A 112716-nucleotide genomic window follows, 5' to 3' on the forward strand; every position below is an offset into this window, starting at 1 on the left:
CCGGGCGCCGCGGGCCTCGACGGGCCGGCCGGTGCGCGACTCGGGCGCCACGCGACGCAGCCGGCTCAGCCGCGGTGAGCGCTGCGTCATTCGCGTCCCATGTCCCGGTGCACGACCACCGTCTCCACGCCCTCGGCCGCGAGGCGCGCTGCGAGCTTCTCCGACATGGCCACCGAACGGTGCTTGCCGCCCGTACAGCCGATGGCGATGGTCACATACCGCTTGCCCTCGCGGCGGTAGCCCGCCGCGATCAGTCTGAGCAGCTCGGCATAGCGGTCGAGGAACTCCTTGGCGCCGGGCTGGTTGAAGACGTACGCCGACACCTCTTCGTTCAGGCCGGTGAAGGGGCGCAGCTCCGGGACCCAGTGCGGGTTGGGCAGGAAGCGCATGTCCGCGACCAGGTCGGCGTCGACGGGGAGGCCGTACTTGAAGCCGAAGGACATGACCGTGGCCCGCAGCTCGGGCTCCTCCTCGCCGGCGAACTGGGCGTCCATCTTGGCGCGCAGCTCGTGCACGTTCAGGCTGGAGGTGTCGATCACCAGGTCTGCGTCGCCGCGCAGTTCGCGCAGCAGCTCGCGCTCGGCGGCGATGCCGTCGACGATGCGGCCGTCACCCTGCAGGGGGTGCGGGCGGCGCACCGACTCGAAGCGGCGCACCAGGGCGTCGTCGGAGGACTCCAGGAAGACGATCCGGCGGGTGACGCGCCGGCTGTCGAGGTCAGCGAGGGACTCGCGGAGGTTGTCGAAGAAGCGCCGGCCGCGGACGTCCACGACCACCGCGATCCGCGCCACATTGCCCTGCGAGCGGGCGCCGAGCTCCACCATGGTGGGGATCAGCGCGGGCGGCAGGTTGTCGACGACGAACCAACCGAGGTCCTCCAGGCACTTCGCGGCCGTGGAACGGCCCGCTCCGGACATACCGGAGATGATCACCAGCTCGGGGATGGCCGCGTCGGGAACCGGGACCGCATCGCCGCTCGCGCCCGTACTCACCTGTGCTCCGTCTCCGCCCTGGGTCTGTTGCCCGTCCTGCTTGTTCACATTCATGTCTCCTGCCCCCGTCGTTCGTCCGGGGCGCCCGTCGTCACGGGCTCCCCACTGGAACCCATGGTGCCGGGTTCCTCCTCCATGATCTCTCCAGTCGCCGTGTTCACGGCGGGTGCGGCCGGGGCCGCCTGGGCCAGCGCCACGGCGATCGTCTCGGCCGTCTTGCGGCCTATGCCGGGCACCTCGCAGATCTGGTCGATGGTGGCGGATCGCAGTTTCTTCAACGAGCCGAAGTGCTTCAGCAGTGCCTGCCTGCGGGTGTCCCCGAGGCCGGGCACGTCGTCCAGGGGGCTCGAGCGGAAGCGCTTGGCCCGCTTGGTGCGCTGGTAGGTGATCGCGAAGCGGTGGGCCTCGTCACGCACGCGCTGCAGCAGATACAGGCCCTCGCTGGTGCGGGGCAGGACGACCGGGTCCTCATCGTCCGGCAGCCACACCTCCTCCAGGCGCTTGGCCAGGCCGCACACGGCCACGTCGTCGATCCCGAGGCCGTCCAGGGCCTTCTTCGCCGCCGCGACCTGGGGCCGGCCGCCGTCCACGACGACCAGCTGGGGCGGGTAGGCGAACTTCTTGGGGCGGCCGTCCTCCTCGGTGAGCGCGTCCTCGCCGTCGGCCCACTCGCCCGTCTTCTCCTTCTCGGCGAGATAGCGCCGGAAGCGGCGGGTGATCACCTCGTGCATGGAGCGGACGTCGTCCTGGCCCTCGAAGCCCTTGATCTGGAAGCGGCGGTACTCGCTCTTGCGCTGCAGGCCGTCCTCGAAGACGACCATCGAGGCCACGACGTCGTCGCCCTGCAGATGCGAGATGTCGTAGCACTCGATCCGGAGGGGGGCGCTGTCGAGGTCGAGGGCCTCGGCGATCTCCTCCAGCGCGCGCGAGCGCGTGGTGAGGTCGGAGGCGCGCTTGGTCTTGTGCAGCGCGAGCGCCTGCTGGGCGTTGCGCTCCACCGTCTCCATCAGGGCCTTCTTGTCGCCGCGCTGCGGGATGCGCAGCGAGACGTTCGCCCCGCGGCGGTCGGCGAGCCACTGCTGGACGGGCTCGACAGGGTCGGGCAGGGCCGGGACGAGGACCTCCTTGGGGACGGAGTCGCCCTTCTCCTCGCCGTAGAGCTGCTGCAGGGCGTGCTCGACCAGGGCGCCGGTGGTGATCTCCTCGACCTTGTCGGTGACCCAGCCGCGCTGGCCGCGCACGCGTCCGCCGCGGACGTGGAAGATCTGGACAGCCGCCTCCAGCTCGTCCTCGGCGACCGCGATCAGGTCGGCGTCGGTCGCGTCGGCGAGCACGACCGCGTTCTTCTCCATGGCCTTCTTCAAAGCGCCGATGTCGTCGCGCAGCCGGGCGGCCCGCTCGTACTCCATGTTCTCGGCCGCCTCGGTCATCCGCTGCTCCAGGCGGCGGATGTACGTCCCCGTGCGGCCGGCCATGAAGTCGCAGAACTCGTCGGCCAGTTCGCGGTGCTCGTCCTCGGAGACCCGGCCGACGCAGGGCGCGGAGCACTTGCCGATGTAGCCGAGCAGACAGGGGCGGCCGGTGCGGGCGGCGTTCTTGAAGACGCCGGCCGAGCAGGTGCGCACCGGGAAGACGCGCAGCAGCAGGTCGACGGTGTCGCGGATGGCCCACGCGTGGCTGTACGGCCCGAAGTAGCGCACGCCCTTGCGTTTGTGGCCGCGCATCACCTGCACGCGCGGGAACTCCTCGTTCATCGTCACCGCGAGGTACGGGTAGCTCTTGTCGTCGCGGTACTTGACGTTGAACCGGGGGTCGAACTCCTTGATCCAGGAGTACTCCAGCTGCAGGGCCTCCACCTCGGTGGAGACCACCGTCCATTCCACGGAGGCGGCCGTGGTGACCATGGTGCGGGTGCGGGGGTGGAGGTTCGTCAGGTCCTGGAAGTAGTTCGCCAGGCGCTGGCGCAGGCTTTTTGCCTTTCCGACGTAGATCACCCGGCGGTGCTCGTCACGGAACCTGTACACCCCTGGGGAGTCCGGGATCTCACCCGGCCGGGGGCGGTAGCTGGAGGGATCGGCCATGTCTCACACCCTACTGGCGAGGACCGACACCGCGACGGGCCTGTGGACAACGCCGGAGCGCGCGCCCGTCCGAGGCGGTCGATCGGGTCTCGGCCAGGAGTACGTCGCGGTTGGGTTTCAGGTGTTGTCGGGACTAGGTCAACACGCTTCAATGCGTGGGAACTCGGGGCCGTGAAGGACGGCGTACGGATGTGAAGACTCTCCGGCGCCGACGGGGTGGCCCCGCGGACAAGCGCAGAACCCGGCCCGACCAGCCGTAGTGAGCATTCACAGAAAGGCCCCTGCATGCCGCACGCCACACAGCACGCGGACGTCGCCGCCGTCGCCACCGCGGAACTGGACTCGGCCCTGCGGGGCGGCCCCTTCCACGTGGCGCTGCGTGCCGCGATCGCCGCCCGCGGACTGCCGCTGCAGCGCGTGCAGCACCATCTGTCCCGGCACGGGGTCAAGGTCGGTGTCACCAGCCTGAGTTACTGGCAGCAGGGCGCCCGCCGCCCGCAGCGCCCCGAGTCCCTGCGGGCCGTACGGGCGCTGGAGGAGATCCTGCAGCTGCCGGAGGAGTCTCTGATCCGGCTGCTCGCCGAGCCCGACGAGAGCTCGTCCGCACAGCGGGCCGCGGGGCGCTCCTACCGCTCCCTGGTGGAGGCCTCGGGCGTCCTGCAGCAACTGCTGGCCGATCTCGGCTCCTCGCTCGACGGCGGGCTGCACACCCTGGGCCACCACGAGCTGGTGCGGATCGGCGCGCACCGCGAGCTGGCGGGGCGGGAGTCGCACCACATCGTGCGCGCCCACAAGGACGGCATCGACCGCTTCATGGCCGTCCACCACGGCGACCCTGACTGCGCGCCCGAGCACATGCGCGTGCTCGCCCTGGAGAACTGCCGCACGGGACGCACACGCGTGCACCACGAGACGGGCGTCCTCGTCGCCGAACTGCTCTTCGACACCCGTCTGCGGGCCGGCGACACCTTCCTCTTCCGCTACGGCATCGAGGACGGCACCGCCGGTGTGTCCCGCGAGTACGTCCGCGGTTTCGGCCCTGCCGGCGGGCAGTACGCGCTCCAGGTGCGTTTCGACGCACTCGCCCTGCCGTCCCGCTGCCACCGGTTCGCCCAGCACTCACCGGCGGCCCCGCGCAGCGGGCGCCAGGAACTGCGCCTGAGCGACCGCCACCACTCGGTCCACCTCGTCGAACCGCGGGTGCGGACGGGAGTCGTGGGGATCGGGTGGGACTGGGAGTGAGCTTCGGCTGACGCCGGGGGCGGTCTGTCTCTTCCGCCATTGCGTCTTCCGGCGTCGCCTCTTCTGGCGCTGCCTCTGTCGTGGGGCGTGGCTTCGCGCTGACGTAAACGCTTGCGCAAGCGTTTACGTCAGCGCTGGAATGGGATACCGTCCCGCGAAAAGCAGGGAAGGAGGACTCGATGGCCACGATGGCCGACGTCGCCCGCAGCGCCGGGGTCTCCGTGGCGACCGTCTCGCACGTCCTGAACGACACCCGGCCGGTCCTCCCGCACACGCGGCAGGCGGTCCTGGACGCCATCGACCGGCTCGGCTACACCCCGAACACCCTCGCCCGCTCCCTGGTGACCGCACGCACGCAGTCCATCGGGCTGGCGGTGTCGGCGATCAGCAATCCGTACTTCACCGAGATCCTCCAGGGTGTCGAGGCGGCCGCCCTGGAACACGGTTACAGCCTGCTCATCGCCGACCCGCACGACGATCCGGAGCACGAGCGCAAGGTTGTCCAGCTCCTGCACGAGCGCCGGGTCGACGGCATGATCGTCGCCCCCTCGGCGAACCCCCGGGAACTCGTCGCCTACCTCGCCCGTCACCAGGTACCTGCCGTCCTCCTCGACCGGCTCCTCGACGCCCCGGCCGACGGTCCGCACTTCGACCAGGTCTGCGCCGAGAACGCCGAGCCGACCGCCCGCCTGGTCCGTCATCTCGCCGAACTGGGCCACCGCCGGATCGGCCTGGTCGCCGGTCTGCCCGGTTACAGCACCACCCGCGAACGCATCAGCGGATACCGCCACGGTCTCGCCGGTGCAGGGCTCCCCTACTACGAGCACCTGGTCGCCCACGGCGACTCGGAGTCCGCGGGCGCCGAACACGCCACCGCGACGCTGCTGTCCCTGCCCGCGCCGCCCACCGCGCTGGTCACCGCCAACAACGCGATGACCATCGGCGCTCTGCGCGCCCTGCGGGAACGGGGTCTGTCCGTGCCCGGCGACATCGCCCTGTGCTGTTTCGACGACTTCGCCTGGGCGGATCTGTTCTCGCCCCGGCTCACAGCCGTGGCCCAGCCCAGCAGGGAGATCGGCGCCCGCGCGGTGCGGGTGCTGCTGGACCGCCTCGCCGAGCCGGACCGCCCCGCCCGCACCGTGCGGCTCCCGTGCACCTTCGTCCACCGCACCTCGTGCGGGTGCCCCGAACCGTCCGCGCAGTTGGAGAAAGGAACCGTCTCGTGATCGTCGTCGCCGGTGAGGCCCTGATCGACCTGGTACCGCAGGGCCCGGGTGCCCTCGCGGGCCTCAAGCCGGCGCTCGGCGGCGGCCCGTACAACACGGCCGTCGCCCTCGGCCGCCTCGGCTCCCCCAGCGCCTTCTGCTCCCGCACGTCGTACGACGCCTTCGGCGAGGCGCTGCTCGGCAACCTGCGGGCAACAGGGGTCGACGTCTCGGCCGTACAGCGCGGACACGAACCGACCACCCTGGCGGTGGCCACGCTCGACGCGAACGGTTCGGCCGCCTACTCGTTCTACGTCGAGGGCACCGCCGACCGGCTGTTCACGGCTCCCGCCGCGCTCCCCGCCGGCACGCGCGCCGTGTCCTTCGGCACCTGCTCGCTCGCCCTGGAGCCGGGCGCGACGGCCTACGAGACGATGATGCGGACCGCCGCCGCCCAGGGTGTCTTCACCGCGCTCGACCCCAACATCCGCACGAGCCTGATCCACGACGCGGACGCCTACCGGGACCGCTTCCGCGGCTGGCTGCCCTCGGTGACGCTGCTCAAGCTCTCGGAGGAGGACGCCGACTGGCTGGGCGGCTCCCCGCGCGAGTGGCTTGCCGCAGGGCCCGCCGCAGTGGTGATCACCCATGGCGGCGACGGGATCTCCGTGCTCACCCGGGACGGCGCCGAATACTCCGTGCCGGGCGAGAAGGTCGACGTCGTCGACACGATCGGCGCCGGCGACACGGTGAACGCGGCCCTGCTGCACGGCCTGTCGGCCCAGGACGCCCTCTCCGCCGACAAACTCGCCTCGCTCGGCGCCGACGGCTGGACCCGGCTGCTGCGGTTCGCGGCCCGCGCGGCGGCGATCACCTGCTCGCGCGCGGGCGCGGAGCCGCCGTACGCCTCGGAAGTGGGCGAGGTGTAGCGGACGGGACGGCGTCGGAGGTGCAACGAGCGGCGCCCCGCGGGGAGTTGTCCCGCGGGGCGCCGCTCGTTGTCCGTGCCGGTCAGGCCGTGCGTGCCCGCGTCGTCTTCTTCGCGGGTGCTGCCTTCTTCGTCGTCCCGGCCGCCTTCTTGGTGGCCGTGTTGTTGGCGGTCTTCGCCGTCGCCGTCTTCTTCGGCGCCGACTTGGCCGCGACCGTCCTCTTCGCCGCCGCCTTGCGCGGGGCCTTCATCGAGGCACCGTCGCTGATCCGGTCGGCGTCGAGGACCTCCCGCAGGAACTTGCCAGTGTGGCTCGCCGGGATCCCTGCGACCTCCTCCGGCGTGCCCTCGGCGACGACGAGTCCGCCGCCCGCACCACCCTCGGGGCCCATGTCGACGACCCAGTCGGCGGTCTTGATGACATCGAGGTTGTGCTCGATGACGATGACCGTGTTGCCCTTGTCGACCAGGCCCGACAGGACCTTCAGCAGCTTGCTGATGTCCTCGAAGTGCAGACCGGTGGTCGGCTCGTCGAGGACGTAGACCGTGCGGCCGGTGGAGCGCTTCTGCAGCTCGCTGGCGAGCTTCACGCGCTGGGCCTCACCGCCGGACAGCGTGGTCGCGGCCTGGCCGAGGCGGACGTAGCCGAGACCGACGTCGTTGAGCGTCTTGAGGTGGCGGTTGATCGCGGGAACGGCCTCGAAGAAGTCCATGGCCTCCTCGATCGGCATGCTCAGGACCTCGGAGATGGACTTGCCCTTGTAGTGGACCTCCAGGGTCTCCCGGTTGTACCGGGCGCCGTGGCAGACCTCGCACGGGACGTAGACGTCCGGGAGGAAGTTCATCTCGATCTTGATCGTGCCGTCGCCCGCGCAGTTCTCGCAGCGGCCGCCCTTGACGTTGAAGGAGAAGCGCCCCGGCAGGTAACCGCGGACCTTCGCCTCGGTCGTCTCGGCGAACAGCTTGCGGACGTGGTCGAAGACGCCGGTGTACGTCGCCGGGTTGGAGCGCGGGGTGCGGCCGATGGGCGACTGGTCGACGTGCACGACCTTGTCCACGAGGTCGTCGCCGTCCACGCGCGTGTGCCGTCCGGGAACGCTGCGCGCGCCGTTGAGTTCGCGGGCCAGGTGGGTGTACAGGATGTCGTTGACCAGCGTCGACTTGCCGGATCCGGACACGCCCGTGACCGCGGTGAAGACACCGAGCGGGAAGGACACGTCGATGTCCTGGAGGTTGTTCTCCCGGGCGCCGTGCACCGTGAGCCGGCGGGACGGGTCCTGCGGGCGGCGGATGTCGGGCAGCGGGATCGACTTCTTGCCCGACAGGTACTGACCGGTCTGCGACTCGGCGTTGGCGAGCAGCCCCTTGAGGGAGCCGCTGTGCACGACCTTGCCGCCGTGCTCTCCGGCACCGGGGCCGATGTCGACGACCCAGTCGGCGACCTTGATGGTGTCCTCGTCGTGCTCGACGACGATGAGCGTGTTGCCCATGTCGCGCAGCCGGACCAGGGTCTCGATCAGCCGGTGGTTGTCGCGCTGGTGCAGCCCGATGGACGGCTCGTCGAGGACGTAGAGCACGCCGACGAGTCCGGAGCCGATCTGGGTGGCCAGGCGGATGCGCTGGGCCTCGCCGCCGGAGAGGGTGCCCGCGGCGCGGTTCAGCGAGAGGTAGTCCAGGCCGACGTCGACCAGGAACTTCAGCCGCTCGTTGACCTCCTTCAGCACGCGCTCGGCGATCTTCTTGTCGCGGGCGTTCAGCTTCAGCTCGCCCAGGAAGTCCGCGCAGTCGCTGATGGACATCGCGGAGACCTCGGCGATCGACTTCCCCATGACGGTGACCGCGAGGACGATCGGCTTCAGGCGCGTGCCCTCACAGGTGGGGCAGGGCACCTCGCGCATGTAGCCCTCGAAGCGCTCACGGCTGGCGTCGCTCTCGGCCTCGCTGTGTCGGCGCTTGACGAAGGGGACGGCGCCTTCGAAGGGCGTCGTGTACACCCTCTCGCGCCCGTACCGGTTGCGGTAGCGGACCTCGATCTGCGTCTTGTGGCCGTACAGCAGGGCCTTCTTCGCCCGCTGGGGCAGACCCGCGAAGGGGATGTCCGTCCTGAATCCCAGCGCGTTCGCCAGGGCTCCGATCAGGCGGCCGAAGTAGTCCTTGGTGTGGCCGTGCGACCAGGGGTGGATGGCGCCCTCGTCAAGGGACTTGTCCTCGTCCGGGACGATCAGCTCAGGGTCGACCTCCATGCGCGTGCCGATGCCGGTGCAGTCGGGGCAGGCGCCGAAGGGCGAGTTGAAGGAGAAGGAGCGGGGCTCCAGCTCCTCGAAGGAGAGGTCGTCGTACGGGCAGTACAGATGCTCCGAGTACATGCGCTCGCGCTCGGGGTCGTCCTCGGGGAGGTCGACGAAGTCGAGCACGACCATGCCGCCGGAGAGGCCGAGGGCGGTCTCCACGGAGTCGGTGAGGCGGCGCTTCGCGGAGTCCTTCACCGTGAGGCGGTCGATGACCACCTCGATGGTGTGCTTCTCCTGCTTCTTCAGCGTGGGCGGGTTGGAGAGCTGGATCGTCTCGCCGTCCACCCGCGCGCGGGAGTACCCCTTGGTCTGGAGGTCGGCGAAGAGGTCGACGAACTCTCCCTTGCGCTCGCGCACCAGCGGCGACAGCACCTGGAAGCGGCTCCCCTCCGGCAGCTCCAGGACCCTGTCGACGATGGCCTGCGGCGACTGGCGCGAGATCGGACGGCCGCACTGGGGGCAGTGCGGCTTGCCGATGCGCGCGAACAGCAGACGCAGATAGTCGTAGACCTCGGTGATGGTGCCGACCGTGGAGCGCGGGTTGCGCGAGGTCGACTTCTGGTCGATGGAGACCGCGGGCGACAGCCCCTCGATGAAGTCGACGTCCGGCTTGTCCATCTGGCCGAGGAACTGGCGCGCGTACGAGGAGAGCGACTCCACGTAGCGGCGCTGGCCCTCGGCGAAGATCGTGTCGAAGGCCAGGGAGGACTTGCCCGACCCGGACAGGCCCGTGAAGACGATGAGCGAGTCACGAGGCAGGTCGAGCGAGACATTCTTCAGGTTGTGCTCACGCGCGCCACGGACGATGAGACGGTCGGCCACAGCCGGTCCGCACCTTTCTTGAGAGAAGTGACAGGGGCAGGGCCCCGTGCTTCTTCAGACTAGGGGGAGCCACTGACAACGCCGGTCGGATTCCGGGTTGCATAACAATCCCCGGCCATCCAGCATGCCCGACGCCACCTGCGACCATATAGCACGCGCATTCGATTTACGGCGCTGCTTCACCACCTTCACCCAAAGGTGTGGCGGGGCTAGGGTCAGCACCATGATTGATCACGGTCATGACCTGGCGTCTGTACGAGACGCGACCGACCGGCTGCTCACCGCAGCCGCCAAACTGGACAACGCGGGGGTGACGCAACCGTCACGGCTGCCCGGCTGGAGCCGCGGCCACGTCCTGGCTCACCTCGCCCGCAACGCGGACGCTCTGGTGAACGTCCTCCAGGGCCGTCCCATGTACACCTCCGCCGAGGCCCGCGACGCCGACATCGAGCGGGACGCCCCGCGCCCCCTCGACGCCCAGCTCACCGACCTGCGCGAGAGCGCGGCCCGCTTCCAGGAGGCGGGGGCCGCACCGGCGGACTGGTCGCGCACGGTGGAGCTGCGCAACGGCGTCACGGACTCGGCGTCCCGGGTGCCCTTCCGGCGCTGGGGCGAGGTGGAACTGCACCACGTCGACCTCGGCATCGGCTACGAGCTGGAGGACGTGCCCGCGCAGTTCACGGAGCGGGAGATCGACTTCCTCGCCCGGCGCTTCTCCGGTCACCCCGATGTGCCTCCGGCGCGGCTGACGGACGGCACGCGCGCGTGGCGTACCGGCCGCGAGACGACGGAGCCGGAGATCACCGTGACGGGTCCGGCGCCCGAGCTGCTCGGCTGGCTGGCCGGGCGCCGCGACGGCTCCGGCCTGACCGTACGGGACGGCTCCCTGCCGGCGCTCCCACCGCTGTGACCGCGCTCGCCGCCGCTGCGACCGCGCTCCCCGCCGCTGCGACCGCGCTGCCGCCGTTGTGACCGCGCTGCCCTCGTGGCGCGACCGGCCGGCCTCGGCCGTGACCGCGCTGCCTCGGCCGGGGATGCGGGCGCCCTCCCCGGCTATAGGCTGGCCGCCATGACGTACAGCGGACAGGTGACGGTCGGCGGCCCGGCGGACGTGCACGAGCTCAAGGACCTGATGATCACCAAGATCGCGGTCGGCCCGATGGACAACAACGCCTATCTGCTGCGCTGCCGGGCCACCGACGAGCAGTTGCTGATCGACGCGGCGAACGACGCGGACACGCTGCTCGGCATGATCGGTGACGACGGCATCGCCTCCGTCGTCACCACGCACCGGCACGGCGACCACTGGCAGGCGCTCGCCCAGGTCGTCACGGCCACCGGCGCCCGCACCTTCGCGGGCCGAAACGACGCGGACGGCATCCCCGTCCCGACCGACGTCCTCGTCGACGACGGCGACACCGTCCGGGTGGGCCAGGTGGAACTCACCGCGCGCCATCTGGTCGGGCACACCCTGGGCTCGATCGCCCTGGTCTACGACGACCCGCACGGCCATCCCCATGTCTTCACGGGCGACTGCCTCTTCCCGGGCGGCGTCGGCAACACCCACAAGGACCCGAAGGCGTTCGCGAGCCTCATCCACGACGTCGAGACGAAGATCTTCGGCATGCTCCCGGACGAGACCTGGGTCTACCCGGGGCACGGCAACGACACCACCCTGGGCGCGGAGCGGCCCCATCTGCCGGAGTGGCACGCGCGCGGGTGGTGAAGCGCGGCCGCGCGGGTGGTGAATCCCGGCCGGACGGACGGTGAGCCCCCGCCGCGCGCGTGATGAGTCCCGGTGGGCGCGGCCGGTGGGACTCAGCGGCAGGGGCGCGCGTACACGGCGCACGCGCCCCGTGTGAACGCTTCACACGCGCCGGTGCCGTGTGCACGCTCCCGGCGCCCCGTGGCGGGCAGTCAACTGGTAGCAGCCCCGCACGGGATGACGGCTCCTGTGCGGTACGGGCCGCCGGTCTTTCAATCCCCGCCCTCGACCGGCGGCCCCGGCGCTTTCCCCACCTGTTCACACGGCCGCAACACCCGCTCCCACGATGCGGACATTTCGTGTCGTGACCTCGACAGACGGGACGCGGGACTGCCAATCTCGCGCCATGCATCTCGCTCCCCACGTACTGCGTCGCGCCGTCGCCGCGGCCACTGTCGCCCTGCTCGCCACGGCCGTCGGCTGTGCTCCGCAGCCGGAGGAGAAGGCGGCGGGCACCCCGTCGGGTTCGACCGAAAAGGCCTGCCCCAAGGGCAAGTTGGCCACGAGGACCTCGGGCAGGCTCACGATCGCCACGGACGAGCCCGCCTACGAGCCCTGGTTCAAGGACGACAAGCCCGCCAACGGCAAGGGCTTCGAGTCGGCTGTCGCCTACGCCGTCGCGAAGCAGCTCGGATACCCCAAAAGCGCCGTCGTCTGGCAGAGCGTGCCCTTCAACAAGGCGTTCGCGCCCGGGGAGAAGACCTTCGACTTCGACATCAACCAGGTGTCGATCAGCGCCGAGCGCAGGAAGGCGGTGGACTTCTCCTCCGGCTACTACGACGTCCGCCAGGCCGTCATCGCGCTGAAGGGCTCAAAGGCCGCCAAGGCGACCGGCATCGCGGATCTGAAGGGTCTCAAGCTGGGCGCCCAGGTCGGTACGACCAGCCTCGACTACATCACCGACGTGGTGAAGCCGAAGCAGCAGGCCGCGGTCTACGCCAAGAACGACCAGGCCAAGTCCGCCCTGAAGAACGGTCAGGTGGACGCCATCGTGGTCGACCTGCCGACCGCCTTCTACATCACCTCCGCCGAGGTGACCGACGCCAGGATCGTCGGACAGTTCGAGAACCAGGGCGGCGCGCCCGAGCAGTTCGGGCTCGTGCTCGACAAGGGCAGCGCGCTCACCCGGTGCGTGACGGGTGCCGTGGACGCCCTGCGCAAGGACGGCACGCTGGCCGGCATCGAGAAGCAGTGGCTCTCCGACGCCGTCGACGCCCCGGTGCTCAAGTGACGGTCACCGAGGAGGAGTCCGGCGACAAGTCCGGGAAGGAGCCCGGGAAGGACCTCGGCACGGACGGCGGGCACGACGACGGGTACATCCCGTCGCAACGCCGGCTGGAACGTGAGCGCTTCGCACGCGCGCGTGCCCGTCGCGCGACCGCGATCGCGGCCCTGTCGACCCTCGTGACGGGCGTCGTCCTGTATCTGATCGTCGTCGACGCGCCGGGCTGGCCGCGCACCAAGGAGACGTTCTTCAACTGGCGGTACGCGCGCGAGGCGTTCCCCAAGGTCCTCCAAGGGCTGTGGCTGAACGTCCAACTGCTGCTGATCTGCGGCGTGGCGGTCCTCGTGCTCGGCATGCTGATCGCGATCGCGCGCACCCTGCGCGGCCCCGTGTTCTTCCCGCTGAGGGTGCTGGCCGCCGCCTACACCGACTTCTTCCGCGGGCTGCCGCTGATCATCAACCTGATGATCGTGGTCCTGGGGGTGCCGGCGCTGCGACTGCAGGGCGTGACCGTCGATCCGGTGCTCCTCGGCGGTACGGCGCTCACACTCACGTACTCGGCGTACGTGGCCGAGGTGTTCCGCGCCGGGATCGAGTCCGTGCACCCCTCGCAGCGCGCGGCCGCACGCTCGCTCGGCCTCACCAACCGGCAGGCGCTGCGGTACGTCGTCCTGCCGCAGGCGGTGCGCCGCCAGGTGCCGCCGCTGCTCAACGACCTTGTGTCGCTGCAGAAGGACACCGGCCTGGTGTCGATCGGCGGTGCGGTCGACGCCGTACGGGCCGCGGACATCATCGTGGGCCGCAGTCTCAACTACACGCCGTACATCGTCGCGGGACTGGTCTTCGTGGCGCTGACCATCCCGATGACCCGCTTCACGGACTGGGTGACGGCACGGATGGACCGTCAGCGGGCCCAGGGAGGATCGATATGAGCGACGCGCCCGTGCTGCGCATGGAGTCCGTCCGCAAGACCTTCGGGCGATCGCTCGTCCTACGGGACGTCGGCCTGGAGGTCGCCCCGCACACGGTGACCGCGCTGATCGGCGCGTCGGGCTCCGGCAAGTCGACGCTGCTGCGGTGCGCCAACCTCCTGGAGGAGATCGACGACGGTGCGATCTGGCTGGACGGCGAGGAGATCACCGATCCGCGCGTGGACCAGGACGCGGTACGGCGTCGTATCGGCGTGGTCTTCCAGGCCTACAACCTCTTTCCGCACATGACGGTCCTGGAGAACATCACGCTCGCTCCGCGCCGTGTGCACGGCGTCACCCGCGCGGAGGCCGAGGAGCGCGCCCATGAGCTCCTGGAGCGGCTCGGGCTCGGCGGCAGGGCGGGCGAGTACCCGGACCGGCTGAGCGGCGGTCAGCAGCAACGGGTGGCGATCGTACGGGCGTTGGCGGTACGGCCCCGGCTGCTGCTGCTCGACGAGATCACCGCCGCCCTCGACCCGGAACTCGTGGGCGAGGTCCTCGCCGTCGTCCGGGACCTGAAGGACGACGGCATGACGATGGTGCTGGCCACGCACGAGATGGGCTTCGCGCGGGACGTCGCCGACCAGGTTTGCTTTCTGGACGCAGGGGTGGTCCTGGAGCGCGGGACCCCCGAGCAGGTCTTCGGCGATCCACAGCAGGAGCGCACGCGGCGGTTCCTGCGGCGGATCGTGGACGCGGGACGCCTGTAAGGGGCGCCCGCCAGGACGACGGGCCTTACGTGTCCGCCTGTGCCGCCCCCGCGAGCGCCGCGACCCGCTCCACACCGAACACGTAGCCCTGCACGCCGCATCCGGCGATGACGCCGTCGGCGCGCAGCGAGACGTACGAGTGGTGCCGGAAGGACTCGCGCCGGTGGATGTTGGAGATGTGCACCTCCAACACCGGCATTCCGTCACAGGTGTTGAGCGCGTCCAGAATCGCGACCGACGTGTGGGAGTAGGCACCGGGGTTGATCACGATCCCGCAGTGGTTCAGCCGTGCCTCGTGGATCCAGTCGACCAGGACGCCCTCGTGGTTGGACTGCCGGAAGTCCACCGTGCCGCCGTGCGCGGCCGCCGCCTTGGCGCACAGGGCCTCGATGTCGGCCAGGGTGTGCTTGCCGTAGATCTCCGGCTGGCGCTGGCCGAGCAGATTGAGGTTGGGCCCGTTGAGGATCATGATCGGGGCGTTGGCCAGGGTGCGGGGCACGGTTCCTCCGGTCCGGTGGGGTGCGGCGATCCGTCCAGGACCGCTGTTCGGACCCGGTTTATCACGGTGCGTGCACGGCGGTGCGGCCCGTACCCTCCCGGCATGACGACGATCTCATACCCTCCCAAGCCCTCGCCCGGCGACCGCGTGGCCATCGTCTCGCCCTCCGCGGGTCTGCCCGGCCTGCTGCCGCGCCCCTTCGAACTCGGGCTGGAGCGGCTGCGCAAGGAGTACGAACTCGAACCGGTCGAGTACCCGACGACCCGCACCATGGGCTCGACCCCGCGACAGCGCGCCGACGACCTGCACGCCGCGTTCGCCGACCCGGAGGTGAAGGCCGTCATCGCCTCCATCGGCGGGGATGACCAGATCACCGTTCTGCCGCTGCTGGACCGGGAGTTGATCCGGGCGAACCCGAAGCCGTTCTTCGGGATGAGCGACAACACCAATCTCCTGCTGTATCTGCGCAACACCGGGATCGTCGGCTACCACGGTGCGACGGTGATGTGCGAACTCGGCCGCCCCGGCGCCATGCACCCACAGACCGCCGAGTCCCTGCGCGCGGCACTGTTCACCTCGGGCCCCTACGAACTGAGGCCCGCCGAGCGCTGGAACGACGTCAACGGCGACTGGGCCGACCCCGCCACCTTCGACGCGGAGCCGCCCTCCCGGCCGGGCGACGGCTGGACCTGGGTGAACGCCGACCGGGCGGTGGAGGGCCGCAGTTGGGGCGGCTGCCTGGAGATCCTGGGCTGGCTGCTGATGGCCGACCGCGAGATCGCGCACGATCTGTCCGAGTACGACGGCGGTGTGCTGTTCCTGGAGACCTCCGAGGAGCTGCCGAGCGGCGACGAGGTCTTCCGCACCCTGCGGAACATGGGCGAGCGCGGACTTCTGCAGCGCTTCTCCGCACTGCTGATGGGCCGGGCCCGCACCTGGTCCTTCGAGCACCCCAACAGCCCCGAGGAGGCCGCTCGTTACGCCGCCGGGCAACGCGAGGCCGTACTGCGGGCCATGCGGACGTACGCCCCCGAAACCATGATCGTCTTCGATGTCGACCTCGGGCACACCGACCCACAGGTCGTCATCCCCTACGGCGGCCTCGTCCGCGTCGACGGCCCCGCCCGGCGCATCACCGTCACGTACTGACGAACCACAGCCGTCGAGCGCTGTGGCTCCTTCGCCGCGGCACCGTCAGGGATTGATCGCCAGTTCCAGATACGCCGCGAACAGCACCAGATGCACTCCGCCCTGCAGCGGTGTGGCCCGGCCCGGCACCACGGTCAGCGAGGACACCACGACGGTCAGCACGAGCAGCACCATGTGCACGGCGCCGAGGCCGAGGACGAGCGGCCCCGAGAGCCAGACGGAGGCCACGGCGACGGCGGGGATGGTCAGGCCGATGCTGGCCATGGCGGAGCCGAGCGCGAGGTTCAGGCTGGTCTGCACCCGGTCGCGGCGCGCGGAACGCAGGGCGGCGATGGTCTCCGGGAGCAGCACCAGCAGGGCGATGATCACGCCGACGACGGCGTGATGGAGCCCGGCGGCCTCCACTCCCGACTCGATCGTGGGCGACACGCCCTTCGCCAGTCCGACCACGCCGACCAGCGCGAGAAGGAGCAGGCCCAGGCTGATCCAGGCGGTGCGGGCGGTGGGTGTGCCGGCGTGGGCGTCCGCGGTGATCACCTCGCCCTCCCGGGTGATCGGCAGGAAGTAGTCACGGTGCCGCACCGTCTGGGTCGTGACGAAGAGGCCGTAGAGGATCAGCGAGGAGATCGCGGCGAAGGTCAGCTGCACGCCCGAGAACTCCGGGCCCGGCCTGCTCGTGGTGAACGTGGGCAGCACCAGGCTCAGTGTGGCGAGGGTGGCCACGGTCGCGAGGGCGGCGCCGGTGCCCTCCGGATTGAAGACCGCCGTGCCGTGTTGCAGGGAGGCGACCAGCAGGCAGATGCCGACGATGCCGTTGCAGGTGATCATCACGGCAGCGAAGACGGTGTCCCGGGCCAGGGTCGAGCTCTTGCCGCCGCCGTCCGCCATGAGTGTGACGATGAGCGCCACCTCGATGATCGTGACGGCGACGGCGAGCACGAGGGAACCGAAGGGCTCACCGACGCGGTGCGCCACCACCTCGGCGTGGTGCACGGCGGCGAGCACGGCTCCCGCGAGGACGACCGTCACGACCCCGACCACGGCACCCGGCAGGTCTCTCCCCCAGGTGAAGGCGAGCAGAACGATCGCGAGCGCCGGCACGATCGACGTCCAAGCCGTGGTGAGTGATCTCAGCCGAGCGATCATGCGGCGATCGTCGCAGAGGCGTACGGCCCCCGCACTCCGGCTTTGCGGGACAGGTCCTTCGGGTGTGCGGGGCCGGTGCCTGTCACTTGATCTCGGTCATCTCCGTCTCCTTCGGAGCGCCTTCGCCGCCGGCCTGCGCCGCGTCGGCCTCCGCCTGCTTCCTGGAGGCCCTGAGGCTGGTGATCGTGGTGACCATCAGGACCGAGCAGATGACACCGAGGGAGACGGGTATGGAGATCTCCGGGACGTGCACCCCGGACTCGTGCAGTGCGTGCAGCACCAGCTTGACGCCGATGAAGCCGAGGATGATCGACAGGCCGTAACTGAGGTGGACCAGCTTCCTCAGCAGGCCGCCTATGAGGAAGTAGAGCTGGCGCAGGCCCATCAGCGCGAACGCGTTGGCCGTGAACACGATGTACGGGTCCTGGGTCAGGCCGAAGATCGCGGGGATGGAGTCGAGCGCGAACAGGACGTCCGTGGTGCCGATCGCGAGCATCACGACCAGCATCGGCGTCATGACCCGCTTGCCGTTCTGCCGGATCCACAGCTTGGTGCCGTGGTACCGGTCGGCGACGCCGAAGCGGCGCTCGACGGCCTTGAGCAGCTTGTTCTCCTCGAACTCCTCGTCCTCCTCCTCGGCCCGGGCCTCCTGGATGAGCTTCCAGGCGGTCCAGATCAGGAAGGCGCCGAAGAGGTAGAAGACCCACGCGAAGCTGGCGAGGATCGCGGCACCGGCGGCGATGAAGGCCGCCCGCAGGACCAGGGCTATGAGGACCCCGACGAGCAGCACCCGCTGCTGGTACCGGGACGGCACGGCGAACTTCGCCATGATCAGCACGAAGACGAAGAGGTTGTCGACGCTCAGCGACTTCTCGGTGATGAAGCCCGCGAAGAACTCGCCGCCCGCCCGGCCGCTGCCGAAGACGAGCAGGCCGAGCCCGAAGAGCCCCGCGAGGGCGATCCAGACGACGGTCCAGATTCCGGCTTCCTTGATGGACACGTCGTGCGGCTTGCGGCCGATGAAGAAGTCGATCGCGATGAGGGCGGCGAGGCCCACGATGGTCAGGACCCACAGGGTCGGGGAAACATCCACTGCGCCTCCGGCGGTATGTAACGGCAAGGGTCGGCGTCGTCGCTACCGGAGGTCTCTTCCACCCAGGCACGGGCCCTGGGCCGGCGCCCCGGGATCCGGTTGATCCGTATTGACGGGTGCGCCGCAGCAGACCGGGAGTACTCCCCTCCGTGAGAAGAACAGTACCCCAATCACCAAGGAAAGGTAAAGTGATTGGCAAAGAAAAGGCTAAATACCCTGTTCAGAGGGTTTACTCGTACTTGGTGCGAGCTGCCGCCACCTGAGTGAGCACCTGCTGGAGCACCTGGCTGCCGACCGGCACGAGCGAGGGCTCGTACGTCCAGGCGTGGCCGACCCACGGGTCGGCGAGGTGATCGTCGGGCAGCGGGGTCAGTCGCAGCAGCGAACGCCACAGCGGGTCGAGCAAAGGCCCGTAGCCCACGGCCTCCTCGCGGTCCGCGACCATCACCAGATGAACGCCGACGGCCGGGCCCTCGTCAGCGAGATAGCGCAGCTGGGTCACGGCCCGGTCGTCGAAGCCGTGCGGGAAGTCATTGACGATCAGGAGCTGTTCGGCTGTGTCGAAGCCGGGCGGCAGCGAGTCGGCGGCCCCGCCGCGCACTGCCATCTGCACCAGGTCGACGCGCTGGGTGAGCCGCGTCAGCACGTCCGACACCCCTGCCGCCCCCAGGGCGGGCGGGGCCGCGAGTACACCGGTCTGCACCAGCGGCGCGAGCGCCTTCGCCCCGGAGCCGGCCGGGTCGATGACATGCGTGGTGAACTCGCCCGCCGGATAGACCGCGAGCAGCCGGGCCGCCAGCGCCACGGCCGTCTCCATCGCGAGGTGCTGCAGCGCACCGGTGTCCGCGAGCGGGTCCTCGCCCGCGCCGGTGCGTCCGCTGTCGATCCACAGGCCCCGTTCGAGCGGCAGCCGGACCAGCATCGGGATCCGCAGCAGTTCGCTCTCGGGGAGCCGCAGATCGCCCAGCCGCAGCGCCATGGGCATTTCCATCGGCACGCGGTAGGCGTGCCAGACGGGGTTGTCCCAGCGGGCGTACGCGGGCGGCAGTGCGGGCTCGACGACGTCGGCCTCGGCGGTGAGCTGGGCGAGGTCGCGGTCGAGTACCTGCCTGGCCTGGTCGACCAGCTGCGTGTACTTGGCGCGGGCCGCCTCGCGCGCGGCGTCGCCCTGTCCGCCGATCCTGCTGCGCGGGTCGGACAGGACCTGGTCGAGTTCCTTCTCCATGCGCGAGTCCGCGAAGTCGACGGCGCTGCGGTACGCGGCCGTGCTGCGGGCCAGGTCCTCGAACATGCCCCAGACCTGGTTGTACAGCCGCTCGTCCATGGACCAACCGGTCGCGTCGCCCGCCACGGGCCGGGCCGGCTGACCGGGCTGCGCCGGGGGCGCGGTCGGCGGGGGCGGCGGCGGGGCGGAGTTCTGCCGCCCCGGGTGGCTGTAGTCGACCGGGCTGCCGGCGCCGGGAGTGGACGGCTGGGTGACCGCGGAAGGGTCGACCGGGTCCGTCGGGTGTCCCGGCTGACCGCCCTGGGGCGGGTAAGCCGACGAGGGGTGCGGGCTCGCGGGAGCGGGGGTGCCCTGGCGTGCCGGGCCGCTCTGGTCGGGGCCGAGCGCCGGGGTGGCGGTCTGGCGCGTACGGTCGCCGTCCGCCGCGCGCTGCGACGGTGCTTGTACGGAGCGGGCCAGGCCCTGGGCCACGGCTTCGTTGATCGTGCCCGCGAGCTGCCGGGCCTCGGACAGCCCCTGGTCGGTGAAGAGTTCGGCGAGGCCGCCCGCGTACCCCTGGCCCACGGCGCGCACCTTCCAGGCGCCCTGGCGGCGGTAGAGCTCCAGCGCGACGACGGCCGTCTCGGCGTCCAGACCGGTGATCGTGTAGCTGGCGACCTCGGCGCCGTCCAGGCCCGTGACCGCGACGAAGGGGGCGGCCACGACGCCGAAGCGGCCCGGCCCGCCGGTGCCCGTGGGCAGGGCGAGCAGCACGTTGACGCGGTGCACCGCCTCCGGCATGGCGTCCAGGTCCACCGCGAGCCGGTGGTCGGCGGCCGCCTGCCTGGAGACCTCGAGTCCCGGCAGGTCCGGAGCGCCCGGGTGGGCCACCCATTCGAGGCCGCGCGCCTTTCCGTCGGCATCGCTGAGCGTGGCCGAGGCCACGATCGGTGTGCCGGCCGAGATCCGGATCTCGAGGCGGGCCTGGGAGAGCGGGTGGTTCTGCCCCCGCACCAGCTCGGCCGTCATCGCCCTCGTCCCCCCGTGTTGCCGATGTGTCGTGTGGTGTGTGCGCCAAGGGCCCGTCTCGCGGACGGGCCCTGGCGGAGTCGCACTACAGGTGCGGCAGGATCGCCGGCATCAGGTCCTGGAACGTACGGCCGTTGGCCGGGGTACCCAGGGCCGTCATCGTCCAGCCGGGACCCGAGCGGTGCACCTTCGCCATGATCTGGGCCGTGTAGGCGCCGCCGCCGGCCAGCGTGTACCGGGCGAGTTCCTGGCCGTTGGTCTCGTCGACCAGGCGGCAGAACGCGTTCTGCACCTCCTGGAACGTCTGGCCCGTGAAGGAGTTCACGGTGAAGACGATCTGGTCGATGTGGACCGGGACGCGGGAGAGGTCGACGAGGATCGCCTCGTCGTCGCCGCCCTGGCCGACACCGCCGACGAGGTTGTCACCGGTGTGGCGGACCGAGCCGTCGTCGCTCACCAGGTGGCGGAAGAAGACGACGTCGACCGGCTGCTTGTCCGCGAACAGGACGGCTGAGGCGTCCAGGTCGATCTCCCGCGTACGCGAGCCGAACAGGCCGCGCCGGGGAGCTGCCTGCCAGCCGAGACCCATGCGCACCGCGGCCAGACTGCCCCCGTCGTTCTTCTGCAGACTGATGGCCTGACCCTTTGTCATATTGACGGTCACGCGCTGATTCCCCTCTCGAGCTGTCCCCTGTTGCCGCGGCGTCCGCGGTTGACCAGAACCCTACGCAGGCGCACCGAGCGTGCCGTACCCCGACCCGTACTTTGTGTCGGTCTTGCAACACATAGCGGATATACCGAGGTCCGGCACGTCACGGCCGCAGGATCAGGCCAGGCCCGCCTCTCGCATCTGGCGCAGTTCCTTCTTCATCTCGGAGATCTCGTCGCGCAGCCGGGCCGCGATCTCGAACTGGAGGTCGGCGGCGGCGGCCCGCATCCGTGCCGTCATCTCCTCGATCTGGTCGGCCAGTTCGGCCGCCGGGCGGTCGGTCGGGACCGTCTCCTTGGCCTTGCCCTTCGCGGACCTGGCCCCGCCGGCCGCCTTGCCGCCGAGCGCGGGCACGGGTGCCTTGGCGCCCTTGCCGTCCTTCGACTTGCGGTAACCGGAGCCGAGCAGCTGTTCCGTGTCGACGTCCTCGCGGGCGATCTGCGCCACGATGTCGTTGATCTTCTTGCGGAGCGGCTGGGGGTCGATGCCCCGCTCCTTGTTGTACGCGACCTGCTTCTCCCGGCGGCGGTTGGTCTCCTCGATGGCCCTCTCCATCGCCGGGGTCATCTTGTCGGCGTACATGTGGACCTGGCCGGAGACATTGCGCGCCGCGCGGCCGATGGTCTGGATCAAAGAGGTGCCCGAGCGCAGGAAGCCCTCCTTGTCGGCGTCGAGGATCGCCACGAGCGACACCTCGGGCAGGTCGAGGCCCTCGCGCAGGAGGTTGATGCCGACCAGGACGTCGAACTCGCCCGCGCGCAGCTCGCGCAGCAGCTCGACGCGGCGCAGGGTGTCGACGTCGCTGTGCAGATAGCGCACCTGGATGCCGAGTTCGAGGAAGTAGTCCGTGAGGTCCTCGGCCATCTTCTTGGTGAGCGTGGTGACCAGGACGCGCTCGTCCTTCTCGGTGCGGGTGCGGATCTCGTGCACCAGGTCGTCGATCTGGCCCTCGGTGGGCTTGACGACGACCTCCGGGTCGACGAGGCCGGTGGGGCGGATGATCTGCTCGACGACGCCGTTCCCGCGCGAGAGCTCGTATTTGCCCGGGGTGGCCGACAGATAGACGGTCTGTCCGATGCGCTTCTGGAACTCCTCCCACTTCAGCGGACGGTTGTCGAGGGCGGAGGGCAGCCGGAAGCCGTGGTCGACGAGGGTGCGCTTGCGGGAGGCGTCGCCCTCGTACATGGCGCCGATCTGCGGGACCGTGTTGTGCGACTCGTCGATGACCAGCAGGAAGTCGTCCGGGAAGTAGTCGAGCAGGGTGTTGGGCGGCGATCCCGGCAGCCGGCCGTCGAAGTGCATCGAGTAGTTCTCCACGCCGGAGCAGGAGCCGATCTGGCGGAGCATCTCCAGGTCGTAGGTCGTACGCATCCGCAGACGCTGGGCCTCCAGGAGCTTGCCCTGCTTCTCCAGCTCGGCCAGGCGCTCGCCGAGTTCCTTCTCGATGTCGTTGACGGCCCGCTCCATGCGCTCGGGGCCCGCGACATAGTGGGACGCCGGGAAGACGTAGAGGTGCTCGTCGTCGCTGATGATCTCGCCGGTGACCGGGTGGAGCGTGGAGAGGGCCTCGATCTCGTCGCCGAACATCTCGATGCGGACGGCCAGCTCCTCGTAGACCGGGAAGATCTCGATCGTGTCGCCACGCACGCGGAAGGTGCCCCGGCTGAACGCGAGGTCGTTGCGCGTGTACTGGATGTCGACGAAGCGGCGCAGCAGCTGGTCCCGGTCGATCTCGTCGCCGACCCTGAGGGGGACCATGCGGTCGACGTACTCCTGGGGCGTGCCGAGGCCGTAGATGCAGGACACCGAGGCGACCACGACGACGTCGCGGCGGGTGAGCAGCGAGTTGGTCGCGGAGTGGCGCAGGCGCTCGACCTCCTCGTTGATCGAGGAGTCCTTCTCGATGTAGGTGTCCGACTGCGGGACGTAGGCCTCGGGCTGGTAGTAGTCGTAGTACGAGACGAAGTACTCCACCGCGTTGTTCGGCAGGAGTTCGCGGAACTCGTTCGCCAGCTGGGCTGCCAGGGTCTTGTTCGGTGCCATGACGAGCGTGGGGCGCTGGAGCTGCTCGATCATCCACGCGGTGGTGGCGGACTTGCCGGTGCCGGTCGCGCCGAGCAGGACGACGTCCTTCTCGCCCGCCCGGATGCGCCGGGCGAGGTCGGCGATGGCCTGGGGCTGGTCGCCGCTGGGCTGGTAGGGACTGACGACCTCGAAGGGCGCCACCGTGCGTTCGATGCTGGAAACGGGCCGCATGGAACCACCGTACGACCCGGCACTGACAACGCGGTCCGGTCAGCGCTTCTGCGGGGTGCGTGGGGTGCGCCGGCCCTGGGGCCGGACGGGGCGCAGCGGTGGGCGGCGGGTCGTGTGGTGGACCTCCGGATGCGCCGGGACGCCCGGCTTGTGCTCGACGGGGGTCCAGTCGGGCTTGCCCATGACCAGCATCGGGTCGAACATCACGACCGCACCGGCGAGGACGAGGAACGCCAGCGGGCCGACGAGCATGGGCCACAGCAGTGCGGCGGGAGATTCACCGGTGACGGGGGCGCCCATGTGGTGGAGGTGGACGCTGAGGGCCGCCATGCCCGTGTAGTGCATGCCGCTGACGGCGAGCCCCATCACGAGGCTCGCGCCGACGCTCCACATGAACCCTCTGACCTGCCCGGCCGCCCACAGTGCGGCTGTCGCGGCGCACATCGCTATGACGACGGAGAGGGCGACGGTCACCGTGTTGTACTCGAACTTGCCGTTCAGCCGCATTCCGGCCATGCCCAGGTAGTGCATGGACGCGATGCCCAGGCCGGTGATCGTGCCCCCGGTGAACAGGGCCGTTCCCTTGGCGCCCTTGTAGCCGACGATGAAGATCCCGACGCCCACCATCACTATGGCGACCCCGAGACTGGCGAAGGTCATCGGTCTGTCGTAGTGGATGGGCGCCCCTTTGACCGTGAAGCCCATCATCGCCACGAAGTGCATGGTCCATATGCCGGAGCCGATGGCCGCCGCGCCGAGGGCGAGCCAGCCGGGGCGCCAGGACGCCACGAGCATCGATCTGGTGGTGCAGCGCAGGCCGAGGGCCCCACCGAGCGAGGCCATGAGGTAGGCCACCACCGGTGTGACGAGTCCGTACGTGAATCCGTCGACCGTGCCTTGCATGCGCGGCTGCCCTTCCCGCCCTCTACGTCCCGTAACTCGCCGAAAACGCCCCCTCCCAGGACCGCCCGAGCGGTCAGGGTTGAGGCAGAGAGTATGACTCCCACCGGAATGGTCGAACGATTTTCCGGCAAAGAAACACGTCGTTGCCTCACTTGTGCGGCACCAGTGAGCGGTCATGGGCAACACCATTCGATGTGTGGCCATTCTGCACCCCGGCGACGTTCACGCTCTGCTGTCACAGTTGATCTGTCCGTGATCAACCGACGTGAGGGGTACGCATGTACGCGCGCGCAGTCGCCGCCATCTCCACCGCGCTCCTGGGGGCCGCCGCCCTGCTGATGCCCGGGTCCGACGCCCGGGCGGGTGCCCACGCCCACGCGGACTCCCCCGTCAGGGCGGGCGGCACCGGTGTGCGGCAGCTGGTCATCGGTCACCGGGGGGCCTCGGCGCAGGCGCCCGAGAACACGCTCGCAGCCATCGACAGGGCCGCCGAGCTGGGGATCTCCTGGGTCGAGAACGACGTGCAGCGCACCCGGGACGGCGAGCTGGTGGTCATCCACGACGACAGCCTCCAGCGCACCACGGATGTGAAGAAGGTCTTCCCCGGGCGGGCGCCCTGGAAGGTGAAGGACTTCACCGCCTCCGAGATCGCCCGCCTGGACGCGGGCAGCTGGTTCGGCCCGCGGTTCACCGGCACGCGCGTGCCCACGCTGAAGCAGTACATGCGCCGCGTCGAGCACAACCGCCAGAAGCTGGTCCTGGAGATCAAGAACCCCGAGCTGTACCCGGGCATCGAGCAGCAGATCCTGAAGCTCCTCGGCAACGAGGGCTGGCTCGACCGGCCGCATCTGACCGGCCGCCTGATCGTGCAGAGCTTCAGCGCGGACAGCCTGCGGATCGTCCACGATCTGAAGCCCGCCGTCACGACGGCCTTCCTCGGCACGCCCGGCGTAGCGGACCTGCCCGGCTACGCGGCCTTCACCGACGGGATCAATCCGTCGTACGGCACGATCTCGCGGGGCTACGTCTCCGCCGTGCACTCCGTCGCGGGACCGCACGGCCGGCCCCTGCGCGTCCTCGCCTGGACCGTCGACGACGCGGACACCGCCCGCCGGGTCGCCGGGTACGGCGTCGACGGCGTCATCTCCGACAAGCCCGACGTCGTCCGGGACGCCTTGCAAACCCCCTGAACCCGCCGCTCGCACGGGCGTTGTCAGTGGCGGGTCGTACGGTGGGCGCATGGACAGCCACGGGCAGTACGAACAGCAGGTCGTGTGGGCGGTGCTCGACACGGAGATCGGTCCGCTGCTGCTGGCCGCGACCCGCGAGGGCCTGGTCAACGTCGTCTTCCACGCCACCGACCCGGTGCGCGGCAAGGCGCTCGACCGGCTCGCGTCCCGGCTGGGCGCCGAGCCCGTCGAGGCACCGGACTCACCGCTGCTGGCCGAGGCGATACGTCAGGTCCGGGCGTACTTCGCGGGCGAGCGGCGCGACTTCGAGCTGCCGCTGGACTGGTCGCTGATCTCCGGCTTCAACCGGCAGGTGCTGCGCGAACTGGCCTCCGGCGTTCCGTACGGCGCGGTCGTGGGCTATGGCGACCTGGCCGGGCGGGTGGGCCAGCCGGGTGCGGCCCAGGCGGTCGGGACGGCGATGGGGTCCAATCCGCTGCCGGTCGTCGTGCCCTGCCACCGGGTGGTGGAGAGCGACGGGGGCATCGGCGGGTTCGGGGGCGGGCTGGAGACGAAGCGCAAGCTGCTCGCCCTGGAGGGAGTGCTCCCCGAGCCCCTGTTCTGAGGGGGGTGCGCCAGGGGTGGCCGGGAGCGGACGGCAGTAGCAGACTCGGTCATGCGCACAGCCACTGGCATCCGAGGAATCGGAGCCGAAGGGACGGCGATCACGCATGAGCGCAAACAGGGCAGTCGCGTATCTCAAGCCGGGAGCGGTGGAAGTCAGGACCATCGACTACCCGACGCTTGAACTCCAGGACGGGCCGGGGGTGGCACCGGACAATGTCGGCCGCAAGGCCCGGCACGGTGTGATCCTCAAGGTCCTCGCCACCAATATCTGCGGGAGCGACCAGCACATGGTGCGCGGGCGGACGACCGCACCGGAGGGGCTGGTCCTCGGGCACGAGATCACCGGAGAGGTCGTCGAACGGGGTCCGGACGTCGAGTTCGTCGAAGTCGGCGACATCGTCTCCGTACCGTTCAACATCGCCTGCGGACGGTGCCGCAACTGCAAGGAACGCAAGACCGGCATCTGCCTGAACGTCAACCCGGCCCGCCCCGGTGCGGCCTACGGCTATGTCGACATGGGCGGCTGGGTCGGCGGTCAGGCCGAGTACGCCATGATCCCGTACGCGGACTTCAACGTGCTGAAGTTCCCCGACCGGGACGAGGCGCGCGAGAAGCTGCTCGATCTGACCATGCTGTCGGACATCTTCCCGACCGGCTTCCACGGCGTGGTGAGTTCGGGCGCCGGGGTCGGCTCGACGGTGTACATCGCCGGAGCGGGCCCGGTCGGTCTGGCGGCGGCCGCGTCCGCGCAGCTGCTGGGTGCCGCCGTGGTCGTGGTCGGCGACCTCAACCCCGAACGCCTCGCCCAGGCGCGCAGCTTCGGCTGCGAGACCGTCGACGTCTCGCAGGGCCCCGTGGAGGACCAGCTCGCGCAGATCCTCGGGGAGCCCGAGGTGGACGCGGCGGTCGACGCGGTCGGCTTTGAAGCACGAGCGCACGGGAAGGACGCTCAGGAGGCGCCCGCCACGGTGCTCAACTCCCTGATGGGCATCACGCGCGCGGGCGGCGCCCTCGGCATCCCCGGTCTCTACGTCACTGACGACCCCGGCGGGATCGACGAGGACGCGAAGTCCGGGACGCTGAAGGTGCGGCTCGGCCTGGGCTGGGCCAAGAGCCACCACTTCACGACCGGACAGTGCCCGGTGATGAAGTACCACCGCGGGCTGATGATGGCGATCCTGCACGGGCGTGTGCACATCGCCAAGGCGGTCAACGCGACCGTGATCGGTCTGGACGACGCACCGCGCGGCTACGCCGAGTTCGACCAGGGCGCCAGCCGCAAGTACGTGCTCGATCCGCACGGGGTGCTGAAGGGGGTACGGCCCGTCTGAGCCCCAGTCCGTCCGAACCCCGGCGAGCAACGAAGGGTGCCCACGCGCGCACGCGCGTGGGCACCCTCTTGCGTGGGCGGACGCCGCCCAGGGCTAGTCGTAGTGCCGGGCCTCGAAGACGTTGCCGTCCGGATCGCGGAAGTAGAAGCTGCGCCGGGCCATTCCGCGGGCGCCGTAGGAGTCGTAGGAGAACTCGGAGACGGGGACGGTGCGTTCCTGCAGGCGGCTGTGCAGGGCGTCGAACTCCTCGCCGGGCAGGGCCAGGCAGATGTGGTTGACCGGGTGGCCCGAGCTGTCGGCGGCTCCGGGCACCATCTTCATGCCCTGTGCCATGGAGTGGGGCATGAGGTCGAGGATGGTCTCGTCGTTGAGCCGTACCGAGGGGAAGGAGACCTCGCCCGCCGCGTACTCGGTGATCCTCAGGGGCCGCAGCCCGACCGCCTTCTCGTAGAAGTCGGCCGCGGCGAGTGGGTCCTGCACCCACAGGACGACATGGTCGAGACGTGCCGTGTTGTCCGTCATGTTTTCAGGCTGGTGCGATCGTCCGCGGGCCGCAAGGGTCCGGCGGTACGAAACCCCCGGAGCCCGCCGCTACGCCTTGCGTCCCCACGCGGAGATCATCGGGGCCGTGGCCAGGTCCATCCCTCCGGCCGCGACATTCGCCAGATGACGGTCGACCTCCTCGTTCGTCGCGATCCCCGCGGCGACGAGGCGTTCGCGGATCTGCCGGACGGTGGCCGACTCCAGGGCGGCGCAGGCCGCGGAGGTGAGCGGGAAGTACGCGTCCGCCTCCACGTCCTGCAGGCCGGCCTCGCGCAGCAGGCGCGGAAGGCGGCGGCCGTAGGAGAGGTCGGCGCCCCGGTCGGCGAGCAGGCGACGGAAGCCGTGGCGCAGGCGGTTGGCGAGCTGTTCCTCGGGGCCGTGCTCGTCGGGGCAGACCAGGGGCTGCAGGGCGGGGTCGGCGTCCTCGATCAGGAGCATGCCGCCGGGGCGCAGGGCCTCGATCATAAACCGCAGAGCTCTTTCGCGGTCCGGCACATGGACCAGGACGAGCCGGGCATGCACCAGGTCGAAGCCCTCACCCGGCGGTTCGTCGGCGCCCACGTCATGGACGAGCACGGTCACCGGCGGGCGGGCCGCGGAGGCGAGCAGGGAGGTGTCGATGTCGGTGGCGACGACCTCTCCCTCCGGACCGACCTTCTCGGCCAGCCAGGACACCACCGAGGTACCGCCCGCGCCGACCTCCCAGCAGCGGCCGCCGGAGCCGATGCCGAGCCCTTCGAGGTGCCGGAAGGTCGTGGGGTCGAAGAGGGTGGTGAAGGCGTCGAAGCGCTCCTTCGCCTCGGTCTGCTGGTTGTCGAGCAGATATCCCTCGGATTGCGTCATGCCGCGATCATCGCAGTCGCCCGCCGGCCCGAGGGTGGAGGCCTCCGTGCGCGCCTTCATCGTCAGGCCACCGCCCTTGTAACCAGTTGTCCACAGGCGGGAACCAAGCGGAATGCAGTGCTTCCACAGGCCCAATCGCCAATTACGCAGACCTGGCAAACTGACGCGCCAAGGCAAACAAGGCACCAAGGCACACCCAGGCAGCTCACCACCGAGGCGGGCTGCCGACCGCGCTTCGAGCCCGGAGATCCACGCAAGGAGATCCAGATGTCCATGGCAGGGAATCTGCGGAAGGTCACGCACCTCAGCAGGGTCGGCGGCCTCCGCACGGTGGCACGGCTGGCCCGGCGACGCCCTCGCGTCGACCTGAGTCACCCGGCCCGTTCCCCTCTGGGCTCCTCCGTGGTGAACTGCGTGACCTACCGGGAGGGCGAGCGGGTGCCGGGCGGCAGCGACCTGGTCGACGCCGTGGAGCGCGTGCGCAAGCACGGCGACGGGTTCGTGTGGCTGGGGCTGCACGAGCCGACGGACCAGGAGTTCGCGGGCATCGCCGAGCTCTTCGACCTGCACCCGCTGGCGGTCGAGGACGCGATCGAGGCCCACCAGCGCCCGAAGCTGGAGCGGTACGACGAGACGCTGTTCGCGGTGTTCAAGACCGTCTGCTACGTCGAGCACGAGGAGCTGACGGCGACGAGCGAGGTGGTCGACACCGGCGAGATCATGGTGTTCGTCGGCCAGGACTTCGTGATCACGGTCCGGCACGGCAGGCATGGCTCCCTCGGCCCGCTGCGCGAGGAGCTGGAGTCCGATCCCGCTCAGCTCGCCAAGGGGCCGGCGGCGGTGCTGCACGCGATCGCGGACCATGTGGTCGACGACTATCTGCAGGTCACCGACTCGGTTCAGGCGGACATCGACCAGGTGGAGATGGATGTGTTCGCGGAGAACGGCGCGCGGGCAGACCCGGGCCGGATCTACCAGTTGAAGCGCGAACTCCTCGAGCTGAAGCGGGCCGTCGTGCCGCTGGGCCGCCCGGTCGAGGATCTCGCGACCCGGCCGATCCGGGTGGTGCCCCCGGAGATACAGGCCTACTTCAGGGACGTCCTCGACCATTTGATGCGGGCGAAGGAGCAGATCGCCTCCTTCGACGAACTGCTCAACTCGATCCTTCAGGCCCATCTCGCGCAGGTCACGGTCGCGCAGAACGAGGACATGCGCAAGATCACGGCCTGGGCCGCGGTGATCGCCGTACCGACGATGGTGTGCGGTGTGTACGGCATGAACTTCGATCACATGCCGGAACTGCACTGGACGTTCGGCTACCCCCTCGTCCTCGGCGTCATATCCATCGCGTGTCTGGTTCTGCACCGCGGCTTCAGGCGCAACGGCTGGCTGTGACGTGCCTCGCCGGACCGGTCAGCTCGTCGCCGACCTGGCGTAGACGCTGTGGGCGAAGTCGGCGATCTGGTCCTCCGTCAGATGCTGGGCCAGGTCGGCCTCGCTGATCATGCCCACCAGCCGCTTGTTCTCGATGACGGGCAGCCGGCGGATCTGGTGGTCCTGCATCTCCCGGAGCACGTCGCCCACATCGGCGCCCGACTCGATCCAGCGCGGGGTGCCGTGGGCCATCTCGCCCGCGGTGATCCTGGCCGGGTCGTGGCCCATGGCCACGCAGCCGATGACGATGTCGCGATCGGTGAGAATGCCGCACAGCCGCTCGTTCTCGTCGCTGATGGGCAGGGCTCCGACGTTCAGCTCGCGCATCAGCTGGGCCGCGCGGTCCAGCGTCTCGTGAGCGGGGATCCACTGGGCGCCACGGTGCATGATGTCTCCGGCAGTGGTCATGGAGTACCTCCCGGTGCCGGACGGCCGGCGCGGCGCGGAACGCACCGCTAGTCCCGGCGCCCTACATTCTCGCGGCGCGAACCGGCCCGTGCACCCGGAACCGTGCGGTAACAGACGAAACGGGAAGCCGCGGCGACGGGCGCCCGGAGTGCCGCGTCAGGCCGAGAAGCCGACGATCCTGTGCGGGACGACGCGGACGATGACGCGGACCTCGTCGTCCTTCTCCGCGGGCGGGTCGATGCCGAGGTACTTGTGCGAGAGCTCGTGCGGCAGCCGCTTCCCCTCGTCGGGGAGGATCTCGGCGGTGCCGCGGATCTCGGCCGAGGTGTAGGGGTCGTCGAGGTCGAAGACCGAGAGGCTCACGCGGGGGTCGCGGCGGAGGTTGCGCACCTTCTGGCGTCCGTCGGTGGAGGAGAAGAGCACGGTGTCGCCGTCGCGCTTGATCCAGACCACCGAGTTCTGCGGGGCGCCGTCGGGGCCGAGGGTGGCGACGCTGGCGAAGTTCTTGCCGTCGAGCAGGGCACGGACGGCGTCGGTGAAAGAAATCGGATCGCTCGGGGAGGTCGTCATGGGGACAGCCTAACTACATGCACACGCATATAAAAGCGGTGTGCGGCGACCGCTCCCGGCGATCACCCCCGCCACGCCGGTCGGCGCGGGTCGTCGGCGCGCACGAGGACGTCCGCCGTGCCCGCCGGGTCGGTCTCGTCCTCGTACCGCTCGAAGGCGGGGAGGGTCCAGTGCTCGGCCTCCGGGGTGCGCCGGTGCAGGGCGCCGGACGAGAGGAGGACATGGACGGTCAGGTCGAAGGGGAACCAGTGCCGCAGGAGGAGGGGGCCATGCAGCAACAGGAAGCCGCCGGGCGGGAGTTGGACGTAGGGGCTGCGGGTGGCGCGGTCGGTGACCGGGTCCCACAGGTCCGGCAGGACACGTCCGTCGCCGCCGGGTTCGAGGTGGCCGAAGACCTCGCGCCACAGGGCACCGGTGTCCAGCCGGCCGTCGTAATAGGCGTCGATGTCGTGGCGGCCGTACTGCAGCCGGACCGAGGCGGGGCGCAGGAAACCCTCGGCGGCCACGGTCAGGGACGGGCGGCCGCGTATGCGCAGGGCCTCGGCGACGCGCTCGGCGAGGGCTCCCGGGTCGGCCGCCGGGGCGCCGTCGAAGGCGACACGGGGCCAGGGGCTGCCGTCGGCCGGTTCGAGGTCGAGCAGGCGCTCGGCGATGAGGTCGCCGAGCCGGTCCCACGTGATCGCTTCCAGTCGCACACGGCCATCATGCGCCGACCGCCGGACGGGATGCACAGACGGCATGCCCGGGACAGGAAAGGTACAGGGCGAGGCATCGGGGTGATCCAAAGTCCGGTCAGGGGGAATGAACCATTCATGGCACGTCTCGCAACTTCCGCGGCCCGTACCGGGCTTCTCGTCTTCCAGCCGCTCAAGAGACGGATGTGCACGGAGTGTCACGCGGGGCCGTTGGCGCTGCTCGTGCTCGAGGACGGGGTGCCTCGGTGTCTCGACTGTGCCGACCTCGGTCATCTGGTGTTCCTGCCGCGCGGCGACACCGCGCTGACGCGGCGGTCGCGCGAGGAGAGCACGTTGTCGGCGGTCGTCGTCCGCTTCAACCGGCGCAAGGCGCGATACGAGCGGCAGGGCGTGCTGGTCGAGGAGGAGGGGCTCGCCCGTGCCGAGGAGCGGTGCCTCGCGGACGCCGAGGCGCGACGGCGACGCCGGATGCGGGACGCGCGGCGCCGGGCGGCGGAGGACGTGCGGTTCACGGAGGCGTTCGCGGCGGAGATACGGCGGCTGTTTCCCGGGTGCCCGGCGGAGCGGGCCCTGGCGGTCGCGGCGCACGCCTCGGTGCGGGGCAGCGGACGGGTGGGCCGGAGCGCGGCGGGGCGCGCGCTGTCACAGGGCGCGGTGATCTCGGCGGTCGTGGCCTCCGTACGCCATCTGGACACGCCTTACGACCAGTTGCTGATGAGCGGCGTGCCGCGGCACGAGGCCCGGCGGCGGATCCGACCGGCGGTGGAGACGGTGTTGCGGGGCTGGCAATGGCAGAGGGAGGAGGCGGGTTGAGGAGGGGCGGGGCGACGAAGGGGTACCGGACGGGGGACGCGGAGTCGGCGGTGCATGCGCGGCGGAGGACCGGGCCCGGCCCGGGCGTGCTGGACGCCCGCGTATGGGGGCGCGTTCTTCGGCCATGGTCACCGAGCCGGTACGGCAATTCACTTGAGGTGACGGGAGGTGCCGGGGATGATCTCGGCTGGACGCGGGAGTTGACGACATGATCGCTGGACCGTACCTCTGGCTGACGGTGCTGGGCGTGCTCGGAACGGGCCTGGTGGCGGGGGTTTTCTGCGGGTTCTCGACGTTCGTGATGCGGGGGCTCGCCTCGTTGCCGCCCGCGCAGGGAGTCGCGGCGATGAACGCGATCAATGTGACCGCGGTGATGCCGGCATTCATGTTCGTGTTCATGGGGTCGGCGGTGCTGTGCGCGGTGCTCGCCGTGGTGACGTTCGTGCTGTGGCCGGGCGACGGGAGGGTGGAGCTGCTGCTGGGCAGCGCCCTGTATCTGTTCGGTTCGTTCGGGGTGACGATGGTCGCGAACGTGCCGCGCAACGACGCCTTGCTCAAGCTGGACCCGGGCACTCCGGAGGCGGCCGCGTACTGGCCGGCGTATGTGCGCGAATGGACCTTCTGGAACCACGTCCGCACGGTCGCCTCGGCCGGATCGGCGATCGCGTACGTGCTGGCACTCACGTGAGAGTCCGTGCAGGCACTCGTCCGGGGAGGGGCTAGGCAAGGGCGGGCGCGAGCGCTGTCCAGCCCCTCTGCGGGGGTGGCCCGGGAGTCGTATCGTGACCGGAAGAGGGCATGCGCAGGCAAGGAAGACGGCCATGGCCGATCCCAGGGGATTCATGACCACGCCTCGCCGGGACTGGCCCCGCAGACCGGTCGAGGAGCGGGTCCGGGACTGGCACGAGGTCTACGTTCCCGGCGCGCTGCTTCCCATCATCGGCAAGCAGGCGGACCGCTGCATGGACTGCGGTATCCCGTTCTGCCACGACGCGTGCCCGCTCGGCAATCTGATCCCGGAGTGGAACGACCTGGTCAGCCGGGACGACTGGCGGGCGGCGGCCGACCGGCTGCACGCCACGAACAACTTCCCCGAGTTCACCGGGCGGTTGTGTCCCGCGCCGTGCGAGGCGGGGTGTGTGCTCGCCATCAACCAGCCGGCGGTCACCATCAAGAACGTGGAGGTCGCGATCGCCGACATGGCCTGGGAGTCGGGCTTCGCGCCGCCGCAGCCGCCGGACCGGCTGTCCGGGCGGACCGTCGCGGTCATCGGGTCGGGGCCCACCGGGCTGGCGGCGGCGCAGCAGTTGACCCGGGCGGGGCACACGGTCGCGGTGTACGAGAAGGACGACCGGCTGGGCGGGCTGATGCGGTACGGCATCCCCGAGTTCAAGATGGAGAAGCGCCATCTCGACCGGCGGCTGGAGCAGATGCGGGCCGAGGGGACGAAGTTCCGTACGTCGACGGCGGTCGGGCGGGATGTCGGGGCGGCGGAGCTGCGGTCGCGCTACGACGCCGTGGTGGTCGCCACGGGGGCCAGGGCGTGGCGTGAACTGGCCGTGCCGGGGCGGGAGCTGGCCGGGGTGGTGCAGGCGATGGAGTATCTGCCGCTGGCCAACCGGGTGCGCGAAGGGGGCCTGGAGGCGTCGCCGATGTCCGCCGCGGGGCGGCATGTCGTCATCGTCGGCGGTGGTGACACGGGGGCGGACTGCCTGGGGACGGCGGTGCGCGAAGGGGCGGCGTCCGTCACGCAGTTGGACATCTACGCCAGGCCCGGCGTCGACCGCGACGAGGACGTGGAGCCCTGGCCGACGTACCCGAAGACCTACCGGATGTCGGCCGCCCACGAGGAGGCCCGCGATCTGCGGACGGCTCCGGCGGCGGACGCGGACGCGCGGCTGTTCGCGGCGTCCACGCTGCGCTTCGAGGGCGACGCGGCGGGGCATGTGCGGTCGTTGCACCTGGTCGAGGTGGACGCGGCGCGCAGTCCGCTGCCGGGCAGCGAACGGACGCTCCCCGCCGACCTGGTGCTGCTCGCGCTCGGCTTCTCGGGACCCGATCGCGGGGACGGTCTCGTCGACCAGTTGGGCCTGGCGATGGATCCGCGCGGCACGATCACCCGCGACGCCTCCTTCGCGACGAACGTGCCCGGCGTGTTCGCGGCCGGGGACGCGGCACGCGGGCAGTCGCTGATCGTGTGGGCGATCGCGGAGGGGCGGGCGGTCGCGGCGGCCGTCGACGGCTATCTGACCGGCAGTTCGCAGCTGCCGTCGCCGATCGGGCCGTACGACCGCCCGATGACGGTGTAGCGCGGACCGGCCAAGGCCCTGCCGCCCGAGGAGCACCGGGGGGCAGGGCCTGCACAGGAAACGAGGCGGGGGCCCCTTACTTCCGGCCAGCCGTGGTGAGCCGGTGCCTGCTCGCGCCGATCGCCTGCGAGGTCTGCTCCTGTCTATGCATGACGTACTCCAAAAGTGACTGCCGCAATCAAGCTCAACTCACTGCCGAATCAAGGGTGATCAGGGGAGGGATCAAAGGTGTAGGTGGATGTGACGGAACATCAGAAGCTGAAAAGTGGGGCTCACGACAGCAGGAAGTCGGCCTCACCCGCCTTGGCGCCCTCGATGAAGGCCGTCATCTCGTCGGTGGTGTAGATCAGCGCCGGGCCGTCCGGGTCGGTGGACTGCCGGACGGCGATCCGGCCGTCGGCGAGCTTCATCGCCTCCAGGCAGTTCCCGCCGTTGCCGCCGCTCCACGGCTTGTGCCAGCCCTCGCTGCCCAACTCCCGCGCGGGCATGCCGTTGTAGACGTGTTTGCGCGGCTTGATGCGATCCATTCACAACTCCTTGCGGAGATCCCGGAGGATCTCCTTCGTGCGATGTGCCGTAGCGGCCTGCGCCGCCATGCGGTCCATGACCTCGAGGTGGGTCGCCACCTCGGAACGCGCGTCGAGATAGACCGCGCCGGTCAGGTACTCGCTGTAGACCATGTCCGGCAGTTCTGACATGGCAAATCGGAACAGCACGAAGGGCCCGAACGTGCCGGGGTGCGGCCCGTTGGTGAAGGGCGCGACCTGCAGCGTCACGTTGGGCAGCTTCGATGCCTCGAGCAGTCTGTCGATCTGCGCACGCATCACCTCCGGGCCGCCCACCGGGCGGCGCAGTGCGGTCTCGTCCATGACGGCCCAGAAACGGGGCGCGCCCTGGCGGGTGAGCAGTTCCTGGCGTTGTATGCGCAGGGCGACGTGACGCTCGATGTCTTCCGGCCTGGTCTGACCGATCGCACCCGACCTGAGCACTCCGCGCGCGTAGCCCTCGGTCTGCAGCAGGCCAGGCACGAAGTGCGGGTCGTAGGAGCGGATGAGGGCGGCCGCCCCCTCCAGGCTGACGTACATGGAGAACCAGCCCGGCAGAATGTCGTGAAACCGCTGCCACCAGCCGGGTCTGTTGGCCTCCTCGGCCAGTTGCACGAAGGCCTCGGCCTCCTCGTCCGAGACGCCGTAGGACTTCAACAGCAGTTGCAGGTACGGGATCTTGAGGGAGACCTCCGCCATCTCCATGCGGCGGACCGTCGCGGGGGCGACGCGCAGGATGCGGGCGGCCTCCTCGCGTTTGAGACCCGCACGCTCCCGCAGATCCAGCAGACGGCGCCCGAGGACGACTTGGCCGACCGTCGGCGCGGACCGCGGTTCACTCACGCTCCACCTCCACCACGTCGCGTACGTCCCTGTCGTCGGCGACAGGGCGGCCACCAGGGCCTGGGCCTGCCGCACCAGCATGCCTACAGCCATACGGCGCCATGCGAAGACCTATTCGAAGATCTGTACGGATCTCCGTCGATCCCAACTGGCGCCGCTCAAGATGCTGTTGCGAGCAGTGTGCCACGGCATTTCTCCGCGTCACACAGCACTCTGCATTTTTCATAGTGACACTTGCCAAGTGTTCACGCCGGGGCGATAGTGGCAAGCGTGATTCCGTCCGCGCCCTTAGGAACAGACGCTGCCGCAGGCCGCCTGCCCGGTCTCGGTACCGCCGCGGGGGTGGCGCCCGACCGGGCGGCCGCCGAGCGCCGGTTCCGTTTCGAGCTGGCCGCACACCCGGGCTCTCCAGCGCAGGCCAGACGCCTGACGAGGGCCCGGCTGAACGTGTGGTCGGTGTGCGAGGACGTCTGCGACACCGCCGCACTGGTGATCTCCGAGCTGGTCACCAACGCCCTCGTGCACACGGCGAGCAGCCACATAGTCTGCGAGCTGCACGACGGCCACGAACAGGTCCGCATAACCGTGCGTGACCAGGGCTGCGCACCGGGCGAACCCCATCCCTCGCCCGCGCGGCCCGAGGAGGAGCACGGGAGGGGACTGCTCCTCATCGACGCGCTCTGCGAGGCGTGGGGCGCGCACGAGAACGGCCCGGGACTGCTGGTCTGGGCGGAACTGCCGCGCAAGGCCGTACCGGCCCACACTCCGGGCCACGACTGCGGGCCCTGCAACGACCTGGGCTGGGGAGCCCGCCCCAAGCCGGGCCCGGCCGGCCCGGGGGACGAGGACGGGACGGACGCACACGGACGGCACGGGACAGGAGGCACATGGCGGTGAGGGCAGGGTCCGGCCGCCAGGTGCTGAGCCTGGACACGCTCGTCCGGATGCGGCGCGGGCTGCACACGCCGGGTACGCCCCGGCGGCTGCAGGTGCCTGACGGCATGACGGCCCCGCTGGGCTGCGACGCGGTGGAGATACCCGCCCGTCTCGGCCCACTGGTGCTGCCGCGGCTGCCACGTGTGGGGTGTGTGTACGCCGATGACACGCACTGGTGGTGGCTCGTCCCGTCCGACTCCGACTACGCACTGGAGTGGCCGGCGCCCACGCAGTACGCCGCCGGGGCGGTCGTTCCGGACGCCCCGGCGGTCCCCGATCTCATCCACCGGCCGACCGGTACGGTGCCGTACACCCCGCCGATCCCGCTGTATCTGGCCCTGTGCCTGGTGACCGGGACGACCCCGACCTGGTCCCGGCCGGCCGTCGCGTAGACCGCGATCGCGTGTACACCGGGCGCCCCGAGGCGTGCGCCCGCGCGCTCACCCCTTTCGACATGCGCTCTCCCCCGAGGGTCCCGACCCGGCGATAGTGGCCGTTCGTCGACGAGGATCGGGGGGGGCCGGCGGTGACGGAATCACAGGGCGGGCGGCGAAAGCGCGGCGGCAGGACCACGCCGGAGGTCTCCGAATCGGAGCAGCTGCTCTTCGGCGGTCCCCTGCGCTACGACATGGGCTGGAACCAGCACCGGGACGCCTTCCTCGAACTGGGCTTCCGGGCCATGGTGACCCGGCTGCCGGCCCTGCTGGGGTCGAGCTGCGAGCTGGCCTGGCAGGCCGACCGGAAGGCGGCGCGGATCGTGCTGGCCGCCGAGATCGGCCGGGGCCTGGCCCAGGCGGTGAGCCTGCTCGCGGTCAACAGCGTGCTGGGCCGGCTGATCACCGGCGGGGCGATCGAGGACCGGCTGCACGGCGCCGTGCCCGCGCTGGTCGCCATGGCCGTCGTCATGCTGGTCGGGACACTGCTGCGGGCCGCGTCGACGTATGCCACCGGGCGGCTCGAGCCCAAGGTGGAGCGGGTGGCCACGGAGCTGTATCTGGAGCGGGCGGCGGCCGTGGAACTGGCCGCGATCGAGGACCACGCCTTCCACAAGCTGCTGGACACCGCGCAGTACGGCGCCACCTCGGCCCGGCGGATGATCTCGTACGCCACGCGCGTGGTGAACGCGATGATCTCGCTGATCGCGGCGGCGAGCGTGCTGACCGTGCTGCACCCGGCGCTGCTCCCGCTGCTCGCGACGATGACGCTGCCCAGCGCGTGGAGCGCGCTGACGAACGCCCGGCGGCGCTACGAGTCCTTCCACATCTGGGTGCAGCACGCGCGTGCCGGGCATCTGATCAGCGGGCTGCTCACCGAGCCCGCCGCCGCTCCGGAGATCCGGGTGCACGGGGTCGGGCCCTTCCTGCTGCGCCATTTCCGCGCGATGTCGGAGGCCGCGGAGGCGGAGCAGGCCCGGCTGGCCCGGCTCGCGGCGCGCACCGGACTGATCGCGTCGGCCTGGACGGGCCTTGCGACCGTGGCGACGTACGCGACGCTCGGCGGGCTGCTGCTGAGCGGGGCGATGGCGCTGTCGGTGGCGGGGACGGCGGTGATCGCGATCCGCACCGGCTCCTCCAGCCTGGACAGCCTGGTCCTGGAGATCAACGCGCTGCACGAGGAGGCGCTCTTCGTCGGCGATCTTCAGAAACTTTACGCGGAGGCGGCCGAACGGGCGATCCCGGTGGGCGGCGACCCGCTGCCGGAGCAGCCGCGGGAGATCCGGTTCGAGAACGTCACCTTCAGCTATCCGGGCGAGTCCTCCCGTCCCGCCCTCGACGATGTGACGCTCACCGTGCCGCTCGGCGGGATCGTGGCGCTGGTCGGCGAGAACGGCTCCGGCAAGACGACCCTGATCAAGCTGCTCGCCGGCCTGTACACGCCGGACGCGGGCCGGATCATGTGGGACGGGGTCGACGCGGCGACCGCGGACCGCCACCAGCTCGCGGAGCGGGTCGCGATGCTCGCCCAGGACTTCAAGCGCTGGCCGTTCACGGCCCGGGTCAATGTCGCCGTCGGCCGCTCGTCGGCGCCCCTGACCGAGGAACGCATGGCCACCTCGCTCACCGAGGCCGGGGCGGAGGGGGTGGTGGAGAACCTGCCGCGCGGTCTGGACACCCTGCTGGCCAGGAACTTCAGCGGTGGCCACGAGCTGTCCGGCGGGCAGTGGCAGCGGCTCGGCATCGCGCGGGCGGCCTACCGGCGGGGCCGGATCCTGGTCGTGGACGAGCCGACGGCGGCCCTGGACGCCCGGGCCGAGCTGGAGGTCTTCGAGAAGATCCGGGCGCTGGCCTCGGCCGGTCAGACAGTGATCCTCATCACTCACCGGCTGGCGTCCGTGCGGCACGCGGATCTGGTTCACGTCCTGGACCGGGGCCGTCTCGCGGAGTCCGGCACCCCGGACGAACTGCTGGCGAGCGGTGGCATCTACGCGGAGCTGTACTCGCTCCAGGCCGAGCAGTTCAGGGCGCCCGTGCCCGCCCCGAAGGCGGGCTGAGAGCGCCTCAGGCGACCACGTCCGCGTTCTTGTCGCTGCGCACGATCACCAGGAACATGTCCGTCGCGAGGTCCATGACGACCTCCGCGGGCAGCCCTTCCTCTCGTCGCGCATGCGCGAACTCTTCCGCCGGCCACGAGCCTCGCGGCCCACCTGCGGGAAAGCGTTCGAGCACTGTTCGCCCGTTCACCATCTCGCACCTCCAGAACGTTGTCCTGTAGGAGTTAACGCCCAGGAGGGGTCCATCGCCTCGCTCAGTTGCCGTACTGAGACGTAGTTGACACTTGTTCAGCGCGGAGTGTGAAGGTCCGGTCACTCATTGAAGATCCAGGTCGACTTCTGACTACTTTCTGTTTCATTCCTCGTACTCGTCGTGATAACGCATGCGCACACCGCCCGCAGGCGCCCCAAGAGCCGTCGCACGCCCCTCCGGTCGCTCCCACTCCTCCTGCCGGCCCAGCGCCGTCAGGTCCAGGAGACTGGTGGTCGAGCCGAGTCCGTCGAGGCCGCGGTCGTACGTCGAGTAGGTGTGGAAGACGCGCTCGCCGTCCCGCAGGAAGCAGCTGACGGCGGGCCGCTCGACCCACTCCCCGTCACGCTCGAGGGTCACGCCGAAGTCGCGGTTGAAGTCGGTGCCGTTCGACGAGTACCAGGGCACCGCCCAGCCCATCCGCGCCTTGAACGGAAGGATCTTGGTGTACGGCGTCCGGGAGACGGCCGCGAACGTGGTCCCCCGGGCCTTGAGATGGGCCAGATGCCCGATCTGGTCGAGAAATGCCGAACAGCAGCGGCAGCCGGCGTCCCACTCGGGCGCGAACATGAAGTGGTGGACGACCAGCTGCGGCCGGCCCTCGAACAGGTCCGGCAGGGTGGCCTTGCCGTCGCCGCCCTCGAAGACGTACTCCTGGTCGACCTCGACCATGGGCAGCCTGCGCCGCTCGGCGTTCAACGCGTCACGCGCGCGCGTGGCCGCCTTCTCCTTGACGAGCAACTCCTCGCGTGCCGCGCGCCACTGCTCGCGCGACACGATCTCCGGAAGCGACATGGCCCCTCCTGTGCAACGGTCCGTCGGGGGTGGTGACCGGCCGGAGGGGCAGAACTCATCGCTGTCTCAGAAACTTTTTTGTGCGTACGTCACCGGAAGCGCGACCAGGCCACGGGCGCGCAGCGAGCGGCGCCATTGCAGCTCTCCCTCACCGAGGGCGAGTTCGGGGAAGCGTTCGAGGAGGGCGGCGAGCGCGATCTCCGTCTCGGCGCGGGCGAGTGGTGCGCCGAGGCAGTAGTGGATGCCGTGGCCGAGGGCGAGATGGCCGGAGGCGTCGCGGGTGAGGTCGAGGCGGTCGGGCTCGGGGAAGCGGGCCGGGTCGCGGTTGGCGGCGGACGGGGAGACCCAGACCGTCTCGCCGGCCGGGACGGTGACACCGGCGATGGTGACGTCCTCGACCGGGAAGCGCCGGATGGCGAACAGGGCGGGGCCCTCGTAGCGGATGAACTCCTCCACGGCGCCCGCGAGTTGTGCGGGGTCCTCGCGGACGGCGGCGAGCTGTTCGGGGTGCTGGAGCAGGGCGAGCACGGAGTTGCCGATGAGCTGGACCGTGTTCTCGTACCCGGCGAAGAGGATGAGGAAGGCGAGGGACATCAGCTCGTCCTCGCTGAGCCGGTCGCCCTCGTCGCGTACGGCGATCAGGTCGGAGAGCAGGTCGTCGGCGGGCGCGGCGCGCTTGGCGGCCAGCAGGTCGGTGAAGAAGCCGAGCATGGCCGCGACCGCCTCCCTGGCGGCGCCCGGCCGTGCCGGATCCGGCGTGATGAGCGTGTCGGTCCACTCCCGGAAGTCCCTGCGGTGGCTGTCCGGGATGCCGAGCAGGTCGCAGATGACGGTGATGGGGAGGGGCGCGGCGTAGGCGGCGACCAGGTCGGCGGTGCCGTGCGTGCCGAGGGCGTCGAGGAGGCGGTCGGCGGCCTCCCGGACAGGGGTGCGCAGTTGCTGGATCCGGCGCGGGGTGAAGGCGCGGCCGACCAGACGGCGGACCCGGGTGTGGTCCGGCGGGTCCATGTTCAGCAGGTTGGCGTCGAGCGCGGGCGGCAGGGCGAAGCCCCTGTACGTCCCGGCCGTCGCATGCCGCTTGTCCAGCGACAGCCGCGGATCGGCGAGCGCGGCCCGGACGTCGTCGTAGCGCGTGACGATCCAGGCGGGCGTACCGTCGGGCCCGGTGATGCGATGCACGGGCGCGCTCTCACGCAGGCGCCGGTACACGTCGTACGGGTGGTCGAGAAGGCCGTCGGCGGGGTCCATGGGATCAGCGTAGGGGTCACGGGCTGTCCAATTGGGCCACGCCCTGCACGAGTTGGCCCACTACGTCCAGGATCCAGCGGCCGAAGGGGGTCGGGGCGATCAGTACGCCGAGGGCGAGGGTGAGCCAGACGGTCAGCCACGCGTCGGAGCGGGTGCGGGCCAGGGGCTTTCGGCGCGCCCGCAGGAAGACGACGACAGCGAGCAGCACCGCTACGTCGATCGTGAGTTCCATCGGCCGGCCTCCCGTCTGACGAGAATTCCCGGCCTTCCTGTGTAGCGTGAAATTACCTGGCGCGACGGCCCGGTCACCGATGGTTGGCGTCAAAACACTTGTCTGCGACCGGTTCTCAGGTCCTGTAGTCCTGGATGCGCCGTCCGTGGCCGCGGTCGACGAGGGCGGGCAGCCGCTGCTCCAACTCCCGTACCACCGACGGGACATCGAGGGTGAGGAGTTCCCGGTCGCGCATCAGCACCCGGCCGTCGACGATCGTGGTGGTGACGTCGGAGGCACGGGCGCTGTGGACGAGGGTGGCGGCGAGGTCGTGGACGGGCTGGGTGTGGGGGCCGGTGAGGTCGACGAGGACGATGTCGGCGCGGCGGCCGGCAGCGAGGGTGCCGAGGGTGTCGCCGAGACCGACCGCACGGGCGCTCTGCAGCGTCGCGTGGTGCAGGGCTTGACGGGCTGTCAGCCATCGGGGGTCGCCCGTCGTGGACTTCTGGAGGAGCGCGGTCAGCGCCATCGACTCCCACACGTCGAGGGAGTTGTTGGAGGCCGCGCCGTCCGTCGCGAGCCCGACGGGGATGCCGATGTCCCGCAGCGCGCGCACCGGAGTGGTGGTGGGCCAGGCGAACTTGAGGTAGCCGCGGGGCGCGGAGGCGACGGCCACACGGCCGCCGGCACCCGCGAGCACGGGCAGGTCCCGTTCGAGGATGCCGGTGCCGTGTGCGATCAGCACGTCGGTGTCCAGGATGCCGGTGCGCTCGAGTACCTCGATCGGGGTGGCACCGTGCCGGTCGAGGCTGGCCTCGGTCTGGTCGCGGTTCTCGGCGGCGTGCAGATGGACGGGCAGTCCGTGCTCCCTGGCGAGTGCCGCGGTGGCGGCGAGGTCGGTGTCGTCGACGGTGTACGGCGCGTGCGGGGCGAGCGCGGTGGTGATGCGGCCACCGGCGCCACCCCGGTGCCGTAGCGCGAACTCCAGGGATTCCTCCCGGCCTTGTGGACCCTGGGAGGAGAAGTACGCCTGCCCGAGATGGGCCCTCATCCCGCACTCTTCGACGACGGCGGCGACCGCGTCCATGGCGAAGTAGTGGTCCGCGAAGCAGGTGACCCCGCCGCGGATCATCTCCGCGCAGGCCAGCCGCGCCCCCAACTCCACGTCCTGCTCGGTGAGGTTGGACTCGATCGGCCAGACGACGTCGTTGAACCACTCCTCGGTGGGCAGGTCCTCGGCGACGCCGCGCAGGGCGACCATCGGCGCGTGGGTGTGGCAGTTGACCAGGCCGGGCATCGCGACCTGACCGTGCGCGTCGATGCGCTCGGCCGCGGCGAGGTGCCGCACCGCGGCGGCGGTCGTCACCGAGTCGACGAGACCGTCGCGCACCACGACGGCCGCGTCCTCCTCGAATCCGGGCCGTTCCAGCTCGTCGTGCACGAGGACGGTGCAGGCGGTGATGACGAGATCGGCGGGAGAGTCGGTCATCCGGCCAACGTACGGCGTGGGTGCCGGACCGGCACGGGATTGGGCCGGACCGACTCGGCACTCCCGCGTCACCGCGCCCCGCCCTCACCCCGCGGTGACCCGGATCTTGGACTGTCCGTGCGGGAGTTCCTCCCAGTCGTCCATGAACGCCGCCCGCAGCCCGTGCTTCTCGGCCAGGGCGATCAGGGTGTCCGTGCGGTAGTAGAAATCCTCCCGCAGCACATGGTGCTCCTCCCCCTCCGTGCGGTCGAAGGTGAAGTCGAACCAGCCGCCCGGGGCGAGCACCCGGCCGACATGGCTCAGGCACTCCTCGATGACGGGAAGCGGCGAGTGCGAGAAGACGCTGTGCGCGTGGACGACGTCGAAGTGGGCGTCGGGCAGGAAGGCGAGCTTCAGGTCCCGCACGGGGGTCAGGCTGGGCAGGCGCTTCTGCAGCCCCATGTCGACGACGGTGTTTTGCGCCGCGATCAGGATGTCGGGCGAGATGTCGATGCCGTGGTAGTGCCCGGGCTCCAGATGGCGGATGAAGCGCCAGCCGCCCCGCAGGTTGCCGCAGCCGATCTCCAGCATGCGGTGCTGGGGCCGCAGACCGTGGCCGACCAGGTAGTCGAACTGCATCGCCCCCAGCGCCATCCAGCGCTCCCGGTTGCGGCTGCCGACCGCCACGTCCGGGTCGGCGCGGGTGTCGGAGCGCATCACGGCGCGGTAGTAGGAGATGTGGTCGGGGTGGCGGCGGCTGAGCCACCAGTCCCGCGTGGAACGGGCCAGGTGGCGGGGCACCCGGTCGGGGTGGCGCAGGGCGTAGGCGACGCGGTGGCCGAGGGCTGCGCGGTTGGCGGTGAGGTTCTTGGCAGGCATGGCGGTCCGGCCCTTCCGAGGCGGTGGGTGCGGGTGGTGGTGAGGTGCTGCTCAAAGCCTCGGTGCGGGTGCGCAGTGTTCGGCTCGGTCGACCGGCGCGGGTCCGCGGGCGGTTCGGGCGATCACGATGTCAGCCGATCGGTTGATGCGATCGGCTGCCGGGGGCGTTAGACACGGAGCATGGAGAACACCACCGAGGCGGACGAGACCCGGCTGAACGCGGTCGTACATGCCGCGTTCCTCCTGCTGTTGTGCTCCTCGTTCGCCCGCTTCCTGACCCACGACAGGGGCGGGGCACGTACGGGATCGGTGGTGGCGCTGTTCGCCGCGTTCTTCCTGCTCTACGTCCTCGGCCACGTCCTGGCCCCGCCTCCGCGCGCCGGAACCCCGCCCGGCGCGCGTCATCTGGTCTGGCTGGGGTCGGTGTCCGCGGTCTGGGCCGCTCTGCTCGCCCTCGCCCCGAGCGCCACCTGGTGTGCGATGCCGCTGCTGTTCGCCGGCCTGTACGCGCTGCCGCCGCGGGTCGCGGTGCCGCTGGCCGGCGTGCTGACCGCGCTGGTGGTGACCTCCGAGGTGCGCGTGGCGGACGGCCCGCTCAACCCCAACATGATCGTGGCCCCGCCGGCCGTGGCCGCCGTCGCCACCGCCGTCTTCGTCCACCTCCAGCGTCAGGCGGCGCGCCAGCGCGCGATCGTCGAGGACCTGGTCCGCACTCGGCGCGACCTGGCGGCGACCGAACGGCGGGCCGGCGTCCTGGCGGAGCGGCAGCGGCTGTCCTCGGAGATCCACGACACCCTCGCGCAGAGCCTGTCCAGCCAGCAGATGCTGCTGCAGGCGGCGGAACGGGTGTGGGAGTCGGACCCGGACGCGGCCCGCTCACACATCGGCAGGGCGGCCGGGATCACCGCGCGCGGCCTGGCCGACGCTCGCCGTTTCGTCCACGACCTGGCACCCGCCGACCTCGCGGAGCAACCCCTGCACGCGGCGCTGCGCGCGCTCGCCGAGCGGGAGAGCGGCCCGGGTCTGACGGTCGGCTTCCGTCTCGACGGCGACCCCGGCCCGCTCCCGGAGAGCGTCCAGGCCGCCCTGCTGCGCATCGCCCAGGGCGCCCTGGCCAACGTACGCGAGCACTCCGCCGCCACCCGCGCCGCACTGACCCTGACCTGCCTGGACGACCAGATCTCGCTGGACGTCGCGGACAACGGGCGCGGCTTCGACGCGGACGCCCCGCCCGCTCCCGGCCGGAACCGCGGCCACGGCCTGCCCGCCATGCGCATCAGGGCCGGCCAATCGGGCGGCACGCTCACCGTGGAGTCGGCACCGGGCGAGGGCACGGTCGTCTCAGCCGCCATCCCACTCACCGCGCAGAAGGTGACCTCATGACCGCGCGCGTACGCCTGCTCCTGTGCGACGACCACGCCGTCGTACGAGCCGGACTGCGCTCCCTGCTGTCGAGCGCCGACGGCATCGAGGTGGTCGGCGAGGCCGGCAGCGGGGAGGAGGCGCTCGCCATGGCGGGGCGCCTGCACCCGGACGTCGTCCTGATGGACCTGCAACTCGGCGAAGGCACCGTCGACTCAGCCGCCAACCCGCTCACCGCGCGGAAGGTGGCCCCATGACCGCACCCGTACGCCTGCTCCTGTGCGACGACCACGCCGTCGTACGAGCCGGCCTGCGCGCCCTGCTCTCGAGCGCCGACGACATCGAGGTGGTCGGCGAGGCCGGCAGCGGGGAGGAGGCGCTCGCCATGGCGGGGCGCCTGCACCCGGACGTCGTCCTGATGGACCTGCAACTCGGCGAAGGCACCGTCGACTCAGCCGCCAACCCGCTCACCGCGCGGAAGGTGGCCCCATGACCGCACCCGTACGCCTGCTCCTGTGCGACGACCACGCCGTCGTACGAGCCGGCCTGCGCGCCCTGCTCTCGAGCGCCGACGACATCGAGGTGGTCGGCGAGGCCGGCAGCGGGGAGGAGGCGCTCGCCATGGCGGGGCGCCTGCGCCCGGACGTCGTCCTGATGGACCTGCAACTCGGCGAAGGCACCGTCGACTCAGCCGCCAACCCGCTCACCGCGCGGAAGGTGGCCCCATGACCGCACCCGTACGCCTGCTCCTGTGCGACGACCACGCCGTCGTACGAGCCGGCCTGCGCGCCCTGCTCTCGAGCGCCGACGACATCGAGGTGGTCGGCGAGGCCGGCAGCGGGGAGGAGGCGCTCGCCATGGCGGGGCGCCTGCGCCCGGACGTCGTCCTGATGGACCTGCAACTCGGCGAAGGCACCGTCGACTCAGCCGCCATCCCACTCACCGCGCAGCAGGTGACCCCATGACCCCACCCATACGCCTCCTCCTCTGCGACGACCACGCCGTCGTACGAGCCGGCCTGCGCGCCCTGCTCTCGAGCGCCGACGACATCGAGGTGGTCGGCGAGGCCGGCAGCGGGGAGGAGGCGCTCGCCATGGCGGGGCGCCTGCGCCCGGATGTCGTCCTGATGGATCTGCAGCTCGGCGAGGGCACGGACGGGGTGACGGCGACGCGGCGGCTGACCGCTGAAGGAGGTACGCGCGTCCTGGTGTTGACGATGTTCGACACCGACGCCGACATAACCCGGGCCATCGAGGCGGGCGCCACGGGATACCTGCTGAAGGCGGAGCGTCCGGACGAACTCTTCGCCGCGATCCACAGCGCCGCGTCAGGCCGTACGGCGCTGTCGGCCCCGGTGGCCGACCGTCTCCTCGCCCAGATGCGCAGCCCCCGCCCGGCCCTGTCCGACCGCGAACAGGAGATCCTCACCCAGCTCGCCCGCGGCCTCGGCAACCGCGAGATCGCCCGGGCCCTGTTCATCAGCGAGGCGACGGTGAAGACCCATCTCGGCCGGATCTACGGCAAGTTGGGAGTGGAGACCCGGGCCGGTGCGGTGGCAGTGGCGAAGGAGCGTCGGCTGCTGCCTTGATGGCCCACTACCCGGCCAGTGCCTCCTTGGCCTCAGTCAACACCGTTACGAGCGACCGCGGTTCGGGGTCCAGGCGTGTCAGGAGGCGGTCGATTCCCCGCAGGCCGGCACGCTCGACGAGCTTCTTCTCATTCGTCACCCACTCCCCTCGCTCCGCGAGGACGGCGTGCGCGGTCTGGGTGGTGGCCAGGGCGAGGGCGCCCGCGACCTCCGTGAGGCGGCCCGCCGGGGCGTGGTTGGTCCTGGCGTAGGAGAGGGTGGCCGCGGCCATGCCACGCCAGCGGGGCGGGGCGGATTCCCTCAGGGCCGGCGGGTAGTGGGCGGGGCGTGGTGCGTGGCCGTGGAGCAGCCGGTTGACGGCGAGTTCGGCCACCACCAGGTAGCTCGGGATCCCGGCGAGATGGAACAGCAGCGGCTCCACCCGGAAGCGTCCGGCCTCGGCCTCGGCCAACTCCCGCTCCATGACGTCGAGATCGCGGTAGTGCACATCGACGCGACGCCCGTCGACGGTGAGCCAGGCGCCGCCGTTGAAGACGCCGCCGCCCCAGCCGCCGACCTCCGAGACCTCTCCCTCCCAGCCGACGGCTCTCAGGTCGGCGGGATCGAAGGGGCCGCGGTAGTAGACGGCCAGGTCCCAGTCACTGTCGGGGCGGTGGGTGCCCTGGGCACGGGAACCGCCGAGGGCGACGGCCTGGACCGTGGGGAGTGCGGCAAGGCGCTCGGTGACGGCGGCGAGGAAGGCCCGGTCGTCGGCGTGCGTGGCGGACATGGGTGCAGGATGCCTGCCGGGCCCTGGCCGGTGCCATGGGTTATCGACGGAAACCGCGGCCCCGACCGGCGGGCGCCCGCAGAAATTCGGGTGCGCGGGCGGCCCCGCAGCCGGATGATCGGCGTCGGGTGTGCCGGGTACTCGGGCGGGTGAGGGTGAGCGCCGTTCGCCCGTTGCCGTACCGGAGGGGAACCGTATGTTGATCGAGCACCGCGGGTCGCGCCCCGTCGTCCCCGATTCCGCGTATGTCGCTCCGACCGCCGTGCTGTGCGGGGCCGTCACGCTCGGCGAACGCGCACGGATCCTGCACGGTGCCGTGCTCAGCGCGGAGGACGGTCAGGTCCGGGTCGGTTCGGACGTCGTGATCATGGAGAACGCCCTGGTGCGCGGGCGGTCCGGGCATCCCGCTGTCATCGGGGACGCCGTACTCGTGGGACCGCACGCCCACATCAACGGCGCGACCCTGGAGGACGAGGTCTTCGCCGCCACGGGAGCCTCCGTCTTCCCCGGGGCCGTCGCCGGCCGGGGCTGCGAGCTGCGGATCAACAGCGTGCTGCACGCCAATTCGGTACTGCCGCCCGGCACCGTCCTGCCCATCGGCTGGATAGCGGCCGGAGCACCGACCGCCCGGCTCTTCGCACCCGGCGACCACGACGAACTGTGGTCGGTGCAAAAGGAGTTGGACTTCCCCGGCACGGTCTACGGCGTCGCCCGCAACACCTCCATGCGGGACATCATGGCCCGCCAGGCCGACTTCTACGGCGCCCACCTCGACGACCGTACGCTCGACGACTGACGGGAACCGCCCTTGCCTGCCGAATCCGCTGAACCACGCCTCGTGACGATCCGCCGGGCCACCGCCCGCGACGCCCCGGACGCCGCCGACGTCTGGCTGCGTTCCTTCGCCGCCGCGCTGCCCTCTGTCGTCCGGCCGCGCAGCGACGACGACGTACGGAACTACTTCCGGGAGGTCGTGGTGCCGCTGCGCGAGACCTGGGTGGCGGACGCCGAGAGCGGGATCGTGGGGGTGATGGTGCTCCACGACGGCGAGCTCTCCCAGCTCTATCTCGCCCCCGACTGGCGCGGACGCGGCCTCGGCGACCGTTTCGTCGCGCTCGCCAAGGAGCGGAACCCGGGCGGGCTCGGCCTGTGGGCCTTCCAGGTCAACGGGCCCGCCCAGCGGTTCTACGAGCGGCACGGCTTCGTCGCCGTGACGTACACGGACGGCAGCTCCAACGAGGAGCGCGAGCCGGACGTCCGGTACGAGTGGCGGCCCTGAGCCGAGCCGTGCCGCACGCTTCCTCGATACGGATCTACGCCTCCTCGTCCCCCGCGGCACCTGCCTCCGGCAGCCGTTCGCGGATCTCGTCCATCACCGACGAGTCCGTCAGCGTCGTCACGTCGCCGAGGTCCCGCTTCTCGGCGATGTCCCGCAGCAGACGGCGCATGATCTTGCCGGAGCGGGTCTTGGGGAGTTCGGCGACGACCAGGATCTGCCGCGGCCGGGCGATCGGGCCGATCTCCTTGCCGACGTGGGCGCGCAGTTCCGCCGCCACCTGCGCGGCACCGGCGGACGCGTCGCCGCCCGCGTCACCGCGCAGGATGACGAAGGCCACGACTCCCTGCCCGGTGGTCGGGTCGCTCGCGCCGACCACGGCGGCCTCCGCGACCGTCGGATGGGAGACCAGCGCCGACTCGACCTCCGTAGTGGAGATGCGGTGGCCGGAGACGTTCATGACGTCGTCGACCCGGCCGAGCAGCCAGATGTCGCCGTCCTCGTCCTTCTTCGCGCCGTCCCCTGCGAAGTACATCCCGGGGAACCGCGACCAGTAGGTGTCGACGTAGCGCTGCTCGTCGCCCCAGATGGTGCGCAGCATGCCCGGCCACGGTTCGGTGAGGACCAGATAGCCGCCGGAGCCGTCGGGCACCGGTTTGCCGGTGTCGTCGACGACGTCGGCCCCGATGCCGGGCAGCGGGCGAAGGGCGGAGCCCGGCTTGCAGACGCTCACCCCGGGCAGCGGGCTGATCATCTGGGCGCCGGTCTCGGTCTGCCACCAGGTGTCCACGACCGGTGTGCGGTCGCCGCCGATGTACTTGCGGTACCAGATCCACGCCTCCGGGTTGATCGGCTCGCCGACCGAGCCGAGCAGCCGCAGCGAGGACAGGTCGAAGTCGGCCGGGAAGCTGTCGCCCCACTTCATGAAGGTGCGGATCGCGGTCGGGGCGCAGTAGAGGATCGACACACGGTACTTCTCGACGATCTCCCACCAGCGGCCCTTGTGCGGGGTGTCCGGTGTCCCCTCGTACAGGACGGAGGTGACGCCGTTGGCCAGCGGTCCGTAGACGATGTACGAGTGGCCGGTGACCCAGCCGATGTCCGCCGCCGTCCAGAAGACGTCCCGCTCGGGTTTGACGTCGAAGACCGCCCAGTGCGACCAGGCGACCTGGGTGAGATAGCCGCCGGTGGTGTGCAGGATGCCCTTCGGGCGGGCGGTCGTGCCCGAGGTGTACATGATGTACAGCGGGTGCTCGCTGTCGAACGCCTCGGCCTCGTGCTCGGCCGGCTGCGCGTCCACCAGGTCGTGCCACCACACGTCACGGCCGTCGGTCCACTCGACCTCCTGGCCGGTGCGCCGCACCACCAGCACGCTGCGCACGTCGGGGCACTGCTGCACCGCCTCGTCGACGGCCGGTTTCAGTGCCGAGGGGTTGCCCTTGCGGTAGCCGCCGTCCGCGGTGATGACCACGTGCGCGTCGCAGTCGAGGATCCGGCCGCGCAGCGCCTCGGCGGAGAAGCCGCCGAAGACCACGGTGTGCGGGGCGCCGATGCGGGCGCAGGCCAGCATCGCCACGACCGTCTCCGGGATCATCGGCATGTAGATCGCGACGCGGTCGCCCGCGCCGACACCGAGCGACTGCAGGGCGTTGGCGGCCCGGCAGACGTCCGCCGTCAGCTCGGCGTAGGTGATGGTGCGGGAGTCGCCCGGCTCGCCCTCCCAGTGGAAGGCGACCCGGTCGCCGCGGCCCGCGGCCACATGCCGGTCGAGGCAGTTGTACGCCGCGTTGAGGCGACCGCCCGTGAACCAGCGGGCGAACGGGGCGCGGCTCCAGTCCAGCACCTGGTCCCAGGGCTGCGCCCAGTCCAGCCGGCCGGCCGCCTCGGCCCAGAAGGCCAGGCGGTCGGCGTCGGCACGTTCGTAGTCCGCCGCGGTGGCGTTGGCCGTCTCGGCCAGTTCGGGGGGCGGCGGGAAGCGCCGCTCCTCGTGCAGCAGATTGGAGAGTGCTCCGCCACCGTTCTCGGTCATGCGTGGACTCCGGCGACGGGTCCGCCGCGGTGGCCGCGACGCATCCCGAGACGCTCACCGATGTTCGGGAAGACCGGGACGACGGAACGGTTGTAGGTGGAGTTCGTGACGCCGGCGAACGACGCGTACCAGGCGCACACGGCGGTGACGAGGCCCAGCCAGCCGCCGGCCTTGGTGGTGTTGGGCGACTGCGCGAACTCGGCGATGCACAGGACGATGTACGTGGCCGACAGCGTGACGAACACGGCGAGCAGGGCGCCGGTCGTGCGCATCGCGGCGACGGTCATGTAGACCGTGAAGATCGCCCAGGCCAGCAGGAACACACCGGTCGCCTGGTGCGCCGTGGACGCCGGCAGGTCCGGCACGACGAACTTGACGTAGGCGGCATAGGCCAGCCAGAAGGCTCCGAACGATCCGAAGGCCGTGGCTCCGAAGGTGTTGCCCTTGCGGAACTCCCACATGCCCGCGAGGAGTTGTGCGAGGCCGCCGTAGAAGAGTGCCAGCGGCAGCACCACTGCGGAGAGCTTCTGGTCGGTGATGAGGTTCGCGTTGAAGACACTGAGGACGAAGGTCGTCATCGCGAAGCCGGCGAGGCCGAGCGGGCCCGGGTCCGCGATGGTTCCGGTGTCGGTGGTTGGGGTGCTCATCTAACGCCTCCTCCTGTGATTCAGATCACAAGAACGTAAGACCATTGTAGGCACCAACTACGGCGCGGGCGTCATGGCCACTGGTGGCATCGGTGAGCGGTACCAACCGTGCGACGAACGGTTCGCCGCCCGCTCCGCCGGGCCCATCGGTCCTCGTCCCCGGGTTCCCCGCCGCACCCACCTCTACGCACGGTGCCGTGCCGGTGCGCACGACGCCCACCGGCTCACCCGGAAGCCGCACCTCCCGGCCCCCACAGCCGCCGCTTCGGCACCGGCTTCGCGCAGCTGCCCGCCCGGCTGGTCGTCAGGCCCAGCGTCACCAGCGACTCCGCCAGCTTCACGGCCGCCGCCACCCCGTCGACCACGGGCACCCCGAGCTTCTGGCCCACCACCTGCTGCAGCCCGGTCATCCCGGCGCACCCGAGCACCAGGACCTCGGCGCCGGCCTCGCGCGCCCGCTCGGCGGCCGTCAGGAACGCCGCCTCCGTGCGCTCGGTGTCGCCGAGGTCGAGCACGCCGAGGCCGGTTCCGACGACGGCGGCGCAGTTGCGCCCCACCCCCGCGAGCTCCAGGCTGTCCTCGATCTGGCCGCAGGAGCGCTCCAGGGTGGTCACGACCCCGTACCGGCGCCCCAGCAGACAGGCCAGATGTGCCGCGGCCTCGGTGATGTCGACCACCGGCACATCCACCAACTCCCGTACTCCCTCCCGCCCGTGCTCCCCGAACCCGGCCATGACCACGGCGTCGTAGGAGGGTCCCTCGTAGGTCCGCAGCAGGTCCATGACGGCGGCGGCCGAGAGATAGCTGTCGAGCCAGCCCTCGGCCGATTCCGGGCCCCACGTGGGGGTCAGTCCGAGGACGGTGGTGCCCGGGCCTGCCGCGGCCCGGGCACCCTGCACGATCTCCTCGGTCATCTCCTGCGTGGTGTTGCAGTTGGTGACGACGATCCGCACGTCCGTCAGACCTCCTGTACGGCGGGCTCGCGGCGGCCCAGCAGCAGGTAGAGACCCGCCCCGAGCGCCGTGCCGACGAACCACGAGTACGGCGCCACATCGCTGAACGTCTTCACCAGTGCCAGCACCGCCGCGACCGCCGCGGCCGGCAGGAAGGCCCACAGGGCCCGCGGGTTGACGCCCTTGCGGTAGTGGTAGCGGCCTTGCGGGGCGCCGTTGAACAGTTGCTGCACATCGACGCGGCCGCGCTTGATCAGGTAGTAGTCGACCATGATCACGCCGAACAGCGGTCCCAGGAAGGCACCGAGGCCGCCGAGGAAGTAGTTGACCACGGTGGGGTTGGAGAAGAGGTTCCACGGGGTCACGACCAGCGCCGCCACCGTGCTGATCATGCCGCCGACCTTGAAGCTGATCTTCTGCGGCCACACGTTGGCCAGGTCGTACGCCGGTGAGACGAAGTTGGCGACGATGTTGACGCCCATGGTGGCGACGGCGAACGTGAACGCGGACACCACGAGCACCCAGGTGTTGCCGATCTTCGCCACCAGCTCCGCGGGATCCGTGATGGCCGTGCCGAACACCTTCAGCGATCCGGCCGTGACGATCACCGAAACGACCACGAACGCCGTGGAGTTGATGGGCAGGCCCCAGAAATTGCCGCGGCGGACGGTGCGGTAGTCGGGCGCGAAGCGGGAGAAGTCGCAGAAGTTGAGCATCAGCGTGCCGTAGGTGGCGAGGATCAGCCCGATCGCGCCGAACCACTGCCGCCACTGCTCGCCGGTGGAGACCGGGTGCGGGGTGGAGGTGAGCGAGATGCTCCAGTCGGCCTTGGACAGCACCCACAGGGCCAGCGCGATCATCACCAGCCAGATCGCCGGGCCGCAGAAGTCCTGGAACTTGCGCACGGACTCCATGCCGCGGCTGATGATCGCCGCCTGGATCAGCCACAGCGACAGGAACGACACCCAGCCGAGGGCGTCGAGCCCCAGGAAGGAGTGCTCGGTCCAGGACTCCAGGCCCGGCCAGGCCGCCAGCAGCATCACGTTCACGGCGACGGAGGCGAGATAGGTCTGGATGCCGTACCACATGATGGCGATCACGGCCCGGATCAGGGCCGGGACGTTGGCGCCCCAGACGCCGAAGCTGATGCGGCTGACCACCGGGAAGGGCACGCCGTGGCGCTGGCCGATCCTGCCCATCCAGTTCATGCCGACGTAGATGATCACGAAGCCGGCCAGCAGGGAGGTGAAGACCTGCCAGACGTTCATGCCGAGGACCAGCAGTCCGGCGGCGAAGGTGTAGTTGCCGAGGTTGTGGACGTCGGACATCCACATGGCGAAGAGGTCGAAGACCTTCCAGTTCCGCTTCGCGGCGGGTGCCAGGTCTTCGTTGGTCAGGCGCGGATCGGGGGTGAAGGCTGGTGCGCCGGTGGCTGCGGCGCGATCGGCGAGGGACACGGGGCCTCCAGGGACGGGCGGACGGAGGACGGCAGCCGTTTGGTATACCAAACAGCGGCATGGTCCCGCCGTCAAGCACTCGTACCGAAGTCGTTCTCGTTACCGCTCCGTAAAACCTCCCCGGGGTCGGGGAGACTGGGTCCATGAGCTCCATGACGAAGATCGAACCCCTGGGCGCGATCCGCGAGCGTGTGCTGGCCGGCCTCCGGCAGGAGATCATCTCCGGCACGCTCCGCCCCGGCGACCGGCTGGTCGAGCGGGAACTCGCCGACCGCTTCGGTGTCTCCAGAGTGCCCGTCCGCGAGGCGATCCGCGCGCTGGTCACCGAGGGCTTCGTGCACTTCGAGACGCCGCGCCGCGCGCTCGTACGCCGTCTGACCCGGCACGACGTCCGGGAGCTCTTCGAACTGCGCGAGGCCCTGGAGGTCTACGCCGCCGGGCTCGCCGCCTCCCGCGCCACCCCGGACGACCTGGCCGAGACCGAGAAGCTGCTCGGTGACGCGGCCGCCGCGACCGAGGCGGGGGACGCCGAGGCGATCACGGACATCAACAGCCGGCTGCACGACCGCATCATGGCGATGGCGGGCAACGGCCTGCTGACCGAGGCCCTCGAGCCGGTCGCCGGGCGGCTGCGGTGGATGACCCGGCGCAACGAGGAATGGTCCCATCTCCTCGTGGAGCACCGGGAGTTGTACGAGGCGATCGCCTCCGGCGACCCGGAACGGGCCCGCGCCCAGGCGCTGGTCCACGTGCGGACCAACTACCGCTCCACGGTGCGGCATCTGTTCGGGGAGGCCGGGGAGGACACCGAGGAGGCGTAGCCGGGCCGGCGCCTCAGCGGTGGGCGTACTTGTCCGTCGCCGCCACCAGCGCCTCGGCCATGTCCGGCGCCCCCGCGTTGTGCCCCACGTCGTCGACCATCACCAACTCGCTTCCCGGCCAGGCGTGATGGAGCCGCCAGACGATGCCGAGGAGGTTGCCGAAGTCGAGGCTGCCCTGGACGAGGGTGCCCGGGATGTCCTTCAACTGGGGCGCGTCGCGCAGCACGACGCCCTGGTCGTTGCCCTCGCCGAGGAAGTGGTCGTTGCCCCAGTAGTGGGTGACGGTACGCGCGAAGGCCATGCGGAACCGCTCGTCCTCGTACCGCTCGACCGACCTCGGCGGCGCCGGGATCATCGCCGTCTCCCAGTCGGTCCAGGCCCGCGCCGCCCGCGCCCGCACCCCGGGGTCGGGCGACTCGAGCAGCCGGTTGAAGGCGAGGGCGAGGTTGCCGTCGCGGTCCTCCTCCGGCAGTTCGGCGAGGAACCGCTCGAAGGCCTCGGGGAAGATCCGGCCGAGTCCCCTGGTCAGCAGGGCGGTCTCGGGATCGGAGCCGGTCGCGACGCCGGTCAGCACCAGCTCCGACACCGCCCCCGGGTACGTCTGCGCGTACCGCAGCCCCAGCACCGAACCCCATGACACGCCCCACACCAGCCAGCGCCCGATCCCCAAGTGCCGCCGCAGCAGCTCCAGATCGGTCAGGAGATGCCGGGTCGTGTTGACGCTCATGTCGGTGTCGTACGCGCTCGCGTGCGGTGTGGAGCGTCCGCAGCCACGCTGGTCGAGCAGCACGATCCGGTAGGCCGCGGGGTCGAACAGGCGCCGGAAGTAGGGGGTGCAGCCCGAGCCGGGGCCGCCGTGCAGCACAACTGCTGGCTTTCCTTCGGGGTTTCCGCAGGTCTCCCAGTACACGCGGTTGCCGTCGCCGACGTCGAGCATGCCGTGGTCGTACGGCTCGATCTCCGGATAGAGGGGCATCAGGGGACCGTAACCCCTCCACGGTCCGGCCCGCCTCCCTATTTCACCGGCAGCCCGGCCGCCTCCCCCGCCCCGCGCAGCACGTCCCGCAGCATGTCCGGGGTGAGCTTGCCGGTGAAGGTGTTGCGCTGGCTGACGTGGAAGCAGCCGAAGAGGTCGATGCCGTCGAGCGGCACGCGCGTGCCGTGCCCGAAGACGGGCCGCGGCCGGGGCACCGTCCAGCCCGCCCCGGCGAACGCGGGCAGCGCGGCCTGCCAGCCGAAGGCGCCGAGCACGAGCACGGCCCGCAGGGTCGGCCGCAGCAGCTTCAGCTCCTGGACGAGCCAGGGGCGGCAGGTGTCCCGCTCGCCGGGCGTGGGCTTGTTCTCCGGCGGGGCGCAGTGCACCGGCGAGGTGATCCGGACGCCGTGCAGTGCGAGCCCGTCGTCCCGGCTCACGGCCGTGGGCCGGTTGGCCAGGCCCACGTCGTACAGCGCCTGGTACAGCACGTCCCCCGAGCGGTCACCGGTGAACATGCGGCCGGTGCGGTTGCCGCCGTGCGCGGCCGGGGCGAGACCGATGATCGCGAGGGAGGCGTCGGCGGGCCCGAAGCCGGGCACCGGCCGCGCCCAGTACGTCCAGTCCCGGAAGGCCGCGCGCTTGGTCCGGCCGACCTCCTCGCGCCAGGCGACGAGCCGGGGACAGGCCGTGCATCCCGCGACCCGGGCGTCGAGCTCGGTCAGGCTGTCCATGGCTCAACGGTACGTCCGTGACCTGCGGGCACGGGACGCGGTTCGGGGGCGGAAAACCGCCGGGAGCAGCCGCGGGGGCGGGCTAGAGTCGAGGGCATGGCTTCCGGAGCTGACGAGGAGAAGAGGGGCGGGCCGGGCCCCGCCGAGCGGCCGGCTGCCGAGCCGCCCGCCGCCGAGGCGGCCGACCCCACGACCGACCCCGCGATCGCCGCCGCCGTGGCCGCCGCGGAGGCCGCGGCCCCGGCGAACGGCGAGAACGTGCGGATCGACAGCTGGATCTGGGCCGTACGCCTGATCAAGACCCGCTCGCTCGGCGCCGCCGCCTGCAAGGGCGGGCATGTGCATGTGAACGGCGAGCGGGTGAAGCCCGCCCACTCCGTGCGGATCGGCGACGAGGTGCGGGTGCGGCAGGAGGGCTGGGAGCGGGTCGTCATCGTCAAGCGGCTGATCCGCAAGCGCGTCGGCGCCCCGGTCGCCGCCCAGTGCTACGTCGACAACTCGCCGCCCCCGCCGCCCCGCGAGGCCTTCGCCCCGGCCGGCATCCGCGACCGCGGCGCGGGCCGCCCGACCAAGCGCGACCGCCGCGAGATGGAACGCCTGCGCGGCATGGCGGGCGGCGGCCCCGGCGCGAAGAACCCCGGCGGACGCTGACACACAAGGGCACCGACGGCGCGCGACGGCGAGGGCGCACGACGACGGTGGCGCCCGGCCCGGACCTCGCGGGTCCTGCCGGGCGCCACCGCCGTCGTGGCCCGGTTCATGCCCGTCGTCGTACCAGCCGCAAAAGGTCGGCGTTGGAGCCCCGGCGGGCCCAGGCGATCAGGGCCAGCGGCACGACGAGGATCAGCGGGGTCGCCGCGTTGTCCCCGTCGAAGACGGTCATCTGGACGACGAACGCGCCCACCATCAGCCCGCTCAGCGCGATCGCCGCGACCGACTGCAGCAGCGGGATCAACAGGGCGACGCCACCGGCCAGTTCGAGCGCGCCGATGGTGTACATCCCCGCGCTGCCCCAGCCGATTTTGTCGAAGGACTCGACGGCGTACGAGCTCGCGGCCAGCTTGGGCACGGCGCTGGCGACGACGTAGAAGAGGGCGATGATCACCTGCAGCGTGCGCAGGGCGATGCGGGCGCGGCGGCCTCGGGCGGTCGCGGACTCGGCGACGACGGGAGCGGAGGCGACGCGGGCGGCGGTCTCGGACATGGGGTTCTCCTGTGTGAGCGGTGCGTGTTGCTGTCACAGGGGTAGACCGAGGGCGGTCGCGGAACTCATCGCCGCCGGGCGGACCTTCGCGGACGCCGTGCTAGAGCGGGAACCACCCGTGCCCGATGTACCAGTGCCCGCCCGCCCTCAGGTGGTCCCCCACCGCCCGCTCCACGGCCGTGCGCCGCGGCAGCGTCCCGATCGACAGCTCCGGGTCGCCGAACACGAACTGGACCGGTTCGCTGTCGGCCGGCTCGCGGTCCTCGCGGGCGACGTGGAAGCGGTTCTGGAACCGCACGATGTTGGAGTCGGCGGGCAGGTACTCCTTCAACTGCGGGTCCAGCAGCCAGGAGTGGCACAGTGCGGCTCTGAACTTCTCCTCGGGGTAGTGCCGTGCGAAGAAGTCCGCGGCCAGCGCCAGCGAGCGCTCGCACGCCGCCGGGGACAGCGGACCGAGACAGTCCGGGATGTGGAGGTTGAGGCAGAGCGCGCCGGAGGTCAGGTCCAGGCCGGCCGCCGTGAGCGCCCGCGAGGTGCGCTGCCCCGGCCGCGTCCGCTCGAACTGCAGCCGCCCCAGCTGGTACAGCTCCCCCCGGAAGTGCCGGGTCAGCCACCACGGTGCCTGGACGCCCGCCCGGCCGTACCGCCGGCGGTGCACGGTCATGTTCCGGCCCAGGTCGGCGAGGGTGCGCCGGGAGACGTCGTCGGGGATGCCCAGCGCGCGGTGGTACGCGCGCGTGTACGGCAGCGCGGCGACGAAGACGTACACGGGGAAGCAGCGCTGCAGCGGTCCCGACGCCCAGTCGAGCTGGGGCAGGTCGACCGCGCCGCCCACCTCCCCCATGCCCCGCACCAACTCCTCGACCGAGGCCCGCAGGAAGCGCAGCAGCTCCGGGTCGTCGGTCACACGTCGGCCCATCCGCACGAGGGCGTTGATGTCCTCGTGCGGTACGGCGAGGTCCAGCAGCACCTCGGCCAGCTCATCGGCATCCGGCAGCACTCGGCAACCCCCTCGTCCCGTTCCCCTTGGTGAACGTACGTCCCGAAGAGTACGTTGCCGTCAGGAGCGATGATCCGGATGCGTACGGGAAGTGAGCCGACGACCGCACGCAGTGCCCTGCGGGCGCGGTTCTGGCTGAGCGTGTGGGGCCTTGTCTGGGCGATCTTCGGCACGGCCGCGTTCGCCCTCGCGGGGCGCCCGGGATGGGCGGCCGCCTGCGGTGTCCTGTGGCTGGTGGTCACCGTCGACATGACCGTCATCCTCCGGCACATCCGCCAGGGCCCGCACTACCAGCCGGGCCGCGACATCCCCCCGTACCGCCCACCGGAGAACCGGCTGCGGTAGCCCGTGATCAGGTGATCCGTGCGTCGGTGATCCGTGCGTCGGTGATCCGTGCATCGGTGATCCGTGCGTCGGTGTCCCGTGTTCCGGTCACGCGTCGAACTGCGCGGCCTTGAGGTACTCCGGGTTCGGGTCCAGGGCGGCGGCCAGCCTGAAGTGGCGCTTGGCCTGCTCGGACTCCCCGCGGCGCTCGAAGGTCCGGGCGAGCGCGAAGTGCGCGAACGCGTTGTCCGGCTCGCGCTCCAGGACGATCGTGAACTCCAGCTCCGCGGGCCGCAGTTGGGCGGCGGCGAAGAAGGCACGCGCGCGCAGCAGGCGGGCGGCGGTGTTCTCCGGGTGGGCGGCGATGACGGAGTCGAGCAGCTTCACCGCGCCCCGCGGGTCCCGTGCGTTGAGCAACTGCTCGGCGGCACGGAAGTCGATGACATGCGTCTCCGGAGTACGTCCGGTCGAACCGCTGGTCTCGGGCACGGCACAGTCCTTCCCTTACTGGAACGGTTCAACGCCCCTTGCGGAGGCCCTATTCCGGATGCCGCCGCGAAGATCCCGCTACCCCTGCGCTCTGCGGACGAGTTCGGCCCAGACGTCCTTCACCCGGCGCTCCAGATCCGCGAGCGGTACGTCGTTGTCGATGACGACGTCCGCGATCCTCCGGCGCTGTTCGCGCGTCGCCTGTGCGGCCATGCGCGCCCGCGCGTCCTCCTCGGTCATGCCGCGCAGCCGTACGAGCCGGTCGAGCTGGGTCTCCGGGCTCGCGTCCACGACGATCACCAGGTCGTAGAGCCCGGCCAGGCCGTTCTCCGTCAGGAGCGGCACGTCGTGGACGACGACCGCGTCCTCGGCGGCCGCCTCCTCCAGCTCACGGGAGCGCGCGCCCACGAGGGGATGCACGATCGAGTTCAGCAGGGCGAGCTTGTCCGCGTCGGCGAAGACGATCGAGCCCAGCTTCGGCCGGTCCAGGCTGCCGTCGGCGGCGAGCACCTCCTCGCCGAAGGCCTCGACGACCGCCGCGAGCCCTGGCGTGCCGGGCTCGACCACCTCGCGCGCGATGCGGTCGGCATCGATCAGCACGGCCCCGCACGCCACGAGCAGCCGCGACACTTCGCTCTTGCCGGCCCCGATTCCGCCGGTCAGCCCCACTTTCACCATGAGCGGCAGCTTAGGGCCTGTCACCGGCGGCGGGATCGGCGGAGGTCAGTTGTCGCCCTCTCGCTCCGCCAGGAACCGCTCGAACTCCATGCCGATCTCGTCCGCCGTCGGGATGTCGACGGGCTCGGCGAGCATGTTGCCGCGGCTCTCGGCGCCCGCGACGGCGTCGTACTGGTTCTCCAGGCCCGACACGAGCGCGGTGAGCTCCTCGTCGCCCTCCTGGATCTGGCGGTCGATCTCCGTCTGGGTGCGGTGCGCGTCGTTGCGCAGCGAGTGCGCGATGGAGGGGAGCACCAGACCGGTGCCCGCGGTGATGGCCTCCAGGACGGTCAGGGCGGCGTCCGGGTACACGGACCGGGCGATGTAGTGCGGCACGTGCGCGGCGACACCGAGCACGTCGTGGCCCGCCTGCATGAGGCGGTACTCGACCAGGGACTCGGCGCTGCCGGGGACCTGGGCCTCGTCGAAGGGGCTGCTGTGGCCCGGTACGAGGTCGGTGCGGTTGCCGTGCGGGGTCAGGCCCACGGGACGGGTGTGCGGGACGCCCATGGGGATGCCGTGGAAGTTCACGGACAGCCGCACTCCGAGCCGCTCCACGATCTGCTGGACGGCCGCGGCGAAGCGTTCCCACTCCACGTCCGGCTCCGGGCCCGACAGCAGCAGGAAGGGCGCCCCGGTGGCGTCCTGGACGAGCCGGACGTCGATCGTGGGGTCCTCGTACTCGCTCCACCGGTCGCGCTTGAAGGTCAGCAGCGGCCGGCGGGCGCGGTAGTCGACGAGCCGGTCGTGGTCGAAGCGGGCGACGACCTGGTGGGGCAGCGAGTCGAGGAGCCGGTCGACGATCTGGTCGCCGGTCTCGCCCGCATCGATGTATCCGTCGAAGTGGTAGAGCATGACAAGGCCGGCCGACTCCTGGGCGAGCGCCATGTCGACGACAGCCAGGCCCTTCGGCTCCCATGCGTACAAACCCTGCGGATCAAGCACTGTGACCGCTCCTCCTCGTGTCCGTATGTCTCAACACGCCCTGGAGCAGGGGCATTCCCCGCGCGCATTTTTTAAGGGGCGCGGGGAACTGCGCGACAAGCCCCCACCGGCCCGCAGCCGAACGACAAGCCGGGACAGCACTGAGGGGCCGCACCTCGAAAGGTGCGGCCCCTCAGCTATTGGCTAAGCCTCAGCGGCAGCCGTTCAGCTCTGGCCGCCGGCCAGCTTCTCGCGCAGCGCGGCGAGCGCCTCGTCCGAGGCCAGCGCGCCGGAGTTGTCCGCACCCTCGGAGGAGTACGAACCGCCACCACCGGACGCGGCCGGAGCCGCACCGCTCGCGGCGTCGCCACCCTCGGCAGCGGCGGCAGCGTCGGCCTCGCGGCTCTTGATGACCTGCTGCTGGTGCTGCTCGAAGCGCTGCTGCGCCTCGGCGTACTGGTGCTCCCACGCCTCGCGCTGGGTCTCGTAGCCCTCGAGCCAGTCGTTGGTCTCGGGGTCGAAGCCCTCGGGGTAGATGTAGTTGCCCTGGTCGTCGTAGGACGCGGCCATGCCGTACAGGGTCGGGTCGAACTCGACCGTGGACGGGTCGGCACCGAAGGCCTCGTTGGCCTGCTTCAGCGAGAGGCTGATGCGGCGGCGCTCGAGGTCGATGTCGATGACCTTGACGAAGATCTCGTCGTTGACCTGGACGACCTGCTCCGGGATCTCCACGTGGCGCTCGGCCAGCTCGGAGATGTGGACCAGACCCTCGATGCCCTCGTCCACGCGGACGAACGCACCGAACGGAACCAGCTTCGTGACCTTGCCGGGCACGACCTGGCCGATCTGGTGGGTGCGGGCGAACTGCTGCCACGGGTCTTCCTGGGTCGCCTTCAGCGACAGGGAGACACGCTCGCGGTCCATGTCGACGTCGAGGACCTCGACCGTGACCTCCTGGCCGACCTCGACCACCTCGGAGGGGTGGTCGATGTGCTTCCAGGAGAGCTCGGAGACGTGGACCAGACCGTCGACGCCACCCAGGTCCACGAAGGCACCGAAGTTGACGATCGAGGAGACCACGCCGGAGCGGACCTGACCCTTCTGCAGGGTCGTGAGGAAGGTCTGGCGGACCTCGGACTGGGTCTGCTCCAGCCAGGCACGGCGGGACAGGACCACGTTGTTGCGGTTCTTGTCCAGCTCGATGATCTTGGCCTCGAGCTCCTTGCCCACGTAGGGCTGGAGGTCGCGAACGCGGCGCATCTCGACCAGGGAGGCCGGGAGGAAGCCACGGAGGCCGATGTCGAGGATGAGACCACCCTTGACGACCTCGATGACGGTACCGGTGACGATGCCGTCCTCTTCCTTGATCTTCTCGATGGTGCCCCAGGCACGCTCGTACTGGGCGCGCTTCTTCGAGAGGATCAGGCGGCCTTCCTTGTCCTCCTTCTGGAGGACCAGGGCCTCGATCTCGTCGCCGACGGCGACGACCTCGTTCGGGTCGACGTCGTGCTTGATCGAGAGCTCTCGGCTCGGGATGACACCTTCGGTCTTGTAACCGATGTCGAGCAGGACCTCGTCCCGGTCGACCTTCACGATGACGCCGTCGACGATGTCGCCGTCGTTGAAGTACTTGATCGTCTCGTCGATCGCGGCGAGGAAGGCTTCCTCGTTACCGATGTCGTTGACCGCAACCTGCGGGGTGGTGGCGGTGGTCTCGGTGCTGCTCGTCATGTGGGAAAGGGCTCCGGTACGGACATTGAGTCGTAGGTACTGCTACGCCGGGAGCCCGTATCGCTCTGAAGAAGCCGGACAGCCAAGGAAGCGCCCCACCGGACAACGGTGACGGCGCCTCGAGAACCGAGGGGACATACAACAGATGCGAGCGCAGCCTGCTACGTCTGAGGTGCGCAGGCCCGCAGCGCAACTTGTAGCATACGGGGGCAGCCGGACAGGGTCAACGCACGAACGCGCACACCCGGGGCGGATCGCCCCATACCCGGCACAAGAACAGTCTCCGGAGGCCACGCAGGCCTGCGACACCCCTTCTGTGACACCGCCGAACGGGTGGACGCCACCGTGAGGGTGACGGAAGAGTACGACGAGGGAGCCGATCATCCAAGAGGCCGAAGCGTTCGAACCCGAAGCGACCCGGCGCACGGCGGACGTCGCGGAAAGCGCCCGGGCCAACCGGGGCTGGTGGGACCGGAACGCCGATGAGTACCAGGTCGAGCACGGCACGTTCCTGGGGGACGACCGTTTCGTGTGGGGTCCCGAGGGCCTCGACGAGGTGGAGGCGGAGCTGCTCGGCCCGCCGGAGGAGCTGAAGGGCAAGGACGTCCTGGAGATCGGCGCAGGCGCCGCCCAGTGCTCGCGCTGGCTGGCCGGCCAGGGCGCCCGCCCGGTCGCCCTCGACATCTCGCACCGCCAGCTGCAGCACGCGCTGCGCATCGGCGGGCCTGTCCCCCTTGTATGCGCCGACGCGGGCGCGCTGCCGTTCGCGGACGACTCCTTCGACCTGGCCTGCTCGGCGTACGGCGCGCTGCCGTTCGTCGCCGATCCGGTGCTGGTGCTGAAGGAGGTGCACCGGGTGCTGCGCCCGGGCGGCCGCTTCGTCTTCTCGGTGACCCATCCGATCCGCTGGGCCTTCCCGGACGAGCCCGGACCGGAGGGGCTGAGCGTCTCCGCCTCCTATTTCGACCGCACGCCGTACGTCGAGCAGGACGACGAGGGCCGCGCGGTCTACGTCGAGCACCACCGGACGATCGGCGACCGGGTGCGCGACGTGGTCGCCGGGGGCTTCCGCCTCGTCGACCTGGTCGAGCCGGAGTGGCCGGTGTGGAACACCTCGGAGTGGGGCGGCTGGTCGCCGCTGCGCGGGAATCTGATCCCCGGCACGGCGATCTTCGTGTGCGTACGAGACTGAGCATGTGATCCGCTACGACGCCCTGGACGCGCTGCCCGTACGCGGCGCCCTGCCCGCTCTGGACGAGGCACTGGAGGGGCACGGCACGGCCGTGCTGGTGGCGCCTCCCGGCACCGGCAAGACGACGCTGGTGCCGCTGGAGCTGGCCGGGCTGATCGGTGACGGCCCGGCGCGGCGCGTGGTCGTCGCCGAGCCGCGCCGTATCGCCGCGCGCGCCGCCGCGCGGCGGATGGCGTGGCTGCTCGGCGAGAGGACCGGCGAGAGCGTCGGGTACACCGTGCGCGGCGAGCGCGTGGTCGGGCGGCACGCGCGCGTGGAGGTCGTCACGACCGGTGTGCTGCTGCAGCGGCTCCAGCGGGACCAGGAGCTGGCGGGCGTCGACGTGGTGGTGCTCGACGAGTGCCACGAGCGGCACCTGGACGCCGACACCGCCGCCGCCTTCCTGTGGGACGTGCGCGAGACGCTGCGGCCCGAGCTGCGACTGGTGGCCGCCTCCGCGACCACCGACGCCGAGGGCTGGGCGCGGCTGCTGGGCGGCGCGCCGGTGGTCGAGGCGCAGGGCGTCTCCCACCCCGTCGAGGTGGTGTGGGCGCCTCCGGTGCGTCCCGTACGGCCGCCGCACGGCATGCGCGTGGATCCCGCGCTCCTGTCCCATGTGGCGTCGACGGTGCGGCGGGCACTGGCCGAGCGGGACGGGGACGTCCTGTGCTTCCTGCCGGGCGTGGGTGAGATCGCGCGGGTGGCCGGGCAGCTGGGGGGCCTCGGAGACGTCGACGTCCTTCAGGTGCACGGCCGCGCACCGGCGGCCGTGCAGGACGCGGTGCTGGCGCCGAGCGAACGCCGCCGGGTGGTCCTGGCCACCTCGGTCGCGGAGTCCTCGCTGACGGTTCCGGGGGTGCGGGTGGTCGTCGACTCGGGGCTCGCGCGCGAACCCCGGGTCGACCACGCGCGCGGGCTGAGCGCGCTGACGACGGTGCGGGCCTCGCAGGCGGCCGGACGGCAGCGGGCGGGGCGGGCCGGGCGTGAGGCGCCGGGGGCGGTGTACCGGTGCTGGGCCGAGGCCGAGGACACCCGGCTGCCGCGCTTCCCTTCGCCGGAGATCAAGGTGGCCGATCTGACGGCGTTCGCGCTGCAGACGGCGTGCTGGGGCGCGCCCGACGCCTCAGGCCTCGCGCTGCTGGATCCGCCGCCCGGTGGTGCGATGGCGGCGGCACGCGGCGTGCTGGCCGCCATCGGGGCGGTGGACTCCGCCGGGCGGGCCACCGAACGGGGAGCGGAGCTTGCCCGGCTGGGTCTGCATCCGCGGCTCGGGCGGGCGCTGCTGGACACGTCCGGCCGGGGCGCCGAGGTGGTCGCGCTGCTGTCCGAGGAGGCGCCGCGGGAGTACGGGGACGATCTGGCGACCGCGCTGCGCACGGCCCGGCGAGGCGGTGACGCCTATGCGACGCGGTGGCGGACGGAAGTACGGCGGCTCACGTCGGGCGAGAAGGGCACGCCGGCGGCGGACGACCGCACCGCGGGGCTCGTCGCCGCCCTCGCCTTCCCGGAGCGCCTCGCGAAGGCCGACGGCGGCTCCTATCTGATGGTGTCCGGCACCCGGGCCGAACTCCGTGACGGCAGTCCGCTGCGTGGCGCCCCCTGGATCGCGGTGGCCGTAGCCGACCGTCCCGTCGGCAAGGGGCACGCGCGCGTGCAGCTGGCGGCCGTGGTGGACGAGGACATGGCCCGCTCGGCGGCGGCCTCGCTGTACTCCGAGGTCCAGGAGGTCCACTGGGCGGGCGGGGACGTCGTGGCGCGCCGGGTGGAGCGGCTCGGAGCGATCGAGCTGGCGGCGCGGCCCCTGACGGACGCCGACCCCGGGCTCGTACGCGAGGCGCTGCTGGAGGGGCTGCGGCAGGAGGGGTTCGGGCTGCTGCGGTGGTCGGCCGACGCCGTCGTACTGCGACAGCGGCTGGCCTTTCTGCGGCTGCATCTCGGCGCGCCCTGGCCCGACGTGTCCGACGACGCGCTGCACGCGCGCGTGGACGAATGGCTGGAACCCGAGCTGAGCCGGGCCCGGCGGCGCGGCGACCTCGCGCGGATCGACGCCGGACAGGCGCTCGGCAGGCTGCTGCCGTGGGCGACCGGGGAGGCGACACGGCTCGACGAGCTGGCTCCGGAGCGCATGGCCGTTCCGAGCGGTTCCCGGATCCGGATCGACTACGGCAATCCCGAACAGCCCGTGCTCGCCGTGAAGTTGCAGGAGATGTTCGGGCTGCACGAGTCGCCGGCCGTCGCGGGCGTGCCGCTGCTCGTGCACCTGCTCTCCCCCGCCGGCCGCCCGGCCGCCGTCACCGCCGACCTGGCCTCCTTCTGGAAGGACGGATACAGGGGCGTACGGGCGGAGCTGCGCGGCCGGTATCCAAAGCATCCGTGGCCCGAGGACCCGGCCACCGCCGAGCCGACGCGGTACACCAACGCGCGGCTCAGGCGCTGACGGTTCGGGCAGCGGCGGTCAGGCGCTGACCGGTTCCGGGGCCGCGGACTCGGCCGGTTCCGGGTCGGCCGGGCCGCGGCTGCGGGCCTCCAGCCAGAGGGAGAGGGCGAGCAGCAGAATGCCGAGGATCAGAAAGCCCCAGGGCAGGTACGACGTCAGCAGCAGGACGAGGGTGCGGTTGGACTTGACCAGGTTCACGGTGTGCTCGATGTAGTCCTCGCGCATCTTCACGTGCCCCGCGAACGCGGTCACCTTGTCGCGGCCGCCGAGCAGGGTGCCGCCGCGCAGCTCCTCCTTGTGGATCTCCTCGCCGTAGACGGGCGCTCCGGTGACGGGCTCGACCCAGAACCTGCGGACCGTGGTGTACCAGCGGGTGGTGCCGGTCCTGGCGACGGACTCGGGGGTGATGCCCTTGACGGGCATGGTCTTGGGGAAGGGGACTTTGGTCCAGGGGACGGTCTGCTCGAAGTAGTAGACCTTCAGGCCGCGGAAGTTCTGCGTCCCCTTGTAGTGGATGGGGTTGGTGGTGCGGGTCTGGGCGTCGAAGTACTCGTAGTCCCTCTTCTGCGTCAGGAAGGGCCACTTGAACTCGATGCCGTTCCGCTTCACCGGGTCGCCGTCGACCATCTCGCCGGTGGCGTGGACCGGGTCCTGGCTGTGCGCGTCGAAGATGTAGCGCTCGGGGATCCGGGAGACCATCTTGCCGTCGGGGCCCTGGACGTAGGACAGGCCGTCCCAGACGACGACGTCCCGGCCTGCCGTCCTCTCGATCCGCTTCGAGGCCTCCACGTTGCCCTTGAGGGTCTGCACGATGGTGACCTGTGGGACTTTCCGCGCCTTCATGGTGCCGTAGTCGAGCAGGGTCGCGTCCTTCGCCACCAGCACCATGTCCTGGTACTGGTCGGCCGGGATCTTGGCCAGCCGCGGGAAGGCGTAGTAGCGCAGCAGCGGGGACAGGGCCGCGAAGAACACGGCGAAGGCGAGCAGGACCAGACTGGCCTTGCGGCGCATCTCGGCCTCCCTCCCGGGCGGGCGGTCAGGGGTGGGTGGGCACCGTCGTCAGCAGGGGTTTCGGAGAGGTGCTGCCCGACGGCGAACCCATCGCGGTGATGGTGAGGATCAGGGCGACGGCGACGACGAGACCGGTCGCGGCGGCGATCAGGGCGCGCATGCCTGCCTCCCGGCGGACTGGAACTGATACATCGTCAGGTCCGGCACCGTAGCAACGGGTGGCCGAGATGAGAACACGTCGCACACGGACGAGGGCGCCCCGCCCGCCGAAGCGGAGGGGCGCCCTCGTCGTGGCGTGCCTACGCGGTGGGGCTCGGCGACGTGCTGGGCGACGGGCTCGCCGAGGAATCGGCGGCTGCCACGGTCAGCTGGACGTCGAGGTTCGCGCCACCCGCCGTGGTGATGCGCAGCAGGAAGGTGCCGGTGGTGTCGTCGGCGTACAGCTTGGGCAGCTTCAGCAGACCCTTGGCGTCCGTCTTGAGGTCCTTCAGGGTGCGTACGGTCTTGCCGTCCGCGTCCTTGAAGTAGGGGCCCTTGTCGATCTCGCTCGCGTCGAGCTTGGACTTGATGAGGGTGGCGGTGGCCCCGACGCCGTCCGCGACGGCGCCCCTGTAGGTGGCCTTCACCTCGACCTGGTCGGCGAACTCGCCGCCCGGGGTGCAGGTCAGCGCGGTGTCGCTGGTGCGCACGAGGGTGTCGGCGGCGCGCTCGGTGACGGTGGCCGCGTAGTCGATGCCCTTGATCGAGCGGTCCACGACGGTGGCGTGAACGGTGAGGTCGCCGGTCTTCTCGCCCGCCTGCAGGGCGGGGGCGATCGCCACGCCGGTGTCGTTGGTGACGACCGTGGCGACCTTCTCGCCGCCGGTGAAGGTGGTGTCGGTGTCGCCGACGACGGTGAAGCGGATACGGACCTTGGCGACGGCCTTGCCGGCCTTGGTCACGGCCTTGGCGCCGATCTTCTCCGTGAACGCGTCGCCGGCCATCGCGGTGAGCGGGCCGGTGCCCGAGTTCGCCAGGTGGTCGACGGTGTCGGTGGGCGTCGGCGTCGGCGAGGAGCTGCCGGGTGCGTCCGGCGTACCCGGAGTGTTCGACGGCGGCTTGGGGCTCGAACCGTCGTTGCCGTGCGGGGTCTTCGGCGGCTTCGTGCTGGTGGCCGGCTTCGGGCTCGTGCTGCCGCCGGCGTTGCCGTCGCTGCGGTGCGAGGGGATCGCGCCGGTGCCGTCCGGGATCTCGTGCGTGCCGTTGCGGTAGTACTCCAGCCACGACAGGACGAGGTTCAGATAGTCCTGCGAGTTGTTGTAGCTGAGGATCGCGCTGTTGAGCCCGGCCTGCTCGGACAAGTCCCGGTCGTCGCGGCACAGGTAGTGGCCGGCGGCGAGGGCGGCGTCGTAGACGTTGTTGGGGTCCTTGACGCCGTCGTTGTTGCCGTCGCGGCCCGCCCACGCCCAGGTGGAGGGGATGAACTGCATGGGGCCGACGGCCTGGTCGTAGTGGCTGTTGCCGTCGTACCTGCCGCCGTCGGTGTCCTTGATCAGCGCGAAGCCGTTGCCGTCGAGCTGCGGGCCGAGGATCGGGGAGAGCGTGGTGCCCTCGGCGTCGACGCGGCCGCCGCGGGCCTGACCGGACTCGACCTTGCCGATCGCGGCGAGCAGTTGCCAGGGCAGATTGCAGCCCGGCTTGGCGGAGCTCAGCTCGGCCGCGGCCTTCTTGTAGGCGTCGAGCACGGTCGCGGGGATGCCGTCCCCGGCGGCGCCCGGGGTGACGGGGCCGGTGCTCGCGGACGGGGAGGGGCTCGGGCTGTTGAGCGGCGGAAGGTCCGTGTAGTACGGCGAGTTGCCGGTCGCGCCGCCTTCGCCGGTGGCGGTCGCCTCGGGAGAGGGCTGCGCGTCGGAGGCGGTCCGTCTGCCGTGGTCGTCGGCAGTGACTCCCGGAGCCTGGGATGCGGACAGGGCCGCCACCGCGGCCGCCGCGACGGCGGCGGTCGCCGCCCCCTTGCACAGCCTCCTGCCGAATTGCGCCGCCATAGAGTGAACCCCTCCCGTGGACGCGGAAGCGTCCGTCTGTCTCTGTCGCACTGCTTCTGTCGAGCTGCCTCTGTCGAGCGTGCGTGCTCGCCCCTGTTGTGACGGTCGACCCGGCGATCGGGTTGCGCTCGTACTCCGTCGACTTCTGTCTTTTTTCTTCTTGTTCTTCTCGCTCTCCTGTTCCACCGTGCGTCCCGGCACGGTGACCCAGGCGACCCTACGGCAACTTCCTTTGCGCGGGGAGTTGTTCGTGCCCGGTTTTCACCGGTTGGCCATGTGCGGTTGGCCTGCGGGTAAGGCGCGCATACGGGACCGAAGTGATCACCCGGGCAGATTGGCAGGGCGACGGGCGCCGAGTGGCCGGAGCCGGTCAGCGCGGGGCGGGGCCGTCCGGCCGGTCGGTGAGGCCGTTCGCGCTCACCACGAAGACGGTGATGGAGCGTGCGGAGCGGCTGCGGCGCACACGGCGCACGAGCGCGGTCACTTGGCTGCGGCCGAGCCCGGCCCACAGTCGCCAGGTGGGCAGCTCTCCGGTGCCCGTGGTGAGCCGGCGCAGTCGGCGCCGTAGATCCGCCGCCGTGCGGCGCAGGACGACCTTCAGGTCGGTGGGGATGCGGGCGGTGCTTGCGCGGGCTGCGAAGGCCGGCACGGACGCGGGCGCCACCACGGGCGCCGCCTCGGCACTCGCCTGCGCTCTCGCCGGCCGGCGGTTGAGCATGCGTATACCCATGCCCGCATCCTGTACAGCCCGCGAGCGAGCGGCGCCTTTGCGGGGGCCACGTGAGTGACGGGCCCTGCGGGGCTTGGGCAGCGGGGGGTGCGGGTCGGACTGGCGCGGCGTGAAGCTGCCGCAGCCCTCCCGGCAGGGTGAAGGGCACTGCTCGCACCGGCGAGCACGACGTGCCCCCGGCCGGAGGGCCCCTGGGCTGAAACCCAGCTCTCCCGCCGACCCGGAGCCCCGCCCCGCCGCCGGAGCCCGGCGCACCCGCCGAAGGCCACTCCTAGTGCGCCGCCGACTCCCAGTCGGTCCCCACTCCCACCGAGACGCCCAGGGGGACGTTCAGGTGGACGGCGTCGGACATTTCGCGGCGGACGATCTCCTCGGCGGTCGCGCGTTCGCCGGGGGCGATCTCCAGGACGATTTCGTCGTGGACCTGGAGGAGCATGCGGGAGGTGAGGCCGGCCTCGCGGAGGGCGCCGTCGACCTTGAGCATGGCGATCTTGACGATGTCCGCGGCGGTGCCCTGGATGGGTGCGTTCAGGGCCATGCGCTCGGCCGCCTCGCGGCGCTGGCGGTTGTCGCTGTTGAGGTCGGGGAGATAGCGGCGGCGGCCGAACAGGGTCGCCGTGTATCCCGTGGCCCGGGCCTCGTCGACGGCCCGGCGCAGATAGTCCCGGACGCCGCCGAAGCGCTCGAAGTAGGCGTCCATCAGGCCGCGCGCCTCCGCCGCCTCGATGTTCAGCTGCTGGGACAGGCCGAACGCCGACAGCCCGTAGGCCAGGCCGTACGACATGGCCTTGATCTTGCGGCGCATCTCCGCGTCCACCGCGGCGGGTTCCACCGCGAACACCTGCGATGCCGCCGTGGTGTGCAGGTCCTCCCCGGAGACGAACGCCTCGATCAGGCCCTCGTCCTCGGAGAGGTGCGCCATCACGCGCAGTTCGATCTGGCTGTAGTCGGCCGTCATCAGGGACTCGAAGCCCTCCCCGACGACGAATCCGCGGCGGATGGCCCGGCCCTCGTCGGTGCGGACGGGGATGTTCTGCAGGTTCGGGTCCGTGGAGGACAGCCGGCCCGTCGCGGCCACCGTCTGGTTGAACGTCGTGTGGATACGGCCGTCCGCCGCGATCGTCTTGATCAGGCCCTCGACCGTGACCCGCAGCTTCGCCTGCTCGCGGTGGCGGAGCATGATCACCGGCAGTTCGTTGTCCGTCTGGGCGGCGAGCCAGGCCAGGGCGTCGGCGTCCGTGGTGTAACCGGTCTTGGTCTTCTTGGTTTTGGGCAGCGCCAGCTCGCCGAACAGGACCTCCTGCAGCTGCTTGGGCGAGCCCAGGTTGAACTCGTGCCCCGCCGCCGCGTGCGCCTCCTTCACCGCCTGCTGGACGGCGCCCGCGAACATCTGCTCCATGGCCTCCAGGTGGGCCCGGTCGGCCGCGATGCCGTGCCGCTCCATGCGGGCCAGCAGGGCGGACGTCGGCAGCTCCATGTCCCGCAGGAGGTCCGCGGCGCCGACCTCCGCGAGGCGGCCCTCGAAGGCCTCGCCCAGGTCGAGCACCGTGCGGGCCTGGACCATCAGGGCCTCGGCCTCGGCGCCGTCGTCCGTGCCGAAGGCGAGCTGGCCGTCGGCCGTGGCGGCGGGGGTCAGCTCGCGGTGCAGGTATTCCAGGGACAGCGCGTCCAGGTCGAAGGAGCGGCGGCCCGGCTTGACGAGGTAGGCGGCGAGCGCGGTGTCCATGCGGACCCCGGCGATGCTCCAGCCGTGCTCGGCGAAGACCCGCATCGCGCTCTTGGCGTTGTGGAAGACCTTCGGCCGGCCGGCGTCGGCGAGCCAGGCGGCGAACGCCTTCTCGTCGGCCTCGTTCAGCTGCGAGGGGTCGAACCAGCCGGCCGCTCCGTCGGCGGCGGCGAGGGCGACCTCGGCGACCGAGCCGGTGCCGAGCGCCCAGGTGTCGACGGTGGCGACGCCCAGCGGTTCGCCGCCGTGCTCCGCGAGCCACGGGGCCAGCTCGCCCGTGCCGAGCACCGCGCCGTCCAGCTCCACGCCGTCGGTCGCGATCGGCGTGACCTCGGCCTCCTCGGCGCCGGGGTCCACACCGAAGAGCCGCTCGCGCAGGGAGGGGTTCCTGATCTCCAGGGTGTCCAGGACCAGCGAGACGGCCTTGCGGTCGTACGGCTCGCGCGCGAGGTCGGCGACGGACTTGGGCAGCTCGACGTTGCGCTCCAGCTCGGTGAGGCGGCGGTTGAGCTTGACGCTCTCCAGGTGGTCGCGCAGATTCTGCCCGGCCTTGCCCTTGACCTCCTCTACGCGCTCGACCAGCTCCGCGAACGAACCGAACTGGTTGATCCACTTCGCGGCGGTCTTCTCGCCCACCCCGGGGATGCCGGGAAGGTTGTCGGACGGGTCGCCGCGCAGGGCGGCGAAGTCGGGGTACTGCGCGGGCGTCAGGCCGTACTTCTCGAAGACCTTCTCCGGGGTGAAGCGGGTGAGCTCGGAGACGCCCTTCGTCGGGTACAGCACCGTCGTGTGCTCGCTGACCAGCTGGAAGGAGTCGCGGTCACCGGTGACGATGAGGACCTCGAAGCCGGCCGCCTCGGCCTGGGTGGCGAGGGTGGCGATGATGTCGTCGGCCTCGAAGCCGGGGACCGCGAACCGCGACGCGTGCATGGCGTCGAGGAGCTCGCCGATCAGCTCGACCTGGCCCTTGAACTCGTCCGGGGTCTTGGAGCGGTTCGCCTTGTACTCCGTGAACTCCTCGGAGCGCCAGGTCTTGCGGGAGACGTCGAAGGCCACCGCGAAGTGCGTGGGCTCCTCGTCGCGCAGGGTGTTGGCGAGCATCGACGCGAAGCCGTAGATCGCGTTCGTCGGCTGTCCTGTCGCGGTGGTGAAGTTCTCCGCGGGCAGCGCGAAGAACGCGCGATAGGCCAGCGAGTGCCCGTCCATGAGCATCAGGCGGGGTCGCGCGCCGTCGGCGGTCGTCTCGGTCTTCTTCGATGCTTTCTCTGCCACGCCCCCGATCCTGCCACGTACCACTGACACTCGGCCCTCCGCACACCCGACGCCCCCATCCACGCCCACCCGACGCCCACGCCATCGCGCCCCGGCGCCCTCGCGATCACACGCCCGACACACTCATCTGCGCACGCCCCACGCCCTCGCCACCGCAGGCCCGACGCCCTCGCGATCACACGCCCGTCGCCCTCGCCCCCGCACCCTCATCCCCGCGCAACCCCCGCGCTTACTCCCCCGCCCCCACCCCCTCATCCCCGCGCCCGCCCGCCCTCGCTGTCGCCGCCGCGTGCGAGGATCGACCTGGTACCTCGCATGTGCAGGTGAAGGAGAGTGCGCGATGGCGACGAAGCCACCCCAGAGCGATCCGGTACAGGACGCACCGCAGGTCGCCGGACCGAAACATGCCGCGGCGGGGCTGCCCGCCATCGGTCACACCCTGCGCGTCGCCCAGCAGCAGATGGGCGTGCGGCGCACCGCGCTGACCCTGCTGCGCGTCAACCAGAAGGACGGCTTCGACTGCCCGGGCTGTGCCTGGCCGGAGCCGGAGCACCGGCACACGGCGGAGTTCTGCGAGAACGGCGCGAAGGCCGTGGCCGAGGAGGCCACCCTGCGCCGGGTCACCCCGGAGTTCTTCGCCGCGCACTCCGTCGCCGATCTCGCCACCCGCAGCGGTTACTGGCTGGGGCAGCAGGGCCGGCTGACGCACCCCATGTACCTCCCCGAAGGGGCAGACCACTACGAGCCGGTGACCTGGGAGCGCGCCTTCGACATCGTCGCCGAGGAGATCGCCGCGCTTGACTCCCCGAACGAGGCGGTCTTCTACACCTCGGGACGCACCAGCAACGAGGCGGCGTTCCTCTACCAGTTGTTCGCCCGCCAGTTGGGCACGAACAACCTGCCCGACTGCTCCAACATGTGCCACGAGTCGTCCGGTTCGGCGCTCTCGGAGACGATCGGCATCGGCAAGGGCAGCGTCCTGCTGGAGGACCTCTACAAGGCCGACCTGATCATCGTCGCCGGCCAGAACCCGGGCACGAACCACCCGCGGATGCTTTCCGCCCTGGAGAAGGCCAAGGCGGGCGGCGCGAGGATCGTCAGCGTCAACCCGCTGCCCGAGGCGGGCCTGGAGCGCTTCAAGAACCCGCAGACCGCGCAGGGCATGCTCAAGGGCGCCGCGCTCACCGACCTGTTCCTGCAGATCCGCATCGGCGGCGACCAGGCCCTCTTCCGCCTCCTCAACAAGCTGATCCTGGAGGCGGACGGGGCGGTCGACGAGGCGTTCGTCCGCGAACACACCCATGGCTACGAGGAGTTCGCGGCCGCCGCGAAGGCCGCCGACTGGGACGAGACGCTGGCGGCGACCGGTCTCACGCGTGCGGAGATCGAGCATGCCCTCGGCATGGTCCTCGCCTCCAAGCGCACCATCGTCTGCTGGGCGATGGGCCTGACCCAGCACAAGCACTCCGTGCCGACCATCCGCGAGATCGTCAACTTCCTTCTGCTGCGCGGCAACATCGGCCGTCCGGGCGCGGGCGTGTGCCCGGTGCGCGGTCACTCGAACGTGCAGGGCGACCGCACGATGGGCATCTTCGAGCGTCCGGCGCCCGTCTTCCTGGACGCCCTGGAGCGGGAGTTCGGCTTCGCTCCGCCGCGCGAGCACGGCTTCGACGTGGTCCGGGCGATCCGCGCCCTGCGCGACGGCGAGGCGAAGCTGTTCTTCGCCATGGGCGGCAACTTCGTGTCCGCCTCGCCCGACACGGACGTCACCGAGGCGGCCATGCGGCGCGCCCGGCTGACGGTGCACGTGTCGACGAAGCTCAACCGCTCGCACGCGGTCACGGGCGCGCGTGCCCTGATCCTGCCGACGCTGGGCCGCACCGAGCGCGATCTGCAGGGCAGCGGCGAGCAGTTCGTGACGGTCGAGGACTCCATGGGCATGGTGCACGCCTCCCGCGGCCGCCTGGACCCGGCGAGCAGGCACCTGCTGTCCGAGCCGGCCATCGTCTGCCGCCTGGCACGCCGCGTGCTGGGCGAGGAGAGCACGGTGCCGTGGGAGGAGTTCGAGAAGGACTACGCCACCATCCGCGACCGCATCGCGCGCGTGGTCCCCGGCTTCGAGGACTTCAACGCGCGCGTGACTGGTTCTGCTGGTCGCCCTGGAGGCTTCGCCCTCCCCCACGCCCCGCGCGACGAGCGCCGCTTCCCCACGAAGACCGGCAAGGCCAACTTCACGGCGGCGCCCGTGGAGTACCCCGAACTGCCCGAGGGCCGCCTGCTGTTGCAGACACTGCGCTCGCACGACCAGTACAACACCACGATCTACGGCCTCGACGACCGCTACCGCGGCATCAGGAACGGCCGCCGGGTCGTCCTGGTCAACCCCGACGACGCCCGCGCGCTCGGGGCCGCCGAGGGGTCGTACGTGGACCTGGTGAGCGAGTGGAAGGACGGCGTGGAGCGCCGGGCGAACGGCTTCCGGGTCGTGCACTACCCGACGGCCCGCGGCTGCGCCGCCGCCTACTACCCGGAGACCAACGTCCTGGTGCCGCTGGACGCCACCGCGGACACCAGCAACACCCCGGCCAGCAAGTCCGTGGTCGTACGTCTGGAACAATCGGCCACCGACTGAGCGTTTGCTCAGCCAGGTGGACGCGTGATCAGGACGAACGGAGCAGGGCCCATGGGCGAGCAGCAGCAGGTGACGTTCCCGCAGGAGGTCGTCGACGAGTACGCCGCACTCGGCATCGACCTCCCGGCCCTGTTCTCCGCCGGGCACCTCGGCACCCGTATGGGCGTGGAGATCCTCGAGGCCTCCGCGGACCGCGTCGTGGGCACCATGCCGGTCGAGGGCAACACCCAGCCCTACGGCCTGCTGCACGGCGGCGCCTCCGCCGTACTGGCCGAGACCCTCGGCTCCGTCGGCTCGATGCTGCACGGCGGCAGCTCCAAGATCGCCGTCGGCGTCGACCTCAACTGCACCCACCACCGGGGCGTGCGCTCCGGCCTGGTCACCGGAGTCGCCACCCCCGTGCACCGGGGCCGGTCGACAGCGACGTACGAGATAGTGATCAGCGACGAGCAGGACCGGCGCGTGTGCACCGCGCGGCTGACCTGCCTGCTGCGGGACGCCGTCCCGAGCGGCGGCGTCCACACCTGAGGGCACCGGCGCCTTCCGGCCCCCGGCGCCCTCACCTACCGTTTCCTCATGAGGCTGCGGTCATGAGCGGCGTCGGCCCCGTCGAACCCGTCGGCCCCGCCGAACCGGTCGAACCCGTCGAGGCGCGCCCCGGTCACGCCCCCGGTCCCCACCGGGACGCGCCGCCACCCGACGTCATCGGCTCCGACTCCCCCCGCCCGAGCGACCGTTGGCGCCGACTGCCACCCCGCGTCCGCGCCACGGCACTCACGGCAGCCGTGACCGCACTCGCCGCCGCGGCCCTGTGGCTCCTGCCCCCCACACCCTCCGGCCACAAGCCGCAGGAGCCGGCGCAGCCCTGGCCCGCCGTCACAACCGCCTTCCGCTACACCGGCGTTGCAGACAATCCCGGCGCAGGACCCACCAGGGACTTCCACTTCGAGGTGTCCGTGCACGACGGACCCCCCGTCACCGTCTCCCACATCAACGCCGCCCCCGGCGGCCTGCGCACCCGCACCACGCCTCCGACGTCGTTCACCGTGCGCGCCGGAAGCGCCCACCGGATCACCGTGCGGATCACCGTGACCGACTGCGGCGCGCTCCCGGTCAACGTCAACCTGCCCTTCCTGGACGTAACGCTGCGTAACAAACACGCAATACAGCATTACAGTTTCATCTTCGGCAACCGCTACTCCCGCGACCTCTCCGGCCTCCTTCACACGGCCTGTGACGCCACTCGGGCACTCCCCTCGCCCCGCGTCCGACGGGAAGTGCGGGTTCTCACGATGTGGACCCGACGTGTTCTCGCCAATCCAGCCGAGAGCGACCTTCACACAAGCTCATCTACCGGCACGTCATAACAAGAAAGTCACAAGCCAGCCCACAGCGATGCCGCTGGCTGACAGACAGGCTTAGAGTCACGCCCAGTCACCGCGCCGCCGGGCGCGTCTGCAGCACGGTCAGCACCACCCAGTACGGCCCGGCGAGACACACGGCAGCCCAGCAGGGCGGCCGGCGCCAGGGAGAGGATTCATCGTGCGACACCGTTCTTTGGTCATACTCACCTCCGTACTCACCACGGGCGCTCTCACGCTGACCGCCTGCGGATCGCGTGACAACAACAAGGGTGGGGACAGCGGCAGCAAGAAGACCGAGGTCATCATTGGTGTCGACGCACCACTGACCGGTCAGAACTCCGCCACCGGACTCGGTATCCAGGGTGGCGTCCAGGTGGCCGTCGACGACGCCAACAAGAAAAACCTCGTGCCCGGCGTGACCTTCAAGGTCCAGGCGCTCGACGACAAGGCCATCCCCGCCAGCGGTCAGCAGAACGCCACCCAGCTCGTCAACAACGACAAGGTGCTCGGCGTCGTGGGCCCGCTGAACTCGGGCGTCGCCACCCAGATGCAGCAGGTCTTCGCCACCGCCAACCTGGTCGAGATCTCGCCGTCCAACACCGCCCCCGAGCTCACTCAGGGCAAGAACTGGCAGACGAAGAAGGTCCGCCCCTTCAAGACCTACTTCCGTACCGCCACCACCGACGCCCTCCAGGGCGGCTTCGCGGCCGACTACGCCTACAACACGCTGAAGAAGAAGAACGTCTTCGTCGTCGACGACAAGCAGACCTACGGCGCGGGCCTGGCCAAGCTGTTCACCGCCGGCTTCACCAAGGCGGGCGGCAAGGTCGTGGGCACCGACCACGTCAACACCGGCGACACCGACTTCTCCGCCCTCGTCACCAAGATCAAGAACTCCAAGGCCGACCTGGTCTACTACGGCGGCCAGTACGACGAGTCCGAGAAGCTCACCAAGCAGCTCAAGGACGGCGGCGCCAAGATCCCGCTCTTCGGCGGCGACGGCATGTTCAGCGACACCTACATCCAGACCGCGGGCAAGACCTCCGAGGGCGACCTGGCCACCTCCGTCGGCCAGCCCGTCGACACCCTCGCCTCCGCCCAGGACTTCATCAAGAAGTACAAGGCGGCCGGCCTGAAGGGCGACTACGGCACCTACGGCGGCTACTCCTACGACGCCGCCACCGCCATCATCAAGGCCATCGGCAACGTCGTGAAGGACGGCAAGGTCCCCTCCGACGCCCGCGCCAAGATCGTCGACGAGGTCGGCAAGACCAAGTTCAACGGCGTCGCAGGCCCCGTCGCCTTCGACCAGTACGGCGACACCACCAACAAGCAGCTGACCGTCTACCAGGTCACCAACGGCAAGTGGAAGGCCGTCAAGAGCGGCACGTTCAACGGCTGATCGAGCCAGTCCCGAACTGCCGCTAGCACCACCCCAGGGCCGCGCGGCCGACCACACGTCACCGCGCGGCCCGTTCCACGCCCCTTGCTCACTCCCCACCACATGGAGGCCATGCGGTGAACACCCTGCCGCAGCAGCTGGCCAACGGGCTGTTCCTCGGCTCGATGTACGGGCTGATCGCCATCGGCTACACGATGGTGTACGGCATCGTCCAGCTCATCAACTTCGCCCATGGCGAGATCTTCATGACCGGCGGCTTCGGCGCGCTCACGGTCTATCTCTACGTCCTGCCCGACGGCACATCCATGTGGATAGCCCTCCCGGCGATGCTCATAGGCGGCGGACTCGTCTCCGTCCTCATCGCCGTCGGGGCGGAACGCTTCGCCTACCGGCCCCTACGCGGCGCCCCACGCCTGGCACCCCTCATCACCGCGATCGGCCTCTCCCTCGCACTCCAGCAGGCCGTCTTCAACTGGTACCCGGACGCCAAGACCGACCGCAAATTCCCGCAGATCGACGCCGGCCCCTGGCACCTCGGCTCCATCAGCATCAGCAGCGGCTCCCTCTTCGTCATCATCGCCGCCCCCGTGTGCATGGCGGCCCTCGCCTTCTTCGTCCGCCTCTCCCGCACCGGCCGCGCCATGCAGGCCACCGCCCAGGACCCGGACACCGCCCAGCTCATGGGCATCGACACCAACCGCATCATCGTGGTCGCCTTCGCCATCGGCGGCTTCTTCGCCGCCGTCGCCGCCGTCGCCTACGGCCTGCGCCTCGGACAGATCAAGTACGACATGGGCTTCCAGATGGGCCTCAAGGCCTTCACCGCCGCCGTCCTCGGCGGCATCGGCAACATCTACGGCGCCATGATCGGCGGCCTCGTCCTCGGCCTCGCCGAAACCCTGGCCACCTCCTACATCGACGAGATCCCCGGCATGCAGCAGCTCGGCGGCGGCGGCTGGTCCTCCGTCTGGGCCTTCGTCCTGCTCATCCTCGTACTGCTCTTCAGGCCACAGGGCCTCGTCGGCGAACGCGTCGCGGACAGGGCGTGATGACCATGACGACCACCACCCAGACCACGCCCACCACGCCGGACACCCCGCGCGGCCTCATCCCGCTGCCCCAGTCCGCCGCGCGCGTCCTCGTCGCCCTCGGCGCCATCGGCACCATCGCCAGCGCCTACATGTCCTGGACCTGGACCTCCGACTTCCCCGGAGACCTCACCTACTACGGCTCCCCCGCCGGACTCCAGATCCTCGCCCTCGTCGCCGGCGTACTCACCCTGCTCTACGCCCTCACCCGCTGGAACATCCGCGGCCTGACCTGGCTCAACCCGGCCGGCGCCACCGCCCCCGTGTTCCTCGCCGCCGCCTCCGCCTTCGCCGTCACCTGGTTCAGCGCCATCGCCATCGCGGTCGACCTCGGAGGCCTCGCCAACCTCGACCCCGGCGCCTACGTCGCCATCGTCTCCTCCCTCGTCGCCCTCCTCGGCGCCCTCGCGCTGCCCAGCCCCGGCGACACCTTCAAGGCCTGGATCAGCAAGCCGGACAACATCCCCCCGGCCGGCCGCATCCCCGCCTGGGCCGAACGCCTCGTCGTCACCGCGGCCACCGCCCTCGGCCTGATCGTCTTCGCCTACGGCGTCGGCGTCGACCCCGACGCCAGCGAAACGTTCCTCGGCTACCTCCTGCTCGTCGTCTTCGGCACCTGGGCACTCATCACCGCCGGCCTCACCGACCGGTTCTCCGCCCTCAACGCCCGGCACAAGGGATTCGCCACCTCCATGGCCTTCCTCGCCGCCGCGCTCTTCCCCTTCGTCGAGAACAACGAGCACAACGCCAACCTCGGCGTGAACATCCTCGTCGTCGCCACCGTCGCCCTCGGCCTCAACATCGTCGTCGGCCTCACCGGACTCCTCGACCTCGGATACGTCGCCTTCCTCGGCGTCGGCGCCTACGCCGCCGCCCTCGTCTCCGGCTCCGAGTTCTCCCGCTTCTCCGGCGTCCAGTTCCCCTTCTGGGCCGCCATGCTCACCGGCATGGCCGCGTCGCTCGTCTTCGGCGTCCTCATCGGCGCCCCGACCCTGCGACTGCGCGGCGACTACCTCGCCATCGTCACCCTCGGCTTCGGAGAGATCTTCCGCATCTCCGTCAACAACCTCGACGGCTCCTCCGGACCCAACCTCACCAACGGGCCCAACGGCATCTCGATGATCCCCGACCTGGAGATCTTCGGCTTCAACTTCGGCAGCACCCACGACATCGGCTCCGTCACCATCGGCCGATTCGCCAACTACCTGCTGCTGATGCTGATCATCACCGCCATCGTCGTCCTCGTCTTCACCCGGGCCGCCGACTCCCGCATCGGCCGCTCCTGGATCGCCATCCGCGAGGACGAGACCGCCGCGACCGCCATGGGCATCAACGGCTTCCGCGTCAAGCTCATCGCCTTCGCCCTCGGCGCCTCCCTCGCCGGCCTCGCCGGCACCGTCAGCGCCCACGTCGGCTACAGCGTCAACCCCGCCCCCTACCAGTTCGCCGGCTCCGTGCCCCCGAACTCCGCCTTCCTCCTCGCCGCGGTCGTCCTCGGCGGCATGGGCACCGTGGGCGGCCCCATCCTCGGCGCCACACTCCTCTACCTCCTGCCCGAGAAGCTCAGCTTCCTCAAGGAGTACCAGCTCTTCGCCTTCGGCCTCGCGCTCGTCATCCTCATGCGCTTCCGCCCCGAAGGCATCATCGCCAACCGGCGCCGCCAGCTCGAATTCCACGAAGCCGAAGAACCCGACATCCCCGATCAGAGCCTTCCCGACACCACCGTCGGCGCCACCAAGGCAGGGGCGTGACCACCATGACCACCACCACGGCCACCAGCCCCGTCCTCGAAGCCAGCGGCGTCACCATGCGCTTCGGCGGCCTCACCGCCGTACGCAGCGTCGACCTCACCGTCAACAGCGGCGAGATCGTCGGCCTCATCGGACCCAACGGCGCGGGCAAGACCACCTTCTTCAACTGCCTCACCGGCCTCTACATCCCCACCGAAGGCAAGGTCTCCTACAAGGGCACCGTCCTGCCGCCCAAACCGCACCTCGTCACCAACGCCGGCATCGCCCGCACCTTCCAGAACATCCGGCTCTTCGCCAACATGACCGTCCTGGAAAACGTCCTCGTCGGCCGCCACACCCGCACCAAGGAAGGCCTCTGGTCCGCCCTCCTGCGCGGCCCCGGCTTCCGCAAGGCCGAAACCGCCTCCCGCGAACGCGCCATGGAACTCCTCGAGTTCATCGGCCTCGCCCACAAGGCCGACCACCTCGCCCGCAACCTCCCCTACGGCGAGCAGCGCAAGCTCGAAATCGCCCGAGCCCTCGCCAGCGACCCCGGACTCCTCCTCCTCGACGAGCCCACCGCCGGCATGAACCCCCAGGAGACGCGGGCCACCGAAGAACTCGTCTTCGCCATCCGCGACCAGGGCATCGCCGTCCTCGTCATCGAGCACGACATGCGCTTCATCTTCAACCTGTGCGACCGCGTCGCCTGCCTCGTCCAGGGCGAAAAACTCGTCGAAGGCACCTCCGACGTCGTCCAGGGCGACGAACGCGTCGTCGCCGCCTACCTCGGCACCCCCTTCGAAGGCGCACCCGGCGACGAGGAAGTCGCCGAGGTCGAGGCAGCCGAGACCGGCACCGGAGCGCAGAGCACCACCAGCAAGGAAGGGAGCGCCCAGTGACCGCACTGCTCGAGGTCGAGGACCTCAAGGTCGCCTACGGCAAGATCGAAGCCGTCAAGGGCATCTCCTTCACCGTCGAGGCCGGCCAGATCGTCACCCTCATCGGCACCAACGGCGCAGGCAAGACCACCACCCTGCGCACCCTCTCCGGGCTCCACAAGCCCAGCAACGGCCGCATCCTCTTCGAGGGCAAGCCACTCAGGAACGTCCCCGCACACAAGATCGTCGCCCTCGGCCTCGCCCACTCCCCCGAGGGCCGGCACATCTTCCCCCGCCTGACGATCACCGAGAACCTCCAGCTCGGAGCCTTCCTGCGCAAGGACAAAGAAGGCATCGAAAAGGACATCCAGCGCGCCTACGACCTCTTCCCCATCCTCGGGGAACGCCGCAAGCAGGCCGCGGGAACGCTCTCCGGCGGCGAGCAGCAGATGCTGGCCATGGGCCGCGCACTCATGTCCCAGCCGAAACTGCTCATGCTCGACGAACCCTCCATGGGCCTCTCCCCGATCATGATGCAGAAGATCATGTCGACCATCGTCGAGCTCAAGTCCCAGGGCACCACGATCCTGCTCGTCGAGCAGAACGCCCAGGCGGCACTGTCGCTCGCCGACCAGGGCCACGTCATGGAGGTCGGCAACATCGTCCTGTCCGGAACGGGCCAGGACCTCCTCCACGACGAGTCGGTCCGCAAGGCCTACCTCGGCGAGGACTGAGCGCCTGCCGCGAGCGCCACACGAAGAGGCCCGCGCCCCGGACGACCGGGGACGCGGGCCTCTTCGTACGACTCACGCCGACTCAGTCCTTGGACGCCTTCTTCTCATCGGCGTCCTGGATGACCGCCTCGGCGACCTGCTGCATCGACATGCGGCGGTCCATGGAGGTCTTCTGGATCCACCGGAAAGCGGCCGGCTCGGACAGGCCGTACTCCGTCTGCAGAATGGACTTCGCCCGGTCGACCAGCTTCCGCGTCTCCAGACGCAGCGTGAGGTCGGCGACCTCCTTCTCCAGCTCCTTCAGCTCCGTGAACCGCGAGACGGCCATCTCGATCGCCGGAACGACATCACTCTTGCTGAACGGCTTCACCAGGTACGCCATCGCACCCGCGTCCCGGGCACGCTCGACCAGGTCGCGCTGCGAGAAGGCGGTCAGCATCAGCACCGGGGCGATCCGCTCCTCGGCGATCTTCTCGGCCGCCGAGATGCCGTCCAGCTTCGGCATCTTCACATCGAGGATTACGAGATCCGGCCGGTGCTCGCGAGCGAGCTCGACGGCCCGCTCACCGTCACCGGCCTCACCGACGACGCTGTAGCCCTCCTCCTCCAGCATCTCCTTGAGATCGAGCCGGATAAGGGCCTCGTCCTCGGCGATGACGACACGGGTCGTCAGCGGAGGCACGTGCGACTGATCGTCGTCGGGCGCGTCCACGGGCTGGGGCGACTCGGGGGCGGTCACTGAAGCTCCTTGTTGCAGGGCACGGGTGCAGCTGACAAGAGCCTACCCAGCTGCGGTAAGGTAGGTGCCCGGAGGGTCAGCGCAAACCTTTGATTCTTCGAGCCCCGGTAGCCCAATTGGCAGCAGGCAATGGATTCAAAACCCATACAGTGTCGGTTCGAGTCCGACCCGGGGCACTTTCCTTAGATTCCATGGTCGCAATTCAGAAGCGGATGTTCACCTTCTCGTGAACATCCGCTTTTCGCCGCGTGTCGTCGCGATCACTCTCACAGAGTGGACGCATGTACGACGTCAGCACGCGCAGGCGAGCACTCGCTCTGGTCTCGCAAGGCCGCAGCCTGAATTCGGTGAGCCGGGAAACGGGCATCTCCAGAGCCGCGATCCGCTCCTGGCAGAGCCGCCTGGAACCGCTGCCGCGTATGGCGCCTGAAGATCCCGGACCACCTGCCGACGCACTGGCGTACGCCTACCTACTGGGCCTCTATCTCGGCGACGGCTGCGTCAGCGCTCATCCGCGCAGCGGTTACTACTTGCGCATCGCCTGCGCTGACGCATGGCCAGGGCTCATCGAGCTGTGTCGCGACGCCATCAAGAAGGTGCGACCCGCCGTCGGCGTCTACCTCGTGCAGAAGCAGGGTTGCACGTCGGTCACGAGCTACAGCCGGCACTGGCCCGCGCTCTTCCCTCAGCACGGCCCCGGCAGGAAGCACGACCGTCGTATTGCACTGGAACCCTGGCAGCAGGAAATCGTCGACGCGCACCCCTGGGAGTTCATCCGTGGCCTCATTCACTCCGACGGCTGCCGCATCACCAACTGGACCACTCGGCTCGTAGCCGGTGAACGCAAGCGCTACGAATATCCCCGGTACTTCTTCACCAACGTCTCCGACGACATCCGGAAGCTGTACACCGACACGCTGGACAAGCTCGGTATCGACTGGACCCGCTGCACCCGCAACGGAGTCCCGTACAACATCTCCGTCGCCAAGAAGGGCTGCGTCGCCCTGCTGGACACCCATGTAGGGCCCAAGTACTGAGCCCCGCCGCCTACTTCGGGCTGTCGTCCTCCCCGACATGGTGGACCCGGACCAGGTTCGTGGAGCCGGAGACCCCCGGAGGGGAGCCTGCCGTGATGACGACGATGTCGCCCTTCTCGCAGCGGCCGTACTTGAGGAGCAGTTCGTCCACCTGGTCGACCATCGCGTCCGTGGATTCCACGTGCGGGCCCAGGAACGTCTCCGCGCCCCAGGTCAGGCTGAGGTAGGAGCGGGTGGAGGGTTCGGGGGTGAAGGCGAGGAGGGGGATCGGGGAGCGGTAGCGGGAGAGGCGGCGGGCGGTGTCGCCGGACTGGGTGAAGGCGACGAGGAACTTGGCGCCGAGGAAGTCGCCCATCTCGGCGGCCGCTCGGGCCACGGCGCCCCCCTGTGTGCGGGGTTTGTTGCGCTCGGTCAGCGGTGGGAGGCCCTTCGCGAGCAGGTCCTCCTCGGCGGCCTCGACGATCTTCGCCATGGTGCGGACGGTCTCGACGGGGTATTTGCCGACGCTGGTCTCGCCGGAGAGCATCACGGCGTCCGTGCCGTCGATGACGGCGTTGGCGACGTCGGAGGCCTCGGCGCGGGTGGGCCGGGAGTTGTCGATCATCGAGTCGAGCATCTGGGTGGCGACGATCACCGGCTTGGCGTTGCGCTTGGCCAGTTTGACGGCGCGCTTCTGGACGATCGGGACGTCCTCCAGGGGCATTTCGACGCCGAGATCCCCGCGGGCGACCATGATGCCGTCGAAGGCGGCGACGATGTCGTCGATCGCTTCGACTGCCTGGGGTTTTTCGACCTTGGCGATGACGGGGAGGCGGCGGCCCTCCTCGTCCATGATGCGGTGGACGTCCTCGATGTCGCGGCCGGTGCGGACGAAGGAGAGGGCGATGACGTCGAAGCCGGTGCGCAGCGCCCAGCGCAGGTCTGTTTCGTCCTTGTCGGAGAGGGCGGGGACGGAGACGGCGACTCCGGGGAGGTTGAGGCCTTTGTGGTCGGAGACCATGCCGCCTTCGACGACGGTGGTGTGGACGCGGGGTCCGTCGACGGAGGTGACTTCGAGGCAGACTTTGCCGTCGTCGACGAGGATGCGTTCGCCGGGTGCGACGTCGGCGGCGAGGCCGGTGTAGGTGGTGCCGCAGGTGTGTCCGTTTCCTTGGGCGCCTTCTTCGACGGTGATGGTGAAGGTGTCGCCGCGTTCAAGGAGTACGGGGCCTTCGGCGAAGCTGCCGAGCCTGATCTTCGGACCCTGAAGGTCGGCGAGGAGTCCGACGCTGCGGCCGGTCTCGTCGGCGGCCTTGCGCACTCGCTGGTAGCGCTCCTCGTGCTCGGCGTGGCTGCCGTGGCTGAGGTTGAAGCGGGCTACGTCCATTCCGGCGTCGACCAGGGCTTTGATCTGGTCGTACGAGTCGGTGGCGGGGCCCAGGGTACAGACGATTTTTGCTCGGCGCATGGTTCGAGCCTAGGCCTTACCGGCGGGTAGAGAATTGGGTGAGGGTGACTGCTCAACAACCTTTGCATGACGTGCTGTTGACAAGTATTGAATTGTGCGCGGGGGCGCTCCGATGAGCATTTGCGGGGCCGGCTTTGGGGTCAGAGTCGTGGCGGGATCATGGTGAATCGGGCGTTGACAGCGGCGTGGATCTTCTGGCGCTGGGGTTCGAGGTCGAGGGGGGCCGCGGTGTCGTCGGGGGCGGCTCCGTAGGCCATGGAGCGCATCCGGCCGGGGGCCGGGGCGTGGGGCTGGGCGTCCTCGGCGCCGATGTCGGCCAGTTCGACCAGGGCGGAGAGGGTGGTGCCGAGTGCGTCGGCGTACTCGGCGGCGCGCTGGACGGCTTCCTTCACGGCTTGTTGCCGGGCCTGTCGGTGGGCGGGTGAGTCGGGGCGCAGGGCCCACCAGGGGCCGTCGACTCGGGTCAGGTCCAGGTCGGCGAGGCGTGTGGTGAGTTCGCCGAGGGCGGTGAAGTCGGTCAGTTCGGCGGTGAGGTGGACGCGGCCGTGGTAGGCGTGGATGCGTTCGCCGCGGCCTTTGTCCTTGAGTTCGGGGCTGATGGAGAAGGCTCCGGTTTCGAGGTGTTCCACGGCGTCTCCGTAGGACTTGATGAGTTCCAGTGCGGCGGCGTTGCGGCGGGTGAGGTCGTCGAGGGCGGCGCGGCGGTCCTTGCCGCGGGAGGCGACGGTGATGCCGATGCGGGCGATCTCGGGGTCGACTTCGAGGCGGGCTTCGCCGCGTACGGCGATGCGGGGGGCGTCGGGGGTGCCGTACGGGAGGGCGGGGCGGGGGCCGTCTGCTGCGGGGGTGGTCATGGGTTCCACTGTGTCACCGCTTGATCCGGCCGGCCGTGTACCGGCTGTGTCTCGGTCTGTGGCTCAGTTGCTCTCGGCGAGTGGGATGAGGACCTGGGCCTGGCGGGCCTGGGGGATGCGTGGGCTTGGTGTCTGGTCGAGTCCGAAGGTGGTGAAGGCGGTTCGGGCGGGCAGTGGGTAGGTTTCCTCGCCGGTCAGGGAGTTGAGAATGGTGGCGCTGCGCCAGGCGGCGAGGCCGAGGTCGGGGGCGCCGACGCCGTGGGTGTGGCGTTCGGCGTTCTGGACGTAGAGGTGGCAGCCGGTGCCGCTGATGGCGGGGTCGAGGGCGAGGCGGAACTGCTCGTCGATGCGCGGGCGTTGACGGTTGTCGCGGCGCAGGTAGGGGTCGAGGCCGGCCAGGAGCCGGTCGAGGGGGCGTTCGCGGTAGCCGGTGGCCAGGACGACGGCGTCGGTGGTGAGTCGGGCGCGGGTGTCCTGCTGGATGTGTTCGAGGTGGAGTTCGACCTTGGTGGTGGCGATACGTCCGGCGGTCCGGACGCGGACCGCCGGGGTCAGGACGACGTCGGGCCAGCCGCCGTGCAGGGTGCGGTCGTAGAGCTCCTGGTGGATGGCGGCGATGGTGTCGGTGTCGATGCCTTTGTGGAGTTGCCACTGGCCGGTGACGAGCCGGTCGCGGACGCCTTCGGGGAGGGCGTGGAAGTAGCGGGTGTAGTCGGGGGTGAAGTGTTCGAGGCCGAGCTTGGAGTACTCCATGGGTGCGAAGGCCTCGGTGCGGCCGAGCCAGTGCAGTTTTTCGTGGCCGGTGGGCCGGGCGCGGAGCAGGTCGAGGAAGATCTCGGCGCCGGACTGCCCGGATCCGATGACGGTGATGTGGTCGGCGGCGAGGAGGGTGTCGCGGTGGGTGAGGTAGTCGGCGGCGTGGATCACGGGTACGCCGGGGGCGTCGACGAGTGGTTTGAGGGGTTCCGGGATGTGGGGTTCGGTGCCGATGCCGAGGGCGATGTTCCGCGTGTAGGTGCGGCCGAGGGCTTCGGCTTCGCCGTCGTTGTCGAGTTGGGTGAAGTCGACTTCGAACAGGTCGCGTTCGGGGTTCCAGCGGACGGCGTCGACCTGGTGGCCGAAGTGGAGCGCGGGGAGGTTGTCCGCGACCCAGCGGCAGTAGGTGTCGTATTCGGCGCGCTGGATGTGGAAGCGCTCGGCGAAGTAGAAGGGGAAGAGCCGGTCGCGGGCCTTGAGGTGGTTGAGGAAGGACCAGGGGCTGGCGGGGTCGGCGAGGGTGACGAGGTCGGCGAGGAAGGGGACTTGGATGCGGGCGCCGTCGATGAGCAGGCCGGAGTGCCAGTTGAAGGCGGGGCGTTGCTCGTAGAAGGCGGTGTCGAGTGCGGTGAGGGGGTGGGCGAGGGCGGCGAGGGAGAGGTTGAAGGGGCCGATGCCGATGCCGACCAGGTCGCGGGGGGCGTCGGGTCGGCGGTGTGGGGGGTGGGGGGTGGTGCTCATCGGGGGGTGTGTCCTTCCACAAGTGTGTGAGTGTCCTCGCCGCCCGGTTCGACCGGCTCGGTGGCCTGTTCGGTGGCCTGTTCGGTGGCTCTTTCGACGAGGGCGAGGAGGGTGGCCAGGTCGGCGGGGCGGGTGTGGGGGTTGAGCAGGGTGGCCTTGAGCCAGAGCCGGCCGTCGAGGCGGGCGCGGCCGAGGACGGCGTGTCCCTGGTGGAGGAGGGTGCGGCGTACGGCGGCGACGGTGTCGTCGCTCGTGCGGGCGGGCCGGAACAGGACGGTGCTGATGGTGGGCCGGTCGTGGAGCTCGAAGCCGGGGTGGTCGTGGACGAGGGCCGCGAACTCCCGGGCGTGGCCGCAGACTTGGTCGATCAGGGCACCGAGGCCGCTGCGGCCGAGTGTCTTCAGCGTGACGGCGATCTTGAGGATGTCGGGGCGGCGGGTGGTGCGCAGGGAGCGGCCGAGGAGGTCGGGCAGTCCGGCCGCGATGTCGTCGTCGGCGTTGAGGTAGTCGGTGTGCTGGTGGAGGGCCGCGAGGTCGCGGGGGTGACGGACCGCGAGGAGTCCGGCGGCGACCGGTTGCCAGCCGAGTTTGTGCAGGTCGAGGGCGATGGTGTGGGCGCGTTCCAGTCCGGCGAGTTTCTCGCGGTGCCGGTCGCTGAACAGCATGCCTCCGCCGTAGGCGGCGTCGATGTGCAGCCGGGCGCGGTGGGCTCGGCACAGGGCGGCGATCTCGGGCAGGGGGTCGATGAGTCCCGCGTCGGTGGTGCCCGCGGTGGCGGCGACCAGGTGGGGGCCGGGGTGGGCGGTGAGGGCCTTGTCGAGGGCGGCGGGGTCGAGGGTGCCGGCGGGGGCGGGGAGGGTCACCGGGTCGGGCAGGCCGAGAAGCCAGGCGGCGCGGGGCAGTGAGTGGTGGGCGTTGGTGCCGCAGACGAGCCGCGTGTGGGGGCCGTGGAGTTCACGGGCGAGCAGCAGGGCGATCTGGTGGGCCTCGGTGGCGCCGGTGGTGACGACGGCGTCGGAGGCGCCGGCTTCTCTGGCGAGGGTCCGGGTGACGAGGGCTTCGAGCGCGGAGGCGGCCGGGGCCTGGTCCCAGGAGTCGAGGGAGGGGTTGAGGACGCTCGCGGCGAGGTCGGCGGCGGTGGCGACGGCCAGGGGCGGGCAGTGCAGGTGGGCGGCGCACAGCGGGTGGGCCGGGTCGGCGGCGCCTTCGGCGAGGGCGCGCACGAGGGTGTGCAGGGCGTCGGGCTCGCCGTCCTGTGGCAGTACGTCGCCGGCGGCGTCGTGCACCCGCGCGGTCACGGCGTCCGGTCCCCCGGCGGGCAGCGGGCCGCCGCGCGCGTGTGCGCCTTCGTCCAGCGCGTCGAGCACGGTGGCGAGCAGCGGTCGCAGGGCGTCGCGGCCTTCGGGTCCCGAGGCGAGGGCCGGTGTGGTCATGGGTTCCTCCCGGGCGCGCAGGCAGAGGGAGTTCCAGCTTGTACGCGGATGCGTGCGCGTGCCCGGAGAGTCAACGATCGGAACCCGAAAGGGGGTACGCCCTGCGGGGCTTCAGCGGGGGGAGGTCGTGGGTGCCGGTGGCTGGGGGCTGCCGCCCCCAGACCCCCGCTCCGGCCCTGGACGGGCCTTGTCCTCAAACGCCGGACGGGCTGGTTGGTACCTCCCTGACGCGCAACGCCCGAGCCAGGTCGTCGAGTTGGTCGACGAGTTTCCTGCGCAGGGCGGGGATGGGGTTGGCGTTCTTGAGGCAGGACTTGCCCAGGCGGAGGGTTTCGGTGTCCACGGCGTGGAGGGGGAAGGCCCAGCGGCCGGCGGCGTCGGCGATGGCGGGGCCGCGGCGGGCGGAGAGGGCGACGGCGTCCTCGTAGTAGCGGGGTACGTAGTCGCGGACGAGGTCGGCCTGTTCGGGTTGCCAGAAGCCCTGGGCGGTGGCGATGAAGAGGTAGTTGGACAGGTCGGTGCGGTCGTCGCCGCCGAACATGGCCTGCCAGGCGCGGGCCTTGGCCTGTGGGTCGGGCAGGGCGGCGCGGCAGCGGGCGGCGCCTTCCTGGCCGGTGGCGGAGGGGTCGCGGTCGAGTTCGGCGGTGATGGCGGCCTCGTCGGTCGCGCCGAGGACGGCGAGCCGGCCGAGGATGCGCCAGCGCAGTTCGGGGTCGAGTTCGGGGCCGCCGGGGACGGTGCCGTCGGCGAGCCAGGCGGCGATGGTGTCGGGGTGGGCGGCGACGTCGATGAAGTGGCGTACGGCGATCAGGCGCAGTCCGGGGTTGTCGCCGTCCTCGGTGCGGCGGATGAGGTCGCGGCACAGGGAGGAGAGGGTGCCGAGGGCCGCCGGGCGTTCCTCGGGGGTGAGGTAGCGGTCGGTGACCTGGGCGCCGGCGAAGGCGAGGACGCCCTGGACGAGGGCGAGGTCGGTTTCGCGCGGGAGGTGGGCGCGGGCTGTCTCGAGGTGGGCGGCGGGCGGGAGTTCGCCGTCACGGACGGCGTCGCGCAGGGCGTTCCAGACGACCGCGCGGGTCAGCGGGTCGGGCAGTCCTGACAGGCCGGTGCGGACCGCCTCGAAGGATCCGTCGTCGAAGCGGATCTTGGTGTAGGTGAGGTCGCCGTCGTTGAGCAGGAGCAGTGCGGGGCGTTTGCCGAGGGTGTGGGGTTCGCTCTGCGGGATGTCGAGGTCGATGCGTTCGCGCAGGGTGAGGTGGCGGTCCTCGTCGGCGACGTCCTGGTCGTAGAGGCCGACGGCGATGCGGTGGGGGCGGCTTCCGGTGCGTTCGACCTGGAGGGTGTAGGTGCCCGAGTCCTGGCGGGTCACGACGGGGCTGAGGGTGTCGACTCCGGTGGTGCGCAGCCAGGCGTCGGCCCAGGCGTGGACGTCGCGTTCGGTGGCGGAGGCGAGGGAGTCGATGAAGTCGGCGAGGGTGGCGTTGGCGAACTTGTGGCGGGCGAAGTGGGTGTTGATGCCGGCCAGGAAGTCCTTCTCGCCGAGCCAGGCGACGAGTTGGCGCAGTGCCGAGGCGCCCTTGGCGTAGGAGATGCCGTCGAAGTTGAGGAGGGCGGAGGCGGTGTCGTCGACGTTCTCGGGGGCGACGGGGTGGGTGGAGGGGCGCTGGTCGGCGTCGTAGCCCCAGGCTTTGCGGGCGACTCCGAAGTCGGTCCAGGTGTCGGTGAAGCGGGTGGCTTCGGTGAGGGTCTGGTAGCCCATGTACTCGGCGAAGGACTCGTTCAGCCAGATGTCGTCCCACCAGCGCAGGGTGACGAGGTCGCCGAACCACATGTGGGCCATCTCGTGGGCGATGACCATGGCGCGGGTCTGCCGTTCGGTGTCGGTGACGGCGGAGCGGTAGACGAATTCGTCGCGGAAGGTGACCAGGCCCGGGTTCTCCATGGCGCCGGCGTTGAACTCGGGGACGAATGCCTGGTCGTAGGAGTCGAAGGGGTACGGCTCCTGGAACTTCTCGTGGTAGCGGTCGTAGCACTGCTTGGTGATCTCGAGGATTTCCTCGGCGTCCGCGTCCAGGTGGGGGGCGAGGGAGCGGCGGCAGTGGATGCCGAAGGGCAGGCCGCGGTGTTCGGTGTGCACGGAGTGCCAGGGGCCGGCGGCGACGGCGACGAGGTAGGTGGAGATCAGCGGGGTGGGGGCGGCCTGCCAGCGGCCTTCGCCGAGGTGTTCGGTGACGCCGTTGGCGAGGACGCTCCAGCCTTCGGGGGCCTTGACGGTCAGTTCGAAGACGGCCTTGAGGTCGGGCTGGTCGAAGGCGGCGAAGACGCGCTGCACGTCCTCCATGAACAGCTGCGTGTAGAGGTAGGTCTCGCCGTCGGTGGGGTCGGTGAAGCGGTGCATGCCTTCGCCGGTGCGGGAGTAGCGCATGCTCGCGTCGATGCGCAGTTCGTGCTCGCCTGCGGTGAGGGCTGTCAGCGGCAGGCGGTTCTCGTGCAGTGTGTGGGGGTCGAGGGGTTGTCCGTCGAGGGTGGCGGAGCGCAGGTGGGCGGGCTTGAGCTCCACGAAGGTGTCGGCGTCCGTGTGCGCGCTGAACCGGATCACGGTGCTGGAGTCGAAGGTCTCGTCGCCGGTGGTCAGGTCGAGCTCGATGGTGTAGCGGTGGACGTCGAGGAGCTTGGCACGGGTCTGCGCTTCGTCGCGCGTCAGTACGGACATGCAGGCCATGCTGCCCGATGCCGTCGGCGAGGCACAGGGGATATGGGGGCGAGCCTGCTGCGTCCGGCTACGTCCGTTCCTCTTCGAGCTCCCCGTTGTGCGCCCGGCCCGCCCGTTGTGCGGGGACGTGGGGGTCCGGGTGCGGGAGGGCGGGGGCGCGTGGCAGGGGTGTCGCGTCCTCGGTGTGGCCCTTGACGAGGGCGCGCAGTTCGCGGACCTCGTGTTCGAGGTCGAGGGTGCGGCGGTGGGTGTCGTAGAGGTAGCGGACCTTGGTGCGCAGCGCCCAGGGGTCGACGGGTTTCATGATGAGGTCGGCGACGCCGAGGCCGAAGGCCGCGGAGGTCAGGACGTGGTCGACGCCGAAGCCGGTGAGGAGGATGACCGGAATGTGCTGGGTCTGTTCGACGCGGCGCATGTAGCGCACGACGTCGAGTCCGCTGACGCCGGGCATGCGGACGTCGAGCAGGAGCAGGCCGACCTGTCCGCGGAGCACCTGCTTGAGGGCCTCGTCGCCGCTGGTGGCGCGGCCCAGCAGGTACCCGAGCGGAGCGAGTGCGCTCTCCAGCGCGTACAGCGTGTCCTCGTGGTCGTCGACGATGAGGATCTTGGCATCCGGCATGGCCCGACGTCCCTCCCGCGTGGACAACCAGCTTATGACCGGAGCGCTGACGAAGCGTGCTCGTCAGCTGACAAGGAGTACACAGCGCAGGATGCCTCGCGCCGGCCCGCGTGTCACGCCCTCGGTGGCATCTGCCGAGGTCAATTGGCCGTTTTCGCGGCGCCGTTGCCGGTGTTCTCGGCGATGCGCTCGTGGTGGCGGATGACTTCGGCGATGATGAAATTCAGGAACTTCTCAGCGAACGCCGGATCGAGTTTCGCGCTCTCGGCGAGCGAGCGCAGCCGCTCGATCTGGCGGGCCTCGCGGGCCGGGTCGGCGGGCGGCAGCCGGTGCGCGGCCTTGAGGTGGCCGACCTGCTGTGTCGCCTTGAAGCGCTCGGCGAGCATGTGGATGACGGCCGCGTCGATGTTGTCGATGCTGTCGCGGAGCCTGGCGAGTTCCTTGCGGACCGCGGGGTCGACGTCCTGGGTGCCGGTGTTGCTGGTGGTCATGAGGGTCCACCCTAGGGCAGGTCCGAGGCGGCGGGCGGGGGTTCGATCATCGGCGGATCGTCGGGATCGGGGACCCGGTCGCTCCAGCCGCCGGGGACGGTGCGGTACTGCTGCGCGCGGAAGCGCACCGGGGGCATGCCGACGCGGCGGGTGAACAGGCGGGAGAAGTAGGCCGGATCGTCGTAGCCGACGCGACGGGCGACTGCGGCTACGGGCAGTTCGGTGGCGGCGAGGAGTTCCTTGGCGCGGCCGAGGCGGATGCCGAGCAGATAGTCCTTGGGGCTGCAGCCTGCGCCGCGGCGTACGGCGGTGCGCAGTTCGGCCGGGGTCATGCCGTGCCGGGTGGCGTGCTCGGCGACCGACATGGGCAGGCAGGCGTCGCGGGCGAGTGCCTTGAGGACGGGGTCGCCGCCGGGGGCGAGGTCGGCTCTGGCGCGGCGCAGGGCGACGAGCAGTTCGTGGACGGCGGCGCCGGTCTCCACTTCGAGGAGGGGGTTGCCGTGCCGGGCGGCGCGGGCGATGCGGCCGATCACGCCGCGTGCGCCGGTGGCGTCGGACAGGGGCACGACGGGGCGGTCCGGTTCGATGTAGCCGAGTTCGGTGTACGTGGCGACGGCGGGCCCGGAGAAGACGACGAAGCCCTCGTCCCAGCCGCCGTCGGGCCCGGCGCCGTAGTGGTGGGGCACGCCGGGGGTGAGCCACAGCAGTGCTGGTGCGGTGACGGTCGTACGGCTGCCGTCGGGTGCGAGGTACCAGCCGCCGCCCGCGCTGACGACGACGGCGACATGGTGGTCGAGGGTGCGGGGGCCGACGGTGGGCAGCGCGCCGTACTGCAGGCCCACGCCGAGGCAGACGAGACCGAGCCGGTGGTGGGCCGGTCCGGGCGTGAAGAACCGCATCCAGGTGTGGTACATCCCGAGCCCCTTTCCTACGGCACTCAAGTCTGCGTCTCGTTTCGGTCCAAGTGGCGGTGATCTTTGTCCATGGACATGATCGCCGCCCGCGGGCGAGGGTGGGTGGCATGAGCGAGTTCGGGGTCGGGGACGAGGATTTCCTGCTGGACGGGCGGCCGGTGCGGCTGCTGTCCGGCGCGCTGCACTACTTCCGGGTGCACGAGGCGCACTGGGATCACCGGCTGGCGATGCTGCGGGCGATGGGCCTGAACTGCGTGGAGACGTATGTGCCCTGGAACCTGCACGAGCCGGCGCCGGGCGAGCACCGGGACGTGGCGGCGCTCGGCCGTTTCCTGGACGCGGTCCGGCAGGCGGGGCTGTGGGCGATCGTGCGGCCGGGGCCGTACATCTGCGCCGAGTGGGAGAACGGCGGGCTGCCGCACTGGCTGACCGGCGAGCTGGGCACGCGCGTGCGTACCCGCGACGAGACGTACATGGGGTATGTGCGGCGCTGGTTCGGGCGTCTGCTGCGGGAGGTCGTGCCGCGGCAGATCGACCGCGGCGGCCCGGTGGTCATGGTGCAGGTCGAGAACGAGTACGGCAGCTACGGCTCGGACACCGCGTATCTGCGCCGGCTGGCCGATCTGCTGCGCGAGGAGGGCGTCACCGTCCCGCTGGTCACCTCCGACGGTGCGGAGGAGCACATGCTCAGCGGCGGTACGGTCCCCGGGGTGCTCGCGACGGTGAACTTCGGCTCCCACGCGCGCGAGGCGTTCGGGACGCTGCGCCGGTACCGCCCCCAGGGGCCGCTGATGTGCATGGAGTTCTGGTGCGGCTGGTTCGACCGCTGGGGCGGCGAACACGCCACCCGTGACGCCGGGGACGCTGCGGCCGCCCTGCGGGAGATCCTGGAGTGCGGGGCCTCCGTCAACCTCTACATGGCGCACGGCGGCACCAGCTTCGCCGGCTGGGCGGGCGCCAACCGGGGCGGCGGCGATCTGCACGAGGGGCCTCTGGAGCCCGATGTGACGTCGTACGACTACGACGCCCCGATCGACGAGTACGGGCGGGCGACGGAGAAGTTCTGGCGCATGCGTGAGGTCCTCGCCGAGTACGCCGAGGGCCCGCTCCCGGAGCCTCCGCCCCCGCCGGCGCGGCTGGGTGCCCCGGCCGAGGCGGACCTGGCCGGGTGGGCGCCCCTGGACGTCGTACTGGAGGCGCGGGGCGGCCCGGAGAGGGCGGCTCCCGTGCCGCCCACCTTCGAGGACCTGGACGTGGACCGGGGGCTCGTGCGCTACGCGGTGACGGTGCCCGGTCCGCGGCAGCCGTACCCGCTGATCGCGCGCGGCCTGCGGGATCTGGCGGTGGTGTACGTCGACGGCGAGCGGGCCGGGGTGCTCGGCGAGGGCGACGAGCAGCTCAAGGAGCCGGTCGCCGGGCACGCGCGCGTGGAGCTGTGGGTGGAGTCCCTGGGGCGCGTCAACTACGGGCCGCGCAGCGGGGAGGCCAAGGGCATCACCGGTGGTCTGCTGCACGAGCGGCAGTTTCTGCACCAGGTACGCGCGCGTGGGCTGCGTCTGGACGCGCTGGACGACATCACGGGCATCCCTCTCGGACCGCTGCCCGAGGACGGCGGCCCGGGTCTGTACCGCGGCACCGTGACGGTGCGCGGCGCCGGGGACGCACGGCTCGAACTGCCGGGCCGCACGCGGGGGTTCGTCTGGGTCAACGGGTTCAGTCTGGGGCGGTACTGGTCCGTGGGCCCGCAGCGCTCGCTGTACGTGCCGGGTCCGGTGCTGCGCGAGGGCGAGAACGAGGTGTGGCTGCTGGAACTGGACGGCTCGGACCCGGCCGGGCCGGGGAGGGTCTTGCTGCGGGGTCTGTAGGGGTGGCCGGGAGGACAGGAGGCAGCCGGCAGGCGGGCTCGGGGAACGGCCGGAGGAACGGCCGGAAGAACGGCCGGGAAAATCCGCTCACCTCCCCGTAGAGTGGGATCGGGTGCAGGGCGTCCTGGGGGTTCTGGCGTGGCGAACGGCGGACCGGTCGAGCACGGTTTCCCACACCTGGAGACGGTGCGGGAGGCCATCACCGCGCTCTACAAACGGTTGTCGTACGACACGATCCAGACGTTCTCGGGGAGTGTCGCCCCCGTGGACGTGGCCTTCGCCGACACGGACGATCTCCATCTGGGCGCGCAGCGCGTGGCCCGTGAGCTCGTCCGTCACTACCACCTCCCGGACGCCCACATGATCGTCGGCTTCCGCGAGATGGAGCACGCGGCGAACGTCGAACTCGCCGCGGGCCCCGAGTACTTCATCGAGCTGAACGACCGCTTCCGCACCCACCGCCGGGACATCGGCGCCGCGCTGGCGCACGAGATCATGCACGTCTATCTGCACCGTCTGGATCTGTCGTTCCCCGGCACGCGCGCGAACGAGATCCTCACGGACACGGCGACGACGTACCTGGGGGCGGGCTGGCTGCTGCTGGACGCCTACCGGGAGGACGCGGCGTCCTCGCAGAAGCTGGGCTATCTCACACCCGAGGAGTTCGGCTACGTGCTGGCCAAGCGCGCGCTGATCTTCGACGAGGACCCGTCGATCTGGTTCACCAGCCCCCAGGCCTACGAGGCCTACACCCGGGGCATGGCCAAGGCCCGCCACGACGAGCAGCAGCCCCCGCTGACGGCGGCAGGCTGGGCGGGCCGCCGCCGCTACGCCCGCGACCGCCGCCACGCCCAGGACCACCACTCCCCCGCCGCGCACCCCGGCACGGCCTACTCCTTCACCCCGGACGGCCGCGGCCCCCTACGGGTCTCCTTCCCCTGCCCCACCTGCCACCAACGGATCCGGGTGCCGGTACGGGGGCGCGTCCGCGCGCGGTGCGGGTTGTGCCGGACGGTGCTGGAGTGCGATACGTAGCGGGTGTGGCTGACGAAGCGGGCGTGACGTAGCGGGCGTGGCTCGGCGTCTTCAGGCCCCGTACACCATCCCCGGCAGCTCCGCCTCTCCCAGCAGTTTCAGTGCCGTCTCCCCCGCTTCCGCCGGGCTCCATCGTGCCCCCTTGTCGGCGCTCGGGCCGGGGCGCCAGCCCTCCATGACGGTGATGCGGCCGCCCTCTGCCTCGAAGACTCGGCCGGTGACACCCGCGCTGGCGGGCGAGCCCAGCCAGACGACGAGGGGGGAGACGTTCTCGGGGGCCATGGCGTCGAAGCCGTCCGCGGGAGCCGTCATCGTGTCGGCGAAGGCGCCTTCCGTCATGCGGGTGCGGGCGGCGGGGGCGATCGCGTTGACCTGGACGCCGTAGCGGGCGAGTTCGGCGGCCGCGACCAGGGTCAGTCCGACGATGCCGGCCTTCGCCGCGCTGTAGTTGCCCTGCCCGACCGACCCCAACAGGCCTGCTCCGCTGCTGGTGTTGACGACGCGGGCGACCGGTGTGCGGCCCGCCTTGGCCTGCGCCCGCCAGTGCGCGGCGGCGTGCCGGAGCGGCAGGAAGTGGCCCTTGAGGTGGACGCGCATCACCGCGTCCCAGTCGTCCTCGTCGAGGTTGACGAGCATCCGGTCGCGCAGGAACCCGGCGTTGTTGACAAGCGTGTCGAGCCGGCCGTACGTCTCCAGGGCGGCCGCGATCAGGGAGGCCGCTCCTTCGGTGGTGGCGATGTCGCCGCCGTGGGCGACCGCCTCGCCGCCTGCCGCGCGGATCTCCTCGACGACCTGCCCGGCCGGGCTGTCGGCACCGCGCCTGCCGTCCAGCCCCACGCCCAGATCATTCACGACGATCCGCGCCCCCTCCGCCGCGAACGCCAGCGCGTGCGCCCGCCCGAGCCCGCGCCCGGCACCGGTGACGACCACGACCCGCCCCGCACAGATTCCGCTCATCTCAGCGCTCCCTGTTGGTAGTTGCCGCATCGAGGAAGGCGGGCCGCTCTCCACCTCCGTGTACGAGAAGGCTCGCCCCGCTGATGTAGGCGGCGGCGTCGGAGGCGAGGAAGACGGCCGCCGCGCCGACGTCCGCGGGTTCGGCCATGCGGCCGAGCGGGACCGTGCGCGAGACGGCCTCGATGCCGTCCGCGTCGCCGTAGTGGAGGTGGGACAGTTCGGTGCGGACCAGGCCGACCACGAGGGTGTTGACGCGCACCTCGGGCGCCCACTCCACGGCCATCGAGCGGGCGAGGTTCTCCAGGCCCGCCTTCGCGGCGCCGTAGGCGGCCGTGCCGGGTGAGGGGCGGGTGCCGCTCACGCTGCCGATCATCACCACCGACCCCCGGGCGCGCCGCAGTTTCTCGTACGCGGCGAGGGAGGCGGTGAGCGGGGTGAGGAGGTTGAGCTCGACGACCCGGGCGTGCCATTCGGAGGCGGACTGGTCGAGCCTGCGGTACGGGGCGCCGCCCGCGTTGTTGACCAGGACGTCGACGCGGGGCAGCCCGGCGAAGAACGCGCGCACGGCGTCGGCGTCGCGCAGGTCGACGGGGACGAACTCCGTTCCCTCGACGGGCTCTTCGGGCGGTCGGCGGGCGCAGGTCACGACGTCGGCGCCGGCCTCGACGAAGGCCTTCGCGATCCCGGCCCCGACGCCGCGGGTGCCGCCGGTGACGACCGCGACCTTCCCGTTCAGTGCCATGCGCGGCTACCCTTCCACCTAACAAACGTTTGGTGGAAAGGTAGCTGATGCGCCCATGAGTGTCTCCACCTCGTCACCGGAAAACGGGGCGGAAAAAGAGGGGATCGCCGTCGTGACGGTCGACTTCCCACCGGTGAACGCGCTGCCCGCGGACGGCTGGTTCGCCCTGGCCGACGCCGTGCGCGCGGCGGGCCGCGACCCGCGGGTGCGCTGCGTGGTACTGGCCGCGGAGGGCCGGGGGTTCAACGCCGGCGTGGACATCAAGGAGATACAGGCGCACGGCACGAGCGCCCTGGTCGGCGCCAACCGCGGCTGTTTCGAGGCGTTCGCGGCGGTGTACGAGTGCGCGGTGCCGGTGGTGGCGGCGGTGCAGGGCTTCTGCTTGGGCGGCGGCGTCGGGCTGGTGGGCAACGCCGACATCATCGTGGCGAGCGAGGACGCCGCCTTCGGACTGCCCGAGCTGGACCGGGGCGCCCTGGGAGCGGCCACTCATCTGTCCCGGCTGGTCCCGCAGCATCTGATGCGCGCGCTGTACTACACCTCGCGCACCGTCAGCGCGGCCGAACTGCACCGGCACGGCTCGGTGTGGCAGGTCGTACCCCGCGAGGAACTGCGGGAAGCCGCACTGGAGTTGGCGCGCGAGATCGCCGCCAAGGACGGTGAGCTGCTGCGGCTGGCCAAGGCCGCCATCAACGGCATCGACCCCGTCGACATCCGCCGCAGCTACCGCTACGAGCAGGGCTTCACCTACGAGGCGAGCGCGGCCGGGGTGGCCGACCGGGTGCGGGACACCTTCGGGACGTCTTCGGGAGGATCCTCGGGAGGGACGCGGTGAGCGACAAGACGATGACCGCCGAGCAGGCCGTCTCCCGGCTGGAGAGCGGGATGACGCTCGGTATCGGCGGCTGGGGTTCGCGCCGCAAGCCGATGGCCCTGGTCAGGGCGCTGCTGCGGTCCGGCGTCACGGACCTGACGGTGGTCTCCTGCGGCGGCCCCGACGTCGGCATGCTCGCGGCCGCCGGGCGCATCCGGAAACTGGTCGCGCCCTTCGTCACGCTGGACTCGATCCCCCTAGAACCCCACTACCGCGCCGCCCGGGAGTCGGGTGCGTTCGAGCTGATGGAGGTCGACGAGGCGATGTTCATGTGGGGGCTGCACGCGGCGGCGAACCGGCTGCCGTTCCTGCCGGTGCGGGCGGGGATCGGCTCGGACGTGATGCGGGTCAACCCCGGTCTGCGGACGGTGACTTCGCCGTACGAGGACGGGGAGACGTTCGTGGCGATGCCCGCGCTGCGGCTCGATGCGGCCCTGGTGCATCTCAACCGTGCCGACCGGTTGGGCAACGGGCAGTATCTGGGTCCGGACCCGTACTTCGACGACCTGTTCTGCGAGGCGGCCGAGGCGGCGTATCTGAGCTGCGAACGGATCGTCGACACGGCCGAGTTGACGAAGGAGGCGGCACCGCAGACGCTGCTCGTGCAGCGGCACACGGTGACGGGTGTCGTGGAGGCCCCGAACGGCGCGCACTTCACGTCCTGCGCGCCCGACTACGGCCGGGACGAGGCCGCGCAACGGAAGTACGCGACCACGCCGTGGGCGGAGTTCGCCGAGGGGTATCTCGCCCCGTCCGAGGGGGCCGGGTCATGACCGCCACCCGTGCTTTGCTCCTCCCGCCCACCCGCGCCGAGTACTGCGTGATCGCCTGCGCCGAGGCCTGGCGCGGCGACGGGGAGGTGCTGGCCAGCCCGATGGGCCTGATCGCCGCCGTCGGCGCCCGTCTGGCGCGGCTCACCTTCGCGCCGGACCTGCTGCTGACCGACGGCGAGGCGCTGCTCGTCCGCCCGGACGGGACGACCGAGGGCTGGCTGCCCTACCGCAGGCACCTCACGCTGGTCACCGGGGGCCGACGGCACGTGATGATGGGCGCGAGCCAGATCGACCGGTTCGGCAACCAGAACATCTCGTGCATCGGTGACTGGGAGCGGCCGAAGCGGCAGCTGCTCGGGGTGCGCGGAGCTCCGGTCAACACCCTGAACAACCCCACGAGTTACTGGATCCCCAAGCACTCCCGGCGGGTCTTCGTCGAACGCGTCGACATGATCTGCGGCGTCGGCTACGACCACGCCGCCGGCGCACGCCACCACCGCATCCCCCGCGTCGTCTCCGACCTGGGCGTCTTCGACTTCGCCACTCCCGACCACTCGATGCGCCTGGCCTCACTGCACCCCGGTGTCACGCTGGAGCAGGTCCGGGAGGCGACGTCCTTCGACCTGACGATCCCGGACGAGATACCGCCCACCCGCGAACCCACCCCCGACGAGCTCCGCCTCATCCGCGAGGTGCTCGACCCGGACAACACCCGCACCAGGGAGGTCGGTTCGTGATGAAGCCGGGGCTGCCCCGACTGGTCGGGGTACCGCACCCGATCACGCAGACGAGCACACGCCGGGCAGCGGGCCCCCGCCCGGCCCTCACGACAGCGAACCGTCGCCCGCTGAACACCCGCGCCCGAAAGACGGGTTCCTGATGCAGACCGCGCTCACCCGACCGACCGAAACACACAACCCCGCCCCGCAGACAAGGACCCGCCCGGTCGCAAACCCCCGCCCGCCCGCCACAACAGCGAACCCCGCCCCGCTCGAAACTTACGCCACCACGACCACCCCCACCGCCCCGCCCGTCCCCCACAAACCCGCACACCCGAACAACACCCGCACCAGAAGGACGGGGCCCTGATGCAGACCGCGCTCACCCGACTCGTCGGAATACCCCACCCCATCGTGCAGACCGGCATGGGCTGGGTCGCAGGCCCCCGTCTGGTCTCCGCGGCGGCGAATGCGGGGGCCCTCGGCATCCTGGCGTCCGCGACCATGTCCACCGATCGGTTGAGGGAGGCGATCCGGGAGGTCAGGTCCCGTACCGACGCGCCCTTCGGGGTCAATCTGCGGGCCGACGCCTCGGACGCGGGTGACCGGGTGCGCATCATGATCGAGGAAGGGGTGCGCGTCGCCTCCTTCGCCCTCGCGCCCTCCCCCGAGCTGATTACGGAGCTGAAGGAGGCGGGCGTGGTCGTCATTCCCTCCGTGGGCGCACGGCGGCATGCCGAGAAGGTCGCGGCCTGGGGTGCGGACGCCGTGATCGTGCAGGGCGGCGAGGGCGGCGGGCACACGAGTGAGGTCGCGACGACGGTGCTGCTGCCGCAGGTGGTGGACGCGGTGCGGATTCCGGTGGTGGCCGCGGGCGGCTTCTTCGACGGGCGGGGACTGGTCGCGGCGCTGGCGTACGGGGCGGCGGGGGTCGCGATGGGCACGCGGTTCCTGCTGACGTCGGACTCGACGGTGCCGGACGCGGTGAAGGCGCGGTACCTGGCGGCGACGGTCAAGGACGTCACCGTGACGACGGCGGTGGACGGACTGCCGCACCGGATGCTGCGTACGGACCTGGTGGACGCGCTGGAGAACTCCGGACGCGCCAGGTCCCTGGTGCACGCCGTACGCCGGGCGGCCGGGTTCCGGAGGCTCTCGGGGCTCACCTGGCGGCAGATGGTCCGCGACGGGCTCGTCCTCAAGCACGGCAAGGAGCTGTCCTGGAGCCAGGTCCTGCTCGCCGCGAACACCCCGATGCTGCTCAAGTCGGCCATGGTGGACGGCCGTTCGGACCTCGGGGTGATGGCGTCCGGGCAGGTCGCGGGCGTCATCGAGGACCTGCCGTCCTGCGCGGACCTGGTGAACAGGACGATGGCGCAGGCGGAGGAAATCGTGGGCGCGCTGTCCGCCGGCGGTGCTTCAATGCGCGCATGACGGAGACGATCAAAGAACCCTGGGGCCTCAGTGTTTTCGGTGCGGGCAGCGTGCGGGTCGAACCGCAGCTCGCCCGGGTGAAGTTGACGGTGGACGTGCTGGAGCCCGTGCCGGACAAGGCGTTCCAGGAGGCGGGCGCGGCCGTGGCACGCCTGCGCGAGGTGCTGCGCGGGCACGGCATACCGGACGCCTCGGTGTCCGGCTCACGGCTCAAGCTCAGTTCGGACTACGACGGTTACGGCGGCGACCGCAAGTTCCTCGGCTACCGCTGCCGGGCGTCGTACGTCATCGAGACCGAGGCGCTCGACGGCCTCCAGCAGCTGATCGTGGACGCCGTCGACGCCGGGGCGCACCAGATCGACAGCGTCGAGTTCGACGTGCACGACAAGCCGGCGCTGCGGGACGAGGCGCGCCGCAGGGCGGTGGCCGCCGCCCGCCGCAAGGCCGAGGTGTACACGGAGACGGCCGGGGTGCGGATCGGTCCGGTCGTGCACATCCAGGACGTGGACTCGGAGTCGTACGAGTTCCGCCAGTACCGCGGCCACGGCGGCGGGGGCGGCAGTTCGTCGGGCGATCTGGCGCCGGGCATGGTGGAGGTGTCGGCGGGCGTGGTGCTGGGCTTCGCCCTCGGCCGCTGAGGGCCGCCCAGAACCCTCACAGCCGCCGAACCGCCAGAACCGCCACAGCCGCCAGAACCGCCACAGCCGGCAGAGAGCGGTCAAAACCATCAGAGCCGTCAGACCCGTTCGATGATCGTCACGTTCGCCTGCCCCCCGCCCTCGCACATCGTCTGCAGCCCGAACCGCCCGCCCGTGCGCTCCAGTTCGTGCAGCAGCGTCGTCATCAGCTTGGCGCCGGTCGCGCCGAGCGGGTGGCCGAGGGCGATCGCGCCGCCGTTGACGTTGACCTTCTCCGGGTCGGCGCCCGTCTCCTTCAGCCAGGCGAGGACGACGGGCGCGAAGGCCTCGTTGATCTCGACGAGGTCGATGTCGTCGATGGTCAGGCCGGTCTTCTTCAGGGCGTGGGCGGTGGCCGGTATGGGCGCGGAGAGCATCCGGATCGGGTCCTCGCCGCGCACGGAGAGGTGGTGCACGCGCGCGCGTGGCGTGAGCCCGTGCTCGCGCACCGCCCGCTCCGAGGCGAGCAGCAGTGCCGCCGCCCCGTCGGAGACCTGTGAGGAGCAGGCGGCGGTGATGGTCCCGCCGTCGAGGACGGGCTTGAGCGCGGCCATCTTCTCCAGGGAGGTGTCCCGGCGCGGCCCCTCGTCCACGGCGACCTGGCCGTACGCCACGGTCTCCCGCTCGAAGCGGCCCTCGTCGATGGCCCTGAGCGCCCGCCGGTGCGAGCGCAGCGCGAACTCCTCCTGGTCCTGCCGGGTGATCCCCCACTTCGCGGCGATCATCTCGGCCCCGGCGAACTGGTTCACGGGCTGGTCGCCGTAGCGGGCCCGCCAGCCCTCGCTGCCCGCGAACGGGCCCTGGGTGAGGCCCAGCGGTTCGGCGGCCTGGCGGCTCGCGAAGGCGATCGGGATCTGCGACATGTTCTGCACGCCGCCCGCGACGACCAGGTCCTGGGTGCCGGAGAGCACGGCCTGCGCGGCGAAGTGCACGGCCTGCTGCGAGGAGCCGCACTGCCGGTCGACGGTGACGCCCGGCACCTCCTCGGGCAGCCCGGCCGCCAGCCAGCAGGTCCGCGCGATGTCCCCGGCCTGCGGCCCGACCGCGTCCAGACAGCCGAACACGACGTCCTCGACGGCAGCGGGGTCCACTCCCGCGCGCGCGACGAGTTCCTTGAGCACGTGTGCGCCGAGGTCGGCCGGATGGACCCCGCTCAGTCCGCCCCGGCGCCGCCCGACGGGCGTACGGACCGCTTCGACGATGTAGGCCTCGGCCATGGCAACTCCCTCGGCAGTCAGGGTTGTTCGCGTACGGCGATCCCGTCCAGCACCATCGAGAGGTACTGCCGGGCGATCTCCTCCGGGCTGTGCTGTCCGCCCGGCCGGTACCAGGACGCGGCCACCCACACGGTGTCGCGCACGAACCGGTAGGTGAGGCGGACGTCGAGGTCGGCCCGGAAGACCTGGGCCGCGACCCCGCGCTCCAGCGTGGACAGCCACGCCTTCTCGAACTTGCGCTGCGACTCGGCGAGGAACGCGAACCGCTCCTGCGCGACCAGTTGCTTGCTCTCCTTCTGGTAGATCGCGACGGCGGCGCGGTGCCGGTCGATCTCCCGGAACGACTCGGTGACCAGGGCCTCCAGGGTCTCCCGCGGCCCCGACTCGGCCTCCAGGACGGTGTCGTAACCGCCCCAGAGCTCGTCGAGGAAGCTGCGCAGGATCTCCTCCAGCATCGACTCCTTGGAGTCGAAGTGGTAGTAGAGGCTGCCCGCGAGCATGCCCGCGTGGTCCGCGATCTTGCGTACGGTGGTGGCGTTGTAGCCCTGCTCGGCGAAGACCTCGGCGGCGGTGTCGAGGAGTTCGCGGCGCCTGGCGGGGGCGGCGGTCACCTGGGGCTTCTTCCGCGTCGGCTGCTGGGGCGATTCCCGCGCGGGCTGCTGGTTCGGCCTCTGGGTGGGTTTCTTGGTCGGCACGCTTCCATTGTGGTCCGCTCCGGTCCTCAGGGGTGCTGGCTGCTGACGGAGACGACCTCTCCGGTCAGGTACGAGGAGTAGCCGGACGCCAGGAACACGATGACGTTGGCCACCTCCCAGGGCTCGGCGTATCTCCCGAAGGCCTCGCGCGCGGTCAGTTCCTCCAGCAGCTCGGGCGTCGTCACCTTCACCAGGTGCGGGTGCATGGCGAGGCTCGGCGCGACGGCGTTGACCCGCACTCCGTACTCGGCGGCCTCCAGCGCCGCGCAGCGGGTGAGCGCCATGACGCCCGCCTTCGCGGCGGCGTAGTGCGCCTGCCCGGCCTGGGCGCGCCAGCCGACGACCGAGGCGTTGTTGACGACGACTCCGCCGCGTCCGTCCTCGCGCATCAGCCGCAGGGCGGCCCTGGTGCAGCGGAAGGTGCCGTTCAGCGTCACGTCGAGGACGCGGTCCCACTGCTCGTCGCTCATCTCGACGAGGTGCGAAGTGCCGCCGAGGCCCGCGTTGTTCACCACCACGTCGAGCCGTCCGTGCTCGCGGACGGCGGTCTCGAACAGGGCCCGCACCTGGCTCTCGTCGGTGACGTCGCAGGGCAGGGCTGCCACCCGGTCCGCCCCGAACTCGGCCGTCAGCTCGGCCTCGTACTCCTTGAGCCGGCGCACATGCGCGTCGCTGACCAGCACGCGCGCCCCCTCCTCCAGGAACCGCCGTGCGGTCGCGCCGCCGATGCCCGCGCCGGCGGCCGCGGTGACGACGGCGGTGCGGCCCTTGAGCAGGCCGTGCCCCGGTTCGTACACAGGCCTCTCGACGTCTGTCATGGCTCCACGCTAACCTACCAAACACTTGTTAGGGAAGGACGGCAGTCGATGGATCTCGCGTTCACGCAGGAAGAAGAGGCCTTCCGCGCCGAGGCCCGCGCGTGGCTCGCCGCCCATGTGCCGGACGCCCCCCTTCCGTCCCTGGAGACCGCGGAGGGGTTCGCGGCCCACCGCGCCTGGGAGGCCGAGCTCGCCGCGGACCGCTGGTCGGTCGTCAACTGGCCGGTGGAGTACGGCGGGAGAGGCGCGGATCTGATCCGCTGGCTGATCTTCGAGGAGGAGTACTGGTCGGCGGGTGCGCCGGGCCGCGTCGGGCAGAACGGCATCAGCCTGCTCGCGCCGACCCTGTTCGACCACGGCACCGAGGAGCAGCGGGAGCGTGTGCTGCCGTCCATGGCCACCGGCGAGGTCGTCTGGGCGCAGGCATGGTCGGAGCCGGAGGCGGGCTCGGACCTGGCGTCCCTGCGGTCGAGGGCGCGGCGCACGGACGGCGGCTGGTTGCTGAGCGGCCAGAAGACCTGGTCGTCACGGGCCGCCTTCGCCGACCGGGCCTTCGGCCTGTTCCGCAGCGATCCGGACCTGCCGAGACCCCATCAGGGCCTGACCTACCTGATGTTCGACCTGCGCGCCCCCGGTGTCACGGTCCGCCCCATCGGCCGGCTCGACGGGAAGCCGGCGTTCGCCGAGCTGTTCCTCGACGAGGTGTTCGTGCCCGACAAGGACGTGATCGGCGAGCCCGGCCAGGGCTGGCGGATCGCGATGTCGACGGCGGACAACGAGCGGGGGCTGATGCTCCGCTCCCCCGGCCGCTTCCTCGCCGCCGCCGAGGCACTGCGCGCGCTGTGGGCGGAGCGGGGCAGTCCGCGCCGCGAGGAGGACCGGGTGGCCGACGCCCTGATCGGCGCCCGCGCCTACCAGCTCTTCACCCACGCGGCCGCCTCCCGCTTCCTGGACGGCGATCCCATCGGCGCGGAGTCCAGCCTCAACAAGGTCTTCTGGTCCGAACTGGACCTCGCCCTGCACGAGACGGCGCTCGATCTGCTGGGCGAGGAGGGCGAGTTCACGGACACCCCCTGGTCCGAGGGCTACGTCTTCTCCCTCGCCGGCCCCATCTACGCCGGCACGAACGAGATCCAGCGAGACATCATCGCCGAACGCCTCCTGGGCCTACCGAAGGGACGCCGCTGATGCGCGGGGCTCCGCCGGTTCGAGGGGGCGCGGTCCCGGGCGAGAGGGTGACCGCGCGGAGATCCGAGGGAACGCCAGGCGCCACGAAGGGACACCGCTGATGCGCGAACGCTCCGCCGGCACGGGCGGCCCGGCCACGCCCGCCAGGCGTGACCGCGCAAAGGCCCGAGGAACGCCAGGATCCACGAAGGGACACCGCTGATGCGCGAACGCTCCGCCGGCACGGGCGGCCCGGCCACGCCCGCCAGGCGTGACCGCGCAAAGGCCCGAGGAACGCCAGGATCCACGAAGGGACACGGCTGATGCGCGAACGCTCCGCCGGCACGGGCAGCGCGGCCACGCCCGTCAGGGTGACCGCGCTAAGGCCCGAAAAAAAGCCGGCGCCCACGAAAGGACACCGCTGATGCGCTTCCTGCTCGATGCCGAACAGCGGGACTTCGCCGCCTCGTTGGATGCGATGCTGACGGCGGCGGACACGGCGGCGGTCGTACGGGACTGGAGCCGGGGCGACCACGCGAGCGGGCGCGCCCTGTGGTCCCGTATCGCCGAGGCCGGGGTCTTCTCGCTGGCGGTCGGGGAGAAGTACGGCGGCATGGGGGTGCGGCCCGTCGAACTTGCTGTCGCCTTTGTCGAGTTGGGGCGGCACGCGGTGCCGGGCCCGCTGGTGGAGACGGTCGCTGCGGCTGTGCTCCTCGCCGGACTCGAGGAGGCCGGTCCCGCCGAACGCCTGCTGCCCGCGCTGGCCTCCGGCAAGTCGGCGGCCACCCTGACGACGGGCCGGTACGCGCTCGACGCGGACATGGCCGACGTAGCCCTGGCTGTTGCGGATCCTTGCAGTGGGGCGCCGCGGTCCGAGGCCACCCTGTTCGTCACGCCCCCGCCGGGCCGCCCGGACGGGCCCCTCGCCGCGGGCAGCCCCCTCGCATCCGGCTCACGTTCTCCCGCTCCGGCGGCACGGCCCGACTCCCGTTCGTCCGCGGGCCCTGGCGCGGCGCACCGCACGCCCTTGCGCACGACCAGCAGCCCCACGCCCGGGGGCCCGCCACCGCGCCCGTCTCTCGACCCCGCCCGCCGGCTCTTCCCGCTGCCGTCCGGCGGGGAACTCCTCGCCACCGGCCCGCAAGTCTCCGAGGCCGCCGCCCGCGCACTGCTCCTGGCCCGGCTCTCCACCGCCGCCCAAGCGCTCGGCGTCGGCCTCGCGCTGCTCGACAGAACCGTCGCGTATGTCGAACAGCGCACCCAGTTCGGCGCCCCCATAGGCTCGTTCCAGGCCGTCAAGCACCGACTGGCCGACGCGAAGATCGCGTTGGAGTTCGCGCGCCCCCTGCTGTTCGGCGCCGCGCTGACGCTGGGCCCGGCCGATGTCGCCGCGGCCAAGGTCACCGCGTGCGAGGCGGCGTATCGGACGGCCCGTACGGCGCTCCAGCTGCACGGCGCGATCGGCTACACCGCGGAGTACGACCTGTCCCTGTGGCTGACCAAGGCCCGTGCCCTGCGCACCGCGTGGGGCGGGCCGCGCGAGTGCCGGGCCCTGGTCCTCAGTGGTGGTGATCGCCGCTGGTGAGCTCGCGGTACTCCTCCACCGTCGGCTTCGGGATGTGCGACTCCGACCCGAACATGGCCTTGGACAGCTGCGCGCGCACCCGCTGGGAGACCGTGACCTGCCGCCGCACACCGTTCGCGTCGACCAGCGGCCCGATCTCGTACGGCGGCTCCTGCTCGTGCTGGGTGAGGGTGAACAGCTGGTCCTGCTCCAGGGGTTCGTGGACCTCGACGAACTCTCCGTGCGGCAGTCGCTTGATGGTGCCGCTCTCCCTGCCGTGCAGCACCTTGTCCCGATCCCGGCGCTGCAGGCCCATGCAGACCCGTTTGGTGACCAGGAACGCCACCACCGGCATCACGAAGAAGGAGATCCGCACGAACCAGGTGATCACGTTGATGGACAGATGCAGATGCGTGGCCACGACGTCGTTGCCGCCGCCGATCAGCAGCACCCCGTACAGGCTCAGCCAGGCCACGCCCAGGCCGGTGCGCACGGGCATGTTGCGCGGCCGGTCCAGGATGTGGTGCTCGCGCTTGTCACCGGTGATCCAGGCCTCGATGAAGGGGTATACGCCGATGGCGAGCATGATCAGCGGGAAGAGCGAGAAGGGGATGAAGACGCCCAGCTCCAGCGTGTGGCCCCAGAAGTTGAGCTCCCATCCCGGCATCACCCGGATCAGGCCCTCGGAGAAGCCGAGATACCAGTCGGGCTGGGCGCCGGTGGTGACCAGATCCGGCCGGTAGGGACCGAAGGCCCAGACGGGGTTGATGCTGGCGACGCCGCCCATGATCGTCAGGACACCGAAGACGAGGAAGAAGAAGCCGCCCGCCTTGGCCATGTAGACCGGCAGGAAGGGCATGCCGACCACGGTCTTCTGGTCCCGTCCGGGACCCGGGTACTGCGTGTGCTTGTGGTAGAAGACCAGGATCAGATGGGCTACGACCAAGCCCAGCATGATCCCCGGCAGCAGCAGGACATGGACCGGGAAGAGCCGCGAGATGATGTCGTGCCCCGGGAACTCCCCGCCGAACAGGAACATGGACAGATACGTACCGACGATCGGGACCGACAGGATCGCACCGTCGGCGAAGCGGATCCCGGTGCCGGACAGCAGGTCGTCGGGGAGCGAGTAGCCGGTCAGACCGGTGATGATGCCGAGGAACAGCAGGGTCCAGCCGAACAGCCAGTTCAGCTCGCGCGGCTTGCGGAAGGCGCCGGTGAAGAACACCCGCATCATGTGGATGAGCATGCCGGCGATGAAGACCACGGCCGCCCAGTGGTGGATCTGCCGGATCAGCAGCCCGCCGCGCACGTCGAAGCTGATGTCGAGCGTGGACTCGTAGGCCCGGGTCATCGGGACGCCGTTGAGCGGGGTGTACGAGCCGTGGTAGATCACCTCGACACCGCTCGGCTCGAAGAACAGGGTGAGGTAGATGCCGGTGAGGATCAGGATCAGAAAGCTGTAGAGGCAGACCTCGCCCAGCATGAAGGACCAGTGGTCCGGGAAGACCTTGCGCATATTGGCCTTGGCCAGCGAGTAGAGCCCCAGCCGCCCGTCGGCCCAGTCGGCGACCCGCTCGCCCTTGCCCGGCGGCTCCCTGCGTGCGGAGGTCACCGTTTCGTTCGCCGATCGTGCGCCGTCCATACGTTCGTCGCCTCCCCGTCGGATCATCCTCAGGGTGACACGACAGGGGGGCCAAGCCAACGGGGCGGTCAGGACGACGGCAGGATCCCCTCCGCCCGCGCGGCCACCAGCCACTTCGGAAACTCCCCGACGAGGCGGTCGTAGAGCTGCGCGTCGGACACCTTCGCGGGGTCCGCGCCGGCGTGGAAGAACCCGGCGTTGTCCACCACCCGCTTGTCCGGAACCGCCAGGTCGTCGAGCCTGCGCAGGAAGTCGAACTGCTTGCTGTGCGGGTCCCCGAAGCCCACGAACTGCCAGAACAGCGGCAGCTTGGCCGCCTTGCACAGATACCGCTCCGCGGCGAGCTTGTTGATCGGGCCGCCGTCGGTCTGGAATACGACGAGGGCGGGGGCGGTGGATCCGCTGTCCAGGTAGTGGTCGATGACCGCGTCCATCGCCAGGTGGTAGCTGGTTTTGCCCATGTGCCCGAGCCCGGCCACGATCCGGTCGATACGGCCCTGGTGGTCGGCCAGCGCGATATCGGTCTCGGCGTCGACGTCCGTGGAGAAGAAGACCACCGGCACCCGTCCGTCGTCGTCGAGATGCGCCGACAGCCCCAGCACCCGGTCCGCGAGCGCCTGCACGCTGCCGTTCTGGTAGTACGGCTTCATGGAGCCGGAGTAGTCGACCACCAGGTACACGGCGGCCCGCACACCCTCGATGCCGTGCCGGTGCAGCGAGGCCCCCGCGCTCTTGTAGAGACTGACCAGCGCGGGCGCGGTCTCCTCGACCTTCTGCAGACTGATGGCAACCATGGCCCCTACTCTCCCATCGGCACCAGGCGTTGGTTGCCTCGTCCACCGCCGCCCCCACCGGCCCACCATCAGTCCCGGCGCCGACGTGTGACCGGATCATGGAACATGTGC

At 70.7% G+C, this 112716-nt stretch carries 103 protein-coding genes, 1 tRNA gene and 4 pseudogenes; 51 read left to right on the forward strand and 57 right to left on the reverse strand.

The window, feature by feature from the left end; genetic code table 11:
* Positions 1-86 precede the first annotated feature (86 nt).
* The gene (rapZ, locus tag JYK17_RS21990) at positions 87-1046 is read right to left on the reverse strand and encodes an RNase adapter RapZ (RefSeq protein WP_108013535.1); all 960 of its coding nucleotides are present in this window, start codon (positions 1044-1046) and stop codon (positions 87-89) included.
* Positions 1043-3073: an excinuclease ABC subunit UvrC gene (uvrC, locus tag JYK17_RS21995; protein ID WP_108013534.1), complete on the reverse strand. Its 2031-nt coding sequence runs from the start codon at positions 3071-3073 to the stop codon at positions 1043-1045. The genes rapZ and uvrC overlap by 4 nt, the downstream gene beginning before the upstream one ends.
* A gap of 285 nt (positions 3074-3358) precedes the next feature.
* Here uvrC and JYK17_RS22000 point away from each other — a divergent pair, with 285 nt between their 5' ends.
* The 3 genes from JYK17_RS22000 to JYK17_RS22010 all read left to right on the forward strand — a co-directional run bounded on the left by JYK17_RS22000 (position 3359) and on the right by JYK17_RS22010 (position 6449).
* On the forward strand, positions 3359-4315 hold the full coding sequence (locus JYK17_RS22000) for a hypothetical protein (protein ID WP_222811033.1): 957 nt from the start codon (positions 3359-3361) through the stop codon (positions 4313-4315).
* Between the two features lie 179 nt (positions 4316-4494).
* Positions 4495-5541, forward strand: coding sequence for a LacI family DNA-binding transcriptional regulator (locus JYK17_RS22005; RefSeq protein ID WP_222811034.1), 1047 nt, complete (start codon positions 4495-4497; stop codon positions 5539-5541).
* Positions 5538-6449 carry a carbohydrate kinase family protein gene (locus JYK17_RS22010; protein ID WP_222811035.1) on the forward strand — a complete coding sequence of 304 codons (912 nt, stop codon included), beginning with the start codon at positions 5538-5540 and terminating at the stop codon, positions 6447-6449. Before JYK17_RS22005 ends, JYK17_RS22010 begins: the two co-directional genes overlap by 4 nt.
* Positions 6450-6531: 82 nt before the next feature.
* Here JYK17_RS22010 and uvrA read toward each other — a convergent pair whose 3' ends face one another.
* Positions 6532-9561: an excinuclease ABC subunit UvrA gene (gene uvrA, locus JYK17_RS22015; protein WP_108013530.1), complete on the reverse strand. Its 3030-nt coding sequence runs from the start codon at positions 9559-9561 to the stop codon at positions 6532-6534.
* Positions 9562-9784: 223 nt separating this feature from the next.
* On the opposite strand from uvrA, the gene JYK17_RS22020 reads away from it, so the two are divergent.
* The 5 genes from JYK17_RS22020 (at position 9785) to JYK17_RS22040 (ending at position 14232) form a co-directional block, all read left to right on the forward strand.
* Positions 9785-10471 carry a maleylpyruvate isomerase family mycothiol-dependent enzyme gene (locus tag JYK17_RS22020; RefSeq protein WP_108013529.1) on the forward strand — a complete coding sequence of 229 codons (687 nt, stop codon included), beginning with the start codon at positions 9785-9787 and terminating at the stop codon, positions 10469-10471.
* Between the two features lie 159 nt (positions 10472-10630).
* On the forward strand, positions 10631-11287 hold the full coding sequence (locus tag JYK17_RS22025) for an MBL fold metallo-hydrolase (RefSeq protein WP_108013528.1): 657 nt from the start codon (positions 10631-10633) through the stop codon (positions 11285-11287).
* 385 nt (positions 11288-11672) lie between these two features.
* Positions 11673-12557, forward strand: coding sequence for an ABC transporter substrate-binding protein (locus JYK17_RS22030; protein ID WP_222811036.1), 885 nt, complete (start codon positions 11673-11675; stop codon positions 12555-12557).
* Positions 12554-13483: an amino acid ABC transporter permease gene (locus tag JYK17_RS22035; protein ID WP_206660206.1), complete on the forward strand. Its 930-nt coding sequence runs from the start codon at positions 12554-12556 to the stop codon at positions 13481-13483. The genes JYK17_RS22030 and JYK17_RS22035 overlap by 4 nt, the downstream gene beginning before the upstream one ends.
* Positions 13480-14232, forward strand: a complete 753-nt coding sequence (locus JYK17_RS22040) for an amino acid ABC transporter ATP-binding protein (protein WP_222811037.1) — start codon at positions 13480-13482, stop codon at positions 14230-14232. The genes JYK17_RS22035 and JYK17_RS22040 overlap by 4 nt, the downstream gene beginning before the upstream one ends.
* A 25-nt stretch (positions 14233-14257) precedes the next feature.
* Here the strand turns inward: JYK17_RS22040 and aroQ are convergent, their stop codons facing one another.
* Entirely contained in the window at positions 14258-14731 is a 474-nt protein-coding gene (aroQ, locus tag JYK17_RS22045) for a type II 3-dehydroquinate dehydratase (protein WP_222811038.1), read from the reverse strand.
* A gap of 102 nt (positions 14732-14833) precedes the next feature.
* Here aroQ and JYK17_RS22050 point away from each other — a divergent pair, with 102 nt between their 5' ends.
* The gene (locus JYK17_RS22050) at positions 14834-15880 is read left to right on the forward strand and encodes a S66 family peptidase (protein ID WP_222811039.1); all 1047 of its coding nucleotides are present in this window, start codon (positions 14834-14836) and stop codon (positions 15878-15880) included.
* A gap of 45 nt (positions 15881-15925) precedes the next feature.
* Here JYK17_RS22050 and JYK17_RS22055 read toward each other — a convergent pair whose 3' ends face one another.
* The 6 genes from JYK17_RS22055 to JYK17_RS22080 form a co-directional block, all read right to left on the reverse strand.
* Complete coding sequence (locus JYK17_RS22055) at positions 15926-17026, reverse strand: calcium:cation antiporter (RefSeq protein ID WP_222811040.1); 1101 nt, start codon at positions 17024-17026, stop codon at positions 15926-15928.
* 82 nt (positions 17027-17108) lie between these two features.
* A complete protein-coding gene (locus JYK17_RS22060; protein WP_128803372.1) occupies positions 17109-18119 on the reverse strand; it encodes a TerC/Alx family metal homeostasis membrane protein in 1011 nt (336 codons plus the stop codon).
* Positions 18120-18348: 229 nt separating this feature from the next.
* Positions 18349-20352, reverse strand: coding sequence for a TerD family protein (locus JYK17_RS22065; RefSeq protein ID WP_108013522.1), 2004 nt, complete (start codon positions 20350-20352; stop codon positions 18349-18351).
* Positions 20353-20437: 85 nt separating this feature from the next.
* A complete protein-coding gene (locus tag JYK17_RS22070; RefSeq protein ID WP_037782640.1) occupies positions 20438-21016 on the reverse strand; it encodes a TerD family protein in 579 nt (192 codons plus the stop codon).
* A gap of 162 nt (positions 21017-21178) precedes the next feature.
* On the reverse strand, positions 21179-23317 hold the full coding sequence (gene uvrB, locus JYK17_RS22075) for an excinuclease ABC subunit UvrB (protein WP_108013521.1): 2139 nt from the start codon (positions 23315-23317) through the stop codon (positions 21179-21181).
* A 39-nt stretch (positions 23318-23356) separates the two neighbouring features.
* On the reverse strand, positions 23357-24220 hold the full coding sequence (locus tag JYK17_RS22080) for an MHYT domain-containing protein (RefSeq protein ID WP_128803370.1): 864 nt from the start codon (positions 24218-24220) through the stop codon (positions 23357-23359).
* A gap of 278 nt (positions 24221-24498) precedes the next feature.
* Here JYK17_RS22080 and JYK17_RS22085 point away from each other — a divergent pair, with 278 nt between their 5' ends.
* The 3 genes from JYK17_RS22085 to fdhA all read left to right on the forward strand — a co-directional run bounded on the left by JYK17_RS22085 (position 24499) and on the right by fdhA (position 27347).
* On the forward strand, positions 24499-25410 hold the full coding sequence (locus JYK17_RS22085) for a glycerophosphodiester phosphodiesterase (RefSeq protein WP_108013519.1): 912 nt from the start codon (positions 24499-24501) through the stop codon (positions 25408-25410).
* 49 nt (positions 25411-25459) lie between these two features.
* The gene (locus JYK17_RS22090; RefSeq protein WP_108013518.1) at positions 25460-26014 is read left to right on the forward strand and encodes a methylated-DNA--[protein]-cysteine S-methyltransferase; all 555 of its coding nucleotides are present in this window, start codon (positions 25460-25462) and stop codon (positions 26012-26014) included.
* 106 nt (positions 26015-26120) lie between these two features.
* On the forward strand, positions 26121-27347 hold the full coding sequence (gene fdhA, locus JYK17_RS22095; protein ID WP_108013517.1) for a formaldehyde dehydrogenase, glutathione-independent: 1227 nt from the start codon (positions 26121-26123) through the stop codon (positions 27345-27347).
* Positions 27348-27440: 93 nt separating this feature from the next.
* Here the strand turns inward: fdhA and JYK17_RS22100 are convergent, their stop codons facing one another.
* On the reverse strand, positions 27441-27869 hold the full coding sequence (locus tag JYK17_RS22100; protein ID WP_108013516.1) for a VOC family protein: 429 nt from the start codon (positions 27867-27869) through the stop codon (positions 27441-27443).
* 69 nt (positions 27870-27938) lie between these two features.
* Positions 27939-28733, reverse strand: a complete 795-nt coding sequence (locus JYK17_RS22105) for a methyltransferase (protein ID WP_108013720.1) — start codon at positions 28731-28733, stop codon at positions 27939-27941.
* Positions 28734-29000: 267 nt separating this feature from the next.
* Here JYK17_RS22105 and JYK17_RS22110 point away from each other — a divergent pair, with 267 nt between their 5' ends.
* Positions 29001-30128: a magnesium and cobalt transport protein CorA gene (locus JYK17_RS22110; RefSeq protein ID WP_108013515.1), complete on the forward strand. Its 1128-nt coding sequence runs from the start codon at positions 29001-29003 to the stop codon at positions 30126-30128.
* An 18-nt stretch (positions 30129-30146) separates the two neighbouring features.
* Here the strand turns inward: JYK17_RS22110 and JYK17_RS22115 are convergent, their stop codons facing one another.
* From JYK17_RS22115 to JYK17_RS22125, 3 genes are all read right to left on the reverse strand, one after another.
* Entirely contained in the window at positions 30147-30575 is a 429-nt protein-coding gene (locus tag JYK17_RS22115; RefSeq protein ID WP_108013514.1) for a CBS domain-containing protein, read from the reverse strand.
* Between the two features lie 156 nt (positions 30576-30731).
* Positions 30732-31145, reverse strand: coding sequence for a PPOX class F420-dependent oxidoreductase (locus tag JYK17_RS22120; RefSeq protein ID WP_128803368.1), 414 nt, complete (start codon positions 31143-31145; stop codon positions 30732-30734).
* A gap of 62 nt (positions 31146-31207) precedes the next feature.
* Positions 31208-31840, reverse strand: a complete 633-nt coding sequence (locus JYK17_RS22125) for a nucleoside/nucleotide kinase family protein (RefSeq protein ID WP_108013513.1) — start codon at positions 31838-31840, stop codon at positions 31208-31210.
* Positions 31841-31957: 117 nt separating this feature from the next.
* Here JYK17_RS22125 and JYK17_RS22130 point away from each other — a divergent pair, with 117 nt between their 5' ends.
* The 3 genes from JYK17_RS22130 (at position 31958) to JYK17_RS22140 (ending at position 34962) form a co-directional block, all read left to right on the forward strand.
* Complete coding sequence (locus JYK17_RS22130; protein WP_108013512.1) at positions 31958-32653, forward strand: DUF2293 domain-containing protein; 696 nt, start codon at positions 31958-31960, stop codon at positions 32651-32653.
* A gap of 208 nt (positions 32654-32861) precedes the next feature.
* On the forward strand, positions 32862-33341 hold the full coding sequence (locus JYK17_RS22135; RefSeq protein ID WP_108013511.1) for an anthrone oxygenase family protein: 480 nt from the start codon (positions 32862-32864) through the stop codon (positions 33339-33341).
* 133 nt (positions 33342-33474) lie between these two features.
* A complete protein-coding gene (locus JYK17_RS22140; protein WP_222811041.1) occupies positions 33475-34962 on the forward strand; it encodes a glutamate synthase subunit beta in 1488 nt (495 codons plus the stop codon).
* Between the two features lie 272 nt (positions 34963-35234).
* Here the strand turns inward: JYK17_RS22140 and JYK17_RS22145 are convergent, their stop codons facing one another.
* Positions 35235-35489, reverse strand: coding sequence for a DUF397 domain-containing protein (locus JYK17_RS22145; RefSeq protein WP_058925966.1), 255 nt, complete (start codon positions 35487-35489; stop codon positions 35235-35237).
* Positions 35490-36350, reverse strand: a complete 861-nt coding sequence (locus tag JYK17_RS22150; RefSeq protein ID WP_108013509.1) for a Sco1979 family transcriptional regulator — start codon at positions 36348-36350, stop codon at positions 35490-35492.
* A gap of 261 nt (positions 36351-36611) precedes the next feature.
* Here JYK17_RS22150 and JYK17_RS22155 point away from each other — a divergent pair, with 261 nt between their 5' ends.
* From JYK17_RS22155 to JYK17_RS22165, 3 genes are all read left to right on the forward strand, one after another.
* On the forward strand, positions 36612-37247 hold the full coding sequence (locus JYK17_RS22155) for an ATP-binding protein (RefSeq protein ID WP_108013508.1): 636 nt from the start codon (positions 36612-36614) through the stop codon (positions 37245-37247).
* Positions 37238-37678, forward strand: a complete 441-nt coding sequence (locus JYK17_RS22160) for a hypothetical protein (protein WP_108013507.1) — start codon at positions 37238-37240, stop codon at positions 37676-37678. Before JYK17_RS22155 ends, JYK17_RS22160 begins: the two co-directional genes overlap by 10 nt.
* Before the next feature lie 236 nt (positions 37679-37914).
* A complete protein-coding gene (locus JYK17_RS22165; RefSeq protein ID WP_181362533.1) occupies positions 37915-39777 on the forward strand; it encodes an ABC transporter ATP-binding protein in 1863 nt (620 codons plus the stop codon).
* A 7-nt stretch (positions 39778-39784) separates the two neighbouring features.
* On the opposite strand, the gene JYK17_RS22170 is transcribed toward JYK17_RS22165, so the two are convergent.
* The 6 genes from JYK17_RS22170 to JYK17_RS22195 form a co-directional block, all read right to left on the reverse strand.
* Positions 39785-39967 carry a DUF8839 family protein gene (locus tag JYK17_RS22170; protein WP_108013719.1) on the reverse strand — a complete coding sequence of 61 codons (183 nt, stop codon included), beginning with the start codon at positions 39965-39967 and terminating at the stop codon, positions 39785-39787.
* A gap of 165 nt (positions 39968-40132) precedes the next feature.
* Positions 40133-40822 (reverse strand): DUF899 domain-containing protein, encoded by a 690-nt coding sequence (locus tag JYK17_RS22175; RefSeq protein ID WP_128803364.1) that lies wholly within the window; start codon positions 40820-40822, stop codon positions 40133-40135.
* Between the two features lie 66 nt (positions 40823-40888).
* Complete coding sequence (locus tag JYK17_RS22180) at positions 40889-42070, reverse strand: cytochrome P450 family protein (RefSeq protein ID WP_222811042.1); 1182 nt, start codon at positions 42068-42070, stop codon at positions 40889-40891.
* A 16-nt stretch (positions 42071-42086) separates the two neighbouring features.
* Positions 42087-42302, reverse strand: coding sequence for a hypothetical protein (locus tag JYK17_RS22185; protein WP_108013503.1), 216 nt, complete (start codon positions 42300-42302; stop codon positions 42087-42089).
* Between the two features lie 115 nt (positions 42303-42417).
* Positions 42418-43770, reverse strand: coding sequence for an amidohydrolase (locus JYK17_RS22190; protein WP_222811043.1), 1353 nt, complete (start codon positions 43768-43770; stop codon positions 42418-42420).
* A gap of 84 nt (positions 43771-43854) precedes the next feature.
* Positions 43855-44628, reverse strand: coding sequence for a class I SAM-dependent methyltransferase (locus JYK17_RS22195; protein WP_222811044.1), 774 nt, complete (start codon positions 44626-44628; stop codon positions 43855-43857).
* A 180-nt stretch (positions 44629-44808) separates the two neighbouring features.
* Here JYK17_RS22195 and JYK17_RS22200 point away from each other — a divergent pair, with 180 nt between their 5' ends.
* The 6 genes and pseudogenes from JYK17_RS22200 to JYK17_RS22225 all read left to right on the forward strand — a co-directional run bounded on the left by JYK17_RS22200 (position 44809) and on the right by JYK17_RS22225 (position 47578).
* Positions 44809-46011 carry a sensor histidine kinase gene (locus JYK17_RS22200; protein ID WP_222811045.1) on the forward strand — a complete coding sequence of 401 codons (1203 nt, stop codon included), beginning with the start codon at positions 44809-44811 and terminating at the stop codon, positions 46009-46011.
* Positions 46008-46196, forward strand: a pseudogene (locus JYK17_RS22205) (response regulator); the annotation flags it as partial. The gene JYK17_RS22200 and the pseudogene JYK17_RS22205, both read left to right, overlap by 4 nt.
* Before the next feature lie 47 nt (positions 46197-46243).
* Positions 46244-46432, forward strand: a pseudogene (locus tag JYK17_RS22210) (response regulator transcription factor); the annotation flags it as partial.
* A gap of 47 nt (positions 46433-46479) precedes the next feature.
* A pseudogene (locus tag JYK17_RS22215) lies at positions 46480-46668 on the forward strand (response regulator transcription factor); the annotation flags it as partial.
* A gap of 47 nt (positions 46669-46715) precedes the next feature.
* Positions 46716-46904, forward strand: a pseudogene (locus JYK17_RS22220) (response regulator transcription factor); the annotation flags it as partial.
* 47 nt (positions 46905-46951) lie between these two features.
* The gene (locus JYK17_RS22225; RefSeq protein ID WP_128803360.1) at positions 46952-47578 is read left to right on the forward strand and encodes a response regulator; all 627 of its coding nucleotides are present in this window, start codon (positions 46952-46954) and stop codon (positions 47576-47578) included.
* Positions 47579-47585: 7 nt separating this feature from the next.
* Here the strand turns inward: JYK17_RS22225 and JYK17_RS22230 are convergent, their stop codons facing one another.
* Positions 47586-48347 (reverse strand): nucleotidyltransferase domain-containing protein, encoded by a 762-nt coding sequence (locus tag JYK17_RS22230; RefSeq protein ID WP_128803359.1) that lies wholly within the window; start codon positions 48345-48347, stop codon positions 47586-47588.
* Between the two features lie 196 nt (positions 48348-48543).
* Between JYK17_RS22230 and JYK17_RS22235 the strand changes: the two genes are divergently transcribed.
* Positions 48544-49143, forward strand: coding sequence for a gamma carbonic anhydrase family protein (locus JYK17_RS22235; RefSeq protein ID WP_128803358.1), 600 nt, complete (start codon positions 48544-48546; stop codon positions 49141-49143).
* 42 nt (positions 49144-49185) lie between these two features.
* Positions 49186-49626: a GNAT family N-acetyltransferase gene (locus JYK17_RS22240; protein ID WP_308011698.1), complete on the forward strand. Its 441-nt coding sequence runs from the start codon at positions 49186-49188 to the stop codon at positions 49624-49626.
* A gap of 34 nt (positions 49627-49660) precedes the next feature.
* On the opposite strand, the gene acs is transcribed toward JYK17_RS22240, so the two are convergent.
* The 4 genes from acs to JYK17_RS22260 form a co-directional block, all read right to left on the reverse strand.
* Positions 49661-51652 carry an acetate--CoA ligase gene (gene acs, locus JYK17_RS22245; RefSeq protein ID WP_108013495.1) on the reverse strand — a complete coding sequence of 664 codons (1992 nt, stop codon included), beginning with the start codon at positions 51650-51652 and terminating at the stop codon, positions 49661-49663.
* Entirely contained in the window at positions 51649-52299 is a 651-nt protein-coding gene (locus tag JYK17_RS22250; RefSeq protein WP_222811047.1) for an acetate uptake transporter, read from the reverse strand. Before JYK17_RS22250 ends, acs begins: the two co-directional genes overlap by 4 nt.
* A 224-nt stretch (positions 52300-52523) precedes the next feature.
* Positions 52524-53252 (reverse strand): aspartate/glutamate racemase family protein, encoded by a 729-nt coding sequence (locus tag JYK17_RS22255; protein WP_222811048.1) that lies wholly within the window; start codon positions 53250-53252, stop codon positions 52524-52526.
* Between the two features lie 5 nt (positions 53253-53257).
* Positions 53258-54709 (reverse strand): NCS1 family nucleobase:cation symporter-1, encoded by a 1452-nt coding sequence (locus JYK17_RS22260; protein WP_108013492.1) that lies wholly within the window; start codon positions 54707-54709, stop codon positions 53258-53260.
* Between the two features lie 143 nt (positions 54710-54852).
* Here JYK17_RS22260 and JYK17_RS22265 point away from each other — a divergent pair, with 143 nt between their 5' ends.
* Positions 54853-55530 carry a GntR family transcriptional regulator gene (locus tag JYK17_RS22265; protein WP_108013491.1) on the forward strand — a complete coding sequence of 226 codons (678 nt, stop codon included), beginning with the start codon at positions 54853-54855 and terminating at the stop codon, positions 55528-55530.
* A 13-nt stretch (positions 55531-55543) separates the two neighbouring features.
* On the opposite strand, the gene pip is transcribed toward JYK17_RS22265, so the two are convergent.
* Positions 55544-56506 (reverse strand): prolyl aminopeptidase, encoded by a 963-nt coding sequence (gene pip, locus JYK17_RS22270; protein WP_222811049.1) that lies wholly within the window; start codon positions 56504-56506, stop codon positions 55544-55546.
* 38 nt (positions 56507-56544) lie between these two features.
* Entirely contained in the window at positions 56545-57237 is a 693-nt protein-coding gene (locus tag JYK17_RS22275; protein ID WP_128803356.1) for a uracil-DNA glycosylase, read from the reverse strand.
* Positions 57238-57333: 96 nt separating this feature from the next.
* On the opposite strand from JYK17_RS22275, the gene JYK17_RS22280 reads away from it, so the two are divergent.
* The gene (locus JYK17_RS22280) at positions 57334-57888 is read left to right on the forward strand and encodes an RNA-binding S4 domain-containing protein (RefSeq protein ID WP_222811050.1); all 555 of its coding nucleotides are present in this window, start codon (positions 57334-57336) and stop codon (positions 57886-57888) included.
* A 106-nt stretch (positions 57889-57994) separates the two neighbouring features.
* Here the strand turns inward: JYK17_RS22280 and JYK17_RS22285 are convergent, their stop codons facing one another.
* Both JYK17_RS22285 and JYK17_RS22290 read right to left on the reverse strand, forming a co-directional pair.
* The gene (locus JYK17_RS22285; RefSeq protein WP_108013487.1) at positions 57995-58441 is read right to left on the reverse strand and encodes a DoxX family protein; all 447 of its coding nucleotides are present in this window, start codon (positions 58439-58441) and stop codon (positions 57995-57997) included.
* Positions 58442-58541: 100 nt separating this feature from the next.
* Positions 58542-59441: an acyltransferase domain-containing protein gene (locus tag JYK17_RS22290; protein WP_222811051.1), complete on the reverse strand. Its 900-nt coding sequence runs from the start codon at positions 59439-59441 to the stop codon at positions 58542-58544.
* Between the two features lie 69 nt (positions 59442-59510).
* Between JYK17_RS22290 and JYK17_RS22295 the strand changes: the two genes are divergently transcribed.
* On the forward strand, positions 59511-59786 hold the full coding sequence (locus JYK17_RS22295) for a DUF6343 family protein (RefSeq protein ID WP_108013485.1): 276 nt from the start codon (positions 59511-59513) through the stop codon (positions 59784-59786).
* Positions 59787-59873: 87 nt separating this feature from the next.
* Here the strand turns inward: JYK17_RS22295 and JYK17_RS41220 are convergent, their stop codons facing one another.
* The 4 genes from JYK17_RS41220 to rpsA form a co-directional block, all read right to left on the reverse strand.
* Positions 59874-60254 (reverse strand): tetratricopeptide repeat protein, encoded by a 381-nt coding sequence (locus tag JYK17_RS41220; protein ID WP_108013484.1) that lies wholly within the window; start codon positions 60252-60254, stop codon positions 59874-59876.
* A 78-nt stretch (positions 60255-60332) separates the two neighbouring features.
* Positions 60333-60932 carry a dephospho-CoA kinase gene (gene coaE, locus JYK17_RS22305; RefSeq protein WP_108013483.1) on the reverse strand — a complete coding sequence of 200 codons (600 nt, stop codon included), beginning with the start codon at positions 60930-60932 and terminating at the stop codon, positions 60333-60335.
* 45 nt (positions 60933-60977) lie between these two features.
* Positions 60978-61916, reverse strand: a complete 939-nt coding sequence (locus JYK17_RS22310) for a PAC2 family protein (RefSeq protein WP_108013482.1) — start codon at positions 61914-61916, stop codon at positions 60978-60980.
* Positions 61917-62120: 204 nt separating this feature from the next.
* Complete coding sequence (gene rpsA / locus JYK17_RS22315) at positions 62121-63626, reverse strand: 30S ribosomal protein S1 (protein WP_128803352.1); 1506 nt, start codon at positions 63624-63626, stop codon at positions 62121-62123.
* A gap of 379 nt (positions 63627-64005) precedes the next feature.
* Here rpsA and JYK17_RS22320 point away from each other — a divergent pair, with 379 nt between their 5' ends.
* Together JYK17_RS22320 and hrpB are read left to right on the forward strand one after the other, a co-directional pair.
* Positions 64006-64818 carry a class I SAM-dependent methyltransferase gene (locus tag JYK17_RS22320; protein ID WP_108013480.1) on the forward strand — a complete coding sequence of 271 codons (813 nt, stop codon included), beginning with the start codon at positions 64006-64008 and terminating at the stop codon, positions 64816-64818.
* Between the two features lie 4 nt (positions 64819-64822).
* Positions 64823-67294, forward strand: a complete 2472-nt coding sequence (hrpB, locus tag JYK17_RS22325; RefSeq protein WP_108013479.1) for an ATP-dependent helicase HrpB — start codon at positions 64823-64825, stop codon at positions 67292-67294.
* 18 nt (positions 67295-67312) lie between these two features.
* On the opposite strand, the gene pgfA is transcribed toward hrpB, so the two are convergent.
* From pgfA to polA, 5 genes are all read right to left on the reverse strand, one after another.
* A complete protein-coding gene (gene pgfA, locus JYK17_RS22330) occupies positions 67313-68305 on the reverse strand; it encodes a cell envelope lipid trafficking protein PgfA (RefSeq protein ID WP_108013478.1) in 993 nt (330 codons plus the stop codon).
* A 25-nt stretch (positions 68306-68330) separates the two neighbouring features.
* Positions 68331-68465 carry an SPW_0924 family protein gene (locus tag JYK17_RS22335; RefSeq protein WP_108013477.1) on the reverse strand — a complete coding sequence of 45 codons (135 nt, stop codon included), beginning with the start codon at positions 68463-68465 and terminating at the stop codon, positions 68331-68333.
* Positions 68466-68604: 139 nt separating this feature from the next.
* Positions 68605-70329 (reverse strand): lytic transglycosylase domain-containing protein, encoded by a 1725-nt coding sequence (locus tag JYK17_RS22340; RefSeq protein ID WP_108013476.1) that lies wholly within the window; start codon positions 70327-70329, stop codon positions 68605-68607.
* A 370-nt stretch (positions 70330-70699) separates the two neighbouring features.
* Positions 70700-71059: a hypothetical protein gene (locus tag JYK17_RS22345; RefSeq protein ID WP_108013475.1), complete on the reverse strand. Its 360-nt coding sequence runs from the start codon at positions 71057-71059 to the stop codon at positions 70700-70702.
* A 271-nt stretch (positions 71060-71330) separates the two neighbouring features.
* Complete coding sequence (gene polA, locus JYK17_RS22350) at positions 71331-74057, reverse strand: DNA polymerase I (protein WP_108013474.1); 2727 nt, start codon at positions 74055-74057, stop codon at positions 71331-71333.
* Between the two features lie 340 nt (positions 74058-74397).
* Here polA and JYK17_RS22355 point away from each other — a divergent pair, with 340 nt between their 5' ends.
* The 8 genes from JYK17_RS22355 to JYK17_RS22390 all read left to right on the forward strand — a co-directional run bounded on the left by JYK17_RS22355 (position 74398) and on the right by JYK17_RS22390 (position 83888).
* Positions 74398-76689 (forward strand): FdhF/YdeP family oxidoreductase, encoded by a 2292-nt coding sequence (locus JYK17_RS22355; protein ID WP_108013473.1) that lies wholly within the window; start codon positions 74398-74400, stop codon positions 76687-76689.
* A gap of 51 nt (positions 76690-76740) precedes the next feature.
* Entirely contained in the window at positions 76741-77217 is a 477-nt protein-coding gene (locus tag JYK17_RS22360; RefSeq protein WP_108013472.1) for a hotdog fold thioesterase, read from the forward strand.
* 62 nt (positions 77218-77279) lie between these two features.
* Positions 77280-78056 carry a hypothetical protein gene (locus tag JYK17_RS22365; RefSeq protein WP_181362523.1) on the forward strand — a complete coding sequence of 259 codons (777 nt, stop codon included), beginning with the start codon at positions 77280-77282 and terminating at the stop codon, positions 78054-78056.
* 175 nt (positions 78057-78231) lie between these two features.
* A complete protein-coding gene (locus JYK17_RS22370) occupies positions 78232-79455 on the forward strand; it encodes a branched-chain amino acid ABC transporter substrate-binding protein (protein WP_181362522.1) in 1224 nt (407 codons plus the stop codon).
* A 116-nt stretch (positions 79456-79571) separates the two neighbouring features.
* Positions 79572-80504 carry a branched-chain amino acid ABC transporter permease gene (locus tag JYK17_RS22375; RefSeq protein ID WP_108013470.1) on the forward strand — a complete coding sequence of 311 codons (933 nt, stop codon included), beginning with the start codon at positions 79572-79574 and terminating at the stop codon, positions 80502-80504.
* Positions 80505-80509: 5 nt separating this feature from the next.
* A complete protein-coding gene (locus tag JYK17_RS22380) occupies positions 80510-82294 on the forward strand; it encodes a branched-chain amino acid ABC transporter permease (protein WP_181362521.1) in 1785 nt (594 codons plus the stop codon).
* Positions 82291-83175 (forward strand): ABC transporter ATP-binding protein, encoded by an 885-nt coding sequence (locus JYK17_RS22385; RefSeq protein WP_108013468.1) that lies wholly within the window; start codon positions 82291-82293, stop codon positions 83173-83175. Before JYK17_RS22380 ends, JYK17_RS22385 begins: the two co-directional genes overlap by 4 nt.
* The gene (locus tag JYK17_RS22390) at positions 83172-83888 is read left to right on the forward strand and encodes an ABC transporter ATP-binding protein (RefSeq protein ID WP_108013467.1); all 717 of its coding nucleotides are present in this window, start codon (positions 83172-83174) and stop codon (positions 83886-83888) included. Before JYK17_RS22385 ends, JYK17_RS22390 begins: the two co-directional genes overlap by 4 nt.
* An 82-nt stretch (positions 83889-83970) precedes the next feature.
* On the opposite strand, the gene JYK17_RS22395 is transcribed toward JYK17_RS22390, so the two are convergent.
* The gene (locus tag JYK17_RS22395) at positions 83971-84627 is read right to left on the reverse strand and encodes an ANTAR domain-containing response regulator (protein ID WP_108013466.1); all 657 of its coding nucleotides are present in this window, start codon (positions 84625-84627) and stop codon (positions 83971-83973) included.
* A 101-nt stretch (positions 84628-84728) separates the two neighbouring features.
* Here JYK17_RS22395 and JYK17_RS22400 point away from each other — a divergent pair.
* A tRNA-Leu gene (locus tag JYK17_RS22400) sits at positions 84729-84803 on the forward strand.
* A 105-nt stretch (positions 84804-84908) separates the two neighbouring features.
* Positions 84909-85664 (forward strand): helix-turn-helix domain-containing protein, encoded by a 756-nt coding sequence (locus JYK17_RS22405; protein ID WP_222811052.1) that lies wholly within the window; start codon positions 84909-84911, stop codon positions 85662-85664.
* Positions 85665-85674: 10 nt separating this feature from the next.
* Here JYK17_RS22405 and pyk read toward each other — a convergent pair whose 3' ends face one another.
* The 8 genes from pyk to JYK17_RS22445 form a co-directional block, all read right to left on the reverse strand.
* A complete protein-coding gene (gene pyk, locus JYK17_RS22410) occupies positions 85675-87111 on the reverse strand; it encodes a pyruvate kinase (protein ID WP_128803345.1) in 1437 nt (478 codons plus the stop codon).
* 140 nt (positions 87112-87251) lie between these two features.
* Complete coding sequence (locus JYK17_RS22415) at positions 87252-87965, reverse strand: SIMPL domain-containing protein (RefSeq protein ID WP_108013463.1); 714 nt, start codon at positions 87963-87965, stop codon at positions 87252-87254.
* Positions 87966-88028: 63 nt separating this feature from the next.
* Complete coding sequence (locus JYK17_RS22420) at positions 88029-89462, reverse strand: lysine N(6)-hydroxylase/L-ornithine N(5)-oxygenase family protein (RefSeq protein ID WP_108013462.1); 1434 nt, start codon at positions 89460-89462, stop codon at positions 88029-88031.
* Positions 89459-90895 carry a pyridoxal phosphate-dependent decarboxylase family protein gene (locus tag JYK17_RS22425; RefSeq protein WP_222811053.1) on the reverse strand — a complete coding sequence of 479 codons (1437 nt, stop codon included), beginning with the start codon at positions 90893-90895 and terminating at the stop codon, positions 89459-89461. The genes JYK17_RS22420 and JYK17_RS22425 overlap by 4 nt, the downstream gene beginning before the upstream one ends.
* Before the next feature lie 193 nt (positions 90896-91088).
* Positions 91089-93605, reverse strand: a complete 2517-nt coding sequence (gene pepN / locus JYK17_RS22430) for an aminopeptidase N (protein WP_128803341.1) — start codon at positions 93603-93605, stop codon at positions 91089-91091.
* Between the two features lie 67 nt (positions 93606-93672).
* On the reverse strand, positions 93673-94224 hold the full coding sequence (locus JYK17_RS22435) for a response regulator (protein ID WP_108013459.1): 552 nt from the start codon (positions 94222-94224) through the stop codon (positions 93673-93675).
* A gap of 140 nt (positions 94225-94364) precedes the next feature.
* On the reverse strand, positions 94365-94715 hold the full coding sequence (locus JYK17_RS22440; protein WP_108013458.1) for a chorismate mutase: 351 nt from the start codon (positions 94713-94715) through the stop codon (positions 94365-94367).
* Between the two features lie 11 nt (positions 94716-94726).
* Positions 94727-95629, reverse strand: a complete 903-nt coding sequence (locus JYK17_RS22445) for a helix-turn-helix domain-containing protein (protein ID WP_108013457.1) — start codon at positions 95627-95629, stop codon at positions 94727-94729.
* A 107-nt stretch (positions 95630-95736) separates the two neighbouring features.
* Here JYK17_RS22445 and JYK17_RS22450 point away from each other — a divergent pair, with 107 nt between their 5' ends.
* Entirely contained in the window at positions 95737-97494 is a 1758-nt protein-coding gene (locus JYK17_RS22450) for a glycoside hydrolase family 35 protein (RefSeq protein WP_222811054.1), read from the forward strand.
* A 138-nt stretch (positions 97495-97632) separates the two neighbouring features.
* The gene (locus JYK17_RS22455; protein WP_108013455.1) at positions 97633-98529 is read left to right on the forward strand and encodes a hypothetical protein; all 897 of its coding nucleotides are present in this window, start codon (positions 97633-97635) and stop codon (positions 98527-98529) included.
* Positions 98530-98580: 51 nt separating this feature from the next.
* On the opposite strand, the gene JYK17_RS22460 is transcribed toward JYK17_RS22455, so the two are convergent.
* Positions 98581-99486: an SDR family oxidoreductase gene (locus JYK17_RS22460; RefSeq protein ID WP_222811055.1), complete on the reverse strand. Its 906-nt coding sequence runs from the start codon at positions 99484-99486 to the stop codon at positions 98581-98583.
* 1 nt (position 99487) lies between these two features.
* Positions 99488-100228: an SDR family oxidoreductase gene (locus tag JYK17_RS22465; protein WP_222811056.1), complete on the reverse strand. Its 741-nt coding sequence runs from the start codon at positions 100226-100228 to the stop codon at positions 99488-99490.
* Positions 100229-100283: 55 nt separating this feature from the next.
* Between JYK17_RS22465 and JYK17_RS22470 the strand changes: the two genes are divergently transcribed.
* The 5 genes from JYK17_RS22470 to JYK17_RS22490 all read left to right on the forward strand — a co-directional run bounded on the left by JYK17_RS22470 (position 100284) and on the right by JYK17_RS22490 (position 104666).
* Positions 100284-101063, forward strand: coding sequence for an enoyl-CoA hydratase family protein (locus JYK17_RS22470; protein WP_128803339.1), 780 nt, complete (start codon positions 100284-100286; stop codon positions 101061-101063).
* Positions 101060-101875: a CoA transferase subunit A gene (locus JYK17_RS22475; protein WP_108013451.1), complete on the forward strand. Its 816-nt coding sequence runs from the start codon at positions 101060-101062 to the stop codon at positions 101873-101875. Before JYK17_RS22470 ends, JYK17_RS22475 begins: the two co-directional genes overlap by 4 nt.
* The gene (locus JYK17_RS22480) at positions 101872-102612 is read left to right on the forward strand and encodes a CoA-transferase subunit beta (RefSeq protein WP_222811057.1); all 741 of its coding nucleotides are present in this window, start codon (positions 101872-101874) and stop codon (positions 102610-102612) included. The genes JYK17_RS22475 and JYK17_RS22480 overlap by 4 nt, the downstream gene beginning before the upstream one ends.
* Before the next feature lie 348 nt (positions 102613-102960).
* Positions 102961-104028, forward strand: coding sequence for an NAD(P)H-dependent flavin oxidoreductase (locus JYK17_RS22485; RefSeq protein WP_261996044.1), 1068 nt, complete (start codon positions 102961-102963; stop codon positions 104026-104028).
* Positions 104025-104666 carry an SIMPL domain-containing protein gene (locus JYK17_RS22490; protein WP_222811059.1) on the forward strand — a complete coding sequence of 214 codons (642 nt, stop codon included), beginning with the start codon at positions 104025-104027 and terminating at the stop codon, positions 104664-104666. The genes JYK17_RS22485 and JYK17_RS22490 overlap by 4 nt, the downstream gene beginning before the upstream one ends.
* Before the next feature lie 98 nt (positions 104667-104764).
* Here the strand turns inward: JYK17_RS22490 and JYK17_RS22495 are convergent, their stop codons facing one another.
* The 3 genes from JYK17_RS22495 to JYK17_RS22505 all read right to left on the reverse strand — a co-directional run bounded on the left by JYK17_RS22495 (position 104765) and on the right by JYK17_RS22505 (position 107435).
* Positions 104765-105922, reverse strand: a complete 1158-nt coding sequence (locus tag JYK17_RS22495) for an acetyl-CoA C-acetyltransferase (RefSeq protein WP_222811060.1) — start codon at positions 105920-105922, stop codon at positions 104765-104767.
* 17 nt (positions 105923-105939) lie between these two features.
* Complete coding sequence (locus JYK17_RS22500; protein WP_108013718.1) at positions 105940-106533, reverse strand: TetR/AcrR family transcriptional regulator; 594 nt, start codon at positions 106531-106533, stop codon at positions 105940-105942.
* Between the two features lie 110 nt (positions 106534-106643).
* A complete protein-coding gene (locus JYK17_RS22505; protein ID WP_108013445.1) occupies positions 106644-107435 on the reverse strand; it encodes an SDR family oxidoreductase in 792 nt (263 codons plus the stop codon).
* A gap of 48 nt (positions 107436-107483) precedes the next feature.
* Between JYK17_RS22505 and JYK17_RS22510 the strand changes: the two genes are divergently transcribed.
* Positions 107484-108623: an acyl-CoA dehydrogenase family protein gene (locus JYK17_RS22510; protein ID WP_128803332.1), complete on the forward strand. Its 1140-nt coding sequence runs from the start codon at positions 107484-107486 to the stop codon at positions 108621-108623.
* A 403-nt stretch (positions 108624-109026) separates the two neighbouring features.
* Positions 109027-110187 (forward strand): acyl-CoA dehydrogenase family protein, encoded by a 1161-nt coding sequence (locus JYK17_RS22515; protein WP_128803331.1) that lies wholly within the window; start codon positions 109027-109029, stop codon positions 110185-110187.
* Here JYK17_RS22515 and qcrB read toward each other — a convergent pair.
* Both qcrB and JYK17_RS22525 read right to left on the reverse strand, forming a co-directional pair.
* Complete coding sequence (gene qcrB / locus JYK17_RS22520) at positions 110162-111811, reverse strand: cytochrome bc1 complex cytochrome b subunit (protein ID WP_222811061.1); 1650 nt, start codon at positions 111809-111811, stop codon at positions 110162-110164. The genes JYK17_RS22515 and qcrB overlap by 26 nt on opposite strands.
* 68 nt (positions 111812-111879) lie before the next feature.
* Positions 111880-112605: a vWA domain-containing protein gene (locus JYK17_RS22525; protein ID WP_108013442.1), complete on the reverse strand. Its 726-nt coding sequence runs from the start codon at positions 112603-112605 to the stop codon at positions 111880-111882.
* Between the last annotated feature and the right edge of the window lie 111 nt (positions 112606-112716).

The organism is Streptomyces plumbidurans (genome assembly GCF_019857225.1).
Classification (GTDB): domain Bacteria; phylum Actinomycetota; class Actinomycetes; order Streptomycetales; family Streptomycetaceae; genus Streptomyces; species Streptomyces plumbidurans.

Coding starts and splice junctions, on each gene's coding strand:
- rapZ (WP_108013535.1), bottom strand. CDS start 1,046: ATGAATGTGAACAAGCAGGACGGGCAACAGACCCAGGGCGGAGACGGA.
- uvrC (WP_108013534.1), bottom strand. CDS start 3,073: ATGGCCGATCCCTCCAGCTACCGCCCCCGGCCGGGTGAGATCCCGGAC.
- JYK17_RS22000 (WP_222811033.1), top strand. CDS start 3,359: ATGCCGCACGCCACACAGCACGCGGACGTCGCCGCCGTCGCCACCGCG.
- JYK17_RS22005 (WP_222811034.1), top strand. CDS start 4,495: ATGGCCACGATGGCCGACGTCGCCCGCAGCGCCGGGGTCTCCGTGGCG.
- JYK17_RS22020 (WP_108013529.1), top strand. CDS start 9,785: ATGATTGATCACGGTCATGACCTGGCGTCTGTACGAGACGCGACCGAC.
- JYK17_RS22025 (WP_108013528.1), top strand. CDS start 10,631: ATGACGTACAGCGGACAGGTGACGGTCGGCGGCCCGGCGGACGTGCAC.
- JYK17_RS22030 (WP_222811036.1), top strand. CDS start 11,673: ATGCATCTCGCTCCCCACGTACTGCGTCGCGCCGTCGCCGCGGCCACT.
- JYK17_RS22040 (WP_222811037.1), top strand. CDS start 13,480: ATGAGCGACGCGCCCGTGCTGCGCATGGAGTCCGTCCGCAAGACCTTC.
- JYK17_RS22050 (WP_222811039.1), top strand. CDS start 14,834: ATGACGACGATCTCATACCCTCCCAAGCCCTCGCCCGGCGACCGCGTG.
- JYK17_RS22055 (WP_222811040.1), bottom strand. CDS start 17,026: ATGATCGCTCGGCTGAGATCACTCACCACGGCTTGGACGTCGATCGTG.
- JYK17_RS22065 (WP_108013522.1), bottom strand. CDS start 20,352: ATGACGGCCGAGCTGGTGCGGGGGCAGAACCACCCGCTCTCCCAGGCC.
- uvrB (WP_108013521.1), bottom strand. CDS start 23,317: ATGCGGCCCGTTTCCAGCATCGAACGCACGGTGGCGCCCTTCGAGGTC.
- JYK17_RS22080 (WP_128803370.1), bottom strand. CDS start 24,220: ATGCAAGGCACGGTCGACGGATTCACGTACGGACTCGTCACACCGGTG.
- JYK17_RS22085 (WP_108013519.1), top strand. CDS start 24,499: ATGTACGCGCGCGCAGTCGCCGCCATCTCCACCGCGCTCCTGGGGGCC.
- JYK17_RS22090 (WP_108013518.1), top strand. CDS start 25,460: ATGGACAGCCACGGGCAGTACGAACAGCAGGTCGTGTGGGCGGTGCTC.
- fdhA (WP_108013517.1), top strand. CDS start 26,121: ATGAGCGCAAACAGGGCAGTCGCGTATCTCAAGCCGGGAGCGGTGGAA.
- JYK17_RS22100 (WP_108013516.1), bottom strand. CDS start 27,869: ATGACGGACAACACGGCACGTCTCGACCATGTCGTCCTGTGGGTGCAG.
- JYK17_RS22105 (WP_108013720.1), bottom strand. CDS start 28,733: ATGACGCAATCCGAGGGATATCTGCTCGACAACCAGCAGACCGAGGCG.
- JYK17_RS22110 (WP_108013515.1), top strand. CDS start 29,001: ATGTCCATGGCAGGGAATCTGCGGAAGGTCACGCACCTCAGCAGGGTC.
- JYK17_RS22115 (WP_108013514.1), bottom strand. CDS start 30,575: ATGACCACTGCCGGAGACATCATGCACCGTGGCGCCCAGTGGATCCCC.
- JYK17_RS22120 (WP_128803368.1), bottom strand. CDS start 31,145: ATGACGACCTCCCCGAGCGATCCGATTTCTTTCACCGACGCCGTCCGT.
- JYK17_RS22130 (WP_108013512.1), top strand. CDS start 31,958: ATGGCACGTCTCGCAACTTCCGCGGCCCGTACCGGGCTTCTCGTCTTC.
- JYK17_RS22135 (WP_108013511.1), top strand. CDS start 32,862: ATGATCGCTGGACCGTACCTCTGGCTGACGGTGCTGGGCGTGCTCGGA.
- JYK17_RS22140 (WP_222811041.1), top strand. CDS start 33,475: ATGGCCGATCCCAGGGGATTCATGACCACGCCTCGCCGGGACTGGCCC.
- JYK17_RS22145 (WP_058925966.1), bottom strand. CDS start 35,489: ATGGATCGCATCAAGCCGCGCAAACACGTCTACAACGGCATGCCCGCG.
- JYK17_RS22160 (WP_108013507.1), top strand. CDS start 37,238: ATGGCGGTGAGGGCAGGGTCCGGCCGCCAGGTGCTGAGCCTGGACACG.
- JYK17_RS22165 (WP_181362533.1), top strand. CDS start 37,915: ATGGGCTGGAACCAGCACCGGGACGCCTTCCTCGAACTGGGCTTCCGG.
- JYK17_RS22175 (WP_128803364.1), bottom strand. CDS start 40,822: ATGTCGCTTCCGGAGATCGTGTCGCGCGAGCAGTGGCGCGCGGCACGC.
- JYK17_RS22180 (WP_222811042.1), bottom strand. CDS start 42,070: ATGGACCCCGCCGACGGCCTTCTCGACCACCCGTACGACGTGTACCGG.
- JYK17_RS22185 (WP_108013503.1), bottom strand. CDS start 42,302: ATGGAACTCACGATCGACGTAGCGGTGCTGCTCGCTGTCGTCGTCTTC.
- JYK17_RS22190 (WP_222811043.1), bottom strand. CDS start 43,770: ATGACCGACTCTCCCGCCGATCTCGTCATCACCGCCTGCACCGTCCTC.
- JYK17_RS22195 (WP_222811044.1), bottom strand. CDS start 44,628: ATGCCTGCCAAGAACCTCACCGCCAACCGCGCAGCCCTCGGCCACCGC.
- JYK17_RS22200 (WP_222811045.1), top strand. CDS start 44,809: ATGGAGAACACCACCGAGGCGGACGAGACCCGGCTGAACGCGGTCGTA.
- JYK17_RS22225 (WP_128803360.1), top strand. CDS start 46,952: ATGACCCCACCCATACGCCTCCTCCTCTGCGACGACCACGCCGTCGTA.
- JYK17_RS22230 (WP_128803359.1), bottom strand. CDS start 48,347: ATGTCCGCCACGCACGCCGACGACCGGGCCTTCCTCGCCGCCGTCACC.
- JYK17_RS22235 (WP_128803358.1), top strand. CDS start 48,544: ATGTTGATCGAGCACCGCGGGTCGCGCCCCGTCGTCCCCGATTCCGCG.
- acs (WP_108013495.1), bottom strand. CDS start 51,652: ATGACCGAGAACGGTGGCGGAGCACTCTCCAATCTGCTGCACGAGGAG.
- JYK17_RS22250 (WP_222811047.1), bottom strand. CDS start 52,299: ATGAGCACCCCAACCACCGACACCGGAACCATCGCGGACCCGGGCCCG.
- JYK17_RS22265 (WP_108013491.1), top strand. CDS start 54,853: ATGAGCTCCATGACGAAGATCGAACCCCTGGGCGCGATCCGCGAGCGT.
- pip (WP_222811049.1), bottom strand. CDS start 56,506: ATGCCCCTCTATCCGGAGATCGAGCCGTACGACCACGGCATGCTCGAC.
- JYK17_RS22275 (WP_128803356.1), bottom strand. CDS start 57,237: ATGGACAGCCTGACCGAGCTCGACGCCCGGGTCGCGGGATGCACGGCC.
- JYK17_RS22280 (WP_222811050.1), top strand. CDS start 57,334: ATGGCTTCCGGAGCTGACGAGGAGAAGAGGGGCGGGCCGGGCCCCGCC.
- JYK17_RS22285 (WP_108013487.1), bottom strand. CDS start 58,441: ATGTCCGAGACCGCCGCCCGCGTCGCCTCCGCTCCCGTCGTCGCCGAG.
- JYK17_RS22295 (WP_108013485.1), top strand. CDS start 59,511: ATGATCCGGATGCGTACGGGAAGTGAGCCGACGACCGCACGCAGTGCC.
- coaE (WP_108013483.1), bottom strand. CDS start 60,932: ATGGTGAAAGTGGGGCTGACCGGCGGAATCGGGGCCGGCAAGAGCGAA.
- rpsA (WP_128803352.1), bottom strand. CDS start 63,626: ATGACGAGCAGCACCGAGACCACCGCCACCACCCCGCAGGTTGCGGTC.
- pgfA (WP_108013478.1), bottom strand. CDS start 68,305: ATGCGCCGCAAGGCCAGTCTGGTCCTGCTCGCCTTCGCCGTGTTCTTC.
- JYK17_RS22335 (WP_108013477.1), bottom strand. CDS start 68,465: ATGCGCGCCCTGATCGCCGCCGCGACCGGTCTCGTCGTCGCCGTCGCC.
- JYK17_RS22340 (WP_108013476.1), bottom strand. CDS start 70,329: ATGGCGGCGCAATTCGGCAGGAGGCTGTGCAAGGGGGCGGCGACCGCC.
- JYK17_RS22345 (WP_108013475.1), bottom strand. CDS start 71,059: ATGGGTATACGCATGCTCAACCGCCGGCCGGCGAGAGCGCAGGCGAGT.
- JYK17_RS22355 (WP_108013473.1), top strand. CDS start 74,398: ATGGCGACGAAGCCACCCCAGAGCGATCCGGTACAGGACGCACCGCAG.
- JYK17_RS22360 (WP_108013472.1), top strand. CDS start 76,741: ATGGGCGAGCAGCAGCAGGTGACGTTCCCGCAGGAGGTCGTCGACGAG.
- JYK17_RS22365 (WP_181362523.1), top strand. CDS start 77,280: ATGAGCGGCGTCGGCCCCGTCGAACCCGTCGGCCCCGCCGAACCGGTC.
- JYK17_RS22380 (WP_181362521.1), top strand. CDS start 80,510: ATGACGACCACCACCCAGACCACGCCCACCACGCCGGACACCCCGCGC.
- JYK17_RS22405 (WP_222811052.1), top strand. CDS start 84,909: ATGTACGACGTCAGCACGCGCAGGCGAGCACTCGCTCTGGTCTCGCAA.
- pyk (WP_128803345.1), bottom strand. CDS start 87,111: ATGCGCCGAGCAAAAATCGTCTGTACCCTGGGCCCCGCCACCGACTCG.
- JYK17_RS22415 (WP_108013463.1), bottom strand. CDS start 87,965: ATGACCACCCCCGCAGCAGACGGCCCCCGCCCCGCCCTCCCGTACGGC.
- JYK17_RS22420 (WP_108013462.1), bottom strand. CDS start 89,462: ATGAGCACCACCCCCCACCCCCCACACCGCCGACCCGACGCCCCCCGC.
- JYK17_RS22425 (WP_222811053.1), bottom strand. CDS start 90,895: ATGACCACACCGGCCCTCGCCTCGGGACCCGAAGGCCGCGACGCCCTG.
- pepN (WP_128803341.1), bottom strand. CDS start 93,605: ATGTCCGTACTGACGCGCGACGAAGCGCAGACCCGTGCCAAGCTCCTC.
- JYK17_RS22435 (WP_108013459.1), bottom strand. CDS start 94,224: ATGCCGGATGCCAAGATCCTCATCGTCGACGACCACGAGGACACGCTG.
- JYK17_RS22440 (WP_108013458.1), bottom strand. CDS start 94,715: ATGACCACCAGCAACACCGGCACCCAGGACGTCGACCCCGCGGTCCGC.
- JYK17_RS22445 (WP_108013457.1), bottom strand. CDS start 95,629: ATGTACCACACCTGGATGCGGTTCTTCACGCCCGGACCGGCCCACCAC.
- JYK17_RS22450 (WP_222811054.1), top strand. CDS start 95,737: ATGAGCGAGTTCGGGGTCGGGGACGAGGATTTCCTGCTGGACGGGCGG.
- JYK17_RS22460 (WP_222811055.1), bottom strand. CDS start 99,486: ATGAGCGGAATCTGTGCGGGGCGGGTCGTGGTCGTCACCGGTGCCGGG.
- JYK17_RS22465 (WP_222811056.1), bottom strand. CDS start 100,228: ATGGCACTGAACGGGAAGGTCGCGGTCGTCACCGGCGGCACCCGCGGC.
- JYK17_RS22470 (WP_128803339.1), top strand. CDS start 100,284: ATGAGTGTCTCCACCTCGTCACCGGAAAACGGGGCGGAAAAAGAGGGG.
- JYK17_RS22480 (WP_222811057.1), top strand. CDS start 101,872: ATGACCGCCACCCGTGCTTTGCTCCTCCCGCCCACCCGCGCCGAGTAC.
- JYK17_RS22490 (WP_222811059.1), top strand. CDS start 104,025: ATGACGGAGACGATCAAAGAACCCTGGGGCCTCAGTGTTTTCGGTGCG.
- JYK17_RS22495 (WP_222811060.1), bottom strand. CDS start 105,922: ATGGCCGAGGCCTACATCGTCGAAGCGGTCCGTACGCCCGTCGGGCGG.
- JYK17_RS22505 (WP_108013445.1), bottom strand. CDS start 107,435: ATGACAGACGTCGAGAGGCCTGTGTACGAACCGGGGCACGGCCTGCTC.
- JYK17_RS22510 (WP_128803332.1), top strand. CDS start 107,484: ATGGATCTCGCGTTCACGCAGGAAGAAGAGGCCTTCCGCGCCGAGGCC.
- JYK17_RS22515 (WP_128803331.1), top strand. CDS start 109,027: ATGCGCTTCCTGCTCGATGCCGAACAGCGGGACTTCGCCGCCTCGTTG.
- qcrB (WP_222811061.1), bottom strand. CDS start 111,811: ATGGACGGCGCACGATCGGCGAACGAAACGGTGACCTCCGCACGCAGG.
- JYK17_RS22525 (WP_108013442.1), bottom strand. CDS start 112,605: ATGGTTGCCATCAGTCTGCAGAAGGTCGAGGAGACCGCGCCCGCGCTG.